The sequence below is a fragment of the Legionella genomosp. 1 genome (assembly GCF_900640215.1).
Taxonomy (GTDB): domain Bacteria; phylum Pseudomonadota; class Gammaproteobacteria; order Legionellales; family Legionellaceae; genus Legionella_C; species Legionella_C quinlivanii_A.
Genome location: NZ_CAAAJH010000002.1, coordinates 173,015 through 288,357, shown reverse-complemented (window position 1 = coordinate 288,357; position 115,343 = coordinate 173,015). Strand labels below are relative to the sequence as shown.

Here is a 115,343-nt window from a genome sequence, read left to right as displayed (position 1 = left end):
CTGGTTGGCGCGATAAAAGTTAATATAGGATAAGGTGAGACGCTCATCATTCATATAAGTGGCGGGAGGCTGTTCGACAGTGACTACCTCCAGTGAACGTCCTTTGGCGTCACGAGCGGTTTTTAAAATTTCCAGGTTTTCCTGAAGCAGGTAATAGTTAACATCCGTTTTGTCGCTGGTGGTCAGGGCTAATACTTTGGCTGGCTCAATGAAGCAGGCGATTTCATCGATGTGTCCATCGGTTTCGTCGCCAATTAATCCTCTATTTAGCCAAATTGCTCTTTCTGTTCCCAGAAACTCATGTAAATAACTTTCGATCTGATGCTGACCGAGCTGAGGATTACGATTTTTGTTGAGCAGGCATTCACGGGTAGTCAGAACAGTTCCCTCGCCATCGACGTGAAACGAACCGCCTTCCATAACCAGCGGTGCTTTAAAATAACGGGCCTCAGTATACTGAATAAGGGCTTTGGCTATTTCCTGATCCAGTTCATACTCGGGATAATTTCCCCCCCAGGCGTTATGGATCCAGTCAATTCCTGCCAGCTCATATTGATCATTAAGAAGGAAAGTCGCTCCGGTATCTCGTGTCCAGGAGTCATCCAGAGGCAAAGGAATTATGCGGACACTGTCATTGCAGTATTCCGCCACCTGCGCTTCTTCTCCAGGCTGAACCAGCATCATCACTGGCTCGTATTGACTTATAGCCTTGGCGACTTTTGCATACGCTTTTCTGGCGCGTTCCAGTCCAATCGCTGACCAGGTTTGTAAATGGCGTGGCCAGGCCATCCAGCAAGCTGCATGAGGATACCATTCGGCGGGCATGTAATATCCGGCTTGTCGCGGAGTAATCATAAAGATCCCTTTGTTTTGTTGCTGTTAAGATAAGTCAGTTGTGAAAATACACTACGCAATTCATTTAAATAGGTGTTAATGCTTTCCTCAGGAAGATCCGTGTTTAACAATTGTTTCTCATAAGATTGCAGCAATCTTTTTGTATCATAATGAGCCATATTCAACACATTGGTTACAGTATCTCCGCTGACCAAATCATTAATTTCAAACCCTTGATTATCTGATAATTTTACATCGAGCGAATTGGTATCGCCAAATAAATTATGCAGATTACCGAGAATTTCCTGGTAGGCTCCTACCATAAAAAAAGCAATCGCATAGGGATTTTGGGGGTCAAAATGGGGCAGCATTAATGTCGGATGTATACGGGAGCTGCCTGTATACTGTTTAAGAGTTCCATCCGAGTCACAGGTTAAATCCTGTAAGATGCTGTGCATTGCAGGCGCTTCGGTTAAATGAGTAATAGGCGCTACTGGAAAAATCTGGCCAATGGCCCAGGCATCTGGCAGTGACTGAAAAAAAGAAAGGTTGCAAAAAATCTTGGCGGCCATTTGCTCATGAATTAAAGCAATTAATTCATTATCCCCTGGACTCTCCGGATCGAGCCTATTCTGAATTTCCAGACAAATTACAGTAAAAAGCTGCTCAACTTTCGCTTTTTCCTGAAGACTTATCACGCCATGCTTAAACATTGAGTGGGCTTCATCAAGCGAATGCCGGGCATAATTGTAAATTTCACTGGGTAAGCTGTCACTAATGGATTGATAGGTATCCCAGATATCCCGGATGACGTGTGAATCATTGGCGTCGATTTTAGGTAAAGAAGACGATTTTCTAATAATTTCCACATCAGTGATATTGGATACCAGTACTGCATGATGTGCCGTCAAGGCACGGCCAGATTCAGAGATAATATCCGGCTCTGGCATATTGGCTTCTTCACACATGTGCCGAAGTGCCAGCAGAATATTGGTCGCATATTCATTGACGGTATAATTCATTGAGCAGCCGGTACTCGAGCGGGTGCCTTCATAGTCCACTCCTAATCCGCCGCCGACATCAATAGTGCCGATTGGGGCCTCGAGCCGTCTTAATTCAACATAATAGCGGCCAACTTCCAGCATACAGTGGCGAATGTCATGGATATTGGCAATTTGTGAGCCTAAATGACAGTGCATAAGCTGAAGGCAGTCCAATGCATTATGCGCCTTCAGCTTGCTGACTACCTCAAGAACCTGTTCGGCATTCAGCCCGAATTTTGACTTGGCTCCGCCGGTATTTTCCCACTTGCCCGCGCCTTTGGTAACCAGTCGAATACGGATGCCGATGCTGGGTTTTACACCCAGACGAGCAGCTTCTTTGAGTAAAATTTCAAGTTCGGATTGTTTTTCAATGACTATGAATACCTGATGCCCCATTTGCTGAGCAATAAGCGCAATACGAATATAGCCGCTATCTTTATAGCCATTGCATACGATGGTTGTCCTTTGATTGCTCAGCATACCGATAACAGCCATTAACTCCGGTTTGCTTCCCGCCTCAAGGCCTACACTGAAATGCGGCGATTTAAGCAGTTCCCTTACCACGCATTGCTCCTGGTTGACCTTGATTGGATAAACCAGTTTGTATCTTCCCTGATAACTAATTTCTTCAATCGCTTCATAAAAGGCTTCATGAAGTTTTGCGACCCGATCATGCAGAATATCGACAAAACGAATAAGTAAAGGTAGTTGCAGACCGGCGCGGCTGGCACTATTAACAATGGCTTGAAGCTCTACACCCGGCTTATGCGGGTGCTTGCTGACTTCAATGTTGCCTTTGTTATTGATAGAAAAATAGCCTTCCCCCCAATGGGAAATATTATAGAAATTCTCGGAAGATGATTGAGTAGGCATCAGGGGCATCCTGTTGGTTGATGAGGTTTCAACAAGCCGTGATAAGTTGCTGGTTGTCTTTGTTTTGGGAAAGGAAATAATCGACCCCATAAGTCTCTTTGATTAAAATCGAGTTCTGCAACCACTACTGCGGGTTCATGGCGGGGAGCCTCGGCAATAATTTCACCAAAAGGATTTGAAATAAAACTGCTGCCGTAAAATTCCAGGCCTTCTTCTGTGCCAATCCGGTTGACGGCGATGATAAAGCAGTTGGTCATAATACCCTGAGCAATCATCACTTTCTGCCACATCGGTTGACTGTCAAATCCCGGTGCAGTGGGTTCGGCGCCAATGGCGGTAGGATAAATTAAAAGTTCCGCCCCTTTAAGGCCATAAATACGGGACAACTCGGGAAACCATTGATCATAACAAGTCGGAAGCCCGGCCTGATGATCGGCAATCCTGTGGATCGGATAGTCAGAATCTCCCGGTTTAAAATAATAATCCTCATGGTATTTCTCGCCGCTAGGAATGTGTTGTTTGCGTGTGACAGCTATCAACTCACCCTTGTTATCGAAAGCGACTGCCGTGTTATAGCCCTCTTTCTCAAACAATGAAGCAGTAATAGTAGCATTCGCGGTTTTTGCCATCTGGCTTACAAACTGGGCAGTAGGACCTGTTTTGATATCTTCCATATAGGGTTCTGGATCGACAGAAGGACTAGTACAGAAGTAGGGGGACAGGGTTAATTCCTGCAGACAAATGAGTTTAGCCCCTTGTCTGGCCGCATGAAGAATCCCTTTACTCAATTCTTCCTTGTGCTTGTCAGTATTTGGATACCACTGCTGTTGAACTAATCCTACTGTTAATTTTTTACTATCCACTTTTTCACCTGACTTCGTTGAGAGTTAGAAAAAATAAGTGTGAATATTACACCGGTTTTTAGATATTCATACAGTAAAGAATCGTTAAAGGAATGAAAAAATTTATAACTCCCCGGTGCGTCATCCTGAGCGTAGCGAAGGATCTGAAACTGCTTAGAGCTGAGCCAGATTCAGGAGATCCTTCACTGCGTTCAGGATGACGTTGAGACGGTTTTATCAATAGGGCTCTTGACTAGCTGCCGCCTTCCGGAGGGCTTGCTACTTCTGTCGGCACTGAAGCATTGGTTGAGCCTGTTTCAACGGAGTGAAAACCCTTGTAATTATAAAAGGCGAGGGCGACTACAAGAATAATGACGAGCAGGCTGATAATGCCAATAATTTTATTTCTATTATCCATAAAAAGCTCCGTAAGTTTGCTTCGCCTGCATTGCTGACTGGCGATTGTGTTCGGTTCTTTTAGTAATTATATATCCTGTAGTCTGAGAGAGGGCGGGGAATCTTGGTTTTTTCAAAAAATATACAATTTTTAAGGATTTGCCAAAAGTGCTGTAGCAACTTTTGACTGATTTTTTTTACCCAGGATTTTACAAATCATATCGCCGGCAGCCACAATTTTATAGATATCGACCCCCGTTTCTATTCCTAATCCGTGCATGAGATAAAGCACATCTTCAGTCGCAACGTTTCCGGCGGAACCGCGCGCATAAGGACATCCGCCGAGTCCGGCCACGGAGCTGTCGAAGCGGCTAACCCCTAACTGCAGTGAGGTATAAATATTGGCAACTGCTTGCCCATAGGTATCATGAAAATGCATAGCCAATTGGTGCCGGGGTAATATTTCAAGAATCTCTGAAATCAATCGGTGAGTCTGTTTAGGTGTTCCAACCCCAATTGTGTCCCCCAGACAGATTTCGTTTGCTCCAAGCTCAAGCAGCATTCGCATGACGCTGACAACCTGCGCCGGAACGATAGTGCCTTCGTAAGGACAGCCAAGCGCACAGGAGATATAGGCTCTGACCGGCATTTTCCTTTCTTTGGCGATATCCATTACCGGCTCGAAACGGCGAATGCTCTCGGTAATTGAACAATTGATATTGTATTGATTAAAGGCTTCGCTGGCGGAAGTGAACAGGGCGATTTCCTTAACTTCGCAATGCAAAGCTTTCTCCATGCCTTTCATGTTAGGCACAAGAGCTGATAAATGAATATTATCGGATTTGTTAATTGATTTGAAAACTTCTTCGCAGTCTGCGAGCTGTGGTATGGCTTTAGCCGATACAAAGCTGGTTGCTTCGATAAAACGAAGACCGCTTTCGCTGAGTAAATTAATCAGTTCGATTTTGGATGCGGTAGGCACAAAGACTTGTTCATTCTGCAAGCCGTCACGCGGGCCTACTTCTACTATCGTAACTTGTTGTGGATAGCTCATTTCAGTCTATTCCTATCGTTTCGCCGAAACTGTTTATCGAATGGTTTTCTGTATTTCGCACAGAGTGCACTTGCATCATGTAAGCTTCAGCAATTCCTCACCTTCATTCACCTGGGAGCCGATGCTGTAATATAATTCCGTTATAACTCCATCTTTGGGTGCTCGGATGCTGTGTTCCATTTTCATGGCTTCCAAAATCAGTAATTGCTCTCCTTTTTTTACCACATCTCCTTCATTTTTTAAAATAGCAACTACGGTGGCGGGCATCGGCGCTGTTAAACGGCTACCCTGACTAGCTGTGTCGGCATGACTTGTTTGCCAGCTAAAGCGTTCAATTTGTACATTAGCTGTTGTATTGTAAATTTCAATCTGACCATCTCTGTCTATAACCCAGGCAGAACGCTGTTGTTGACCATCATTGATTGTTAAACGCTCATTTTGATAGGCGACAGACAGATGCCAGGTTTTGTCCTGAATATGGGCAATAAATTCCTGGCCATTGACGGCAATAATTTTCACTTCTTTCAGTTGATCCCCCAGTGTGTAGCGGAAAAACCAAAAACCTTCCAAATTCAGCTGCCAGGCAAAATTCTCAAGAAATAATGGATCCTGTTCGTGGTTGATTAATCTTAAATAGTCATAAGCCGCAGAAAATAATAAGCACTCCTGCTCATCAGACTTTTCTATTTCAATGGTTTCACGGCTAAGAAAATCAGTGCCCAAATCCCCCCTGATAAACCGAGGATGATTGCAAATGGCCTGCAAGAAGCCGATATTGGTTTTTAAACCGCCCACAGCATAGGATTTAAGAGCTTGCTGCAGACGTTGAATTGATTCAAGCCGTGTTTCTCCCCAGACGATCAGCTTTGCAATCATCGGATCATAATATTGGCTAATCGTTGAGCCAGTGCTTACGCCTGTATCAATGCGCACACCCTCTCCACAAGGCTCTTTCAAAAAGTTGATTTTTCCAATGGAAGGAATAAAGTTCTGTGCCGGATCTTCAGCGTAAACCCGACATTCAATGGCATGGCCTGTCGCCTGAATATTCTCCTGCTTAAGGGGTAGGGGTAAATTAGCAGCAATTTTGATTTGCCAGGCGACTAAGTCAAGTCCGGTGATCATTTCGGTTACGGGATGCTCTACCTGCAGGCGAGTGTTCATTTCCATAAAATAAAACTGATTATCTTCAGCGACTAAAAATTCGACTGTACCGGCGCCGCGGTACTGAATTGAACGGGCTACTTCGCAGGCAGCCTCCGCAAGACCTTGTTTTAGCTCTGTACCTAAACCGGGAGCAGGGGCTTCCTCAATAATTTTCTGATGACGACGCTGGATGGAACAATCCCGCTCGAAGAGATGAACAACCTCTCCATGCTGATCGGCCATGATTTGTACTTCCACATGACGTGGATTCAAAACCAGCTTTTCAATAATCATGGTATCATCAGCAAAACTTGCCTTGGCTTCACGCCGGGCTCCTGCTAATGCAGAATCAAATTCAGCAAGCTCATGAACTGCCCGCATTCCCTTACCGCCGCCTCCGGCAGCCGCTTTTAGCAGAATGGGGAACCCGATACGGTTTGCTTCTTCCTTAAGACGTTCATCGCTCTGATCGGCGCCGTGGTAACCTGGAGTTAATGGAACAGCGCTTCCCTCCAGTAATTGCTTGGCTAATTGTTTTGAAGCCATTGCTTCAAGCGCTTTAATAGTAGGGCCGATAAAAACAATATCTTCTTTTTCACAGGCTGCTGCAAACTGTGGGTTTTCTGATAAAAAACCATAGCCGGGATGAATAGCCTCTGCCTTCGCTTTTTTTGCGATGTCAATGATCGCATGGATATTTAAATAGCTCGCGAGGGCCGGGGGGTCTCCTACCCAATAGGCTTCATCAGCTTGCTTAACATGTTGGCTCTCTTTATCCGCTGTTGAATAAATGGCAACAGTGGTAATTCCCATGCTTTTTGCCGTGCGAATGATTCGACAGGCAATTTCACCGCGATTAGCGATAAGAATTTTATTAAACATGAAAATCCTTAGTTCCAGTTAGGGGGTTCTTTATTTAAAAACGCATGCAGGCCGCGCTGTCCTTCCTCAGAAACCCTTTTTGCTGCAATAATGGCGGCTGTCTCTTCAATAAGCTGCTCATCAATGGGTCTTGATGCCACCCGCTCAATCAGCGATTTACAATCAACAATCGCCTGGGGTGCGAGATGGCTGAGTTTGCTGGCATAATCCAGCGCAAATGAATCCAGTAAATAATCATCAATATAATGATGAACCAGATTATATTGTTTTGCTTGCTCCCCATCGAAGACTTCTGCGCTCATGAACAGCCATTTGGTTAATCGCTCACCAATGGCCTTGATTATATATGGGCTAATCACTGCAGGAATTAAACCTAGCTTAACTTCAGAAAAACAAAAACGCGCGGAATGGCCGGCAATGGCAATATCACAGGCAGCGACTAGTCCTACTCCGCCGCCATAAGCGGCTCCCTGTACCGCGGCAATTGTCGGTTTGGGGCAGGAATACAGAGTATTCATAAGTTTTGCGAGAATCATAGCGTCGGCCAGATTTTCCTCTTGCGTGAACTGAGCCATTCGCTGCATCCACTGCAAATCAGCACCTGCTGAAAAATGGCGGCCATTGGCGCGCAGTAAAATCACAGAAACCGCAGGATCCTGGATTGCTTTCTCCAGACTGGTTTGCATTAGTTTTAATAATTCATCATCAAAGGCATTATTTTTTTCGATTCGATTCAGACTGATTTCAAAAACTTGTCCTTTTAATTCACATTCCAGGTCACTCATTTTTATCCTTACATTCTGAATATGCCAAAACGGGTTTGATCAACGGGGGCGTTTAGAGCTGCCGACAAGCTTAAGCCCAGAATACGGCGAGTGTCTGCAGGCGCAATGACGCCGTCATCCCATAGCCTGGCACTTGCATAGTAGGGATTCCCCTGTTCTTCGTATTGCGCCCGTAAACTGGCTTTGAAGGCTTCTTCCTGCTCAGGCGGCCATTCGGTGGCATGTTTACTGTGTTTATCACGATTGATTTGAGCTAAAACATTCGCAGCCTGATCACCGCCCATGACCGAAATTCGTGCATTGGGCCAGGACCATAAAAAACGCGGATCATAAGCACGGCCGCACATGGCATAATTTCCAGCGCCAAAACTTCCGCCGACAATCACAGTAAATTTGGGCACCTGAGTGGTGGCCACTGCGGTCACCATTTTTGCGCCATGCTTGGCAATTCCGGCTGCTTCGTATTTACTACCGACCATAAAGCCAGTGATATTCTGCAGGAATATAAGGGGAATATTACGTTGAGAGCATAACTCGATAAAATGGGTGCCTTTCAAAGCACTTTCACCGAATAATATTCCATTATTAGCCACAATACCCACAGGATAGCCATATAAATGGGCAAAACCGCAAATCAATGTGGTCCCGAACAACGCTTTGAATTCATCAAATTCTGAACCATCCACAATTCGCGCGATGATCTCGCGAATATCAAAAGGTTTGCGCAGATCAGTTGGAATAATCCCATTTAATTCGCTGCTATCGTAAAGTGGTTCGATGCTTTCTCTTCGCTTAAGTACTTGCGGTTTTTGCCGGTTCAAATGACTGATAGCGACCCGTGCCAAATGCAGAGCGTGTGCATCGTTATCCGCATAATGATCGGCGACTCCCGATTGCCTGCAATGCACCTCGGCACCTCCCAACTCCTCGGCACTGATTATTTCGCCGGTTGCGGCTTTAACCAGGGGAGGGCCGCCCAGAAAAATAGTGGCCTGATTTTTAACCATAATCGATTCATCCGCCATTGCGGGTACATAAGCACCCCCTGCGGTACAGGAACCCATTACAACCGCTATTTGCGGAATGTTTTTCGCTGAAAGATTGGCTTGATTATAAAAAATGCGACCAAAATGATCGCGATCAGGAAATACTTCATCCTGACGCGGGAGAAAAGCACCTCCCGAATCTACCAGATAAACACAGGGCAGATAATTCTTTTCAGCGATTTCCTGGGCGCGAAGATGTTTTTTAACTGTTAAAGGATAATAAGTCCCCCCTTTAACGGTGGCGTCATTAATAACAATCATACATTCAGTTTGATGAATACGCCCAATCCCGGTAATGATGCCGGCGGCGGGAACGTTATCATTATAGACCTGATAAGCGGCAAGTTGGGATAATTCAAGAAAGGGGCTGCCTGGATCAAGTAATTGCTGCAAGCGCTCACGTGGTAACAATTTTCCATGTTCTAAATGGCGCTTTCTTGCCTTTTCATCTCCCCCCAGAGCTATCTGGCGGATTGTATTCTGCAAATTGTCCAGCAGCGATTGCATCGCGGCTGCATTTTCTCTGAAATCCTTGCTTGCAGGGTTAATTTGACTGCTTAACTTTGACATTGATTTACCTTAACGTATCAAAATGTTGCTGAGTACAATGACGAGCCATAAACACCAGGTCAATTCGAGAAAATAAGGCATTGGTCTTCCCTTAATTGGACGATAAATCAAGGCGGGAACCAATGCAATAATAATTGGTATAAAAGTCAGCAGAATAATTTTGCGAATTAATACACCCACTCCGGTATGAGTGAAAAGAGGGCTAAGTTTTATGTTGATGTAGGTATAAAACAAATCAATATAAAGGATCAGGGTGTGTGCAAATTTGGCGAATACGACAACCAAAATGGTTAGAACCAGATAAATGAGGCTTTGTCTAAGCATAACTCTCCATATAAAACAAAAGGGTTTGACAAATAGTCACACATGAAGGCGAATCTGTCATCCTGCGTTCACAGAAGATGACAGATTCTTAAACTGTAGGTTATTACACCAGCTCAATGGCCATTGCTATCCCTTCGCCTCCACCGATGCAAAGCGCTGCAATACCTCGTGATTTTTGCTGTCTTTGCAAAGCATGCAGCAGAGTCACCATCACGCGTGTGCCGGATGCTCCAATTGGATGACCGAGAGCGCAGGCGCCGCCGTGAATATTAACTTTGGAATCATCGAGTTCCAGTTGCGTGATAGCCGCCATAGCCACTACAGCAAAAGCCTCATTGATTTCAAATAAATCAACATCCTGATGCTGCCATCCTGCTTTATTCATAACCTTGCGGATTGCGTCAACAGGTGCTGTGGTGAACCATTCGGGAGCTTGAGAATGGGTAGCCTGAGCAACAATACGCGCCATCGGTTTGATGCCTAATTTTCGTGCGTGACCGGCGCTTGTGATAATGATGCTGGCTGCTCCATCGGAAATAGAGCTGGAGTTTGCTGCGGTCACTGTTCCATCTGCCTTGAAAGCAGGTTTCAATTGTGAAATCTTGGAAAGTTTGCTTTCATCCGGGCCTTCATCCATGGATACAATGGTATCCCCCTTGCGTCCGGCAATGGTAACGGGCGTAATTTCTGCCAGAAAAGCATTATCTTGCTGAGCTTGCAAGGCGCGAGTTAAAGAGCGTACTGCAAATTCATCCTGCTGGCTTCGACTGAATTGGAAATGACGAGCAGTCGCTTCAGCAAAACAGCCCATCAATTGTCCACGCTCATAGGCATCTTCCAAACCATCCAGAAACATATGATCTTTCAGTTCGCCATGGCCCAAGCGATAGCCAGAGCGGGCTTTAGCTAATAAGTAAGGGGCATTACTCATGCTTTCCATACCGCTTGCCAGAACTACATTTGCGGAACCAGCCTTGATCATGTCATGACCCAGCATAATGGATTTCATACCGGAACCACACATTTTATTAATCGTGGTTGCTCCTGCTGAATGGGGTATGCCTGCTTTAATCGCCGCTTGTCTGGCCGGAGCTTGTCCAATCCCTGCCTGTAACACACAACCTGAAATGACCTGATCAATTTCTGCAGGATTAATATTGGCTTGTTCCATTGCGGCCTTGTGAGCAATCGCTCCCAGTTCAGGTGCGGTTAAACTGGATAAAGAACCAAGCATTCCTCCCATTGGGGTTCTTTTTGCGGCAATAATGACAACATCATTTTGATCCATTTGAATTTTTCCTTATTCAGTTTCTTTAAAAAGTTCACGACCAATCAACATTCGTCTGACTTCCGAGGTTCCAGCGCCTATTTCATAGAGTTTGGCATCTCGCAGCAGTCGTCCGGTCGGGTATTCATTAATGTAACCATTCCCACCTAAAATCTGAATGGCTTCCAATGCCATTTGTGTTGCTCTCTCTGCGGTGTATAAAATCACTCCGGCTGCATCTTTGCGGCTCACCTGATGCCTGTCACAGGCTGCGGCAACGCTATATACATAAGCCCGGCTTGCGGTAAGCTGGGTATACATGTCAGCCAGTTTGCCCTGGATGAACTGAAATTCACCAATAGGTTTATCAAATTGCTTACGTTCATGAACGTAAGGCAAAACCACATCGAGGCAGGCTTGCATAATGCCTACAGGGCCCGCGGAAAGAATGGTTCGTTCATAGTCCAGGCCGCTCATTAATACCTTGGCTCCCTGATTCAGCTCGCCAAGAATATTTTCAGCAGGAACTTCACAATTATTAAAAACCAGTTCGCAGGTGTTGGAGCCGCGCATTCCTAGTTTGTCTAATTTCTGTGCTGTTTTAAATCCTGGAAAGCCTTTTTCAATAATAAATGCAGTGATGCCTTTGCTTCCCGCATCTTTCTCTGTTTTGGCGTAGACAACCAGCACATCGGCATCGGGCCCATTGGTAATCCACATTTTGGAGCCGTTTAAGATAAAATGGTCGCCGGAACGTTTCGCCTGTAATTGCATGCTCATGACATCCGAGCCGGAATTGGCTTCGCTCATGGCTAATGCCCCTACAAACTCGCCGCTTATCAGCCGGGGTAAATACTTTTCTTTTTGTGCCGGACTGGCATTTAAGGATATTTGATTGACGCAAAGATTGGAGTGGGCACCGAAGCTTAGACCGACTGAGGCAGATGCGCGCGAGATCTCTTCCATAGCGATAACATGAGCGAGATAACCCATATCGGCTCCGCCATATTCTTCACCGGCGGTGATTCCTAACAGGCCCATTTCCCCTAATTTACGCCATAAAAAATGGGGAAACCTGTTTTCCTCATCAATTTGGGCAGCCAAAGGCGCAATTTCTTTTTGGGCAAATTGGTAAACACTGTCACGTAATAAATCAATTGTTTCGCCTAACTGAAATTGTAAACCAGTATACATGATGACTTTCCTGTAGTAAGGAGCTGTCCTAGCAATAATCACTTAGGTCATGCTCAAGTCAATGAATAAAAAAACAGTGGCTTGTTTTTCCTGTTTGTTTTTTCAGCACTCACATTCATGGAGCAAATGAGCTAGACTATACCCAATCAAGTTTAACTTTCAACCTGATTTTATTTGTTAAACGCATCCTATTGAGATTTTTAGCTTAGCACAGTAAATCATCGCAGCAAAATCCAATGCGTTCAAAAAGAAGAAGAGGTGTGTAAATGAGCAAACTGGTACTTTGGGGACATCACATTGATGATTATCGTGAGATGTTTGATTTGAGTGATGACGATCTGAAATCCAATATACTCGAATTCGGTTGTGGCCCCAACGCTTTTAATACAGAGGTTCAGGCTTATTCCAGTTCCTGTGTAAGCTGTGATCCCCTGTTTTCTTTGGATCTCGCCACGTTAAAAACCAAAACTTCCCTGGTATTTGAGGATATGATTGCACGTGTTAAACAGGATCACGACAAATACGATTTTGCTGATTATGGCGGTTTGGATGGTTTGGTTGAAAAAAGACGGCAGGGAATGGAGGCCTTTTTTTCAGACTATGAGAAAGGAAAGCATGACAAGCGTTATCAGGGAATTCAACAGATCCATTTACCTTTTGACAACTTTCATTTTGATTTGGCCCTGAGTTCCCATTATCTGTTTGCTGGACTGGACAATCAGAGTCTTGATTTTCATATTGAAGTCATTCAGGAGTTGACTCGAGTGGCTAAAGAGCTGAGAGTATTTCCTCTTATTGATCGCTTTGGAACTCCTTCGCCATTACTAGGCCCGGTGCTGTTAGTATTACAGCAGAAAAATTATGGTGTTGAATTACGCACAGTCGCCTATCATCTACAAGAGAAGGGCAATGTGATGCTGCGTATCTATGCGCAGGAGTGCGAATTATAGAGTTTGACAGAGCCACCGCAGTAGTGGCTCTGGCTGCTTAATGAGATAATCCATAACCGAACAGATCACAGTCTTCCGGTATATCAATGACACAGTCTGATAAATTGTCTATCAATTCGTCCTCGAATTCCTGTTCTCTTTCTTCAGGGGTAGGAGGGGTATAAATCAATTCATCGAGATTAGCCTCTTGCAGCAATTGGTCACATAAAGCGATCCCATCCTTACTTGTCAGTCGAAATTTTGGATTATATCGGGTCAAGCCATAAATCAGAGTGTCCAGAAGAATTTTAGCAGTATCTGACAAGTTCATTCGAGCGTACAGATCTTTAAATCTTTCTTCACGATTTCGCCGATATAGGCGTTTTGCGTCGCCACTAATGGAAATGAGATCAAGGAGTGTGTCCCCCCATAGCTCGGCGAGACAAAGACCTGCGGAATAATCATCACATTGCGAGGTTATATAACCATGCCTGTACACCTCGGGGGCAAGATAAAGAGGGGTTCCTTTATTTGTTTTACAATACGTCTGCGGATGTTTCAGTTCTTTGGCAAAAGCAAAATCGACCAATGTCGCCTTACCTTTGGACAGATCCAGTAAAATATTAGCAGGCTTAATATCACGATGTCCGTATTTTTTTTGCTGAACTGTATCGACCTGCATTAAAATTGACTTGGTTGCAAGGATCATCTGGCGCAGGGTAGGATTGATCTCCCCGATTTTCATCTTATCAATCACACGAGAGAGCGGAATTCCTTTGGCTTTACTCATTACTAAAAAGGCCCATTGATTGCTGAACAATGGCGGTTTGCATTTTATTTCATCACCCAGACTGGCTCTCTGGGCTTCTTTTGTAATTTTTTTCCGGTCATCTTCAGTATAATGAAGTGCTTTAATCACATTTTCATTGTCACCTTCTCTTTTGAGGAACTTGAAATCCAGACGAGTTTTCACTTTGCCCTCTGAATCATAAACTTTCGCGAAAGAGCCTGAGCCTATTTGATCCGAAAAAATATCAAGGGTGAACTCACCGGGATATTGTTTACTGGGTTTAGCGAGAAAGGCTTTTTTAACCAGAACAGGAACAGTGACCTGGTTTTCGCCTTCAGGAAGCAGGTTGCTATACAATGGAATATAGTGGACCCCCTGCCCAAACAACGGGTCGTTTGTAGAGGCGAGCAAAATTCTCATAAAAGGCTTGGACAGCGCGTCCAAATTAGCAGGATCAATCTCAATCATTAACAACTCCTTTTGTCAATTAACTGATTAAACAGATAAGGCTGGGCTTCGGTTTGACAAAAATCCAATATGTCAAAGGGTTGTACTATCAGGGTAATGGCATCTAAATTTTGAACATTAAAAGCCTTTTCGCCTACGTGCCGTGCTTTATGCACGGCATCCACATAATTTGAATAAAGATCGAGACTGGATTCCGCGCATAAAGCGCGGAACGTAGGCATTTCGATTCTGAAATAAGCCTTAGATACGGCTACCCTGTACTACACTTGAATATCATAGCAATGATTTTTAAATAACAGCAATGGATGGAGCGGTCATGATTTCATGGAAGATGAAAGAATGTTAATCTAGAGGAAACATTAATAGTGCAGACCAGATTCATCGCCATTAAGTTACGAAATTTTGTCATTCCCGCGAAGGCGTTGTTGTGTAAATAGAACCAAGCAACTAACTTGTCGTCTTTGCGAACGAAGTGAAGCAATCCAGATCGAAACTTGAACAAAGTAAGGAGCTGGATTGCTTCGCTAAAGCTCGCAAAGACGGTTTTTTTGTGCACCTGTCTTCATTTACGCAACAAGACTTTCGCTGGGATGACAGTTCAATTTAAAGTGAGCTTAACTTAATAGCAGTGAGGCAGATTTACCGCATTCAGGGTTCAGATCATTACACTGGTTAGCATCCAAAGCAGTTACCCTGATTTTCTGAAAGGAGAGGGAATGTACTCACTGATTCGTCCGTTATTGTTTTCTATGGATGCCGAAAAAGCGCATCGCATGACCTTGGCTCTACTGGATTCGCTGCCTGCTTTTTGTTTCAGACAAGCTCCTTCCTTACCTGTTGACGTTTTGGGGATGCGGTTTAATCATCCCATCGGCTTGGCTGCCGGAATGGATAAAAATGCATCGCATCTTGATGGTTTGGCTAAAATGGGGTTTTCATTTGTCGAAGTAGGAACGGTCACACCGCGTCCGCAGGCAGGAATGCCAAAGCCACGTCTTTTTCGTTTGCCCAATGCAGAGGCACTGATAAACCGCATGGGGTTTAATAATCGCGGGGTCGACGTATTAGTTAATAATATTCAGAAATCCTCTTACAGGGGGATCCTGGGTATCAATATTGGCAAAAATAAAGATACTCCAATGGATAAAGCGGTTAATGATTATCTGTTTTGCCTGAAAAGAATTTACACTTGTGCATCGTATATTACGATTAATATTTCTTCACCCAATACTCCTGATTTGCGCCTTTTCCATCAGGAAATGCTGCTTACTCAATTACTGACCAGTATTGTGGATGAGCAAAAAAGATTGTCAGACCAGCATCAGCGCTTTGTACCTCTGGTGATCAAACTGTCTCCGGATGAAAGCGATGAAGAGTTAAAGATTGTTGCCAATGTTGCCGCACAATGCGGGATATCCGGAATTATCGCAACAAACACCACCTGCACCCGGGTGGGTGTGGAGAATCTTCCGGAAAGCAAAGAGATGGGGGGGCTTAGCGGAAAACCGTTACAGGAGCGCTCAACACAATGCATTCGCGTTCTTAAAGAAGCCATTGGCAACCAGTTGATCATCATTGGCGCTGGCGGCATTCAATCTGTGGAAGCCGCTAGGGAAAAGCTCAATGCCGGGGCCTCTCTGCTACAAGTTTACACCGGATTAATTTACAAAGGCCCTCAATTGATCTCTCAATTAGTTAAAGGATTAAAAAAAGATCAAAAGTAATAGGGCGGCTTTTGAGTGCTCTTCTGCAGGTAAATTTGGTACTTCTTGCAAATGGCGTTACAATTTGCCCTTGTTTAAAGCTATTCAGTTTTATTTATGACCGAAAAATTGACCACTAGCACCAGCTCCCTTTACCGTCGCCTAATGAGAGACGTTAAACCATTCTGGCTAGTATTGTTACTTGGAATTGCCGCCAATATTATCTATTCGCTGGTTGACGCGGGCCTCACATACATGCTGCGTCCCTTTCTTGACAAAGGATTCATTGATATTGATATGAGCTTTGTCAAGAAGATTCCGCTGATTATTTTAGTCGGTATTACTGTACGTGGTCTGATGAGCTCTTTGGGCAGTTATTGCATGACCTGGGTAGCGCGCTCGGTAGTAAAGGCTTTACGGCAGAAAGTCTTTTCCCATATATTAAGGTTGCCTGCTGATTATTATGATGAAGCCACCTCCGGCCAGCTTTTATCAAAGATATTATATGACGTGGAGCAGGTAGCTCAGGTCAGCGCGGACGCCCTGACTGACTTTGTGCAGAATACCTGTCTGGTTATTGGTTTGCTGGCGGTGATGATGATTATCTGCTGGCAACTCTCACTGATGTTTTTACTGACGATTCCTTTCGTTGGCATAATTGTTAATTTTACCAATAAGCGGGTTCGCCGAATCAGCCATAAGTTACAGAAAACGATGGGCCTGGTTACAGAAATTGCCGCTGAGGCAATTGATGGCTATGGCGTGGTGCGCATTTTTGGCGGTGAAGACTATGAAACCAGAAAGTTTAATCGGGCAACGGAGCTCTCTCGTCAAAATGATATGAAGGTTGCTGTTACTAAAGCAATCAATGTTTTTGGAGTCCAGTTTGTTATTGCCGTTGGAATTGCATTGATTATTCTGGCTGCCATTCAGCTGACTACCGTAATCACTATTTCTGCCGGGTCCTTTCTGGCAATTATTGCAGCCATGCTGCAACTGATAAAACCCATGAAAACCTTGACGACATTGAATGCCACTATTCAGCGGGGCCTCGCGGGTGCTGAAAGTGTGTTCTCCTTGCTGGACAAGCCAATTGAATCGGATAAGGGTAAAACCTTATGCGCAGGAGCCAAGGGAAATATCGTTTTTGACAAGGTAAGTTATGCCTATCGTCAGGGTTCTCCTGTATTGCATGAAATCAGTTTTACAATCAATGCGGGGGAGACCGTGGCTCTGGTAGGTCATTCGGGGAGTGGTAAATCGACTATTGCCAGTTTACTGCCGCGTTTTTATGAAGTGAACCAGGGGCAAATTCTGCTGGACGGTGTGCCTTTGAAAGACATTAGTCTCGCCAGTCTCAGAAAACAGATTGCTCTGGTAAGTCAACAGGTTACCTTGTTTAATGACAGCCTGGCGAATAATATAGCTTATGGCTGTTTTGAGGCAACTGAGGCACAAATTATTGAGGCTGCAAAAAAAGCCTATGCCGATGAATTTATTCGTTTATTGCCTGAAGGCTATAATACTCGGGTCGGTGAAAATGGTATCCTCTTATCGGGCGGCCAACGGCAGCGTCTTGCCATCGCTCGAGCCATTTTGAAAGACGCTCCTGTTCTGATTCTTGACGAGGCGACCTCCGCATTGGATAGTGAATCGGAAAGGGCTATTCAGGCAGCCTTAAATGAGGTGGTGAAGAATAGAACCACATTAATTATTGCTCATCGTTTATCAACCATACAACGGGCCCACAAGATTATTGTGATGCATCAGGGAAGAATAGTAGAGCAGGGTACTCATCAGCAGCTTTTGGCAAAAGATGGCCATTATGCACAGCTTTATAATGCCCAGGGGCTTGGTGTAACCCATGAAGAGGAAATGCTAGTTTGATACAGTCCTGCCTGGAAAAAATGTGGTATGGTTCAAGACGATTCGGCTGGTTAATCTGGCCGCTTTCGCTTTTTTATCAGCTTGCGAGCATGCTGCAGCGATTCTATCTGCGGACATTTAAACAGCAGCAGTTTGAAGTGCCTGTGATTGTAGTCGGTAATCTGAGCGTTGGCGGGGTCGGTAAAACGCCTTTGGTAGCAGCGCTTGTGAACGAATTCCAGAGCAAAGGATTGCGAGTAGGGGTAGTCAGTCGTGGTTATGGCGCATCAATAACTACTTTTCCGCATGAGGTTTCATCAGCTGACACAGCAGTTGAGGTCGGTGACGAACCCTTACTGCTCGCTAGTAAATTATCCTGCCCGGTAGTTATTGCACCAAAACGGGTAGAGGCCATTCGCTATTTACTGGAAAAATTCCAAACGGAAATTATTATCAGTGACGATGGCTTGCAGCATTATCGCATGGGAAGGGCAATTGAAATTGTAGTCATTGATGGTGTGAGGGGGCTTGGAAACGGTTTTTGTCTTCCGGCCGGTCCTTTGCGCGAAAGACCGTCTCGGCTTAAAACCGCTGATCTGGTGGTCGTTAATGGCGGTTATTGGCAGGAAGCGTACACGATGAGCATACACCCGGGAGCTATACAGCATCTGGCAAGCGGGCATACCATTAATGCGGAATCTCTGGAAATGCCTGTAGCTGCTGTGGCGGGTATTGGACATCCGGCCCGCTTTTTTACTACTCTTAAAGAAGAGGGAATCATTTGCCGGCAATATCCTTTTCCAGATCACTTCCAGTACAATGCAAGCGATCTTTGTTTTTCGGAAAAAACCGTCATCATGACGGAAAAAGATGCGGTTAAGTGTAAATCGTTTGCTGCGGATAATTGGTATTTTTTACCGGTAGAAGCCAGATTAGCTCCCTCATTCTGGCAGGCTTTGTGGTCGAATCAACATTTGAAAGGTTATCAGAGATGAAGCGAGCTTCTTTATACATCCTGGGATTTTATCTGGCTTTAACCGGTCTTATTTATGCGGATACCCAACCGGCTGAGGTAAAGAGCGGCTCCAATGCGGAATTAATCGCGACTGCTGAAGTGCCGGTCAGCAAACCGGTTCCCTCTCTTGATGCTTTACAGGCCAATTGGACTTTTGCCGGCATTGTGGTTAATGAGAATGACGAGCGATATCAATATTACCTGGAAATACAGCGTAACGATAAAGATCTGCATGCTTTTGCGACATTAATTAACGGTACAACCAGGGAAGTAGTGCTTTATGAGGAAAGTGATGGCCAGGTCGATGCGGCTGATAAAGCTTCACTGAAAGCTGGCAGAATCTTTCTCCATTATTATCCCATTAACGACAGCTGGATTTTTGGTGTAAAAAGCAAGGAAAATAAAGGATTTAATTTTAAAGTGGATATGCTGGGTTTAGCCGAGACTTCTTCAGCAAAGCAGCAAAAACTTCAAAGCGGGGTGGAGTTGCAGATTAGTCAAACTGGTCATTTGAACGGTCATTTACAAACAGGAAGCGGTAGCAAGGAAGAGTTTGTGACTGCGTCCAAAGCCTGGTTTCGGCAAGTCTGGGCTGATTCCTCAAAGGCAAGCAAACCTTTATTCATGGGGGTTTTGTGCCAGTTTAACGATGGAAGTGCCTTTTACTCAGTTAACATGAAAGAGCCTGATGCGATGAAGGCGGCTGTGGCTGGCTGGCGAAATGATCAGGGAGAAGCGGTTAATATGACACAATCGGTGACAGTTAAAGAGGAAAAGCAAGGCAGCTGGCAAATTCAAATCTCATCTCCGAAAGTGAAGCTCTCTCTGGAGGATATGCTATTCGATAAAACTGTCAATCACCGTATAATCCTGGGCCTAACCAACGGGATGCGTCCGGGGTTTTGTGCAATTAGTAAAAATGACTTGAGCCAGGTCAGTGTCGATAAGACAGTGAGCTGACAGCGATTCGACTATTCTATTTCGCTTTTTTCTCCGGCAAAAAATAAACCAGACAGCTCGCAACTAATAAATTCACTGGCAAAACGGCCAGGGCAATCTGATAAGCCTGAAGATTATAGTGATGTTCAGGACCGCCATACAAGTCTAGAAGAAACCCGGTAAGCAGCTGGAAAATCGGGGCAGTGAGCATGGCCAGTGTATTTGTAAATCCTGTGCTGGTTGACAGTGCCCCCTGAGGCGAAATTTCATTGGAGATCGTATAGGAAAGCATATAAGAACCACAGCTAATCCCGGTCATAAAAAACAAAACGCTCATCAACACCGGATCGTTATAAGGGAAATAAAGCGTTACATAAAGCAAGATAGCCGTCAGAGTGCAAGAAACGAACATCAGCGGTTTTCTTTGTTTTAAACAGGCATTCAAATATCCAAAAAGCGGGCAACTGATGGCCGCTCCTAAAAACAGCATGGAATCGATGACGCTGGCTTCTTTCAGACTGCATCCCAGTTTAGCCTGAATAAAGGGAATGGCCCACATTGCGCCAAAGACTGTGATTACCGTAAAGCCAAGGCCGGCGAAACAGCCGTTAGCCCACTGGGTTTTACAACGAATGATAATGTTCAGTGAATCAGCAATTGAATAACTGATTGGTTGTACAGAGGTGGTTGCCGGGATAAAAAGCCAGGCGAAAAAGGCGATCAGACAGCCCACCAGGGCAGCTGAATTGATGAATTCACGCCATCCGAAGTAGCTGACTAGTATACCCAGCCCGATAATACCGAACATGGTGGCGACAAATCCCAGGGTTTCTGATAAGCCAATTAAAAATCCAAACTGCCGCAATGAAAAATGCTGGCGCAAGAGATGTGACAAACCCACAAAGGCAAAAGCCGAGCCCATTCCAATAATGATCCGACCAAAAAATAGCAGATAAATATTCATTGAGTTGGCAAAAATAAAGCAACCGATACTGCATATCAAGGCGGTGGTGGTCAGAATGGTTTGCGTATTTCTGCGATCAAACAGCATCCCGGCAGGGATTTGCAGGCTGGTGTAAATGTAATAGAAAGCACTGCTTAGCAAGCTTGCGGTAAATGCGGAGATCAGCGTTTCCTGCATAATCGCACCTATGATGATGCCAGATGACAATTGCAGAAAAAATTGAAACAATACAAAGGAGACTCCTACCAGCCAAATGAGAAAGCGAGGGGAGTGTAGACTAGTTAATGACTTCATTCGTTATTATATTTATTAGAATTTCTGAATTGGTTAGCTTTTATCCATTGGTTTATTTTTGGATAAAAACGTAAATTTTGACACAGCTTTAAAAAAAAGGCGAGAAAAAGTCGGAATTTTTGCGAGTATTTATTAAAGTGTGTCATTCTTAAAGACCTCCCTCGGGAGAGAGTTAGAGACACTGCCATTAAGTTAAGCTCAGTTGTATATAAACTGTCCTCCCCGCGAAGGCGGGGATCCATCTCTGAGCTCGCTATAATGTCAATTGAGGAATGGATTCCCGCCTTCGCGGGAAAGACAAAATTTCCTTAACTTAATGGCAGTGAGAGTTAGAGAGAGAGTTTAACGGATCTGCACCATGTCTATTAGGGTAATAAATAATCTGGTGCTTAAAGAGTTATTAGTTAATTTTGCTGGATGCACATGAATTTACGGGATTTGCACTATTTTATTGTTTTGGCAAAAACACAGCATTTTGGCGAGGCAGCCAGGCTTTGTCATATCAGTCAGCCTACTTTGAGCATGCAGCTTAAAAAATTGGAGGATGAGCTCGGCGTCCTGCTGTTTGAAAGGTCTAATAAGCAAGTGATTTTAACGGAGGCCGGTAGAAAAATCCTGGAAAAGGCTCAATCTGTCTTGCATGAGACCCGACAATTAAAGGAGATGGCCCAGTTATTGTCCGATCCCTTTTCGGGTGAACTGCGTCTTGGTGTGATTCCTACATTGGCCCCTTATCTGTTACCTTTGATAATGCCCGAGATTCAAAAACGTTTCCCCAGGCTTCGTGTCTGGTTAATTGAAGAACAGACACATCGTCTGACTTCCAAACTGGCACTGGGTGAGCTTGATGCGGCTATAATGGCAATGCCGGTGGAAGCAGATTTTGAACCGATTATCCTTTTCAAAGAACCTTTTTATTTCGCCTGCTCCAAGGATTACCCATTTTCTAAAGCAGCGCCTCTCGATCTGAATGATTTAACAGAGCAAACAGTGCTGCTGCTGGAAGAGGGACATTGCCTCAGAGAGCAGGCGATGGATATCTGTCGAACTGCCAGAGCCAATACGGGTGTGGACTTTACCGCAACCAGCCTTGAAACATTGCGTTTAATGGTGCAATCGGGTTTGGGGGTTACTTTATTGCCTGCTTTAGCTGTAAGAAATAATTCAGAACAGCTTGAAATATTTCCTTTCGCTGAACCTGCTCCATACCGAACTATTGCGCTGTTTCATCGCTCACAAAGCGTAAAACTTGACTGTTTGAAACAACTCGCCAGCTTGATTGAGGCGATAATTAATCCTTTATTGCGACCTGATTTATGAATCAATTAAATGATGCGGCAGAAGTTAAAAAATTATCTATTTATTTTGAAACCCGAGCCAAAACGACCCGAGCGGTCGAAGAACTCGATTTTTCATTATTGCCCGGAAAGACGCTTGCTTTACTGGGTGAGTCCGGCTGCGGTAAATCAATCACTGCTTTAGGCCTGATGCGTTTACTTCCGGTAACGGCTCGATATGGCATGCAGAGTCAGATTTTAATCGACAATAAAGATATACTTGATTTACCTGAAAAGATAATCCGGGCTTTACGAGGGAAACGTCTGGCGATGATTTTTCAGGAACCGATGACCGCTTTAAATCCGGTGCTTCGTATTGACGCACAGTTAGCTGAAGCCGTTTGCCGTTATCAGAAGTTATCAGGCAGTGCCTTAAAAAAGCGTTTGATTGAATTACTAACAGAAGTTGAGATTGCAGAGCCAGAACTCCGTTTGCAGCAGTATCCGCATCAACTGTCTGGAGGACAGAAGCAGCGTGTTGTTATCGCAATGGCCCTGGCGAATCAGCCCGACATCCTGATTGCTGATGAGCCGACAACCGCCCTGGATGTGACCATTCAGGCTCAAATCCTTAAGCTATTGAAAAAACTGCAGCAGCAACGGCAGATGAGCATGTTACTCATCACTCATGATTTGGGGGTGGTGAAAGCGGTCGCTGACCGGGTATGTGTGATGTATGCCGGTCAATTAGTCGAGGCGGCGGAGGTTGAAGAATACTTCAGTCATTTGAAACATCCCTATTCCCAGCAATTAATGGCCTCTTTGCCCAGGTTTGAAAAACGATTTGGCCGCTTGCAAACTATTTCAGGCGCTGTGCCTTCATTGGATAACTTACCAGAAGGCTGCCTGTTCCATCCTCGTTGTGCTTATGCCTTTGAACGTTGCCATAAAGAAATCCCGCAGATACAAGAGTCGGGCGAACATCTTATCCGTTGCCATCTTTATCCCGAATTGAAGCAATTGCCACCGCTGAATGCCTCTCAGACCTTATGGAGTATAGAGGAAAAGGAGGCGCCAGTCTGTTTATCAGTGCGTGATCTCAAAGTATACTTTAAAGTGGGAGGCGGGCTGTTTAAAAGAAATCAGCCGTTGATTAAGGCAGTGGATGGCTTATCACTGGATCTGCATAAGGGCAAAACACTGGCGTTAGTGGGTGAGTCTGGTTGTGGAAAAACAACCGTATGCCGCAGTATTTTAAAATTACAGCCTGTGACTTCTGGTGAAATTCGATTCAAAGAACAAGATATTCAGGCGATTAAAGGCAGGGAGTTACGCGCTTATCGCAAGAAAGTGCAAATTGTATTTCAGGATCCTTTTTCTTCATTAAATCCGCGCTTAACAATTGGCGAAATAATAGCAGAAGGTATGATTGCCCAGCGAATATCCAAAGCCTTGATTCATCGCCGTCAACAGCAGTTACTGGAGCAGGTCAATCTGCCCCGAAATTGCTTAAGCCGTTATCCCCATCAGTTCTCAGGAGGGCAGAGACAGCGAATTTGTATCGCCCGTGCGCTGGCAACTGAACCTGAGATTTTAATATGTGACGAACCCACCAGTGCGCTGGATGTCTCCGTTCAGGCACAAATTCTGAATCTTCTTAAAGAATTGCAATATGAGCTGGGTGTTTCTTATTTATTTGTCACGCACAACATGTCCGTTGTCTCTTATATCGCTCATGACGTTCTGGTGATGCGCAATGGCAAGGTGGTGGAAAAGGGCAGTGTAGAGCAGATTATGAACTCGCCCCGGGAAGACTATACAAAAAAATTATTGAACAGCGTATTGTCTGTTTAATTAAACCCGGTTGCATGGCAACCGGGCTACTGACTTATTTGGCAGTTAATATACGTTTCACAAAGTCACTGACCTCATCCAGCGGAATCATACTGAGCTCTTCCTTATTCCGTGCCTTGTATTCTACAGACTGTTGCTCTAAATGGCGTTCGCTGATTACCAGACGGTGAGGAATACCTACTAAATCAGAGTCTGCAAATAATACGCCTGGTCTTTCATTGCGGTCATCCAGCAATACTTCCACACCGACCTCGATTAATTGGTTGTATAGCGTTTCAGCTGCAGCTCTCACGGTTTCAGAGCGTTGAGCATTAATCGGGATAATCACCAGTTGGAAAGGAGCGATGGCCAGGGGCCATAAAATACCTCGTTCGTCATGGTGCTGCTCAATTGCTGCAGCGACTACGCGTGAGATACCCAGACCGTAACAACCCATTTGCATGACTTGTAATTGGCCTTCTTCATTGATGACTGAAGCATTCATTGCGGCTGCATATTTATCACCTAGTTGAAACACATGGCCAACTTCAATTCCGCGACAGGACATTAGTCTGCCTTTGCCATCCGGGCTTAAATCGCCTTCTTTAACGCTGCGTAAATCATAAGCATCCTGATATTGAGCATCTCTTCCCCAGCAGGCATGAGTATAGTGTTTATGCTCAATGTTGGCGCCACAGACAAAATGAGTCAAGGCCAGTGCATGATGATCCGCAATAACAGGAATGGATAAGCCCACAGGCCCCAGAGAGCCGACTGGCGCTCCCAGTGAGGATTTTACCATTTTATCGTCAGCCAGACGCAGCGGAGATTTCACCAGCGGATGTTTGGCAGCTTTGACTTCGTTCAACTCGTCATCACCGCGTAAGACCAGTGCAACCAGTGGATGCTCTTGTCCTTCTACAATCAGGGTTTTAACCATCTCAGCCGCTTGAATCTTTAAATGGCTGGCGACTTCGTCGATAGTACGGAGATTCAAGGTATCAACCAGTTGAATATCACGACTCAAATCAGGGCTTGCTTTTGCAGGAATCACGGAGCTGGCCTGTTCGACGTTGGCGGCATAATCACTCTCATTACTGTAAAAGATAATATCTTCGCCAGAATCAGCGAGTACCTGAAACTCGTGCGAAGCGGAGCCGCCGATTGCTCCTGTGTCTGCCTCGACCGCGCGATAACGCAAACCCAGGCGGTCAAAAATTCTGCAGTAAGTCTGATACATTGTATTATAAGTGGCTTGAAGACTTTCCTGGCTTAGATGGAAAGAATAGGCATCTTTCATTATGAATTCACGGGCACGCATTACCCCAAAACGCGGCCTTATTTCGTCACGGAACTTGGTTTGGATCTGGTAAAAATTAACGGGCAATTGCTTATAAGATTGCAACTCATTACGCATGATGTCGGTAATGACTTCCTCATGCGTGGGGCCGAAGCAGTAGTGACGCTCGTTGCTGTCGGTCATCGTAAGTAACTGGCCGCCAAAAGTATCCCAGCGCCCGGTTTCCTGCCAGAGTTCTGCAGGTTGAACAGCGGGCATCAGAACTTCCATTGCCTGTGAGCGATTCATTTCTTCTCTGACGATGTGCTCGACTTTTTGTAACACTTTAAGACCCATAGGCAGCCAGGTGTAAAGTCCTGAACCCAGTTTTCTAATCATACCTGCACGAAGCATCAGCTGGTGTGACACAATTTCTGCATCATTCGGCGTTTCGCGAAGGGTCGGTAAGAACCATTGTGAAGCCCGCATTGTTTTTCCTGTTTATTTTACGAATAAAGCTATTATAAGGAGCAGTAAGGAAAGTGCAATCGGTTTTGGGTAGTAGAACAGCAAGGGAAGCAGTTAGTAAATGTATCCATGGGCTGTCATCCCGCGCGGGTGTTGCATAAATAGAACTTCATTTATGCAACAACGACTTCCCCCACAGAAGGGAAGTTGTCATTATGGGGAGACAAATTGCACAGGCAAGTCGACGATTAATAGCGAAATTGGCTATCGTTTTTCTCAGCTTCCTTTTCATCGACCTCTGGCAGTCCTTTCTGATCATTTTCTGGCGGCCTTTGATGTGGCAGGAAGGTAGTCTGAGATTTCTGGTAGGCCGCAATCCCATCATAAAACATAAGCAATGCTTCCGCCAATTTACTGCGGTATCCTTTAAGGCGCGAGGGGTTTTGATCTATTTCCTTGCGGGTGATGGGACATCTCTCAAGATGTTTTCCATTATGATATAATACCGAGCTATTAATGATATATCCCGATTCAAGCACATAGGGCTCACTAAAAAGATCTTGTTCGACAGGACAGAATAAATCTTCCTCTAGTCGGTTTATTTGAAGCCATGTTGAAAATAAATCCTTCATGTCTTTGGCAATCCCGGATTCATAAGGAAATGGCTGGTTTAAAGCGTCCTTAAACAGTTTAAGATCGGGAAGGGTTAGTTCCTGATACCTTTGAAATAGAGAGGGTTTGGTTTTATCCCAGTAATTAATACTTCCTGTTGACAAGCGCAGTACGCTCATCGCTTTGTCAAGACCTTTCAGGGGTTCAACGTACTTTTTGGGGCTGGGTAATGCTTTTTCATGCCAGTGGATGTAAGGGCTGTGATGAATATAATTTGAGTTTGAAGAGGCTTGCTCCTCTGTGGGTATAAGTAATCTATCTTTGACGATTTCCGGAAACTTCGTGAATATCTTATCCAGTAAAGAGGACAGCATTGTTTTTTCCTGAGCCTCTTCAGTTTCTTTTTTTTCTAAGGTTTCTTTGTAATGCGGTTTAAAAGAAGGGTCGCATTTCGTCTGTTCAATTGACTCGCTGGTTACAATGATCCATTCGTTGTTACAGTAGGCATAGCGTTGGTGCTTGACTGGCTCATTTAATGTTACGAAAGATAAGGTAATCATGCCGGGGGTGCGGCTCTCTCTGAGCAGCCAGGTTCCACTCCGGCGGTACTCAAGGAAACTGACAAATTCATTTAATACATTGCCTCTCGAGTTCGGAAGAGCCTTTTTAAAAACAGAAACCATATAATCATTCTCAGATAACACTTTGTGTTCTTTATCCTTGGCTAATGCGGCTTGAATAATTGCTGTTGATTGCACGAATTACCTCTAAATCAATATTGTTTATAATTTGTGCGGATTTTATATTTTTTAAGATACTTTGTCAAAAAATAGCTTTTTTGAGAATAGGATGAGGGGGGAATTTGAAGCCCCTCTCTCTAACTCTCTCCCCTGAGGGGAGAGGATTCTAAGGGAAGATACCTCAATCAGTCTGGAAAAGAGGATTTTAAGGACAGCATGTTGATTAACACAGAATTGCAGGTTATTCGTCATCCCAGTTTAATGTACCGCCTGCCTGATACTCAATGACACGGGTTTCAAAGAAGTTTTTCTCTTTCTTGAGGTCCATCATTTCGCTCATCCAGGGGAAGGGATTTTCCGCGCCAGGATATTGCTCTGGCAAGCCAATCTGGCTCAAACGGCGATTGGCAATGAAGTGGAGATACTCTTCAAACATTTCGGCATTCATTCCCAAAATACCATGCGGCATGGTATCTCTGGCATATTGATACTCGAGTTCTACACCCTGACGAATCAATTGAATGATTTCTTCTTTAAAGGCGGGTGTCCATAAATGTGGATTTTCAATTTTGATCTGATTAATGACATCAATACCAAAATTCATGTGCATGGACTCATCACGCAAAATGTACTGGAACTGTTCGGAGGTTCCTACCATTTTATTTCGACGGCCCATTGACAGGATCTGGGTAAAGCCGACATAGAAGAAGATACCTTCAAAAACCACATAAAATGCGATCAGATCGCGCAGCAGGCGCTGATCATTTTCCGGTGTACCGGTATGGAAGTTCGGATCCCCCAGACTTTGGGTAAAGGGCAGGGCCCAGGCTGCTTTGGTCGCGACCGATGGAATTTCCCTATACATGTTGAAGACTGCCGCTTCATCCAATCCAAGGCTTTCAATGACATACTGATAAGCATGGGTATGCAGCGCTTCTTCAAAGGCCTGACGAAGCAGATACTGACGGCACTCGGGATTGGTAATATGCCGGTAAACCGCTAATACCAGATTATTGGCAACTAATGAATCGGCTGTTGAGAAGAATCCCAGATTGCGAAGCACAATCAGTCGCTCATCTTCGGTTAGCCCGTTAGGATCTTTCCATAAGGCCACATCGGCACTCATGTTAATTTCATTCGGCATCCAATGGTTGGCACAGCCAGTCAGGTATTTATCCCAGGCCCATTTGTACTTGAAAGGTACGAGCTGATTTAAATCAGCCCGACAGTTAATAATTTGTTTATCGTCAACATGAATGCGTCCTGCACCCATTTCCAGCGCTTCCAGGCCGGTTGCTCCCATATGAGATAATGGGGTGTTTAATGATTCTTGTAATTCTGGCATGGAGTTCTCCTTTATTGGCATGCTTCGCAATCGGGATCAAGGATAGAGCATACTTTAGGCTCATCAATCTTGACTGCATTAAGCGCACCGTCTGTAACTGTGGATTTTTCTGCGTTACTTGCCCCTAGGCTTCGCAGATAATAAGTGGTTTTCAAACCGCGTAACCAGGCGTGTTTATAGAGCTGATCCAGCTTTTTACCGGATGGTTTTGCCATATAAACGTTCAATGATTGCGCTTGATCGATCCATTTCTGACGTCGTGAGCCGGCTTCAATTAACCACATTGGGTCAATTTCAAACGCGGTTGCATAACGGGATTTCAATTCCTCAGGGATTCTGCTGATAGGCTGAACACTGCCATTGTAATATTTCAGGTCATTGACCATTACCTCATCCCAGAGATTCAATGCTTTCAAATCGGCAACCAGATAAGGGTTAACCACGGTAAATTCGCCGGACAGATTCGATTTAACATAGAGATTCTGATAAGTAGGCTCAATGGATTGCGAAACGCCGCAGATATTGGAAATGGTTGCTGTGGGAGCAATCGCCATCACATTGGAGTTACGCATGCCCTGAGTACGGACTTTCACACGCAAACCTTCCCAGTCCAGACGTTGTGAGCGATCCTGTTCCAGATATTTACTGCGAGCCTGCTGCAATAAGTTGATAGAATCAATCGGCAGAATGCCCTTGCTCCACAATGAGCCTTCGTAAGTGGAGTAACTGCCGCGCTCTTTGGCCAGTTCGCAAGAGGCTTCAATAGCATAATAACTGATTAATTCCATTGATTCGTCAGCAAACTGAACGGCTTCCTGTGACGCATAATCCAGCTTCATTTCATAAAGCGCATCCTGAAAGCCCATTAAACCCATACCGACTGGGCGATGCTTTAAGTTGGAGTTTCGAGCCTGAGGCACGGAATAATAATTAATGTCAATCACATTATCCAGCATACGAACAGCAGTCGTTATGGTTCGTTTTAATTTTTCACGATCAATTTTGCCGTTTTTAATGTGGGCCGGTAAATTAAGGCTGCCCAGATTACAAACCGCAATTTCCTCATTGGAGGTATTTAAAGTGATCTCCGTACACAAATTGGAGCTATGAACGACGCCTGCATGCTGTTGTGGTGAGCGAAGATTACAGACATCCTTAAATGTTAGCCAGGGGTGGCCAGTTTCAAATAACATGGAAAGCATTTTTCGCCACAGTTTAATCGCAGGAATCGTTTTGGCATTGTGAATTTCACCAAGACGCGCCTTGCTCTCATACTCTTTATAGGCTGATTCAAACGCCTGACCGTAGAGATCATGCAAGCCGGGTACTTCATCAGGAGAAAACAGGGTCCACTCGCCTTCTTCATGGACACGTTTCATGAATAAATCAGGAATCCACAGGGCAGTATTCATATCATGAGTACGGCGGCGATCGTCACCGGTATTTTTGCGAAGCTCAAGAAATTCCTCAACATCACGATGCCAGCATTCAAGATACGCACAGACAGCGCCTTTGCGTTTGCCGCCCTGATTCACTGCTACTGCGGTCGCATCAGCCACATTCAGGAAGGGAACAACACCCTGTGATTTGCCATTAGTGCCTTTAATATGAGCACCCATTGCCCGAACGGGCGTCCAGTCATTGCCCAGACCACCGGCAAATTTGGACAGTAAGGCATTGTCTTTGATTGCGCCATAAATGCCATCCAGATCATCAGGAACTGTTGTCAGATAGCAGCTCGATAATTGTGGACGGACCGTACCGGAATTAAACAGAGTAGGCGTTGAGGCCATATAATCGAATGAGGATAGCAATTGATAAAATTCAATGGCCTTGGCTTCACGATTGGCTTCACGAGTAGCAAGTCCCATCGCGACACGCATAAAAAAGGCTTGTGGTAATTCGTAGCGAATGCCTTTTTCATGAAGGAAGTAGCGATCATAAAGCGTTTGCAGGCTCAGATAGGTAAATTGCATATCGCGCTGCGGTAATAAGGCTTTTGCCAGTTTTTCCAGATCAAATTCGCCCAGCTTATGATCCAGCAGGCCTTGTTTAATGCCTTGAGCAATATAGGCTTTGAAATAAGCAGGGTAGAGATTGCTCATTTCATCAAAAGTGGCCTCAGTCTGCATACCTAATTTAGACAGTGCTTCACTGCGCAGGCTGTCAAGCAACAGACGTGCGCTGACATAAGTATAATTAGGCTCACGCTCAACCAGCGCACGGGCAGCCATAATCAGGGCTTTATGAACTTCTGTCAGTTTAGCCTGATTGTATAAGTTACGCAGAGCGTCTTTAATGACCGGCTCGGCCTGAACGTTGGAAAGATTTCGGCAGGCTTCCTCGACAATGGTCTGTACACGCGACATATCAAGCGGTCTGCTTTCTCCATCCGGCATGACAATTAAAGGAACCTTGCTGTCTTTGGCCTGCTGCTGCAGCTTGGCTTCACGCGCTTCCCGGTGTTTCTCGCGGTATACCACATAGGCTCTCGCCACTTTGTGATGGCTGCTGCGCATTAAGGCTAACTCAACCTGATCCTGGATGTCTTCAATATGAATGGTTCCGCCAGTGGGCATGCGCCGCTTAAAGGCTTGAGTGACCTGATTAGTCAGTTCTTCAATCTGTTCCCGGATACGATCGGAGGTTGCAGCGGCAGCGCCTTCTTCTGCAAGAAAGGCTTTGGTAAGGGCAATTCTGATTTTACTCGCGTCATAATCAACCACTTTCCCATTGCGTTTAATAGTTTTAATCGCACCAGGGGCATTGGCGGTCAATTCCAGTTGACTTATGTACGGCACATCTTTTACCGGCTCAAGAAGTTCTGACATGTTCGCTCCAGAATTATTGTGTTTTTATTTTTCAGAGCAGAATATTCTAACATACTCAATTTCATACTCAAGCTAAAAACCCAATATATTGTGTTGCTGCTAATTAAATTTTAGTACATATAGTGTTTGTCAGCAAGTTATCCCCAGAATTCACAAGAGAACAAAGCCTGAAGTTTATTAGGGTTTTGGAGGATATTTACATTTTATCCACAGGTTTATAAACAGCGTGGATCTGCTGCTTTTACCAATGCTAAAGCGGCACTGACGAAGTATTGTAATGCGCTATACTCGGTCAGGATTTCTTTTTAACAATCACTGCATCGGAAACATTGGAGAAGCCATGAACATTCAGGCGGAAGGCATCAATTTGCGCATGCAGCTGGCTGGAACTTCCACCGTCGAGATTCAGTGCATTCAGGCAATTCAGCGGCGGTGCTTTCATGATTTGCGCAAGCTCAATGGTAGACAGCGCGGCATTGTCGGTGACCAGTATAATAACTTCTCCATCACGCGTAATGCCTAAGGCACTGCGTTCCGCCCGTCCCGGCTTTAGAGGAGGGATTTGACCATTAATTAAGAGGCGAGGCCCGCTTTGAACTGCGAATTCTATCTGATTGTCTCGTTTGAACTGACGCACATTGGTGATGTAGGGTTTATCGTTTCTGATATAAAAGATTCCCCACCAGCTGATTTGCTTCAGAGGGCTTTTTAACTGTCTGTTTTTTATCCGAAGACCCAGAGGCTTAAAGTCCTGATCAAAAAAGCCGCCGTTAATGGTGATTAAAGCATTACTATGCTGTGCATATTCGTCAGCTGACGCGTATTTGACTGCCATATCTTTGGCAAAGACTAAAGAAAGTTGATTATACTTTAAATTGATTTTGAAGGCGTACACATGAGCCCAGGGCGTTAAATAACTTTCTTTAAGCTCCTGATACTCAACGCCCGATGTGAGCTTATGCCAGTTATTGGAAGCAAGAGCATAATTAAGCAGTAAGGCTAATAATGAAACGGTGAGCAGGGATTTCCAGATCCGCGTCAGCCATTTTCTGTTTACAATGGTTTGACTGGGCATAGTAATCTTGTATCCTTGTGAGCAAAATATTTTTCAGCAGTGGAAACCGCCATGCAAATAACAACGCAAAATAGCAATGAATTACAACAAAAGTCAATCGAGAAGTTATCCGAGTTGATGAAAGATGTCCTGGACCGCGCAAAAGCTCTGGGCGCTTCTGATGCTTCGGTTGCTGTCAATCACGATAGCGGATTCTCGGTCGATGTGCGGATGGGGGAAGTAGAAACCGTCGCTTTTAATGATGACAAAGGGGTTAGCCTGGTCGTTTATTTTGGACATCGGAAAGGAAGTGCAAGCAGCACCGAGACATCGCCTGCAGCGCTTGATTCGCTGGTCTCTGCAGCTTGTGAAATTGCTAAAGTCAGTGCGGCTGATCCCTGTTTCGGACTTCCTGACAGCGAGTTGATGACTAATCAATATGCCAACCTCGAGCTCCATCATCCCTGGTCAATAACCCCTGCTCAGGCTATTGAAATGGCATTAGCCTGCGAATCTCACGCCTTATCCCTGGATAAGCGCATTAGTAACTCAGATGGGGTCAATCTCTCTACCTATGAATTCTGTCATGGTTTTGCCAATTCTTGCGGCGGAGAAGGATTTTTGGTTGGCACCCGGCATGGATTAAGCTGCTCTTTAATTGCTCAGGAAAATGAAGCCATGCAAAGGGACTATGATTATACAACGGCCCGGAATGCTGGCGATCTTGCAGATATCAGATATTTGGCTGCTAATACAGTGGAGAGAACTATCAGCAGACTGGGTGCGAAGAAAATCAGTACGCAGCGAGTACCAGTCCTGTTTTCCTCCCGTATTTCCAGCGGTCTGTTATCCAGTTTTATTAATGCAATCAGCGGTTCAAATCTTTATCGGAAAAATTCATTTTTAATGGACTCGATTGATCAGCAGGTTTTTCCCAAAGGATTTAAAATTTACGAACAACCTCATCTCTTGCGCGCTCTGGGCAGTTCTCCTTTTGATAGTGAAGGCGTTCCTACCCGCGATAACGTGTTTGTTGAGGATGGACGGGTTAAACAGTATGCACTGAGTACCTACTCAGCCCGCCGAATGGGCCTTAAAACATCGGCTAATGCGGGCGGCGTCCATAATCTGACGCTTGACTCCACTGCAGGTAATTTGCAGCAGCTGATTAAGCAAATGGATAAAGGATTATTAGTCACAGAGCTGATGGGGCAGGGAGTTAATGGGCTGACTGGCGATTATTCCCGCGGAGCCAGCGGTTTCTGGATTGAAAATGGAGAAATTCAATTTCCAGTCGAAGAAGTAACCATCGCAGGCAACCTCAAGGATATGTTTTTAAACATCGCGGCAGTAGGCAGTGATATTAATCCGAATATCGCCACACGTTGTGGATCGATTTTAATTGAGAACATGATGGTTGCTGGAAAGTAGAAGATACCTTTAACTATCCTTTCTTTTAGGATGAAGATTGAGATTAGCCCTCTCTCTAGCTCTCTCCCTGAGGGAGAGAGGATTTAAGGAAGGTTTCCTTTTAATAGAAATCCCCTCTCCCAAGTTGGGAGAGGGCTAGGGTGAGGGTTGATATTAAGCCCCTCTCTCTAACTCTCTCCCTGAGGGAGAGAGGATTTAAGGTAGGGTTTTAAGAAGAAGGGAGTTATCTGGAGAAGCGAATCTACTTTTCTAATTTTTATCGCGAAAAATGATACGGCCTTTGGTCAAATCATATGGAGTTAACTCAACCTTTACCTTGTCACCGGTCAGAATACGGATATAGTTTTTTCGCATGCGTCCGGAAATATGAGCCGTAACGATATGCCCGTTTTCCAACTCCACTCGAAACATGGTGTTAGGCAATGTATCTATAACTGTGCCTTGCATTTCAATATGATCTTCTTTTGCCATAAGTCTCTCAAAATTGCTTCAAACAAATAAAAGCAAGATAGTGCACTAAAATAAAAAAAATGGCAATCAAAACTGTTTGCGAGTGCCTCTTCCTTACTCAAATGGGCTGGTTGAATGGTTACTGGCCAATTTAGCCCAGCTCCCCCGAAGTGTTGGATGTTGCATGGCCTCTTTAAGCCGGTGCAGAAATTCCTTGCGGCTGATAATAGTGCCTCCAAGGCTTATCAGATGAGCTGTGGGTAATTGGCAATCGATAAAATCGAAATGCTGAGTTAAAAGGGTCTGGCTAAGATAATACATCGCCATTTTGGAGGCGTCCTGTTCATAGTGAAACATGGATTCCCCAAAAAACGCTTTTCCAATACTAATGCCGTAGAGCCCGCCAATTAAGCGGTTGTCACGCCAGATTTCAAAACTGTGAGCAAATCCCATATCAGACAAATGGATATAGGCCGCTTGCATCTCCTTGGTTATCCAGGTGTTATTTTCGCGGGCCTCTACCGTTGCGCAAGCCTGAATCACCGCTTTAAAATCAGAATCAATTTTCAATTCATGGGGTTGTTTCAGGCTCTTTCCAAGACTGCGGCTTAACTTGAATTGCTGGGGATAAAGAATTAGTCGGGGGTTAGGAGACCACCAAAGAATTGGGCATCCACGTTCGTACCAGGGAAATATCCCCTGACGATAGGCAGATAGCAATCGTGCAGGCGACAGATCGCCGCCAATTGCTAATAATCCCTGCTTATCACTGCTTTCCGGATCAGGGAATGAATAGTCTTCACCGTCTTCAGAAAAATCAGAAATAATTATTCTCCCAGATCATCCAGATATTTTTCGGCATCCAGTGCAGCCATGCAGCCAAATCCGGCAGACGTAATGGCTTGTCTATACACGTGATCAGCCACGTCCCCACAGGCAAACACGCCGGGAATAGAAGTTGCCGTGGCCATACCCTCCAAACCTGAGCGGATAATCAGATAGCCATTTTCTTTCATATCCAGTTGGCCTTTAAACAGGCTGGTATTGGGATCATGTCCAATGGCAATAAAAACACCGTCAAGATTGAGCGTTTGAATTTCACCGGTGTTAACATTGCGGACACGAGCTCCGGTTACCTTCATGCCGTCACCGATAACCTCATCCAGTGTGTTATGCCAAAGTAATTTGATATTGCCGTGCTCGGCCTTTTCGAACAGACGATCCTGCAGAATTTTTTCTGCTCTTAAGCTGTCGCGGCGATGGATAAGCGTAACAGAAGCCGCAATATTGGATAAATAAAGCGCTTCTTCAACAGCGGTGTTACCGCCTCCTATGACGCAAACGGTTTTGTTGCGGTAAAAGAATCCGTCGCAGGTCGCACAAGCGGAAACACCGCGCCCCTGATAGGTACTTTCCGACTCGAGACCCAGATAGCGGGCAGAGGCGCCAGTGGCTATAATCAGCGCATCGCAGGTATAGGATTCGCTGTCACCCTGGAGAAGGAATGGTTTTTGACCAAGATCCGCTTTCACGATGTGATCAAAAATAATTTTGGTGTCGAAGCGCTCTGCGTGTTTTTGCATGCGATCCATCAATGCCGGGCCTTGCAGGCCTTCGATGTCTCCTGGCCAGTTGTCCACATCGGTAGTTGTGGTAAGCTGTCCTCCTGGCTGCATGCCAGTGATTAATACAGGGTTCAGATTGGCGCGTGCTGCATAGACAGCCGCGGTATAGCCTGCCGGGCCTGAGCCAAGAATTATCAGGCGATGGTGATTGCGATTAATCATCTCTGCCTTCCTCGCGAATTATGGTAAGATGGCAAATGGTATGACAAAAACACAGATTTTAAAATAGCTATGGCAAAACAAGAATCCGGGCGGCAAACTGGTGCCCTTAAAAAAAACCTGCCACCATTTATACGAAATCGGATTAGCGAGGGTAGTTTTATTCTCGTATTAACCTGTTCGCTGTTTATCTGGCTCTCACTGGCAACCTATAGTGTGACTGATCCCGGCTGGACGCATGTGCCGCGCAGTCATGTGCCGATTGCCAATGCCGGTGGTACGGTAGGTGCGTACATTGCAGATACTCTTTATCTTCTTTTTGGCTATTTCGCCTACATCCTGCCAGTGTGTATTGCCTACCTGGCCTGGGCCATTATGCAGGATCAGAAAGCGTTTAAAGCGATTAGCCGTTTTAGTCTGATGATTCGAGGCAGCGGTTTGATTTTTCTGATGATTGGCGGGTGCAGCCTGCTAAGTCTGGAACCCGGTATTACGGCTATTGACGGCTCACAAAGCGCAGGGGGCGTGCTTGGAAACTTCATTGCCGATGGGTTTAACTATGCCTTGAATTTGCATGGAGCGACATTACTTTTATTAGCGATTTTACTGGTGGGAGTAACATTTCTCACCGGCATTTCCTGGATTCAGACAGTAGAATCACTGGGATATTACACGCTTGAGCTGGGAAGAAAAACAGTGAGAGGGCTTGGTACAAGCAGTCGGGCAATCAGTCGAATGATTGCCGGCCTGAGATCGCTGACAAACTATTTACCCGCTCGCAAGAAAGCCGATGAATCAGCCGGACAAGCTGTAGTCAGCCGCTCTCTGATTAGAGAAAAGAAAGAAAAAAGAGAGACCAGAGATAAAAATATACCTGTGTTAATGCCGTCATCTGTCTCTGTAGAAGAAAAAAAACCAGTCGAGCCCTCCATTGCTGCTGTAGCGGCATTAAGTTCTGTTCCAGCAACTGCATCAGTTTCTGGTCCTGCACTGGATACATTACCTGTGACTAAAGCAGCCAGAGAGCCCAAGGTCAGTAAACCGCCGGTTACACCTGGATTGCCCTCACTATCTTTACTGGACAAGGGACAGCCAGGCAAAGTAATGGGAGGATTTACCCATCAGGAGCTGGAAGGATTGTCCCGGGAAGTAGAACAGCATTTACTCGATTTTGGCATTCAGGCCGATGTGGTTGCTGTGCACCCAGGACCGGTTATTACCCGTTTCGAATTGCAATTGGCTGCAGGCATTAAAGTGAGCAAGCTGAGTGCCCTGGCCAAGGATTTGGCTCGCTCATTATCAGTGACCAGTGTGCGGGTTGTTGAAGTGATACCGGGCAAGACTGTTGTGGGTCTTGAACTGCCCAATCAGCATCGCGACATGGTCCGTTTATCAGACGTATTAATATCCGACACCTACCAGCAGGCTCATTCGCCTTTGGCCTTAGCTTTGGGCGTGGATATTGCCGGACATCCTATGGTGGTCGATCTGGCAAAAATGCCTCATCTTCTGGTTGCAGGAACCACTGGATCTGGTAAATCAGTGGGTATTAATGCCATGATCTTAAGTTTGCTCTTCAAAGCATCTCCCGATCAGGTGCGTCTCATTATGGTGGATCCCAAAATGCTGGAACTGTCAGTTTATGACGGTATTCCTCATTTATTGACTCCAGTGGTGACCGATATGAAGGAAGCCGCCAGTGCCCTGCGCTGGTGCGTTGCCGAAATGGAGCGCCGTTACCGTTTAATGGCGGCTATGGGCGTTCGCAATCTCGCAGGTTTTAATAACAAGCTTACTGAGGCTGCAGCAGCAGGTGAAGTGCTGACAGATCCTACCTGGAAACCCAGCGATTCAGTGGATGAACAGGCTCCCGCGCTTCAGCCTTTGCCCTATATTGTAGTGGTCATTGATGAGCTCGCGGACATGATGATGGTTGTCGGCAAAAAAGTTGAGCAATTAATCGCCCGGATTGCTCAAAAGGCCAGAGCGGCAGGAATTCATCTGATTCTGGCGACTCAAAGGCCCTCTGTCGATGTGTTAACCGGTTTGATTAAATCCAATATTCCGACCAGAATGTCATTTCAGGTGTCTTCAAAAATTGACTCGCGCACTATTCTTGACCAGCAGGGAGCGGAGCAGTTATTGGGACATGGGGATATGTTATATCTCGCGCCTGGAACCGGGGCACCCCTGCGCGTTCATGGCGCATTTGTCGATGATATGGAAGTGCATCGTGTCGCAGATGACTGGCGCTCACGTGGAGAACCGGAATACATCGATGAAATTACTCAAACCTTCGATCCTTCTGAAGGGCCAGGGGAAGAAGGGGGCGGTCAGAATACAGAGGATTCTGATCCGCTCTATGATCAGGCAGTTGAGTTTGTGCTTCAAACCCGTAAAGCCAGCATCTCCTCGGTTCAGCGCCGTTTGAAGATAGGCTACAACCGGGCTGCGAGACTGGTTGAAGAAATGGAAAGAACAGGCATAGTGGGTCCTCTTGAAGGGGGATTTCGTGATGTCCTGGTATCGTCTGTCAATGAGGAATAAGTATGAAAAAATTAATGAGTTTCGCATTATGCTTTCTAATGAACACAGCCTTTAGTCAATCACCCGGTGAGGAACTGCAGGCAAAACTGAATGCTCTAAAAACGATGAGCGCCAGTTTTAATCAGGTAGTAAAAGCAGGTAAGCGAGAAGTTTCACAGACTTCTGGCACAATGGCGTTGTCAAGACCGGGCAAGTTTCGTTGGGAGACCAAGGATCCAATGGAGCAATTAGTAATTGCTGACAGTAAAAAAATGTGGGTTTATGATGTCGATCTTGAGCAGGTCACTGTAAAAAAACAACAGAAGGGGCTGGGTGGCACGGCCGGTTTATTTTTAAGCGGTTATGATAATACCGTTACCCGTGATTTTGATGTGAGCGCCGCTGTTGACGGCAGTAAACAGGTTTATAGTCTTAAAGCTAAATCGCCGAAGGAGAATTTTCAACAGCTTAAACTGGTTTTCAAGGGGGATAAATTAACTAATATTGAATTATTTGATCAATTAGGGCAGCACACCAGCGTTCAATTGTCTAATATTAAAAATAATCCCAGTTTGGCAAGCAGTCTGTTTCAATTTAAGCCGCCTAAAGGTGTTGACGTAGTCGAGCAATGAACCTATTTTCAGAGCAATCCCATACCCCGCTTGCCGAACGAATGAGGCCTGAAGTTTGGCAAGAAGTTGTTGGCCAAACCCATCTTCTGGGGGAAGGCAAGCCGCTGCGTCTTACTTTTAGCTCAGGCAAACCGCATTCCATGATTTTCTGGGGACCGCCCGGAGTCGGTAAAACCACGCTGGCCCGCCTCGCAGCGAAAGCCTTTGATTGTGAATGGATAGCCTTATCAGCGGTATTAGCCGGCGTGAAAGATATCAGGGTGGCGGTCGAACAAGCCGAACGAAATCGATATCACCAGCGTCAGACTATTTTATTTATTGACGAGATTCATCGCTTTAATAAATCACAGCAGGATGCCTTGCTTCCTTTCACTGAGTCGGGTCTGGTCACTTTTATTGGTGCGACTACTGAAAATCCTTCGTTTGAAGTCAATAATGCCTTGCTTTCCCGAGCACAGGTTTATGTGTTGAAATCCTTAAGTGAAGAGGAACTCGGGCTGCTGGTTAAGCGTGCACAGGATAAGGGTTTTATCAAGATTCAATTTGATGCAGAAGCACTGGCGGCTCTCACTGGAATGGCGGATGGTGACGGCAGGCGTTTGTATAATTTCCTCGAGCAGATTGATTCCGCTGCCAAACTGGAAGGCCATTCTTTAATCGACCATGAGCAGTTGCTGAGAATGCTCACCCCTGCGGCGCGGCGTTTTGATAAGGGTGGGGAGAATTTCTATGATCAGATCTCCGCTTTACATAAATCCGTGCGCGGCTCTCATCCCGATGCGGCCTTGTATTGGCTGTGCCGTATGCTTGATGGAGGGGTGGATCCCTATTATTTATCAAGACGTATTGTTCGCATGGCCTGGGAGGATATTGGTCTTGCCGATCCCAAAGCCATGCAGATTGCCAATGACGCAGCGGCAACTTACGAGCGTCTGGGTTCTCCCGAGGGAGAGCTGGCACTGGCGCAAGCCGTGATTTATCTGGCTGTTGCAGCAAAAAGCAATGCAGGTTATATGGCTTATAATCAAGCCAGAGATTTTATTAAAAAAGATAAATCGCGGGAAGTTCCACTGCACATCCGCAATGCGCCCACAGCTCTTATGCAGAAGCTCGGTTATGGTCAGCAATACCGTTACGCGCATGATGAGCCTCATGGGTATGCAGCAGGTGAAAGTTATTTGCCTGAAGGAATGAAAGAACCGCACTGGTATGTTCCGGTTCCGAGAGGCTTAGAAATAAAAATCGCAGAAAAGCTTAAATTTCTCCGCCAGCTGGATGAGGAGTATAGGAAAAAAGGATAATTTCCAAAGCTCTGTTTAGTTTAATTAAGTTTTGATACATTCAATAATTAATTATCCAACAAACCAGCGCATGTTATCCGAAATCTCAATCAAAGAAATTCTATCCTGTGTGCCTACAGGATTAATTGTTTTGAACAGTCAGGGCCTTATTGCCTGGATGAATCAGGCTGCCATTGATCTTCTTGAAGAAGATATGACCGGGCAAGAGTGGCGAGGTGTTATCGATAAGGTGTTTGCCCCCAAAGAAGATGACGGTCTGGAAGTCTCTCTTGTCAATGGCCGCCGCGTACATCTATCCATTTCATCACTTTCCACCCCGCCAGGAGAGTTAATTATTCTTACCGATTTCACCGCTACCCGTGAATATGAACATGCCAGGGAAAATCAGAATCAGCTTATGACGCTCGGGCGTATGACTGCGCAGCTTGCCCATCAGATTAGAACCCCTCTGGCTTCAGCTATGTTATACACCGAACATCTGAGTACTACACAAAAATTTGAGGAGCGCAGCCAGCTGTGGTTATCAAGGCTGCAGGCCTGTCATAGCGCTATTGAGCAGCAAATTGAGGAGTTATTGCTGTTTGCCCGTGGAGAGCGCCTGGAAAAGCAGTCTCTTGATCTTCAGCAATGGGGCAAGGTATTAGAGGAAAGAATATATATCTTGTTAGAAAATAAAACTGTACAATGGAAAATAAATAACCAACTACCTGCACGCCGATGTCTGTTGCACGAAGAAGCCCTGATTGGAGCTGTATTAAATCTGGTAAATAACAGTCTTCAGGCGGAAGCTGGGCATATTAGAGTCGATATGCTGCCGAATGAAGGCAACTCCGGCTTTGTAATCAGAGTAAATGATGATGGTAAGGGGATGTCTGAGGAAGTCAAAGCTCAGGTTTTTTCGCCCTTTTTTACCACGCGCGCTCAGGGTACAGGCCTGGGTTTAGCCATTGTCAAAGCAGCTGCGGCTGCTCATAAGGGGCGGGCAACAATACAGACATCAGAGGGAGAGGGTTCGACGATTGAGTTGGATATCCCCTGGTAAATAATGATTACTTTCATTTAGTTATTGAAGCATCTTGTTTTTTATGACATGTTTAGATTCTATGAACAGATATCGTTGTCATTTATTGGTAACGATTAATTGAGGAATAGGTATGGGCGATGTGTTAATTGTAGAAGATGACCCAGTGTTGCGGGAAGCACTGGCAGAAACAATGAACCTGGCAGGTCATTCCTATTTGTCTGCCAAAGACGGTAAAGAAGCACTGGCCATGCTGGAAAAACATAGTCCCGCCATTGTACTCAGTGATGTGCGAATGGATCGGGTTGACGGACAGCAACTTCTTGCGGAGATACAAAGGCGCAATCCCGGCGTTCCGGTGATTCTGATGACCGCTTATGCGTCTGTTGAAGACGCGGTCAGTGCTATGCGCAATGGCGCCGTTGATTATCTTCAAAAGCCATTTAGCGCTAATTTACTGGCAGAAAAAATCAATCGCTATATTAAACCAGCCTTTATGCAAGATGATTCCCAGCCCATTGCGATGGATCCTAAGAGCCAGGCCTTGCTTTCTATGGCTTTACGAGTGGCGCAGTCGGATGTGGGCGTAATGATTAGTGGAGAAAGTGGAACGGGCAAGGAAGTTCTTGCCCATTTCATCCATGATCATTCACCGCGCGCACAAAAACCGTTTGTGGCGATAAACTGTGCTGCGATTCCCGAGCAAATGCTTGAAGCTACTTTGTTCGGTTATGAAAAAGGGGCGTTTACCGGGGCCTATAAATCAACACCCGGAAAATTTGAACAGGCCCAGGAAGGCACGCTGCTACTCGATGAAGTCAGTGAGATGAGTCTTGCGCTGCAGGCCAAATTGCTGCGTGTTCTGCAGGAAAAAGAGGTGGAGCGCATAGGTTCCAACAAGATGATCAATCTTGATGTGAGAGTGCTTGCTACCAGCAATCGTCATTTATTGGAAGAAGTAAAAGCGGGGCGCTTCAGAGAAGACCTTTATTATCGCCTGAATGTGTTTCCCCTCCACTGGCTGCCGCTTCGGGAACGGATTTGCGACATCATTCCGCTTGCAAATTATTTGATCAGACGCCATTGTCAGGATAACTTCCCCGTAATTCCTGTGTTGAGTGAAGAAGCAAGACAGGCTTTGTTGCATTATTCCTGGCCAGGAAACGCCAGAGAGCTGGACAACGTGGTGCAAAGAGCGCTTGTCTTGCAAACGCATGGGGTGATTGAAATAGCTCACCTGCAATTACCGGATTTAAACAAGGACAAACCGGTTAAAAAGACAGAGGCAAAAAACCTTCAGAATCACGAATATGGTCTTATCGAAAAAACATTGAAAGATTATAATGGTAATCGTCAGCAGGTCGCTGGAGCGCTTGGTGTCAGCGAAAGAACGTTAAGGTACAAATTAGCCAAGATGAGAGAAGAAGGATATGAGGTGTAATCTGGCACAAGCCCGGATTGTATCAGTTAAATAAAAACGCAGGTAAAAAGAAATGACTGATGTGAATACGGTTTCACTGTTTAATCAAATGCGAGTCATGGCTGCTGAAGCGCAGGGAAAAGCCCCCGAACTGACTCCTGCTACGACCTCTTTTGGTGACATTTTTCACAATGCGATGGGAGAGGTTAATCAGCTGAGTCAGACAGCGGATCATTTGCGAAATCAGTTTGAGGTAGGCGCTGCCAATGTAAGCCTGGGGGATGTTATGATAGCAGCCCAAAAATCGAATATAGCTTTTGAAGCAACACTCAGAGTCAGAAACAAACTGGTTCAGGCTTATCAGGATATTATGAATATGCCGGTCTAATCCGGGCAATCTATACAGGAAGTAAGTTAATAATGACAGGAGTATGTCATGGCCTTGGCTGATACTGCGGCCAATGCGGCCACAAAGTTTACCCGCTTACCCATTGCCAAACAATTAGGCCTGATGATTGGGCTTGCAGCGAGTGTGGCAATTGGCGTTGCTGTTGTTCTCTGGTCACGCACGCCGAGTTATATGCCATTGTACAGTCAGTTAAGTCCGCGGGATTCGACCGATGTGATGGATACATTGCAACGCAATGCGATCCCTTTCAAGCTGGATGAAACCTATGGCACCATTATGGTTCCCAGCAGTGATGTGCAGACTGCGCGCTTAAAACTGGCGGCTGAAGGCTTGCCGCGTGGTAATAACCCAATTTCAGAATTATTTGCGAATGGAAATACATTTACCACCAGCCAATTCATGGAAAATGCCCGATACAAACAGGCACTGGAGGCCGAGTTAGCCAGAACCATCAGCCAGTTGCATGATATTAAATCGGCGCGTGTTCATCTTGCCATTCCACGGGAATCGGCTTTTGTACGCGATAGCCGCGAACCCAGCGCTTCAGTATTCATTGATATTTATCCCGGTGTGGAGTTAAAAAAACAGGCGATTGCATCCATTATTAACCTGGTTGCCTCGAGTATTCCCAACTTGTCGGCAAGCAGAGTGACTGTTGTTGATCAAAATGGGCAATTATTAAATGAGGGCGGTGGCGGTTCTGTGTTCAGCAGTTCCGAAAAATATCTTGATTACCGTCAGACTCTGGAGCAGCAATACGCTCAGAAAATACAGGACATTTTAACGCCCTTGCTTGGTTTTGGAAAAGTAAAGGCCAAAGTTTCAGCAGATATTGATTTTACCGATTTCGAGCAGACTCAGGAGCTCTATAATCCTGATGGCGGTGCGGTACGTAGTGAGCAGTTGGTAGAAGAGCAGCGCAAAACAGCCAATGCAGGCGGGGTTGCCGGTTCACTCTCTAACTCTCCTCCTAAGAACGCTAATTTACAGGGCAAAGGGCAAAATAAAAATGCGCCCAACACCCCGGCCAGCCAAGAGCAAACCGATTCCAATGATATGCAGAAACAAGTAGTCAAGAATTTTGAGCTGGACAAGACTGTGAGCCACACCAAAAATCAGCCTGGCAGTATTAAACGTTTAACAGTGGCTGTGTTGATTGATAACCGCCCGGTGCTGGATCCGAAAACCAAAAAAATGGTATTAAAGCCCTTAACGGCTAAAGAGCTGGATCAGGTCAAGGCGCTGGTTTCAGACGCAATCGGTCTTAACACCGAAAGAGGCGATAGTCTTAATGTAGTGAATAGTACTTTTGTAAAACCTGATCCTATTGAACCTATCCCTGAACCTCATTTTTGGCAGACCAGCACATTTTGGTCCATTGTAAAGCAGAGTTTAGGGGGCTTATTTGTTCTTGGTCTGGTCTTCGGAGTGTTCCGTCCTTTATTCAAAACCCTTGCAAGCAACCGTTCTGAAGAGGTTGAGGAAGAGCAGCAAAGTGAACTGACCTATCAGGGGCAAGGCATGCTGCCTTCAAATGCCAATGACTATGAAACGCAACTGGCTTTATTGCGCCAGGTGGTGGATAAAGAACCAAAGCGGGTTGCGCAGGTGGTCAAGACCTGGGTAGATCGAGGATAATGTTATGGATGGAATAGAAAGAGCGGCCATTTTATTACTCGGCATGGGGGAAAAAAATGCTGCTGAAGTGTTAAAACATCTGGAGCCTCGTCAGGTTCAAAAGGTTGGAATGGCAATCTCGACTTTGAGCAGTGTCAGTAAGGCAAAAATGCAAAATGTGCTGGGGGAATTTTTAAACGCTATAGAAGAACAAACCAGCCTCACCGTCGATGCGGAAAACTATCTTCGTACGGTATTAATCAATGCACTGGGTGAGGAGAGAGCCACGCCCTTTATCGACCGGATTTTAGTTTCTGATAAAGACAGCGGTCTGAACCGATTAAAATGGCTTGATGGACGCTCTATTGCAGATGTAATCCGCAACGAACATCCACAGATTATCGCTACCATTTTAATTCACCTGGATAGCGAGCAGGCTGCCGAAGTGGTCAGCTATTTCACGGGCGAGAAACGCGCAGAGGTCCTTTTGCGCATGTGCACGATTGATACCGTCAAGCCAGAGGCAATTTCTGAGCTTGGTAAAGTGATTGAAAAGCAATTAAGCGGACAAAAAATTAGTAAAACAGCTTCGGTAGGAGGCATTAAAACAGTAGCTGATGTTATCAATTTTCTGGAAGGCTCCGTAGAAGAAGAAGTGCTTGAAAAAATAAACGCCTGGGATCAGGAAATCTGTGAGAAGATAAAAGACAAAATGTTTGTCTTTGAAAACCTTGTAGATATGGATAATCGCAGTGTGCAAACCCTTCTTCGTGATATACCCTCCGAGCAACTTTTATTGGCATTGAAAGGCACTACGGAACCGGTGAAGGACAAAATATTTGGTAATATGTCAAAGCGGGCTGCTGATTTGTTACGAGATGATTTGGAAATGCAAGGTCCTGTTAAGGTTAGTGAGGTCGAGAAAGCACAGCGCGATATACTTGCCCTGGCTCGAAGTCTTGCTGAAGAAGGGAAAATTGCCCTGGGAACGAAAGGCGGGGATGAGATGATTTAGAATCTTACTCTGGGAGAAGAGGCATTTATTTCGCCTTAAATTCCACCAAAACAGGCTCTTCTGCGGAAAACTCTTCCAGAGCTGCTTTTTCATTCTTCACTGTTTCAGCAAGTTTTTCCACATACTGGAGTCGTCCTTTCTTTGGATTAGCTTTATTAAGGTCGATATAATTTTTGCATTGCTCAGCAATAGCATTTAATGCAGATAATCGCAGAGTTCTGGAGACATCAGGATCTAACTCTTTATAGGCTTTTACTGCCTTTAGAACAGCCTCTGCCTCCCTGGATGTTCTAGTTCCCATGAATCCCTTATCCCAAAGAAGAATGCCCGCCTGATGGCTTTTAGCAAACTGCAGATTTTCTGTAGTACTGGATAATCTAACGAAGGCAAAGTCTCTGCTGTGAGCCGCGGTTTCGCCAGCGGGTCCGGAACTCAGTAATTTCTGATAAGTATCACTCAAATGTTGTTCAATCACTCTGGCATTCTGAGCAATTTGGTTAATAAGTCCCTGGGGTTCGGCCAGTTCCTGATTACCGCTGGTCAGTTGATTACAGGCTTCAAGAAGATTAACCAAAGCACAGGATTTGCGATAAATTTCTTCCCGATATTCCCTAGTATTAACATACTGATGTGATTTGGGTAGTTTGCTTTCCAGTCCAAAATAATCGTCCAGGGCTTGATAAATACTTTTAAAATCAGGAGTATCCTCAAGCTGCTCTTTAAGATTTTTTAACAAGGCTTCCTTGTCCTGAACCACTTCTGATATTACAGGCCTGCGTTTGCTGTCTGCTTTTACCAGAGCAATTTCTTCTTTGGTATTTCGGATTTTTGACGCTGCATCACTTTCCATTTGCGAAAGAGCGCTTCCCATTTGCTTCCAGGAACTGGCCGTTGGCGAATTTCGTAACTGGCCGCGAGCAGTATAGGTAGCCCCAATCTTTTTGCTATCTTCATAGGAGTCTTTAACAAAAAATACATCAGGCAGAATATTGGAAAATACATTATTCCACCAGTCGCCAATTATATTGATCACATTCGGTAAATGCTTAATTGGTTTTGCCAAATTGGCGAATGAGGAAAAGATAGCACCACCGGCCAGGTTTACCGGTGCCAGAACCACATCCATGACCATCCACCAAAAGTCTCTGGGGTGGGGAGAGCGGCCATAGGCAAAGGCCTGATGCGCCATATTGGCAACTGAAATAATAGAGGCTGCATAGGATATGAAGCTTATCGTACCAATGATCCCGGCGGGTACAAGCAAGGGTGGAAAAAAGATTCCTGCCAAACCAAGAATGGCCGCTGGAAAGCTGGTGACCCATCCGATTAGAGAGGTTGCTGTAGCCACATCGTAACCAATAGCCTCCGTCAGGGTCATTTTTTTGGCATGTTCATATTGCCCATCGATCACTCGTTTTCCCAGGACTTCCAGCTGAATAATCGTTTCGAGGGCGTCTTTATTTTTTGCATCCGCAAAAGTTCGCAATTCCTGACAAAGTAAACTGATTTGTCGATGAGTTTGCAGGCAATCATATCGTCTTTGTAATTTCAGTAAGGCATTGGCTGAAAAAAGATTTCGTATTTTATCTTTAATCTGGTTAATTGATTTGGCTGCATCGTCATTCGCGATGGATAGATCATCGATGGTTTTGTTAACAAATTGAATCAGCGCTTTTTCTTTAAAATATTCAGCTTGCTTTTTGAATAATTTTTCAAAAGCAAGGATCTCTTTTAAAGCCTTCTCGTCTTTCTTGTTTGCTTTTTTAGATTTTTCAATGAGTTCATCAATTGATTCAGAAGCGGGTTTTTCCTTGCTTTTAGCTGCGTTGATTCGTGTTTCAAACAACCGTGCGCCGGACCATAACGCAGGGTAGTTCAAGATGCTATACTGGGATGTTTTTATCTGGTCGGTATCTTTGACAGTTTCAGGCACATGGCTTTTAATCCATTGTTCAAATTCTTTTTGAATGGATTGGTCAATGGACTCAAGATTTTTGAGCGTAATAGCCATTGTCCCCTCAGTGCTTATAAACCGCTTCTAATTATTATAAGCTTTCAATGCTTAATATTTGCTTAAGTGATTCGATAAAGATCAGGATGATTCATTTGACCAAGAGTAGTGACCATACTTGCGGTGGTGAAGCACTACCATTAAGTTAAGCTCTGTTGTAAATTTAAACTGTCCTCCCCGCGAAGGCGGGGAACCATCTTTGAGCTAGCTATAATGCCATGGGGGAACGATTCCCGCCTTCGCGGGAGGGACAAAAATTAGTGGTAGTGCGGTAGTGGGCTGCCTCAGACAAGCTGCTGTAAGCAGGGATTACAGTGGCAGACAGCTGTGCTTATGCCCTTAAAATTTAATTTGTTTTCAAAAGTTTTTTTTGTGATACTAGCCCGCATGTCTGTTGAAGTTAGGGATGACAGCGAATGGAAAAAGAGTTTGAACCCTTCCATGAAAACGCCAGTCAAAATGAATTTTGCCCCTGGGATTTAAAAGCACCTGTATCCGAATCGCCGCCCTCACAAGTTGATACACAGGCAATTTTTGAGGCGGAGTGTCAGCGTTTACGGGAAGAGGCTCGCTTGGCGGGATATAAGGAAGGCATGGCAAATGCTGTTTCTGAAATAGAGTCGCTTAAATCCAGATTACTGGAATGGATTGATTTTTTTCAAAACCCCATCCGTTTGCTGGATAAGGAAGTATGTGACGAAATTGTGCAAACCATTTTCTGGATTTGTGAATCCTGCATCGGGCTTGAGTTGAGCTGTAATCCTGAGAAGATTTTGTGTCTGGTTGAAGAGATTAAGAAGGAATTGCCGTCCGTTAAAGGAAATAAGCAGCTGACCATGCATCCTTTGGACGTCGAATGGTTAAAAAATCATTTGGATAAGCAAAAAGTAGCAGTAATCACCGATATTTTACAAGAAGATGCTAATCTGATGCGCGGGGATTTCTATTTAAAGGGTGCCTACACTGAGCTTGATGGGCGGCTTAAAGCGCGATTTGCACAATTATTTTCTGAGCAGTTCAGTCTAGAAATGAGCATCCCTTCAAGTGATGATAATTCCCTGGATGATTTCTATGATTCATTATGAATCCCGCCTGGTTCCACTTTTAAAACGATTAAGAAATCGCTCTGCAAGCGGTTTGCTTCGACGCGGCAGAATAAGCCGCGCGGTAGGCTTAACTCTTGAAGCCCGCGGATTTCAACAACCTGTAGGAGCATTATGCTGGGTCAAATTGTCTGCTTCAGAGCGTGTTGAGGCAGAAATTGTCGGTTTTGATGATGATGCCTCCTATCTGATGTCGATTAGTCATACTCAGGGAATTGCTCCTGGCATGCTCATAACGCCCACCGGGCGGATTGCTGAGGTAAGAGTAGGAGCCCAGCTGTTGGGCCGAGTTCTGAATGGAGCCGGAGAAGCGATTGATGGCGGGGAAAAGCTTGAAATTATTGAGAATTATCCTCTCATTAGTGCCCCCGTCAATCCTTTAAAAAGAGCTAACATTGATACAGTACTTGATGTCGGGATTCGAGCAATTAACGGCTTGCTAACCATTGGGCGAGGTCAGCGAATTGGCCTGTTTGCCGGCAGCGGCGTCGGTAAGTCAGTATTGCTGGGCATGATGAGCCGATTCACTGCTGCTGACCTGGTGGTGGTCGGTTTAATTGGAGAGCGCGGGCGCGAGGTAAAAGAATTCATTGAAACTAATCTTGGCGAAATGGGTTTAAAACGGGCAGTTGTGATCGCGGCACCGGCTGATGAAAGTCCCTTGATGCGTCTGCATGGCGCAATGGTTGCTACCAGTATCGCGGAATATTATCGGGATCAGGGCAAGCATGTATTGTTGCTGATGGATTCTCTGACTCGTTTTGCACAGGCCCAAAGGGAAATTGCATTGTCTATAGGCGAACCCCCGGCAACCAAAGGCTATCCACCTTCGGTATTTGCCAAACTCCCCCAATTGATCGAACGAGCAGGAAATGCCATGCCAGGGGGAGGTTCTATCACTGCATTCTATACTGTTCTTACGGAAGGGGACGATCAGCAGGATCCCATTGCGGATGCCGCCCGTGCGATTCTGGATGGACATATTGTATTAAACAGAAGCCTCGCGGAAGCAGGGCAATATCCCGCAATTGATCTTGAGGCATCCATCAGCCGGGTTATGCCAAACATTGTGCCGCAAAGCCAGATAAAGGCTATGCTTGTTTTAAAAAAATATCTGTCTATTTATGAAAAAAATAAGGATATGATCCTGCTGGGAGCTTATACAAAGGGAACGGACAAGCAATTGGATAAGGCCATACTTTGCCGCGATCAGATAAGAGACTATATTTCTCAGGATATGAATCAGTGTGTTAATCAAGAGGAAAGTTTGTCAAAGCTAAGGGAGTTGGCCGCAATTTTGGAAAAATAAACTATGAGTCAGGCACCTATTAATCAGCTGCTGCAAATTCTTAAAATCAGAGAGCAGGCAGTTTTGGAAGCTGCAAAAAACTGGCAGCTGGCTCGGGATCAGTTTCATGCCGGCAAAACCAAACATGAGCAATTACTGGTTTATCGTCAGGATTATGTGGAGCAGTTGCATCAGTTGGGCAATGCTGGTTGCGAAATCGGACGTATGCGAAACCGTATCGAATTTATCACGCAACTGGATCAGGCCTTAGGGCAAATGAATCAGCATCTGGCTTCTCTTGCGAAACAGCGATCGCAACTTGAAAAAACCTATTTTCAGGCTAAAGCAGAACAGGATGTAGTGCTTGAGCTGCTGAAAAAGCTGTATGACGAGAAAAAAAGCGAGCAAGAACGTCTGGATCAGAAAGAAAGTGATGAGTACGCGCTCAAGCAATGGTATAGTAAGGGTTCAATAACCCATTCAAAAAAAACTGGTGACTAAACTTTTAAAACGCTGCCGTTTACCCTTGGCGATATTGATTATTGCTGCGGCAGTGATATCCAGCCTGTTTCGCGCTCTGACTCCCTGGGCCTCGCAGTATAAAACAGAAGTCGAGAAGCATTTGTCTGCCCTGGTAGGAGAGCCTGTTCATATCCAGACAATGGAGACGGGATGGTACTGGTTCGAGCCGGTTATTAAATTGAAGCAGGTCAGCGTTTCCGATGGCAAAGAGGGTGCTATTCATTTAAAAAATCTGCTGGTAGGTATTAATCTTTTGGGCTCGTTGTGGCATTGGCAGATACAGCCCGGTGTTCTCTATGTCGATGATCTGAATCTGGATATCCGTCAAAACAATAATCAATGGTCAATAGAAGGCTTAAACCTGGGTAATGGAGAGTTCAAACTGGATCCTGCTGTCTATACACCAGTTCTGGCCTGGATACTTAATCAGCAAAAAATTATTATCAAGCATTTCTCCACCCAGATTCATCTGCAAAATGGCAGCGTCATTCCAGTGAAACGCTTTAATCTGGTAGTTTCCAGAAAAGCGGATCGCTACCGCATCCGCGGTGAGGCGGCACTTGAACAGAATATGCCGACTAGTTTCCGGTTGATCGCTGATTTATCCATTGATCCTTATCATCTTGCGCAGACCGAGGGCCAAATTTATTTTGCATCAGAGGATTGGAAATTTGAACAGTGGACCAGTTTGCTGCCGCAAAATCTGCAGCAAGACCTTAAAGGATCGGGCGATTTAAAATCCTGGATCGATATCAAAAAAGGACAGGTGCAAACCGTTCAGGCCAAACTGAATTTAGAGCAGATTCAATGGCGAGAACTGCTGAATGACAAAACAAATACAATTCAGAAATTTAAAGCCAGCCTCGCCTGGACATTAACCCAGTCCGGCTGGAAGTTAACAGGCGATGAGGTGGTTTTACGTTTAAATGGAACTAAGTGGCCAAAAAACTCCTTTGAAATCAGCTATGATACGCAGAGGAACGCCTATAAGACCTATATTAAACAGCTCAATATCGCCTCTGCTTTGGAAAGCTTGCCAAATCAGTTGACTGAAAAGTTTTCCAGTATCCGCTCCTATAATCCAATTGGTTTTATGAGCGATACACAGCTGGTGATAAAGCAGGGCCAACCGGATTGGTTTCTTTCTCGTTTTAGTAAGCTGGGCTGGCAAAATTCGGCAACAGTGCCTGGTATTGATAATTTTTCTGGTGTCCTTCAATGGCAGCCAGGACAAGGTCGTCTTGAACTGGATAGTGAAGATGCGGTGATCCGCGTTGAAGATAAGCCTCCAGTCAAATTATTGCTGGCCAATGCGGCGCTTGACTGGAAAACCGTGAATCAGGAAACAACGATTGATATTGAGCGAATGGTACTGCAGCATCCTGATCTGTTGCTTAAGCTCGAGGGTAAATGGTCTGGGATAAGTAAGCAATCCAGGGGAAATCTGGATTTGACTGCAGAGCTGGAGGGCAATAAGGGTGAGCAATGGTTGAAATACATTCCCTCAGGCAAGCTAAAGCCGAAACTGGATTTATGGCTGAAGCAGGGAATTAAACAAATTGATCATATGGTGGCTGAAGTTCATCTTCATGGCCCTGTCGCAGAGTTTCCATTTGATCAGAATAACGGCGAATTTCTGGTTAAAGGTCATCTGCGAGGAGTCGACCTGTATTATGCCAGGCATTGGCCTATAACCCGCAATGTCGAGGCCTATCTTACTATTGACAGACGCTCGCTTAATGTCGATGTGGTGCATGCCAATTTGCGCGGTATCATGGTGGATAAGGCCAATCTTCGTGTCAATGACATTGGCCACGATCGGGAAACCCTGCTCTTGCATGCCAAAGTCAATTCAGACTCCAGAAAAGGATTGGCCTATGTTTTGGCTTCTCCGCTTAAAAAGAAACTCGCCACATTGAAAATGCTGCAGATGAGCGGTGATCTCAGCCTCGATTTTCGATTGGAAGCGCCATTATATCCGGAAAATGACGAGATCCTGGTGTTGGGCGATGTAGACTTTGATAATAATGAGGTAACAGTTCATCACAGTCTGGAGGATTTGCGGTTAAGCGGCGTCAGCGGTAATTTGCAGTTTGATCAGGAAGGCATTCTGGATAGTAATTTGAAAGCCTCGCTTTTACAAAATCCGGTCAGTATTTTAATTAAATCCGTGCGCAAGGGTAAACCTTATACCGAAGTCAGACTGAAAGGGAAAACGAGCATTGAATTGCTTAAAAATAAATTGAATCTGGCCTTATTTTCATTGATGCAGGGTGAGCTTTGGCTGGAAAGTACACTGACTCTTACTGACGATCCAAGTGATTTGGATCATTTGCTAATCAAGACAAATCTCCAGGGTGTTGGTATTAATCTTCCTGCGCCATTCGGCAAAACCTTGATGAGTAAAGCACCGCTTACACTGGATATTCAGTTCAATCCTGAGAAAGCCGTTAAAATGAATATGGATTATGACAAACGCCTGTCGGCGAGTTTGAATTTTGCCGGAAAGAAAAAAGAGTTTCATCTGGATAAGGGTAGTATTCTATTTGGCAACGGCCGTGCTGACCAGAAGATCAAGGGCCTGCAAATTGCGGGTACTTTGCCCGTGTTTAATTTGCAGCAGTGGCAGAACCTGTTGGCCAAAACCAAAGCGGATGATCAAAAGGGAATAGCCAGACTAGTGACTTTTATTAATGTTCACCTGAAAAAAGCAATTGTGGGTAGTTATGAATATAATGATCTTGGCATCAAGGCAAGCAAAACGCCAGAGGATAGCTGGGCTATCCGAATTAATCAGAAAGAGATGGATGCCAGCCTGAACTATGATCCCAAATTCAATTTAATTAAAGGCAGTTTCAACCGATTGATTCTGGGTCAAAATAAAAAAGTTGAAGGAGCTTCCTGTAATCCGGATATCAGTGATATGCCCAATATGGAATTGAGCATTAACGATTTACGATTTGCCGACTGGCGTTTGGGTAAAATGACTTTGAAGGCGATTTCAACACGATCCGGTTGGAAAATCGATTCTTGTACTTTGAAGTCACCTGCTTATCAAATGACGGCAAAGGGATTATGGTCCCCTCAGCAAAATGGCAGTAAAACCGAAATTCAAAGTAATGTGGAACTTACCGACCTGGCCAAAGGACTGGAACAGTTTAATATCAGTCCGGTGGTTGAGGGACAGGAGGGAGCTATTCGCTTTTCAGGAAACTGGACGGGAGGTTTTCAGGATTTTTCCATCGATAATCTCAAAGGTAATATGTCGATTATTCTCAAAAACGGGCGTATAACTCATCTGAGTTCGGATACAGAAGAAAAACTGGGACTGGGTAAACTATTAAGCATTCTCAGTTTGCAAACCATACCAAGAAGATTAAAACTGGATTTTAGTGATTTGTCGAATGATGGATATAGTTTTGATATATTTGAAGGAAATTTCAACATTGCCCAGGGGATGATGACGACTCAGGACAGTTATATTGATGGTCCAATAGCTTATGCGAGCATGAAAGGGAATCTCGATATTTCCCGTCAGCTTTATAATCTTGATTTGCGGGTGACTCCGCATATCACTGCAAGCCTGCCAATTGTCGCTACCATTGCCGGAGGGCCGGTTGTTGGTTTGGCGACCTGGGTGGCCAGTAAAATTATTAATCAGGGAATGCAGAAAATCAGCGGCTATACCTACAAGATTTCAGGCCCCTGGAAGCAGCCGGTGGTTGCTCAGGACAAAATTTTCAGAAAAAAGAAACAACAGGCCTAGTTTAAAGACTGTTGACTTAATAGCCTGAGCAGAGCTTATAATTTAAATATCTGCTCAGCTGTTAAACTTTTCGAGATCAGGACTTTGGCGCAGAATTAATGGATGATCATGTGGAAACATATTTTGCAGCGATATTGGAAAGTAACTACTTTAAAAGAATCACCGGCCCAAACGCCGTATTCATTGTATTTACTAGTGATTTTGACGCTTCTTTTTTTTATTGTCGTTAGTGTCCAGTGGTCTTTAGTGGCCCCAAAAAAGCAGGCCTTTCAGGTACCCTTTCTGGCGGCAGCCATCCTTCTTGGGACTTATTTTATCTATACTTTATTTCTTTTATATCTGGCTGGAAAATCAGAACGACTAGTCCAAACGGTCAGTTCACTCTATGTGACCTATCTAATCATTCATTTACTTGCCTTTCCCTTGATTTTTTTCTCGCAAATTATGCTTGGCGAGCAAATTAACAATCTTCTTATGCTGCTTCTGCTGTTGATTTACTTAGTGGCGGCACTTTTCCTAACCGGTTGGCAATTTTTAGTGACTGCCAATATCTATCGGCATGCTTTGGATTTAAGCTTTGTTAATGGTATTCTAGCTTGCCTTGGATTAATGGCATTCAGCCTTCTAACTCTTTCTTTTATCCGGTGAAAAAAATGCATCTACATATACTTGGTATTAGCGGTACATTTATGAGTGCTTTGGCACTACTGGCCAGGGAAGCGGGATTTACCGTAACTGGCAGCGACGCCAATTGTTATCCGCCCATCAGTGATTTGCTCGAAGCCAAAGGAATTGACTGGGTTGAGGGCTATGGTGATGTATCAATGGCGTTGAAGGCAGATTGTATTATCATAGGAAATGCAATTAAACGCGGCATGCCTGTACTAGAAGCGATTCTCGATGCAGATAAACCTTACACCTCTGGCCCTCAGTGGCTTGCAGAGCATATTCTCAGCCGATACCGGGTACTTGCAGTTGCCGGAACTCATGGAAAAACAACAACCACATCAATGCTTGCTCATATACTGGATCAGGCCGGTCTGGAACCAGGATTTCTGATTGGTGGAGTCGCTCCCAATTTTAATACCAGCAATCGTCTGGGCAAGGGTAAATGGTTTGTTATTGAAGCGGATGAATATGACAGCGCCTATTTTGATAAACGCCCGAAACTCATGCATTATCGTCCCGAAATCGCCTTGTTAAATAATCTTGAATTTGATCATGCGGATATTTATTCCAATCTGGAGGCTATTCAGCAACAGTTTCATTATTATTTGAAAACAATCCCTGCCAAAGGAGTTGTTCTCAAGCCTCGCGATGATGCAGCGCTGAATGCTGTAGTAGAAAGAGGGGTATTTTCACGACTGGAAGAATTAGCTTTGAATGGCGATGCACAATGGCGTGCCGAGTTACTCGATGAAACCGGGTGTGCTTTTCGTGTCTGGCATCATGGCAAGGTCGTGGCAGAGGTGAATTGGCCGTTGATAGGCCGCTTCAATGTCGAAAATGGTCTGGCAGCCATTGCGGCCAGTTCTCATACTGGTGTTAATCCAGCGGTTGCTGCCAGGGCGCTCGAATCATTTCGTCCAGTTAAGCGTCGGCTTGAAGTAAAATCCGATCAGAATGGCATAACCGTTTATGATGATTTTGCCCACCATCCGACCGCAATCAGTAAAACCATTCAGGCTTTGAAGAACAGTCAGCGCCATAAGCGCATCACGGTCGTGCTGGAATTTGCTTCTTACACCATGAAAATGGGTGTACATGGCGATAAAATTCGAGACGCTTTACAAGAGGCTGACAAGGTTATTATTTTAAAGCCGCAGCATTTTAATCTGGACGGTTTGGTTAAAAACTGGAATTTTAGCTATAAAATTCTTCCTACCAGCACTGAAATTGTCAACGAAGTAGCGATTAACAGTCAGTCTGGCGATGCCATTCTGGTGATGAGTAATCGCGGGTTTGACAATATTCATCAGCAATTGACCGCAGCTATTGCCCAACGTGGTTGACGCTGTTTGTTAGAACAGCAGTCATCCGTTGGCGCGGAGGACGTGATAAAATGAAGATAGGCGCACAAAACCGTCTTTGCGAGCGTTAGCGAAGCAATCCAGCACATAACGTTGTTCAAGGTTCGATCTGGATAGCTTCACTTCGTTCGCAAAGACGACAAGTTAATTGTTTTATTCTATGCAACAAGCCCGGTGGGAGTGACGTAGTTGCGCTTATTGAATAATTTCCGGATATTTCAGCCCCCTATTTAATCAGGTTGCCAACTTACAATTTTGCTGGCTTGCTTTTTGCACCTATAAAAACCGGGTTAATCGACTATTTATATTGCAAAATCTTTAACAGATTGTTATAAAAAAAAAGGTTCCCAAGGAAACTATGGATTGGGATTAGCAACGTCGCTGATTTTTAGCTGCGAGTGGATGCTTGTGGAGGGATGCCATGTCAGATTTTAAAGTTCTGCAAAAAAAAGCAATAAAACTCCCTGCGGATTTAACTCAAAGCAATAACACTGGGTTGTTCGGTACATTTTTTGGCTCCTGTTTACCCTTAAATCGAATCAATATTCAACATCTGAATGATGCAGAGCTTCTGAAGCTGGTCGCAGAAAGTCTGAATTTTTATAAAGCCGCCAGCGAAAGGCTGAAATTCGATATATTAGTGGGTATGTATATATTTATATGGGAGCGCCACGACACTCCGGTAGAGTGGATTTGGGATAAATCTTTGTTTAACGCAATGCGTAATCACCTGGGAGTGGATGACATCCACGACCTGGAAAGAGAGTATTATGACCGCGCACTGCTGTCCCTGCGGCATTATTTTACCTGGCTAAATGATAATCAAAACACAGTGGAATTAAACCCTACCTGGCTAGCTTTCCCACTGGATACCCAAAGTTTAATTCATGCATTGCTATGCGCGGAGCCCGAGGAAGAAAAGATTAGCTGGAATTGCGGCATTTTTAATTATTGTTAAAAGGAGCTCTCATGGGATATCGTAAGCCGACCTTATCGCATCTGTTAGAGAAAACAGCTTCGCTAAAGAAGGATTTTGTTCAAAAAGCCAGAGGCTATACTCCGCCTACTTATCAATATTTGTTTGAGCAATTAGATAAATTAAAAAAAGATTATGCGGAAGCCGCGGCTAAAAGCTATAAGACTAATGAAGAATATGTAACGCTGCTCATTCAAACGATGGCCTTACTACCCAGACCCGAGGAAATTGAAGAGAGAGCAAAGGCGCAAAATGTTGATCGTGATGAATATGAAGCGGAGTGCAGAGATATTCTGATGGGGGCAATATTTGATCGATTCTTTCGAATGAATACAGGATATAATGCATGGTATTTCTGGGATCGCGAAAATAGTGTTTTATATACAAAATTACGAAAAATTCTGGATATAGAAAAGAACACAATCACAGATGCCAAGTCTTTGTCTGAGTATTTTAAGAAACATCCTTATGCTTTAAAAGAATATTTGAAAGCCTATCATCGATTTTTAAATCAGGCCTACAAAACGGAAACAACTGAATTTACCTGGCAAGCCTTGCCGCATGTCCGTGATCAAAAGGCGCAATATTTTTTCAAATTAGAGGGATTTATATCCAACGCAAAAGAAAAAATTAATAAAGATAAAACCTATCATGACATAAAAAAGCAAATTCCATATATTCATTTTGTGTTATCCATGAAAAATTCTTTAGTCAGTTGTGAAACCAGAATTTCGGAAATGTTTAAGCAGTTAGAAACTCAGGCAGCTTCTGCTGGTCCGTTTAATGATGGAGATGCAATGCTAGCCTGGGCAAAAACCCTGGTGCCGAGAGAATTGATGAGTGTATTTGAATATTGTGCTGAACGCTTTGAATTTGAAAAAGATGCTGACAACGTGGCAGATTTAGTAAAGCATATGCGAATCCGATTAAACGGTATGTTGAGCCACTCTCTGCTCGCAGTTTATATTATGTGCTCAGAGCAAATGAAGAAAAAAGATCTGAAAGAATCCATATTTTACAAACTCTGCCATCATGCTATACATTCAGGACTTGGATTAATTGACCCTGAATCGGTTCACGATGCACTGGAGATTTTTGCGACTTTCAGGAGTAAATTGGGTGAGGTCTATGCTCCAGTATTAAAAAATACACCTTGGGAAAAGCTTGGAATAAAAGTGCTCAATGATGAATTTAACAATTTAACCGAGGAATACCAGCTACTGCTGCAAGGAAAAAATGCAGAGGAAAAACGCAGCAGTATGGTGCCTAGTTAGGGTTCAAGCTTCTGTGTCAACAAAAGTTCTTCCCGCTGAGCGGGAAGAACTTAAAATCAATTGGCAATATGAAATTGCAAGCTGTCGTCTTCCCAATTTGCCTTAATGGTATCACCTGATTTGAATTCCCCGGTTAATAAGGCCTGAGCTAGCGGGTTTTCAAGCTTTTGTTGAATGATCCGTTTTAAGGGTCTGGCTCCATAGACGGGATCAAAGCCTGCTGCCGCCAGATGTGCAAGGGCATCCGGATTTACTGAAAGCTGAATATCCTGCTGCTGCAGGCGCTGCTGTAAGTAACTGATTTGAATAGCGGCGATAGTAGCTATCTGCTCTTTGTTCAGGGGATGGAATACCACAGTATCATCAATGCGGTTTATGAATTCAGGGCGGAAATGCTGGGTGACAATTTCCATGACCGCGGCTTTTAACTGTTCATAGCTCAGTTTTTTAGCCATATCCTGAATGAGATGAGAACCCAGATTGGAGGTCATGACGATTACGGCGTTGCGAAAATCAACAGTTCGTCCCTGTCCATCGGTTAAACGTCCATCGTCCATGACCTGCAACAGGATATTGAAGACGTCGGAATGGGCCTTTTCGATTTCGTCCAGCAGAATGACCGAGTAGGGGCGTCGTCGGATAGCTTCCGTCAGATAACCGCCTTCTTCATAGCCTACATAACCTGGAGGCGCGCCGATAAGACGAGCGACTGAATGCTTTTCCATAAATTCGGACATGTCGATACGCACCATTGCATCGCTGGTATCAAAAAGAAAGCTTGCCAGTGCCTTGCATAACTCCGTCTTACCAACTCCGGTAGGTCCAAGAAATAAGAAGGAACCAATCGGACGGTTGGGATCTGACAGACCGGCGCGCGAACGTCGGATGGCATTAGCTACGGCGTCAACGGCTTCATTCTGTCCAATCAGACGTTTGTGCAGGGCGTCTTCCATATGTAAAAGCTTTTCTCTCTCACCTTCGAGCATTTTTGCGACAGGAATACCGGTCCATTTGGAGACGACATCCGCAATCTCCTCTTCGGTGACTTTGTTGCGTACCAATCGATTTTCTGTTTTTTCGGCTTCATTAACTTTAGTTAATTGTTTTTCCAATTCAGGAATTCGTCCATACTGAAGCTCGGACATTCGGGTCAGATCGCCTGCGCGTCTTGCCGTTTCCAGTTCGACTTTGGCTTGTTCCAAAGATTCCTTAATTTGGGTCGCACCCTGCAGGGAGGCTTTTTCAGACTTCCATACTTCCTCCAGATCAGCATAATTTCTTTCCAGCTCATCAATATTAGTTTGTAAATCCTGTAAACGCTTTTTGGAGGCCTCGTCATGTTCTTTTTTCAAGGCTTCCCGCTCAATTTTCAATTGAATCAGACGACGCTCCAGCTTATCCAGACTTTCCGGCTTGGAATCAATTTCCATGCGGATTTGGCTGGCCGCTTCATCGATTAAGTCAATGGCTTTATCGGGCAGCTGCCGGTCTGTAATATAGCGATAGGAAAGAGTGGCGGCGGCAACAATTGCCGGATCAGTGATTTCAACCCCGTGATGAACTTCATAACGTTCTTTTAAGCCCCGAAGTATTGCGATCGTGTCTTCTACGGACGGCTCGTCAACCAGCACTTTCTGAAAACGGCGCTCAAGAGCCGCGTCTTTTTCAATGTATTGACGGTATTCGTCTAAAGTTGTGGCGCCAATGCAATGAAGCTCGCCGCGCGCAAGGGCGGGTTTTAACATATTGCCGGCATCCATGGCGCCCTCTGCTTTACCTGCTCCTACCATTGTATGCAATTCATCGATGAAGAGAATGATCTGACCCTCCTGCTTGGAGAGATCATTTAAAACGGCCTTTAAACGTTCTTCAAATTCACCGCGGTATTTGGCGCCGGCAATTAAAGCGCCCATATCAAGAGATAAGAGGCGTTTACTCTTTAAACCTTCTGGAACCTCACCATTGATTATACGCTGAGCAAGTCCTTCAACAATGGCTGTTTTACCGACGCCAGGTTCGCCAATGAGAACAGGATTATTCTTGGTTCGCCGCTGGAGAACCTGAATAGTTCGCCGAATTTCATCATCCCGGCCGATTACGGGATCAAGCTTTCCCTGCTCCGCTCTGGCGGTTAAATCGATGGTGTATTTTTCTAAAGCCTGCCGCTGCTCTTCAGCATTAGGATCATTGACCGCGGCTCCGCCCCGCAATTCATTAATAGCCTTTTCAATGGACTGAGTAGTGGCGCCTGCCTGTTTCAGAATTTTACTTAAATGACTGTCTTCACTGATAACAGCCAGTATGAACAGTTCGCTGGAGATATAGCTGTCTTTTTTTTGCTGGGAAAGTTTGTCCGTCAGATTAAGAAGACGATTTAAGGCATTGGATATATGAATTTCGCCGCCAGTGCCGCTGACTTTAGGGAGCTTTTCGAGCGCCTGATCAAGCAGGGTTTTAAACTCGGTAAGATTGACTGCTGCCTTTGCCAGCAAAGCGCGGCAACTGCCTCCTTGCTGATCGAGCAAGGCTTTCATAACATGTTCCGGCTCGATAAAACCATTATCTTTTCCTAACGCTAAAGATTGTGCGTCAGCAAGGGCCATTTGGAACTTGGATGTTAACTTGTCCATGCGCATAAGAGGAACCTCTTTTTTGTTATTTAATTTACCCGCTATCTGCCGTAAAATGTGGGTTCATTTTTTAAAATCAAGTAGCCGCAACAATGAATAATCCTTCAGTAGAGAATTCTTCGGATTCTCAAGTCCTGCTAAATCAAATTGTAATTGAATTTATGAAAGAACAAAAACGTAAACGACGCTGGCGCTGGGTCTGGCGTATTCTGTTTTTGCTATTAATTGTATGGATTGTTTATGAGGCCGCCTGGGATACTGAAGAAAAGGGAGCGGGCAGCAAAGCTCATGTCGGTTTAATTGATGTCAATGGCAGCATTTTTGATACACAGAGCAATAATGCCGAAAATTTTGCCAAAGGTTTGGATGCCGCTTATAAAAATAAAGGTTTAAAGGCATTGATTTTGCGAATTAACAGTCCTGGCGGCAGCCCGGTACAAGCCAGTTATATGTATAACTCATTAAAATACTATCGCAGCAAATATCCGGACGTAAAAGTGTATGCAGTGTGCGTGGATATTTGCGCATCAGCTGCGTACTATGTCGCGGTTGGCGCTGATGAAATTTATGCAGATGAATCCAGTCTGGTGGGATCCATCGGAGTTTTATATAACGGCTTTGGTTTTGTAGATGCCATGCAGAAGCTCGGGATAACCAGGCGCTTGCAAACCGCAGGCACCAACAAGGGAATACTGGATCCCTTTTCCCCAATCACGCCAGAGCAAACTCAGCTGATGCAAACCATGCTGGATGATATTCATCAACAATTCATCGCCAAAGTTAGAGAAGGACGGGGCACGCGTCTGCTCATTGATGATCAGACATTTTCCGGTTTATTCTGGACAGGAACACAGGCTAAACAACGCGGTTTGATTGATGGTATTGCCAGCAGCGGTCAATTAGCAAGAGATACTATCAAGATTGATACGGTATCCGATTACACCTATAAGCAAAGTGTATTTGAAAAAGTAAGCAAAAATATTGGAACCGCTATGGCTGATCAATTGCCCCTGGCTCTTGGTTTGAATACCGGACTTCGATAAAGCTTGTCAGTAATCGTCTTTGCGAGCCTTGGCGAAGCAGGCACTGCTCTGGGTTGCTTCACTTCGTTCGCAAAGACGGAAGGAAAAAATGAGATTTAAAAAGAGCGGCTGATTAGTGACTTCAGATTCAGCAAAAAATTTCTTTTCATACTGCCGATTGCTGTCAGTATGGCGAATTTTGCTGCTTCTCTTAAAAAGGCAAAAATCCCTGAAGCCCGAATCATTTTCCATCCCACAAATACCAGTGGAAGCGCTCCAAGGGCAACCATGCGTTTATCACCCATGTTGTAGTCAAGATTTCGCTTATAATAGCGAATTTTACTCAACTCGAGCTTTAACCGCAGGTCTGTCTGCATCAGCTCTTGGTAGATTTGTTGTCTCTGCTTCATCATGGATATCTTCCGGATGGTGAGAAAAATATTCTCGGGTTTTTTCAAAACTCATCTTTCTTATATTTGAAAGGGCAAGCCTGTAAATGGTATACATTATCCCCAGGTTTAGAACGGCCACTAACAGTAAGGCTAGTGTGATACTGCCAAGCAGATAAAATAAACCATAGGTCACCAGCGACATTACCAGCAGCCATAACGTCATGCTGATAATCAAAAACATGACTGTATGGATAATGAGAGGCAAAACCCCCATCGCTGCCAGTCTTGTTTCCAGCTGGAATACTTTCGCGAGTAACTTATAGCTTTCCAGTTTACTGGAAACAAGGCCTGTTATCGATTCAAATAGGTTACTCATTTTATAGATAAAACTTTGGCCAACACGAACCCAATGCCTCCAGCGATTAATAATGCACTCAGCGGATTGGTTTTTACCTTTTCAGTCAACTCATCAGAATATTGTTTTACTGTTTCCTGTGCTTCATTCACTTTCTGGGCAATATTCTCCTGATAGAGTTCATTTGCCAGTTTTTTACCTTCTTCGAGAAGCTGACTAGCCGCTTCACCTACATGGGATTGTGATTTTAATCCAGATTGATTACTCATTTGTGGTCCATTTGATCGTGGTTGATTAAGATTTGAATTTTCCATTTCATCGTTCCTTAACTAGTTGTCGATTATTCTTTAAAAAAATATCGTTACTAATTAAGTATAGTCTATGAATGAGATTTGTTATTTATAAATGCTGTTTTAGTTTATTGAGTGAGCGAAGCTTGTCTCTAAGGACGTCACTGATAGTGAGTCCTCGAGACGGGTAAGGTAATCGTTACTGTTTGTTGATCACCAAAGTGGGTGCATTAGATGCCGCTGCTCCTTCAATTCGGGATGCTTTCGGCAAAGCGAATTTACCAAAACTTGCCAAAAGACTGGCTGTGCCGACTTTTACAGGAGCCTCGAAAGCCGCGTTTTCAACCGGACTAAACTGAGGCGCTTTATTTGAAATTAAGTCTGGTGTGTTGATTTTGTTTGTAAACTCGGAAACCTTCAGATGATATGCACCCTGGCTCTGATCAAAGACCATCCTGACCGTACCATTTAACTCACAGACCGGCACAATATTGCCTTTTGTTTTTCCGCTGACCTCAGCTGAGGCTCGGGGAATGACCTTTTCAATATCATCGTTACTGACCTGAACCAGCGATGAACCGTCACTGCCAATGGTGAAAAACTTCTGCGGATCATCTATATCATCCAGATCGGCGCTGGAGCAGGTGAATACTTTCAGATTAATTTTTGCAGAAATTTCTCGATTTTCAGGATTCTTAACCCAATTGATGTGGCCTTTCACCATACCGCGCTCAAGAATAAAATCCGGGTTATTGGCTAGCTGCATGCTATGGGTGAATTCCTGCAGAAGAATGGCTTCAAGAAACTGGCCGCCAAAATGATACATCTTATTAGCCTGGGAGTTGGCGGTATCAATCTGGTCTCCTGTGAAGTTTTCGATGGCCTGCCGAATCCAGGGATCATTATTATCATTACTGTCTTTGGCTGTGATCGCTTTTCCATTAAGAGTCACTCCCTTGCGTTGAATATCTTTAACGATGGTAGCACTATCGGGAAGCTGCGCCTGCTGGCTCGTCAATTCCAAATCAAAAAATGATTGAGTGCTTTGTAATTGCTCGGCGCTGTATTTCACTTTACTGACAGGAATCAGACCTTCGGCATGATTGCAGGATAGCTGATAACTGTTCAGTAAGGATTCATGCAGCTTTATCAGCAGACTGCTGATCTCGATATCTCCTTCCGGGATGATAATAGAAAGTTTTTTTGCTGATGGAGCGGGTATAGATTGGGCTTTGTCCAGTATTCGATACTGTTTGCTGTCCAGGTAATCTTTAAATTGAATTGCCGCAGTAGCTCCTTCGGGTTTAATAAGCAGATTCTCCACAGTAGATATCGCACAAGCCAGGTCACTAATACTCATCGTATCGTTTAAAGACAGGGCTTCGTCCAACTGCTTAAGAAATGCTGCTTTATTATTGGTACTGAAATATCCATGCTTTTCTTGACGAACTAATTGTCTTAATTGTTCCAGGATGTTGCTTTGTACGGTAACTGCCGTTTGCTTGGTTTTCATATAATTTTAAAACTTAATGTACACCCTGCGTATAATATGGTATAAACATTAAGGCCGTATTAAGTACAAAAGAGAATCAAAGTGACCGGTTTTTTTAATAGAAGTGAGGCGGTGGTCCCAGAAAATAAAGAGGCAAACCAAAGTTGGTATTACGTTCCAGTACTCGAGCAGTTTAGAAATCAGACCGCTGGGAACAAGCGAATGTGGCTCTGTGCCAGTCAGAGTAATGTCGTGCGTCAATTTTATACATCCACAGACTCTTTAAAAAAAGCACTATCTTCACGTCTGGGTGCTCATCAAACCCTATCCTGCTACAAAGTGTGGCTTAGTGCTGAACAGAAAGAAAATCTTGCTCAATTAAACAATAATCCTGAGATCTTCACTGCTGCAATTTCATTGCAAAGCACTCAAATCAGATCATTGATTAAATTACGAGAGCAGGAAATCGAGGAAGTGAATCCCAATTTTGGCGAAGCTGTTTCTGCTTCTGCCTCCTGTGCTGCCTGAGTAATAAGCAGCCTATAACTTTTAAAAAAATCCCCTCTCCCAAGCTGGGAGAGGGCTAGGGTGAGGGTTGATTTTAACCCCTCTCTCCAACTCTCTCCCTGAGGGAGAGAGGATTTCATAGGGCACCCCCCTGATTTAAAGCGGAGCAAAAATGGCTAAAAAACAATATAGCATTAAAGAACTGCAACAATTTAATACCATGAAATCCTGTGTTGAAGTACCAGCAGGAATTCCGGAAGAGGTACAGGTCGCCCCCGAAACGCACATTACTCGTATTTTCAGAGAGCGTAATACACAATGCGGCAATCAGTTTTTTGGTCACTGTTTACCCAGAAAGCCGGAGGAACCGGATACAGCAGCGAGCGCCATTCCGGTAATGTAGGCTTATTGTAGCTGCTTCCAGGATTGACGGCCGAAAATCTGCGGCCCCGGATTTTCACCGACTTTTTGAATGCCGCCGCTGGTTCCTGGCATGTATTTGTATTCCTTACTGCCGGCATTCAATATCGACGGGCCGGCAATCAGACCCACTTCCGATTTAATACCGCTAGGTGTTACAGTGCCTCCGCCATCACTGGAGGTGACTGAATCGGCGGTGGTAAACGCGCCGTCTCCATTCAAATCAAATACATTATAATTCAGACGGCTTCCCGTCAGCGCATTTAACTCCATAAGCCAGCTTTCACCGCCAAAATCGCAGGGATCAGAGGTGGGGATAACGGTTGCAAAAATGATTTTGCCGTTTAAGTAGGTGAGATTGGAAATAACGCGCTCCCCTCGGGCCTGTCCATTCACCACTAAATCGAGAAACCAGCCGCGATCATTATTCGCTAGCAGATTCGTACTGGTCACCCGTGTGCTTTCCTGCTCTGATAAAATAGTCTGTTGACGAAGCTGGTCGCGTCGTATTTCAGAAGTATTATCATCTCTCAAGGCATAGACAGTTTGCACGCTTAAATCAGTTTTGTCGCTGGGTTCAAGGTATTTGCCTGTTCCAATGTAAACCTGTAAGGCTGAAGCACTAAAAGTCACCCGCGAAACTTCTGGTCTGGTGGTGATTGGCTGACGTTTTCCAGTGCTGTCGGCCGCTACAAAAAGAGGCAAAGGCTGATTTCCCTGCTTATACCAGAAGTCCCACTGGGACGGATTATTCGATGAAATATCAATTTTCCATAAGTTGCCGAACAGATCACCCGCATAGATAATATTAGCGCTCGAATTACCATCGGTATCGACAACCGCGGGAGATGCCATGCCATTAGGACGCCCAAGGCTTAGCGGATCCTCACTCATGCCAACCCCGGTATCCAGCTTTTTAATCAGCTCGCCGGTATCAATATCAACGATATAAATAACCGCATTACCAGTGGTGCTGGCGAAACCGTCACTGGCTGTATTGTTATAGCCATTGCCAAAAACAGCTGCCCAGCGACCATTAGCCAATCGTACAATGGACGCCTGTCCATAAGTAAATCCCAGGTCCACATCATCGCTGTCGGTAAATTCCCATTTCACAATGTTGGCGGCATTATTTTCGTTAAACTGGGTCGGAGTAGTGACATCCAGAGCGAAAACGCCCTGGCCGCCGCCTCCCAGCGTACCGACCAGTGCTGTTCGCCACTGGGAATTAATAAACACATCAACCACGGTAGGTGAGCCATCGACATAGAATTGATGGGTGTAATTAGCATCAGTTAACAAATTGAGCTTGGGAAACACTTCAGCAGGCACATAGGCGAATAGTTCATTTCCTGCCTTTGCATCAAAGGCGTGCAGCATACCATCATTAGCACCGACATAAATAACGCTCTGCCGATTGATATTATTTTGACGAAATGTGCTGTATGGAGCCGTATTTTCCGGGGCATTATCCGGCCAGACGGCTGGGTAGTTCTGATTAGGCGCTCCAACAACAACGGCTTCCGAATTAATAATATCGCCAAGCAGGGTTTTTCGATTACGGAATGTTCCCCCATTTTTCTGTTCGAGCGACTGATCACCCCTTAAATAATTAAGACGGCTGCCTCCCAGATTGTCACTTAGCGCATTCTGAGGGTTGGTGTTAAGGGCGCTAATTTGTGCTGAATCGAGATCGGATATACCAGGAAAGGAAGGGGCGCCTGGCCATCTGAATTTAATTCCTTTTTGGGTTGAGGGTTTAAACGTCAGTATTTTTCGACCGGTGTTAAAGTTTTGCAGGCTGAGAAGTTGACCCGCATCCCAGACAGAGCCTCGTGGACCACTACCGGTGGCAAGAATATTGCCGCTTGTTTCATCAATAGGAAAGGCCAGTAATTGGCCGCTCCAGTCTTTGGTTTGAAAGATGGCCTGATAAATAAAGGTATCGGATGAGAGAAAACCGCTGCTTAGGGCGGCTGAAGAAAATGAGCCCGCCCGATCTACTATCTGAGAGAAGGCTTTGGCCAGTTGCGCCCGCAGGCTATTGGCATTAGTGACCAGGAAGTAATTATCAGGATCCCCGCTGTTTGAGGTATCAAATTCCCCCTGAAGGTCAGGAACATTATTCGCATTGGAATCATTAAATCCTCCCCATTTCGCAGCATACCAAAGCGGCGAATTGAAAATAATGGCCGAAGGGGTATTGCTGGGAGTAAAGGTTCTTGTCGTGGATATTGGTAATGCCGCTTTATCTTGCCAGGCTTGTCCAGGCAATTTTCCAGGCGGAGTATCCAGAAAATAATCGACATCATTAATCGCAGCGGTATCGCTGTCTCTCACCTCGAGATAGACCCCATCGGCGGTGGTACCTGAAATGACATATCCGAGGTGTTGATTAATGCCACCCGCAGCATAAATCGTTTCAGTGCTGATCGTTAAGGTATTATTCGCGTTGACTGTAATAGTATATTTAACCACCGCATCCATATCGAAATCAGCGCCTTGCTGCAAATCGGCAAAATTGACCCGGAAAACCCCGCCGGTGTTTGAGAGTGACTCAATATAAAAATCAACGATTTCATTGGTTGGTTGATATTGCCCTTGCTCCGCATTGATATTTAAGCCTGCAACTGATTTTGCGAAGGGAACAATGGTGACAATATTATTTCCCACTTTGAATTTAATTTCAGGTTGCGGTGAAGAGAGGGCGACAATGTATGACTTCACATTTTGCGTGCCTCTTGCACTATTTAGGTCATTTATCCAGCCATAATACGCAGCACTTGCTGCATAATAGCTGCCTTCCGAATTTGCTTCCTGTGGAGCGAGCCCTCGTATATTACCGAAGCTGGTCACGGTCTTTGGTGTGGGGGCGCCATTGGCTACTGCGCCGGATTGACCGATGAAAGCCGAGACACTGGTAAATCCCTCTCGATTAAAAATAGTTTGAGCCAGCGAGGATGCATTCAGTGCAGGATTTAAATCGCTGCTTGCCGTATTAAAAGAATTTCCCGGCACCTGATCGCTGTCATAAGAAGGATAGAGGTCGCTAATTACTAATAGATTGGCCTGAGAGCAATATGGATAGATGCTATAAGGATTTTGCCAACCCGGCTTTGGCAGGCCAAGCGTCGCATCGGTTCCACTGGAATAGTCGAAACTGGGGGTAGGGGAACCTTTGCCGCCGAGATAGCGTAACGCTTCATACATAATCTCGCCGATGGGATTCCCCCACATCTCACATTCCCCATTGACAATATTTCTGGTGCTGATGAATCCACAGGAATAATTGTAATTGCTATCAAAGCCGGTGACTGTTAACTTGTTAATCGTCGAAATAATGCCATTCACCGCCGTAAACTGACCGGTATTTAAATTGATTTCATCGGTGATACTGGAAATATTTTTTCTTAATACCCCGCCTGCCAGATTGTTTTTGTAGGAGCCAGTCATCAGGCCAAAGAGCATCGAATTATTTTCACCAAACTCCTGGAGAAGCCCGATAGGTTTATATTGGCCATTGGGATAGGCCCGGCAGTTGCTTTCAAGTCCAACGCTGGAGTCACAGACTTTGACTCTTACCGTATAGTCAGTGATCCCGAGAATAAGGGGACCACTACTGCCATTAAGCGCTCGGCTGCCGGCAACCGGCACCTCAATGCTGACCCATTCCCATATGCGATAGGGTTGATTGGTTGCCACCCGCAATAAGGGGGCGGTGGTTCCATTTCTAAGTGTGGTATTGACAAATAAATGACGTGTGCCCAATAAGGGGGGAAGGAGGGGGGTATAGTCGCTTATATTATACCCATCGACAGCAAAACTGGTATACTCTTTACCCCAGCTATGCCCATCCTGTGGAATATAGGTTCGTTCAAGAATGGTTTGATTGAGCGCGTCATTGGAGCGATACCCGCCATAAAGTACTTTTCTTATCGCGTCCAGTCTGGCTGTAGTGACATAGTTTAGAAAATTTCCACTCCAGGCGCCAATGCATTTTTTAGTGCTGGTTACTGAAACAGGATAAAAAAATTGCTGCAGGCCACTGTACCCATAACATTTATAACTATCATAATACCCATAGTAGTCAATGGCTGGATTGAACCGTAGATCAATAATATCATCGCCATTAATATCTGATGCATCATTGTAAGCTTCAAAGTAGAGCTTATGGTCTCGCTCAAGAATCAGCATCGTCAAAGGAGCTACTGAAGAAGAAATAAACAAAGGTGTTTGAGATAAGTTCAGGGTTGCGGCCTGACTGGTCAGGATTCCAAAGCACAAAATCCAAACTATCAGCAGGAGTCGTTTCATTAAAACCTCCTTCCCACTGTGGTCTGCAATACGGTAATTGCCTCATCCGTAAAACCATAACCTCTTCCGGTAACCTGGTAGTAATAAACCCCTTTGCTTCGAGATGACGAGGTTCCAACCACAGGAGAATCAGGCACAAATTGTAGAAACTCAATAATAAATCGCGGTTTAGAGCTTGCTTGTTTCAGGGTGGAGCTATACTCAGCAGAGTTGCTTTTCCACCAGCTGTCTGACTGACTGGCAAAATCAAGATTTTGATAGGGCTCCTGCACACAGGGAAAGCTCGGGCAGAGCGTATAAAGGGTGGGCTGCCTGCTTTGCCGAAGTAACCAGTTTTCTCCGGCAACTAAAGCAGTTTCTGCAGATGCAAATGACATTTCCTTATTTTGCATATTGGCGGACATTCTTTCCTGCATTTGCGTTACCTGAACGGCACTGATGGCTAATAGTGTAATTACAAGCAGTAAAAGCAGGCTGACTGCCAGTGTGGCTCCTCTCTGGTTTATACGAAAATCACTTTTCATAAGGGGAGTCCTCGATTACGCAAGGTAACAAAAATAGTCCATTCCCGTCGGAGCTTGCGATCAACCGGAGTAAGGCTGCCGCCGTTGTAAGAATAGGACATTGCCTTGTCGGCCACATTTTCAACCGTGGCCAGGAGCAGATTAATTTGGACTGAAATGACATTATTCCAATTATCGCCGCTTTGAACCTGAGCTGCTGTCTGATAGGTATCGACTGTGTTATCGCCATTGGTGTCGACGCCGTAGCTAATACGCATCTGCTCAATTCCTTCTGCTATCTCGTCCTCATTTCCATTCCTGTCTTGCCGGACCAAAGCCAAAACAGCCTGATTTTGAGCATTTACCCGGCCGGTATCTTTTATGTAGTAGGAATAATAATCAAATATGGCTATCTGGGCAGTACGCAGATAGGCCACACTTAAATCATTAGAAGTGTTTTGATTTGAAGAATGGGTAATGGCGGTAGCATTGCTGTTGGATCCGGCAATGAAGATATCCCCTACAGAGCAATCAGTAATCATCAAAGGTGTTCCAGCTTCAATTCCCATGCGATCATAGACCAGAATAGGATTGTTTGGTCTATTCATGTCATCACGAAGCTGTACTCCAAGACTGGATGCCTTGCGTATTTCGATAACATCGCTCCCCGTGACGGATTTGCCCTGCAGGTTGGCGGGCAGGCTCGGGCTGAATGTGGATCCAACGCCATCATAACCGCGCAAGGGTTTGTCATAATCTAGCATGGTTGATAAATTTTTTATTAAATTGGTCACCTTGACTTGTCGTTGGTTTGCGCAGCCTTGATAGCCCGCCATCCGTAGATCATAACTCAGCATATAATCAGCATAACGTCCATTTTCCTGCAGTCTGGCAAGCGCGTCCTGAATGACAAAGGTGGTTTTATTACTGAGATAGACTATAGAAATACTGGCTACCAAAAGAGTCCCCAGACTGATGGCAATCATAAATTCAATAATGGAAAATCCTTGCGCACTTTTTTGTAAACTGCTCATAACTCAACATCCATGGTAAGACAAGCCAAATCCACCCGATAGTTGCCGCTGCAATTCATCCCAGTGGCACCGGTACGGTCATTGTCCCAGCGAATAATAATTGTAAATACATTGCCATTACGAGTGACACTGCCCTGTCCATTGGGTAGTAGCTGACTGTTTGTCTGATTCCATTGATAGAGATCGCGCTGGGCGATTTGCGACATACTGCAAGTGCTGCAGTTAGGATTTGTGGAAAGACCAGACATATTATTGTAAGAGCCCGCTTGCACCCCTGCAGGATTAGCCATCATGCGGTCAAACATATTACTCATCTGGGAAATGGCAATCGAACGCAGATAAGCGGAATGATTATAGCGAACCGCGTTGGTCTGCAATGAGGCAATACCTAATAAGCCAATGGCCAGGATTACTGTGCTGATGAGGACCTCAAGCAAACTGAATCCTTCCTGTTTGCTTAGCATGTGCATAGGAGTTCGGAGTAATGAATGTTAATTTGGGCTTGCAAGAAGCATGCCAGATGTACCCGGGATTTTAAAATTACCTGTAGGTTGGGCCCTTGGCCCAACAATTCCATAACTAATGGCTATGAGGGCGGACCTCATTGTTATAAAGCTTAGCTGCCTCTTGTAACCGGCATAAGTGTTTGTAGTAAGGCCTTGAAAATCTTCGGGTTTCCTCCGGAAATATCACCTTTTTTGAGATAATCTTCCCCGCCCTGGAGATCGCCAACCAGACCACCTGCCTCTTTAATAAGTAAGGCAGCGGCCGCCATATCCCAGGGTCTTAGCCCCATTTCCCAAAAACCGTCCAGACGACCACAGGCCACATAGGCAAGGTCCAGTGCGGCAGAACCGGTTCTGCGAATACCGGCACATTTTCCAATCAAGGCTTCAAAAGTAGGCATATATCTTTGTGCGAGCTTAGGATCACGGAAAGGAAATCCGGTTCCCAGCAGGGAAGAGTCAAGCTGGGTTTGTTTGGATACTCGAATACGCCGATCATTTAGCTGCGCGCCACAACCACGGCTGGCAGTAAAAAATTCATGGCGAATTGGATCATAAACGACCGCATGTTCAATCCGGTTTTTGATTTTGCAGGCGATAGAAACGGAAAAGAAGGGAAAACCATGCAGATAATTGGTTGTGCCATCAAGAGGATCGATCAACCAGGTAACTTCTGAATCAATATTATGAGTGCCGCTTTCTTCAGCAAGAAATCCATGATCAGGATAGGCTTTATGAATAGTATGCATAATTGCCTGTTCGGCTTTAATATCCACTTCACTGAAATAATCGTGAGTACTTTTAGCGCTGACCTTTATTCGGTCAAGTTGCTCTATATGGCGAACAATAATATCACCCGCCTGTTTGGCGGCGGTCACTGCAATATTTAATAGTGGCTGCATAATTTAGCTCATGAAAAAACAAAGGGCGATTCTAGCACATTTTTTTTGTACAGAGAGAAGACATTGCTGGTATAGTTGCTTTTTTTTATTTAAATTGGTTAAGATGAATTTTTCTGCAATACGAATAGTGCTTGTTGGGACTACTCATCCTGGCAATATCGGCTCTGCGGCAAGAGCGATGAAAACGATGGGATTAACCCGTCTTTATCTGGTCAATCCAAAGTCTTTTCCTGATATAAGGGCCTGTGAAATGGCAGCGGGTGCTGATGATTTATTGGAAAGCGCAGTAGTAACTCAGGATCTGGAGCAGGCTTTGCAGGGCTGCCAGCTTGTTTTGGCGACCAGCGCAAGGCCAAGAGGAATTGCTTTACCGGGACTTAATCCGCCTGAAGCGGCCGCCTTGATTGCTGGCAAGTCCGATGACACCGAAGTGGCTTTTTTATTTGGCCGCGAACATGCGGGATTAACCAATGATGAGCTGCTGCGCAGTCAGTTCCATATTAATATTCCGAGTAATCCTGAATACAGTTCTTTAAATCTTGCCCAGGCAGTGCAAATTATTGCCTATGAGTTACGAATGAAATTGCTGTCTTCACCTAAAGCTGAAGTGGCACTGCGTGAAGATCGTGTGGCAACAGCAGAAGAAGTAGAACAGTTTTATGGGCATTTAACGGATGTGATGGTGGCAATCGATTTCTTGAGACCTGATAATCCTGGGCGCTTGCAGCAACGCATTCGCCGGCTTTTTAATCGCGTAGGTCTGGAACATATGGAGGTGAACATTCTGCGCGGTATTCTGAGTCATATGCAGAATGCTTTGAAATGGGCGAAAATTAATAAAGGGAGTTAATCATGAACAAAATGCCTCTTTATTTTGATTATATGGCAACTACACCAGTCGATCCGCGGGTTATAGAAAAGATGCTGCATTATCTGGGAAAAGATGGCATTTTTGGTAATCCAGCTTCAACTACACATATTTATGGTCAACAGGCTCAAATGGCCGTGGAAACAGCGCGCGCACAAATTGCAGAAGCAGTTCATGCTGAACCTGGAGAAATTGTATTCACCTCCGGTGCAACCGAGGCTGACAATCTGGCTATTCTTGGAGCGGCGAGATTTTATCAGCGAAAGGGCAGGCATTTAATCACATCTGTTACCGAGCATAAGGCTGTTCTTGACAGTTTTCATCAGTTGGAGCAGGAAGGCTTCCATGTAAGCTATCTTTCGCCTCAGCCTGATGGATTGCTTTCCTTACAGGATTTGGAGCAGGCCATTACTGATGAAACCATTCTTGTTTCTATCATGCACGTCAACAATGAAATTGGTGTAGTTCAGGATATTGCAGCCATCGGGGAATTATTAAAGAACAGGGGGATTATTTTTCACGTGGATGCAGCGCAAAGCACAGGGAAAATTGCGATTAATCTGCGTGAGTTGTCGGTTGATCTCATGTCATTTTCTGCTCATAAGAATTATGGCCCCAAAGGGATCGGTGCATTATTTGTGCGTCAGAAACCAAGAATACGACTGCAGCCGCAAAGTTTTGGCGGCGGGCACGAGGGTGGTTTACGTTCAGGAACTCTTGCGACCCACCAGATTGTTGGTATGGGCGAAGCCTTTGCTTTAGCCGAAGCGAGCCGAGAAGTGGAACAGGGAAGAATACTTAAATTACGCGAACAATTATGGAATAACATAAGGGTTCTGCCTGATGTTCATCTCAATGGCCATGCAAGACAAAGAGTAGCTGGCAATTTAAATATCACCTTTTCGGGAGTCGAAGGCGATTCATTGATTTACGCACTGAAAGATCTGGCGGTTTCCAGTACTTCTGCCTGTGCATCCTCTAGCATGCAACCCTCCTATGTGTTGAAGGCTATTGGTCTGGATAATGAAAGCGCTTTTAGCTCGATACGCTTATCAATAGGCCGATTTACCACAGAGGCTGAAATTATTGAAGCCTCGCAGATTATTCGTCAACAAATTTCACGGTTACATGAAATATCACCATGATCATTTATAATGAATTAGTAGAACGTTGTTTTTTTAAGCCCTGCCATGCAGGTATTCTGGATTGTAGTGAGCCATATACGGTGCATGCCAGGGCTGGTTATCCTGGCCGATCGGGGCATTTTGATCTTTATCTGCAGTGTGATTCAGGTTTGGTTAAAAAAGCAAGATTTAAAGCATTTGGTAATCCTTATCTGATTGCCGGCTTGGAGCTTCTCTGTGAGCAAGTGGAGAATAGTTCATTAAATGGACATCCTTGCTTTGAACATAGTAAGCTTGCGCGCAGGCTGGATTTGCCAAAAAATCAGCAGCAGCTTGTTTTTTTGATTGAAACAGGGTATCTCAGTGCTATAAATCAAATGAAAGAGAAAGTAGAGGTTTAAAATGAGTGTGGTGCAGCAACATGTTAACGATTCAATAGTGGGGGTTTCTCTGAGCGAGGCAGCCATTAAACATTTATTAAGTTATCTGGAGGCACAAACCGGAAGTAAAGGGGTACGTTTCTCCGTTAAAAAAACAGGTTGTTCTGGCCTTTCTTACGTGGTTGATTATGTCAATGAGACGGTCGAGGAGGATGTCAGTTTTCCACTTAATTCGGATTATCAGATTTATATCGATCGAAAAAGTTATCCTTATTTAAAAGGGATGCAGATTGATTATGTCAAACAGGGTCTTAATTCCAGGTTTATCTTCAATAATCCTAATCAGACGGGTCAATGCGGCTGCGGTGAAAGTTTTACTGTTGATTAAATAGGTCTGGTGGCAACAGCGAACAATCTTTGTATTTAGGTAACTTCCCAGGTACGTCATCCAGAGCGTAGCGAAGGATCTCCAACTGCTTAGAGCTGACCCAGATTCAGGAGATCCTTCACTGCGTTCAGGATGACGTTGAGACGATTTGACTGAATTAGAGTCAATGCGAACTCTGCGACAAATTTTAATTCTGGCTGCAAATGCAGCCTTTGAGGGGCTGCATCTTCGCTAAGAAGGATTCGGCTCCTTCTTTCTGCTATCTAAGGGTTTTGGTAGAACCTCTTTAAGACTCTCATTTAATCCAATTTTACACTGTTTGATAACAAATAATTGCGAATGTTTAAATATTGGCAATTACTTTTCTTAAGCTTTCTTTAGCGAAATTATGCAAAATTTGCTCCAATTAAAATTAATTAGTATAAATTTGCAACGAAATATGCAAAAAAACTTGATTAAATCTTAATTTTTTCTTAATATTTCCTTAATAAATGAGTATCTATAAAACAATGTTTACATAGTTTGTAATATTTGGTAGTATTGCGATCATGATGCTCAAAATGGGTAACTTTTTTTAATGATTCAACAGAGTCTTTGGAGAGATCAATGAGTGCAGTAATGCAAGATGTGACACAAATTAATGATGCCTTGATTCAGCAAGTAATCGGAACCGTCAAAGGGTATCTGAATGCTGTCAGCAATAAAGATAATAATCTTAACCTTTATCAACTGATTGTTGAGGAAGTAGAAGCTCCCTTATTTCGTACAGTGATGGAACTGACTCGCTATAATCAGTCAAAAGCTGCTCGTGTACTTGGCGTTAGCCGCGGCACATTGCGTACTAAATTGAAGCGATATTTTGATGATGAGTTTATTGGTACCCGTGGTTAATTTCTGAAGGCTTCTGTTGAGTGTATCTTGCGAAAATCATCGAATGTTTTGTTTAAACTATTTATCGCAGGATGCATTCAATTTTATTTCAGGTTTCTGTTTATTATAAAGAGATTTTGCTAGGAGCTAATTCTGTTGACCTGTTTTCAGTATTCCCCTGCTCTTTCGAGGTCTGATTTTCCGCTGCTTTTAAATCATTTATCGCGACTCTCATGCGTTTTAGTTTTTCTTTAGGAGAGTCCTCAGGAGCAGAGGCGTCTTTAGGTTTCCCATTATACCTGCGATAGAGTGGAACTAATCCAAAAGAAAGAGCCGCAGTTAGTATTGCTTGTATCTTTTCAGACCAGCTTGGTTTTTTTATCAAACCACTTTGCTCAGAAATTGTTTTGCAGTTCCTATGAAAATCGTTAAATGACAATTTTCCCTCTTTGAAGCTTTGGAGTTCCCCTCGCATCAGACTGCAATATTTTTTAATTCTGTGTTTATCAGGACCCTCGCTCTCAGATAATCGTTCCAGATTTGACAAGAGCGCTTTAAAATGGCTGAGCTTTTGAGTGTCAATAGGGGATTTATCCAGTTGCTTTTGATGCTGCTGCGCCTGCTGATCAATACTCATTTCTTTTCGATGAAGCAGCTCTCTGTATTTATTTTTATCGCTAGGCTCAAGGTTTGATACTAGTTGCTGAAACCGGTTCTTTTCCTGAGCGACTTTTTCTGCCAGTTCACTTGCCGTATCACAGTCGCTGAAATCGGCTGTAAAATAAGTTAATCGTTCCTCTATTCTTTGATCTTTTTGTTGTTCTTCATTTAACTGACTGTCTAAGCCATTTTTTTCCAGATTGCTCATGTCTTTGATATATTGCCTGGGGTTATTCAGCATTTTCTCAAATTCAAGTTGCACTTTCTTACTGTCCGCTTTGCTCAAACCTCCCCCCGGAGCCCTTAAATTGTTGACGGATTTTGAGTAGATAATTTTATTAAATATTGCATCGAAGGCGCATAAGGGTATCTTTTCCAGTTCTTTATTATCTTTATGTTTCTCAAAGAATTTAGCTATCTCTTTGTCCATAAATGGATATTGGCCATAGGTCTTGTTGACCTTATTCGTGTCAAATCTTCCTGAGACAAATGAATTAAGACCTACTGAGCTTTTTAAATCGTCCGTTATCTGATTTTCTGGTACCTTATGTTGAAGGAGATAGGTATTTATTTTCTCAGACAAAGAAATAAGATCCGCAACAGATGCGTAATTATTCATGTAAATTGTCAATTGAGCAGAATTCTTGAACCGCTCATTGTTATGTAACTCAGGTGAAATAACTTTAAATTCATTGACATTATGTGCCCAACTTTCCTTATTAATAAAATCAATCAGGCCCAGCAGGGTATTTTGATCCAGATTACCTATATCATTCAAATTGACATGTAGCTTGAATGAGGCATCTTTATGAATATCCGTTCCTGAAGGATGTGGGATTATATGATTCTTACTCAATTTTTCCTGGACCTGAGGCCAGAACTTCAGATGAGATTGATCATCGAGTGTTTCATAAAGATTTCGATAAATTGTATCATACTGACTTTGCAGTGGTGCTTTCTTTAAGCCTTTTTCCCCGGATGAGTATATATATATGAATTTCTGCATCATCTCGCAGCGGCCAGCAGTTTCTCTTCTAATTCTACTGATAAACTGATTTTCAGAAAGCAATTTGAATTGTTTATTAGAAGCCATAACTTTATAAAAATGAAGCAGCTTGTCAGTTAATTATAGAGCATCCTGGCTGTTGTCATTGAACTGGGCTTGTTACTATACAAATTTCTCTGGTTTTCCAAAGTTCAGTTTGCTATGATGATGGTCAAAGTCGGTTAGGCAATCGCTCTTTGCTTTGCAAGGGGAGGAAAGTCCGGGCTCCATAGGACGAAGTGCCAGGTAACGCCTGGGAGGCGTGAGCCTACGGAAAGTGCCACAGAAAATATACCGCCATGAAAATGGTAAGGGTGAAATGGTGCGGTAAGAGCGCACCGCGCAACTGGCAACAGTTGTGGCAGGGCAAACCCCACTTGGAGCAAGACCAAATAGGAATCCATCCGGTTTACCGGAACGTATGGTCCGTACGGGATTCGGGTAGGTCGCTTGAGGCATTCGGTGACGAATGTCCCAGATGAATGATTGTCCCTGACAGAACCCGGCTTATCGACCGACTTTTTTCTCACCTCCGTTTGCCTGCGAAGTAGCATTATCCCGTCTTGGACGCTCGTAATAATGGTTTAAGCTTGATTATGTTTAACCCAGGCTTTACTATCGGAAGCCTGAATTCCTGAATAAATAGAAAGTTATGATTTTATGCCTCGATGTGGGAAACTCTCATATATATGGTGGGGTCTTTGCAGGGGATGAGATCCGCTTGCGATTTCGTCATACATCCAAAGCCTGTACATCAGATGAGTTCGGTATTTTTTTGAAAACGGTCTTGCGTGAGAATCAATGCTCACCGGAAGCCATTAAGCAAATCGCTATTTGCTCAGTTGTACCGCAACTGGACTATTCTCTGCGTTCTGCTTGTCTTAAATACTTTACTGTCGACCCTTTTTTTCTGCAGGCCGGCGTAAAAACAGGACTCAATATCAAGTATCGAAATCCTCTGGAAGTAGGTGCAGACAGGATTGCCAACGCCATATCGGCAGCACATATTTATCCTGGTAAAAACATTATTGTGATTGATTTTGGCACAGCAACCACGTTCTGTGTCATTACTGCACATAAATTTTATCTGGGAGGAGCTATTCTTCCGGGAATGCGTTTATCGGTCGATGCACTTTCCAATAATACGGCTAAATTACCGGCGGTAGAAATTGTAAAAATGAACCAGGCTGTTGGCCGTTCCACCATTGAAAGTATCCAGTCGGGCGTTTATTTTGGCGCCATAGGGGCTTGCCGCGAACTAATACACCGGATAAAAGCTGAATCCTTTCATGATGAAGAAGTGTTGGTACTGGCTACTGGCGGTTTCGCTTCCTTGTTTGAAAAGCAAAATATTTATGATCATCTGGTACCAGACCTGGTATTGCAGGGCATTCGCCTGGCTGCCTTAATGAATCAATCGATGTAGCTCCTTTGTTCCTGATATCACCCGTCTGTAATCAATCATTTCCGCGCAGGCGAAAATCTATTTATGATTTGGCACTGTGCCATATTTAAAATGGATTTCCGCCTGCGCGTGCGCAAAAAATTGTCTTTGCGAGCATTAGCGAAGCAATCCAGATCCCGGCTTGTTCAGGTTTCGATCTGGATTGCTTCACTTTGTTCGCAAAGACGACATGTTTGTTGCTTGGTTCTATTTACGCAACAATGCCGCGCGGAAAAGACAAAGCTTGAATAAAGGAAAATGAGCAATTCGAAAGAATCCTTCAGTCTTTAAAGGCCTACTACCTGCACCGAGCAACCTTCTGCCACTCCATAAAAAAATCAATCTGCCCGCCACTTGTTCAAAAATATCGCTCCCATTAAAAATTAAACAAAATTTGTTGACGAGAAGGATTTTGTGTTTCTATAGTGTAAGAAAGTGGTGTAAAATACTAAAAAAGTGGAGAATTGTGGGATAGCCTGCAAAATTAATCATGTTTCGTGGCATAACGTCTTTGACAATCGATGCGAAGGGTCGTATAGCGGTTCCAACACGTTACCGTGAAGCATTGGACAACGCAGGCAATGCCTCTTTAGTTATCACTATTGATACTGAAGAAACCTGTCTTTTGTTGTATCCCGCTGCACAATGGCAAGTTATTGAAGATAAATTGCAGAGTTTGCCGAGTTTTAACGCGGCTGCAAGGCGTATCCAGCGTTTGCTTATTGGGCATGCAACTGATGTTGATGTAGATAACAATGGACGATTATTATTGCCTCCTTTGCTGCGTGAATACGCAGGACTCGAAAAGCATGCAGTAATGATTGGCCAGGGCAATAAGTTTGAGATTTGGAATGATAAGATCTGGGAAGAAAAACGTGAAAGCTGGTTAGCTGAGGAAGCCTCTCAGCACGATGTCTTACCAGATGAAATGAAAACATTTTCTTTATAGTGGAACAGAATGCATCAATCAGTCTTATTAGAAGAATCGATAAATGGTTTGGCAATCAATCCGCAGGGTGTCTATATTGATGCCACTTTTGGCAGAGGAGGGCATAGTCGTGCAATTCTCGAACGCTTGTCTGAACAAGGCCGATTGATTGCGATTGATAAAGATCCTGAGGCTATTCAGTTTGCCAGTGAAGTATTTGCCCAGGAAAAACGCTTCGAGATTTTCCACGGTTCGTTTGCTGATATTGCCATATACGCGGAAAAAGCAGGCGTTTTTGGTGCTGTAGATGGAGTGTTAATGGATTTGGGAGTGTCATCTCCGCAGTTAGATGACGCAGAAAGGGGGTTTAGTTTTTTAAAAGAAGGCCCTCTGGATATGCGAATGAACCTGCATCAGAAACTTGATGCCGCAACCTTTGTTAATCGTACCGACGAGCAGGAAATGAAGGAGGTGTTCAGGAAGTACGGAGAAGAGCGTTTTGCAGGAAGGATTGCGCGGGCGATAGTGGCAGCCCGCCAGCAATCTCCTATATTGACTACTCAGGCACTTGCCGAGATCGTCAAGGCGGCAAATCCAAAATGGGAAAAACATAAGCATCCTGCAACAAGAGTATTCCAGGCAATACGTATTTATATCAATGATGAATTAAGCGATTTGGAAAAAGCGCTCAAATCATCTGTTGAAGTGTTAAAGATCGGGGGGCGTCTGGCGGTTATCTGTTTCCACTCCTTAGAAGATCGAATAGTGAAGCAGTTTATGAAGGCAATGGAGGAAGGCAATAGACCGCCTCCCGGTGTGCCGGTGAAATACAATGAGATTGTAAAAAAATTCAGACGAGTAGGTAAGGCGATTATGCCAGAAGAAAATGAGATTAAAGAGAATATCAGATCCCGTAGTGCGGTCCTTAGAATAGGAGAGAAGTTGTCATGAATGCCGCAGCCAGAGCGATAAATCAAAGCAATTTATTTACTGGACAATTATCTGAAATGCGCTTATCCAAACAGATGAGTTTGATAATAACTTTGCTAATCAGTGTGCTCTTAAGTGCACTGGCAGTAGTTTATATTACCAATGAACATCGATTACGCTTTGATTATTTGCAGCAATTAGAGCAAAATAACCACCAATTGCAATTACAGTGGGGACAGTTACTTTTGGAACAGGCAAGCTTGGCTACTCCGGCGCGCGTTGAGCAATTGGCTATCGAAAAATTACGTATGCGTTTACCGGCAGATAAACAAACCTTTGTATTAAAGCCACGATGAAAAAAAACGGACACCGTTTACGGTTAATCACCGTTTCAGGCTTTTTTGTTCTCATTCTGGGGGTCTTAGTCTGGAGAATGCTTGACCTCACTGTCCTGCACAGACAATTTCTTAAAGGACAAGGCGACGCCAGAAGTTTAAGAGTTCAGGATATTCCTGCGTATCGGGGAATGATAACCGATCGTAACGGTACGCCGCTCGCTGTCAGTACCCCTGTTCAATCTGTTTGGGTTAATCCCAAAGAATTTTCTCCTACCCCTCAGCAACTTGCAACATTGTCCAAAATAACCGGCATCCCCGCCAAAACACTAAAAGCACGAGTTGAGAAAGCCAAAAGCAGGGAGTTTCTTTATTTACAACGTCAGTTACCCCCTATGCTTGCCAAGGAGATTGAAGTATTAAAAATTCCAGGTGTCAATTTCCAGCAGGAATTTAAACGCTATTACCCGGAAGGCGACAGTACTGCTCAGTTAATTGGTTTTACCAATATTGATGATGCCGGAATTGAAGGAATGGAACTGGCCTATCAGGACTGGCTAATGGGCGTTCCTGGCAAAAAGCGGGTTGTGAAGGATAGAACAGGCCATATTGTTGAAGTATTAGGAATCCTCAAGGAACCTAAACCCGGACATGATTTGGTTTTGAGTATCGATCGCCGTATCCAGTACCTTGCGCATCATGAATTAAAAAATACAATGGAGAAATTTGCCGCTCGCAGTGGTTCGGTCGTTGTGGTTGATACTCAAACAGGTGAAATTCTGGCAACCGCCAATTATCCCTCGTTTAATCCTAATGCCAGAGCTAACTATTCCCGGGATAGTTATCGTAACAAGGCGATCACCGATACCTTTGAACCCGGCTCAGTTATCAAACCGTTCAGTATTGCCAGTGCGCTTGGCAGCGGTATGGTAACGCCGGCTACAATTATTGATACCCGTCCAAGCTGGATGATTGTTCATGGACATACTATACGAGATGTTCATAATTATGGCGTACTTGATGTAACAGGAGTTTTAGAACATTCAAGTAACGTCGGGGTGACCAAAATGGTGCTCTTAAGTCCTCCAGAGCAATTACTTGGGCTTTTGCAGCGCAGTGGTTTTGGCCAAAGAACAGAGAGCGGTTATCCGGGAGAAAGCGATGGGGCGATTGTCAAGCCTAAAGATGCCAATCCTTTCGTTTTAGCGACCGTCAGTTTTGGATATGGACTATCAGTGACGCCCCTGCAATTGGCCAAAGCCTATCTGATATTTGCCAATCATGGCAATTTGCTGCCTGTTACTTTGTTGCATAATCCCGATTATCACCCGAGTGTCGAAAAGGTAATTGACGAGAAAACTGCCAATGATGTTCTGGCTATGATGGAGGCCGTTATGGTCGAGGGCACGGGTAAGGCAGCCCAGATTCCAGGCTATCGTGTAGCTGGTAAAACAGGAACCGCCCGAATCGCTGGAAAAAATGGCTATGAGGCCAATCGGCATATAGCCAGCTTCGTTGGTATTGCTCCAGCATCGCGTCCTCGACTGGTTGTGGTTGTAGTAATTCATGAGCCGACTAAAAATGGTTATTATGGGGCTGCGGTCGCAGCGCCCTTATTTGCAAAAGTAATGTCAGGCGCCTTACGCACTCTGGATATTCCGCCCGATATAACAACAGGCTAAGTCAAATGAAACTTAATAAACTCCTCTGCCCCTGGATTGACGATGTAATATCTGAATTGGAAATAACTGGTATAAGCAATGATAGCAGGTCAGTTAAGGCTGGTGATTTATTTATAGCCTACCCGGGTCATGCGTCAGATGGACGACAGTTTATTCCACAAGCTGTAAAGAATGGGGCTGCTGCAGTTCTTTTTGATCCTCAAGGATGGAAGATTTCCGAACCTGACACGTCTACTGTGTATATTCCACTGGCTAATCTTGTATCAAAGCAGGCTGAACTGGCGGCCCGATTTTATCAAAACCCTTCGGACAGCCTCTACGTTACCGGAGTCACTGGAACGAATGGTAAAACAACAATTGCTTATCAGTTAGCACAGGCGCATGAGCTTCTTTCTGCAAAATCGGCTTATATCGGCACTTTGGGCTTTGGAAAAGCGGATAAACTGCAATCACTGGCAAATACTACGCCCGATGCATTTTGTCTGCAACAGCTATTCAGTCAATTTCGTCAATCCGATATAAGTCAGGTGTGTATGGAGGTATCTTCACATGCTCTTGATCAGGGACGCACTGATTGCATTCGTTTTTCTCAGGGGATTTTTACCAACTTAACCCATGATCATCTTGACTATCATCATACGATGGCTGAGTATGCAGAGGCCAAGGCAAAACTGTTTGCGTTTCCAGAGTTAAAGTGGGCCATTGTAAATCAGGATGATAAGTATACTCCACAAATCCTGAAATCGGTTTCTGCAGATTGCCAGTTGTTAAGCTATGGTGTTCATCAGCAGGCAGATGTCAGAGCTACTGAACATGAAATCAGTCTGACAGGAACCCGAATTAAGCTGAACTCCCCTTGGGGAAGCCATGAATTGCAGATAAGAGCTTTAGGATATTTTAATATTTACAATGCCCTGGCTATATTTTCCAGCCTTATGGCTGCAGGCTATCCCGTGTCTGAAGTGGTTGATACGATGTCTAAACTTCGAGCCGCTCCAGGCCGTATGGAGATTGTAAGCCAGGAGCCCTATACCATTGTGGATTATGCTCATACACCGGATGCTCTGAAAAATGTTCTTGAAACCTTAAATGGTGTTAAAAAGGGTAAAATCATTGCGGTGTTTGGCTGCGGCGGCGACAGAGATAAAACGAAACGCCCCATTATGGGGCAAATTGCCAGTGACAATGCGGATATTGTGATTATGACCAGCGACAATCCACGTACCGAAGACCCTGTGCAAATTCTTGATGAAATTGAGCAAGGCATTCATAAACGAGACAATTTATATAAAATTGCCAACAGGGAAGAAGCAATCGCCAAAGCAGTCAGTCTTGCTTCAGCTGATGATATCGTGTTAGTGGCTGGAAAAGGGCATGAATCCTATCAGCAAGTTGGCAGCATACGCCATCATTTTTCTGATCAGGAAGTCTTGAATCGCTATGTGAATAAAGTTAATGAGTGTTGTTAAGAAATTATTGCAGATTGGCCCTTTGGCCCATAGCGGTCAGGATAAGTAATTTATCCTGACGGCTATGGGCCAAGGACCCAACTTACATGCTTTCTTAAAACAATCGCTGATTTCTCATAATACTAAATGACTTTGCATCCATCTCGGCGGATTCCCCATCCAGAAAATAAGCCACATCATCTCGAGCACCGGTTTGCTGATAGTCGCCACCCCATTCGAGGACTGCCCATTTGATTAGAGGATTGAAAATATTGTGATCCCATTCAAAGGCAGCATGTCTGCTTGCTTCAGCCAGATTAATTTTTACAAATTCTTCCTGATCTGCTGCATCGGACTTATTCTTAAATTCGGCAAAACTTTTGGCATCCATTTCGGCCGTTTCCGGATTTACAAAATAGGCAATGTCTTTTCTTGGGGGCAGAGCTTGCGGACCACCAAATTTTTGCCCAACACTGGCGCATTTGACTACTAGCCAACCAATGGCAAATTTGCCGATTTTGTGATCCCATTCCAAGGCTACATAAGTCATAATCAGTTTATCCTTATCTAATTTTTCCATGAACTATTTGAAAAAGAAATATTTTTTATCTTTTAATCAAACATTATAAAATGTAGACAAGAAGTAAAGGATTGTCGACTTCTGATTTAATTTCCAACACCAGCAATTCGCTGCAGTTCAGCAAGTTTACCGGTAGCCATTAGATAACGATCAAAATCATGCCTTGGTGGATGTGCCTTGCGTAGCTGCAAAAAGGCTGTTTGCGGATCTGCAGCTTGTTTAAGCGCAAGCGTTTCCGGCTCGGGGTTATACAGGGCTAAGGCCAACTCCTCCCAGGTCTTTGCTGCCGGTTCATCCATAAAAACCTGGTTTTCCGGAAGAGGACTAAAGGGAAGATGATACAATGTATGTAATTTGCCGCTGAGTATTTGTACCGCCCGCAACTTCGCTTCGATGCTATGGCCGGCGATGTGTGGAGTGTTAACTGTGGCCATTTTGATAATCTCGGGATTTATCGCGGGTTCATTACTGTATACATCAGTGCAATAAATTAGCCCTGGTCGTTTTAATAGAGATTGTTCATTAACGATATGTCCTCTGGCGGCATTAATAATAATCCCTTGCGGGTTGAAGGCATTAAAAAATGGCTCATCCAGAAGGTGAAAACTGGGGTAGGGAGCAGTCGTGTGTAAATTCGCATGTATGGTTATAAGATCGGCGTCTAATAACTCATGATAGCCGCAGCTTTTAAAGCCGGTATCAGAAGCGGCCTTCAGAGGATCGTAGGCTAATACCTGAAACCCCAACATCTTCAAACGTCGGCTGACTTTTGAACCGACCACACCAGCGCCAATCACCACCGCATTCTTACCGGTAAAATTTCGATGCTTTTTTAACCAGGCAATACTGCAAACGACATAATCCGCAACCGCTTGGGCATTACAACCTTTTGCATCGAGTAATTCAATCCCCAGTTGGGTCAGCAAACCGCTATCGATATGATCGGTGCCACTACTGGCTGTCGCCACATATTTGACCCGATGTTTTTTAAAAAGGGCTTCGTTGACCTTCAATGTGGCTCGACAAAGAAGGATTTCCTGTCCTGCCAGCAAATGAGGGATATGGCTTTGATCTTCATAAACTGTCAGATTAAAAGGCGCTGGGAAAGCGGCCTTCAAATTGGGGAGTGATGCGTCGGCTAGTATGTTCATAAATGAAAAACAGCAACCAGCAGACGAAGAGAATAATTCATAAGCGGATTGAGAATCCAGCTCAGAGCGCCAGTGATCAGCAACAGAAGCACGATGAAAAATCCATAAGGTTCAATTTTCTGAAATTTCATTGCGGCTCGGGGTGATAACAGACTCATTACCACTTTACTTCCATCCATCGGGGGAATAGGCAGCAGATTAAAGAAACAGAGCAGCAGGTTTATGATCATTCCGGCTCTTGCGGCTAATAACAGAAACAGGGCATAGCTAGTGCGCTGGGGATCAAGATAAAACGAAAGTTTAAAACAAATGGCCCAGAATATTGCCATGACCAGATTAGACAAAGGACCTGCTAAAGTGACTAAAGCGAGATCACGACGCGGATTGCGCATACGAGAGGGCATAATGGGCACAGGTTTTGCCCAGCCAAAAACAAAACTGAATTTGCTTAGAGTTAATACCAGCAGAGGAACAACGATAGTTCCAAACAGATCGATATGTCTAACGGGATTAAAACTGAGCCGCCCTTCCTGCTCGGCAGTTCGATCGCCGCATAATGAAGCAACCCAGGCATGTGAGGCTTCATGAATGGTTATCGCCAGCAAAACAGGAATAATCCAAATAGCGATTTGCTGTATCGTAGATAATTCTGGCATGAGAAACGCTGATAAAAAGAGAGAGTTTAACTCGCAATGACAACAGGAACAAGATCATAAGCTACCTGCATTTAGCTTAAACTGAACCGGAGAGAGGATTTTTTTGTCATTTCCAGGGGAGTTAAGTATAATCAGCCCAGCCGAAGATTCAGGAGTATAAGGCATTGCGCAAATTAGTGATTTGGTCAGGGCTGGTTATTTTATCCCTGATATTTTTTGCCTCAGGCATTAGCCAGTTGCCGGTGATTGACAGGGATGAGGCGCATTTTGCACAAGCCAGTCGTCAAATGCTCCAATCAGGTAACTTTTTTCAAATCCGCTTCCAGGATAGAACACGCTTTCAGAAACCGCCCGGAATAAATTGGCTTCAGGCTGGCAGTGTAAAATTATTCAGTGAACCTGATGCAAACCAGATTTGGCCTTATCGGATTCCTTCTGTTTTAGGGGCGTTAATTGCCGTATTGGCAACTTTCTATTTTGGTTCACGTCTGTTGAATGAACGCTCGGGATTGATAGCAGCGCTATTGCTAGCCTCTTGCCTCTTGCTTGTGGTTGAGGCGCATATGGGGGTGATTGATGCAGCACTTCTTGCCACTGTGGTGTTAATGCAGGGTGCCCTGTGGCTGGTTTATCAGGCAAGCGCTAATAATACCAGGATTCACTGGGCCTGGCCTTTATGTTTCTGGCTGGCAATGACTGTGGGCCTGGTCTTGAAAGGGGTTACCCCTTTAGTAGGGTTTCTGTCGATAGCGGCTCTTTGTATGGCCGATAAAAACATTCGCTGGTTACGCAACCTATGGCCGTTTACAGGCTTATTAATTCTTATTTCTCTGACCTTAATCTGGGTTATCCTGGTCAATCAGGCTGAGCACAGCAACTACCTGATGCAAATGATTCATAAAGATTTATTACCCAAGCTGAAGGGCGGACATGAATCACACGGAAAGCCTCCTCTTTTTCATTTAGCTATCCTGCCATTAACCTTTTGGCCCGCGTCTCTTTTTTTATGGCCCACTGCAGCTTATGCATTCAGGCATCGGCATGAAAAGGCGGTGAGATTTCTTTTGAGCTGGGTCATTCCGAGCTGGCTTTTTTTTGAAATCATGCCAACCAAGTTGCCTCAGTATATTCTTCCCGTTTTTCCGGCTTTAGCGCTGTTAGCAGCAATGGCGATTGATTCTTTAATCAATATGAAAAAAACTGGCTTGCAAGAGGGGGGCGCTTCGGCTAATCGCTGGCTTAAATTCCTGCAGAGCCTTTGGGGAATATTATCTATTGGGCTTGTGATATTCCTGACTATTATCTCCTATGTCTTTTTAAACCACAGCAGCTGGCCCGCTGTTTCAATTCTATTTTGCGGGATAACATTCGCAGTGGTAACCGTGTATTTTATTTTCAGACAAGCTTATTATCAGACCATTGCTTCGCTGCTTATTATGGCGAGTGTGGTATATTTTTTGAGCTTTAATCGAGTTTTGCCGGAGCTCGAGCCGCTTTGGATTACGCCTAAAATCGCTGAGCTGGCTTTAAAACATGCGGTTAACTCCGATAATCCTTTAATTGCCGTAGGCTTTGATGAGCCCAGTCTTGTTTTCAATCTAAATACCAACTGGATAAAATTTGCAGATAGTGCCGAGGCTATTTCCTCTTTGGAAAAAAATCCAAGGCAGTTGCTCCTGGTTGATGACAAGACATTTGCTCAATGGACTATCGCTTTTGATTCTTTTGGCGTTATTGCAAGACTGCGTGGTTTTAACTATAGTAAAGGCCGATGGCTCAATCTTTTTCTCATCGGGCCTAAAAATAAAGAGAGTAATGATGTCTCCGTGTAACAAAATAATGTCTTTTTTTATCAAACCCTGGGTAATGGTGTTAGCAGTAAGTTTGATTGCCTTTTGCTTTTTCTTTATAGATAAACCGCTGGCAGAATTTTTCTTTAATATTGATCTGCGCCATAATTACCAATTTCTGGAGTTATTCACCAAACTGGGGGCGGGTTTCTTTTATTTTTCAGCTTTTATATTAGGAATATTCATTTTTAGATATATCAGGGTTAATACAGACTGGGAAGCAAAATGCTGGTTTCTATTGCTGTGTGTATTAGTACCCAGCTCAATTTGCGGGTTTCTGAAAGTAGTATTGGGACGTGCCAGGCCCAGTATGCTGCTTGAAGGCCAATACTTTGGCTTTTATGGTTTTCAAACACATTCACCCTTCTGGTCTTTTCCGTCTGGTCATACGACCACTATAATGTCAGTTGCTGCCGGCTTAAGTCTATTGTATCCACGTTCCAGCTCTTATGTGCTGACTGTGGGATTTTTAGTCGCTGTTTCGAGAATTATATTAAACCACCATTACTTAAGCGACGTGCTGGCAGCCACTTATCTGGTGTTTATAGAGCTTGCCGCATTGCTCTGGGTTTTACGCAAAAAGAAATGGTTGGAATCTGCCTGGCAAAACTCCCAGTGCAGTATGTATGGATGCAGCAGCAGGACGATGAGTCAGTAATATAGTAAGGGAGTGACTTTTGAAACAACCTATAAATTTATCAGTAATTATTCCTGTATATAATGAAGAGGATAATGTTGAAGTACTTTTTCATGAACTAGTGAATGTTTTGGAAAAAGATGATTATTGCTTTGAGGTCATTTTTGTTGATGACGGCAGCAATGATGAGACTGTCAGCCGTTTATTGAAGCTGGCAGCAGAGGATGAGCGATTGCAATTGGTACGGCACAGGGTTAACTGTGGTCAGAGTGCTGCTCTGGTTAGCGGGGCAAAGGCAGCGCGCTATGAATTTTTAGTGACGCTTGATGGCGACGGCCAAAATGATCCTAATGATATTCCTGCGCTTTGCGGCTTTATTGAAGACCACAAAACGGTGGTGCTTGGAAATCGAAAACGTCGAGATGATAAGCTGATTCGCCGCATTTCTTCCCGTGTAGGCAACGGCGTGCGTCAGACTATTTTGCGTGATAGTTGTCCTGACACCGGTTGCAGTCTGAAACTGTTCCCCAGGAGTGCATTTTTAAATTTGCCTCATTTTAATCATTTACACCGCTATTTACCGGCATTATTTTTAAGAGCTGGATACAGGTTAGTGAACGTGCCTGTTAACCACCGCCCGAGAAGGCATGGTGTGTCAAAATATGGGGTCATGAATCGATTATTTGTTGGTATTTACGATCTGGTGGGGGTGCGCTGGCTATTGAAAAGACCCTGTTCGCCGGAGGTTATCAATAATGAACTCTGAGTCAATCTGGCTATGTGTGGGATTAGTCGGGCAAGGCATTTTTTCTGCCCGATTTTTTATTCAATGGCTAATAAGTGAAAAAGAAAAGCGAAGTGTTATTCCGGTTGCTTTCTGGTATTTAAGCTTATTAGGCGGTATCACATTATTAATGTATTCAATTTACAAAAAAGATCCGGTGTTCATCCTGGGCCAGTCCACCGGTGTGTTTATTTATTTAAGAAATCTTTTTTTAATTCAACGGGAAAGAGTCGCGCGGCAATTAAAAACAACGGGGTGAGGTACATTCAGTCCGGTTTGCTATGTTAATTACCCTCATTGCTTCGTGACGTCTACAAGGGTTGTTGCGTAAATGAAGATAGGTACACAAAAAATCGTCTTTGCGAGCGTTAGCGAAGCAATCCAGTTCCTTACTCTGTTCAAGTTTAGATCTGGATTGCTTCACTTTGTTCGCAAAGACGACAAATTAGTTGTGTGGTTCTATTTACGCAACAATGCCCGTCCACAATGACGGGCTTGAATTAAGCTTCGGTAATCTCGATCATCTTCCTCAATGCTTTTTTAGCATTATCGATAACCCATTGCTGGTCATTAAGCTGCAGGCGCTGACGTAAGCCAGTGAACTCGTTGACTACATCACCCGCTTTCACTTCATTGTATGCCATTTCTTTGCCTTGCCTTAGCAAATCAACAAGACCAATCAAATGAGGGGGATCATTCCTCGACATCGTTGCGCAGCCGCAGCCAATGCCTTTGGCATCATCAGGTTTAGGGGCTTCAGCGAGATTCACTACCTGAATCCCTAAGTTTTTACAATGTTGTTTTACATTTTCTACCATATGGTTTTCTGTACCGATGGCATAACGTTTGGTGCCAGCACGATCATTCACAACATAATCCCAAATGAATGCTGTAGAGCCAGCCTGCTGTGCCGCGCGAATCACTTCGTTTCGGCATTCGGGATGTACCACTGTGGCATAGTCTTGCGAGTGCCAGTAATCACACATATAAGCCTGATAGTGAGTATGAACAGCGCATTGACTGGAAAACAGTATTAACTCGGCTTTATCAAAAGTATCGAGTGTGGCCTTATCCTGAGCTTCCAGTGAGTATTGGGCACCGGCAGTTCCGCCTGGCCAATAAGCCAGATTTTTAATTCCCAGCCAGTAGGCTACATTTTCACCCATATGCTGATCTGGTATGAACAGGATCTTCTTATTTTGAGCGCGAGCCCATTGGAAGATTTTTTTTACGTTTGAACTGGTACAAACCGCGCCTCCCTGTGCCCCGGTCATGGCTTTAACCCGTCCTGAGGTGTTCATATAGCAAACCGGTAAAATATTTTCAGCCCCATACCGTTCATTAAGATCCAGAAAGGCAGGCTCGACCATAAAGTCTTTAGCCAGCATTTCCATAGTACAACCCGATTTAGGGTTGGTTATATAAACATGTTGATTGTCATTGGCGAGAATACTTATTGACTCCGCCATAAAATGAACGGCGGATTCAATAATAACCGACTTCTGGGGGTTTTGCGCTGCCATTAATGCCAGCTGGTAGGAATCCCCGATCTGGCCGCCGAATTGTTCTACAAGTCTGACAATATCTCCGCCCATATAATAATGCGCTAAAAGCAACAGGCGCTCGCCAAAATGGGCCTGCGCTTTTTGCATATATGGCTTCATCCAGGCAAGTACCGTGGTAAGCTTGCGATCAGCTAATGCCTGATACTCCTCGGCATAGGGAATGAAATCTTCCTGGTACCAGTCCAGCGGGTAATCACTTTGACAGATACTCATGTCATTAGTGATGTGCATAATACTTTTTTCAGGTTGGTAAATGGATGAATAACCGAACATTACTACCTCATAAGAAAGGTCTGATTAAAAAAATGGGTTTTGCGGCGATGTCAATCGAGCAATACTTTCCTGGGCATGGAGATTTTTATCAGGAAAGTCTTCGCGATAATGGCCTCCCCGAGATTCCCTTCGACAGAGTGCTGCCCTGACGATAAGTTCAGCATTCAGAACAATATTTCTCAGTTCAATGAAATCTCTGGTGATACAATGCTTCCAGTAATACTCCTCAATAATTTTCTTTCTCTTCAATATTAATTGTAGTAAATCTTCAAGACCGGCCTCGGTTCTTACAATTCCGGCATAGGAGGTCATTTCGCCGCGCAAACCGCGCCAATGGGCATTAATCTGGCTCGCTCTCCGTGGATTGACGGCGCCTGAAGACGACCAGTTAGGGATATCCTGAGACAATTTGTTGGGAGTGGAGATATCTTTTAATGTACAGCGAGCGGCATTACTCGCCATTGCCAGTGCTTCCAGAAGGGAATTGCTGGCAAGCCTGTTGGCGCCGTGCAAGCCGGTGAATGCCACTTCACCAACAGCATACAGCCGTTTAAGGTCTGTTCTGCCGTCGACATCAGTTAATACTCCTCCGCATTGATAATGGGCAGCTGGAACAACTGGAATCATATCCTGGCTCATATCAATCCCTATCGTTTGCAGAGTAGAGAAGATTTGAGGAAAACGTTTTTTAAGAAAGGCACGGGATTCATGAGTAATATCCAGATGTACGAAGCCCTGCTGCCCTTGTTCAATTTCACTAAAAATAGCACGGGCCACCACATCGCGTGTTGCCAGTTCCATTGCTTCCGGCGCATATTTTTTCATGAACCGCTCGCCGGATTCCGGATTGATCAGAAGTGCACCTTCACCGCGTACCGCTTCCGAGATTAAAAAATTATTCAGGCTATGATGATGCAAAAGGGTAGGATGAAACTGATAAAACTCCATATTTCCAACACGTGCTCCAGCCCGGTAGGCCATGGCCACGCCATCTCCGGTCGCCACCATTGGATTGGTGGTATATCGATAGGTCTTGCCCGCTCCACCCGTAGCCAGAATGACGCAGGGAGCAAGAAATGTGTGGATTAGGTTTGCCTTGCAGTCGAGAAGATAAGCGCCCAGCACTTCCCCCTGGATATCGGTTCGATGCGGGTGATAATGAGTGATAAGATTAACCGCGATATGATGTTCAAATACCGTGATTTGTTTCAACTCTGCGATTTGGCTCAGAAGGGCCTGCACGATAACCAGCCCGGTTTGATCTCCGGCGTTAAATATACGGCGAAAAGAGTGTCCGCCTTCCTGAGCCAGGTTATAACCAGTATCTGTACGGGTGAAGGGAACTGAATAGCCTAGTAGTTCTTCAATAATGGAAGGGGCTTGTCGAATGATAAATTCAACAGCAGGTTCATAGCATAAACCATCTCCTGCCAGAATAGTATCTCCGATATGAGCTTCCAGAGAGTCTTCTTGCGTAAATGCGGCGGCAATACCTCCCTGGGCATAACGGCTGTTGCATTCACCCAGCTCTGCCTTACTGATTAAAGCAATGCGAAGACGAGGCTGTAATTTAAGAACCTGCAGACAATAATGTAAACCCGCAATACCCGTTCCTATGACAATGACATCAAATTCCCGAGAGGCCCCTTGTTGTGATAATGATTCTTCGATCATGAAAATGCTTTCACCAATTGCGCGGCCAAGCCAGTGTAACTCTCGGGTGACATGGCTAATAGTCTGGTTTTTGCTGCCTCGGGTATATCCAGCCCTTTAATAAATTGTTGCAGACTGTCTGCGTCAATTCCCTGGCCCCGAGTCAAGTCTTTTAACTGTTCATAAGCATCCGGGATCTGATAGCGCCGCATGACAGTCTGAACCGCTTCAGCAAGAACTTCCCAGTTATCTTCGAGATCTTCCTTCAATGCGGACTTATTGATCTGGAGTTTATCGTTGCCTTTGGCAATTGCCTGATAGGCGATGAGCGTATAGGCAAATCCAGCACCGAGATTTCTTAGCACAGTAGAGTCGGAAAGATCGCGCTGCAGACGGGATTTCGTTAATTTATCCGCAAAATGCTCAAACAGGGCATTGGCTAATCCCAGATTGCCCTCGGCGTTCTCAAAATCGATGGGGTTCACTTTGTGGGGCATGGTGGAGGAACCGACCTCGTCCGCAATTGTTTTCTGAGTAAAATAGTTTAGTGAAATATAAGTCCAGATATCCTGAGTGTAGTCGAGCAGAATATTATTGATTCGCACCATAATGTGACAGACTTCAGCAATGCCGTCATGCGGTTCAATCTGAGTGGTGTAAGCACTGAAAGACAAACCCAGTGAGCTGACAAAAGAAGCACAATGTTTACGCCAGTCTACTTCCGGATACGCGGCGACATGCGCGTTATAGTTGCCAACCGCGCCATTGCATTTGGCGGGGATCAATACTTCAGCAAGCTGCTGCTGAGGTCTTTTAAGACGTGCCACAAAGTTAACCAGTTCTTTGCCTAAGGTTGTCGGGGTTGCAGGTTGCCCATGAGTGCGGGATAACATTGCCGCATCACCATGTTGTTTCCCCAGCAGGGTGATACCGCCAATAATTTCTGCCAAAGTAGGCTGAATAACCTGAGCTAATGCCTCTTTTATCATCAGGGCATAGGAGAGATTATTAATATCTTCCGAGGTGCAGGCAAAATGAATGAAACCGGCTGCGGCGCTCAAACGAGGATGGTCAGTCAGCTTTTCCTTTAGATAATATTCAATTGCCTTGACATCGTGATTGGTTTTTTTCTCAATGGTTTTAACTTTTTCAGCTTCTTCTTCATTGAAATTACTAAGAACCTGCTCCAGAAAACATTTGTCCACTTCTGACAAAGGCTTCACCTCCGGAATATCCGGATTAGCAGCTAAAGCTTCCAGCCAGCGAACTTCCACTATCAGACGATAATAGATGAGTGCAAACTCGCTAAAATAGGGGCTTAGTATGCTGGTTTTTTTTTGGTAGCGGCCGTCAAGCGGAGAGACGGCAGTTAAAGAAGTTAAGCTCATGAATATTTTCACCACAGTCATAAAGCACATATAATATTAGAAGCTAGACCATATGTGAATAAAACAATAGAAATATGCCATTTTTTTTCACTTAATTAAGGCTGTCGGCCCACATTAACAGCGGGCAGCACATGCCGGTTTAATAAATAAACCGCGAGAAGTAACGAAAAGCGGCTTTTTGCAGCAAAAATACAGGAAAAGTAAACAATCTTTGTCTAAACATTATAATATTCTTTGAAATTGGAAATCAGACCATTGAATGAATGGGGGGCGAGGTTATTATTTTACTGGCAAGTTTTAACAGCAAACATTCCCATTAATGGGCATTTTGAGTAGAATGGCCAATATTTTTAAGGATTATAAGGGTGGCGTTATGGCATTAGAACAGCACACGATTAGTTTTACGCAGTTAGGTATGCGTGATCTGGAGCAGGTTGGCGGAAAGAACGCGTCGCTGGGAGAAATGATTAGCCACTTATCCTCGGCCGGAGTCCAGGTTCCTACCGGATTCGCCACTACAGCCGCGGCCTTTCGTGAATTTTTACAGCAAAACAAGCTGGATGAGAAAATTCACCAGATGTTGCAATCCCTTGATACGGACAATATCAATGACCTCGTCACCACGGGTAAGTCTATTCGGGAACTCATTATCAATACCCCATTTACCCGGCAATTCATTCAATCGGTAACTGATTCTTATAATGCATTGATTAAAGAAATAGGAAACAAGGATTTTAGTGTCGCAGTACGGTCTTCGGCTACGGCAGAAGATCTGCCCGATGCCTCTTTTGCTGGTCAGCAGGAAACCTTTCTAAATGTGAAAGGGATTGATGCGATTCTTCATGCTATCAAGCTGGTGTTTGCTTCATTGTACAATGACAGGGCAATTGCTTATCGTGTTCATCATGGGTTTGCTCATGATGAGGTCGCATTATCCGCCGGGATCCAGCAAATGATACGCAGTGATCTTGCGGTGAGTGGCGTTATGTTTACTATCGATACTGAATCAGGCTTTGATCAGGTGGTATTTATTACCTCTTCTTTTGGGCTTGGTGAAATGGTAGTGCAGGGCGCGGTTAATCCCGATGAGTTCTATGTTCATAAACCCGCCTTAAAAGCAGGCAGACCAGCTGTGATTCGTAAAACTCTGGGCAGCAAGGCGCTCAAGATGATTTATGCACAAGATGCCGATAACGGCAAAACTGTGGAAACGGTCGATGTTTCTGAGTCGGAGCGGCTGCGCTTTTCATTAACACAGGCAGATATTGAAGAACTGGCTCGCTATGCGGTCATCATTGAAGAGCATTATGGCCGGCCTATGGATATTGAATGGGCAAAGGATGGCGTCAATGGCCAGCTTTATATTTTGCAAGCGCGCCCGGAAACAGTGAGAAGCCGCGATAAACAACAGAAAAGAGAGCGCTATCAGTTGTTAAAGCGGGGCGAGGTATTGAGCGAGGGCCGCAGTATTGGCCAGAAAATTGGCCAGGGCAAAGCAAGAATTATTCATGACATTAGTGAAATGGATAAAATGGAACCCGGCGATGTGCTGATATCGGATATGACTGATCCTGATTGGGAACCCATTATGAAGCGTGCAGCAGCGATTGTCACCAATCGTGGCGGGCGAACCTGCCATGCGGCAATTATTGCTCGTGAGCTCGGAATTCCTGCAGTGGTTGGTTGCGGCGATGCGACAAAACATATTCGTGATGGTGAGGAAATTACTGTCAGTTGTGCAGAGGGAGATAATGGTTATGTGTACAAAGGAATTTTGCCCTTTGAGTATGCAACGCTTGATGTCGAGTCGATGCCTGAGCTGCCAATGAAAATTATGCTGAATGTGGGGAATCCGGAGCGTGCATTTGCGTTTCAGTCTATTCCTAACTCCGGTGTTGGCTTGGCCCGCCTGGAATTTTTAATCTCCAATTCCATTGGTGTGCATCCCAAGGCGCTTTTACAATTTGAGCAATTGCAGGACGAGAAGCTGAAAGAGTATATTTCAAGAAAAACCGCGGCCTATGAATCGCCAGTTGAATTTTATATAGAGCGGCTCAAGGAAGGTATTGCCACAATTGCCGCGGCATTTTATCCCAAGCCGGTTATTGTCCGATTGTCTGATTTTAAATCCAATGAGTATGCCAACCTGACTGGGGGTGATCTGTTTGAGCCCCATGAAGAAAACCCGATGCTTGGTTTTCGCGGCGCTTCCCGCTATGTTTCACCTGCGTTTGCGGATTGTTTTGCGCTTGAATGTGAGGCGGTAAAACGCGTGCGTGAGGTCATGGGCTTTACCAACGTCGAAGTCATGATTCCTTTCGTAAGAACGGTACAGGAAGCGCATGATGTTATTGATGTACTGAAACAGCAGGGGCTGGAGCGCGGAAAGAATGGCCTTCGGATTATCATGATGTGCGAACTGCCTTCTAATGCCTTGCTGGCTAACGAGTTTCTCGAATATTTTGATGGCTTCTCTATTGGCTCCAATGATTTAACCCAGCTAACACTTGGTCTTGACAGGGATTCTGGCCTGGTTGCTTCGCAATTTGATGAGCGCAATGCTGCAGTTAAAGCTTTACTGCATATGGCCATATCAACTTGCAAAAAGGCAGGTAAGTATGTGGGTATTTGCGGACAAGGCCCCTCGGATCATAAGGATTTTGCTGAGTGGTTGATGGCAGAGGGAATTGACAGCGTTTCCTTAAACCCTGATTCTGTTGTAGATACCTGTCTGTTTCTTGCCAAACGCTCATCATGAGTTTTACAGAGTCCTGTCAGTCCTTTACTAAAAAGGCATCTTCTCTTCTTGAGAAGATGCTTAATTTCTCAGCAATAAGCAAGGCTTTGGGCTGCTTCCTGTTTTTAATGACCTTTCCTCTGACTGTTTTAGCCCAGACACAGCGGGAAGCGGAGCATGATCCGGTAGCCAGCATTATTTTTTGGGTCACTTTAATTTTCACTCTCTCAATAATGGGGCGATGCATTGCCAAAGCCCTTCGTCAGCCTGGGGTGTTAGGTGAGTTGTTAATGGGTGTTCTATTAGGAAATATCTGTTATTTTTTTGGCTCCGATCTCATTGTTGTACTTCGTGAAGGTTCGGCGATTTTTAATATTATGAGAGATATACTGGGAAATGCTACTCTCGCTGAGGCTGTACAAAATAATATTGCGGATCCTGTTTATGCTCAGCAAATGGTGGTTGCCCTAAGCAGTGTGAAAGGCATTGATTATTTAAAAGTAGGTTATATTCTCGATATCTTTTCGCGCTATGGGGTCATCTTCCTCTTGTTTATGGTGGGGCTGGAAAGCTCTTTCCAGGAGCTAAAGCATACAGGCCGAGAAGCCTTAAGTGTGGCTCTTATTGGTGTGGTTGCCCCTATTATTTTAGGCTTTGCTATTGCTCATTGGCTATTGCCGAATGCCTCATACCAATCAGACTTATTTGTAGCCGCTACCTTATCAGCGACCAGCATTGGCATCACAGCACGTGTCCTTGCCGAGTTAAAAAAGTTGCGTACCCGGGAAGCGCATACGATTTTGGGCGCAGCAATGATAGATGATGTGCTGGGATTGATCATTCTTTCGATTGTCAGCAGTATCGTAATTAACAATAGTCTGGACATGTGGGTGATAGTCCGAGTGGTTGTATCGGCATTTTTATTCTTTACCGCCGCATTGACGATAGGCCCCTGGGTTTTAAGAAAATCGGTCAAAATGCTTAACTTTCTTGAACTGTGGGAAGCAAAGCTTTTCCTGGCTTTTATTTTTTTAATGGCACTGGCCTGGTTTGCAACTGTCGTTGGATTGTCATCAATCATTGGTGCATTTGCCGCCGGTCTGATTATTCATGACGGCTATTTTGAACCTCATTCTGATTCAGGTTCTGTAAAGCCTTTTAATATTAAACAGTTAATTGCTCCTCTGGAGTTCATATTAGCGCCTTTGTTTTTTATACTGATTGGTATCCAGGTGAAACTGGAATCCTTTTTCGATTGGCATGTGTTAATGACTTCGGCAGGATTAATTGTTGCTGCCATAGTCGGAAAACTGATTAGCGGTTTGGGAGGAAACAGAAAAGATGATCGCCTCTTAATCGGCATCGGTATGTTGCCACGCGGTGAGGTCGGGCTTGTGTTCGCGTCCATTGGCCGTACATTGGGAGTAATTTCCGATCAATTATTTTCGGCCATCGTTTTAATGATTATCGTCACTACTTTTTTAGCGCCTCCGCTATTAAAGTCTCGTTATGCTGCTTATGACCGGAGGAAGAATGAAGTTAAATCCTGATTTAATTGAAGCCGATGTGAGCAGGGCATTGGCCGAGGATTTGGGCACTGGAGATGTCAGTGCAGAGTTGCTGCCTGAGAGTCTTGAGGTGCGAGCTGAAATCATAAGCCGGGAAGCTATGCTGGTTTGTGGGCAGCCCTGGGTAGAAACAGTGTTTCGTAGTTTAAGCCCTGCAATACAAATTGACTGGCATGTTGCTGAAGGACAGTGGCTGGCTGAACCTGCCATACTCTGTCAAATCAAAGGACCTGCACGTGATATTTTGTCAGGCGAGCGTACAGCCTTGAATTTTTTTCAAACGCTTTCGGGAACGGCAACAAAAACACGGCATTATTTGAACGCACTGGAAAATACCAAAACCAAATTACTCGATACGCGAAAAACCTTACCCGGATTAAGACTGGCACAAAAATATGCGGTAGCCTGCGCGGGAGGCGTGAATCATCGTTTAGGTTTGTATGATGCTTTTCTGATTAAGGAAAATCATATCAAGGCCTGTGGTTCAATTACCCAGGCAATTCAAAAAGCAAAAACGATGTATCCTGAGTTAATGGTGGAGGTCGAAGTTGAAAATCTTGTGGAATTGCAAGAAGCCCTCGAGGCAAAACCTGACCGAATTCTCCTTGATAATTTCAGTTTGCAGTTGCTGACTCAGGCTGTAAATCTTAATCAATCCTATGGCTGTACATTAGAGGCATCTGGAGGGGTGAGCCTTGAAACCATCCATGCAATCGCTCAAACAGGTGTTGATTTTATTTCTGTAGGCGGTTTAACAAAATGTGTTGAAGCCATCGATCTCAGCTTATTAATCAAGGAAATTCAATGAGCCCAAGAATTGTTTTAACAGGCGGCGGCACTGCAGGGCATGTTACACCTAATCTGGCCCTGATTGAAATTCTGAAGCGAGAAAATTGGCAGATTGACTACATCGGTTCAAAAAATGGGGTGGAAGACAATATGATTCGGGCGCAAGGCGTCCCCTTTCATTCGATAAGCTCGGGTAAATTGCGACGCTACTTTAGCTGGCAGAATTTTTTGGATCCTTTGCTTATCCTCAGGGGGATCTTTCAATCCTGGCGTTTACTTAAACAGCTGAAAACAGATGTGGTATTTTCAAAAGGCGGTTTTGTCGCATTTCCTGTAGTATTTGCAGCCTGGTTACGCGGTATTCCGGTAATTGCTCATGAATCCGATTTAACCCCAGGTCTCGCTAATCGTTTGAGTTTTCCTTTTGTTAATAAAATCGCCGTAAATTTTGCCTCAGCCAGGACTCATTTTAAACAAAAAGAAAAAGTGGAAGTGACTGGTACTCCGATTCGTTCGGAACTTTTTCGTGGCAATCGACAAAAAGGACTCGATCTTTGCGGCTTTACTGATGAAAAGCCCTGTCTTCTGGTGATGGGAGGAAGCCTTGGTGCAAGCAAACTAAATACCATTATTCGTGAGGCTCTCCCCGAATTAACTCAGAGCTGGCAGATTATTCATCTCTGTGGAAAAGGGAAACTGGACTCATCCGTTAACAATCCTGCCTATTGTCAGTTTGAATATGCGAATGAAGAGTTGTCTCATTTGTTTGCCGCCAGTGATTTGATTATTTCAAGAGCAGGAGCCAATGCAATTTACGAAATTCTTGCTCTGCAAAAGCCCCATATTCTGATTCCCTTATCTGCCAAAGTAAGCAGGGGAGATCAAATTCAAAATGCACGCTACTGCAAGCAGCAAGGTATTAGCGTGGTGCTCGATGATGATCTTTTTAACGAGGCAGATCTGCTGAGGGCTATTGAAGAAGTCAAGGCCAATCGTGAGCATATTCTCGATAATATCAGACTCCTGGGAATTGAGTCTGCTACGGAGAAAGTATTAGCACTAATTAAGGAGTTATTAAGTGTTGAATCACCAAAAGCTGTTTGAATTCATAGGCAATGAATGGCAGGAAAATATTTTACCAAGCTTGATGGAATACATAAAAATTCCTAACAAATCTCCTCATTTCGATCCGGATTGGGAAGCACACGGTTATATGGAACAGGCTGTTAATCACATAGCAGACTGGTGCGAACAGCATGCACCAAGCGATATGTTGATGGAGGTTGTGCGCTTGCCTGGCCGAACCCCCCTTATCTTTATGGAAGTTCCAGGGCAGGGTGAGGAAACAGTATTGCTTTATGGGCATTTGGATAAGCAACCAGAAATGTCTGGATGGAAAGAAGGCCTTGGTCCCTGGCAGCCTGTTTTAAAAGAAGGCAAACTCTATGGCAGAGGGGGGGCTGACGATGGTTATTCTGCTTATGCCTCACTATTGGCGATCAACGCATTACAGAAACAGGGCATCCCTCATGCGCGCTGCATCATTCTGATTGAGGCTTGCGAGGAAAGCGGCAGTTATGATTTACCTTATTACATTCAGGCTCTTGAGGAGAGAATAGGAAAACCCTCTCTGGTTATTTGCCTTGATTCTGGCGCAGGAAATTATGAGCAGTTATGGATGACGACGTCATTGCGTGGCAATATTGTTGGCGAATTATCCGTTGAGGTGTTAAAAGAAGGTGTTCATTCAGGCAGCGCCAGCGGCATTGTCGCTGACAGCTTTCGCATTGCCAGGCAGTTATTAAGCCGAGTGGAAGACGAAACAAGCGGGGTTATCGAGCTCAAGGATCTTTATTGTGAAATCCCGACAGAGCGTGTAAAACAGGCTGAAGCCTGCGCAGAAGTGCTCAAAGAGGAAGTTTACAGAGCATTTCCTTTTCAGGAACGCGTGCTACCCGTCAGCATGGAGAAAGCGGAACTGATCTTAAATCGGACCTGGCGCCCCGCCATGACGATTACTGGCGCGGAGGGTTTGCCGAGTCTCGCCAACGCCGGCAATGTCTTAAGACCTAAAACAGTGCTAAAAGTCTCTATGCGTATTCCCCCTTTGGTCAATCCTGAGAAAGCCGCTCAAGCACTTAAATCAGCCCTGACAGAAAATCCTCCCTATTCAGCAAAAGTAGATTTTAATATTGCGGACGGCGCAGAGGGTTGGCACGCTCCCTTGTTAACTGAATGGTTCTCAGAGGCGGTAAATGATGCGTCAATGACTTTCTACCAGAAGCCGGCAATCTATATGGGGGAGGGTGGTACCATTCCGTTCATGGGCATGTTAGGCAAAAAATTCCCGCAGGCACAATTTATGATAACGGGCGTCCTGGGACCGCAGTCCAATGCGCATGGGCCGAACGAATTTCTACATTTGGAAATGGTTGAAAAATTAACGGCTTGCGTTTCATTCGTTCTTGCAAAACATTTTGATCATTTTGCCCTCGACAGAACTATTAATAGCTGACATACTGACCGCCGTTCTAATTATGGAAATAATGGAACGGTCAGAAAATAGCCTGGAAAGGCTGTTAGTCCAATCAATATGGAGAAAAAAATGAAAAGCAAATTAATTTGTTTAATGCTGTCTTTTATTATGTTCAATCTACCGCTTCATGCTTCAGAAGTTCCGGTTACCTCTGCAGAAAAGCAATCTGGCTCAACGATCAATCTCAATAGCGCTGATGTAAAGGCTTTATCCAAATCTGTTAAAGGGATTGGAAAAAAGCGGGCGGAATCTATTATAAAATATCGGACCGAGCATGGGGATTTCAAACGGGTGGAGGATTTGGCCTCAGTTCCTGGAATTGGAAAAAAATTTGTAAATTCGCATCTAAAGGAATTGCAAAAAACATTTATTATACAGTAAATTAGTATCCGGCTGCGGGCTCACGTTCATCCCACGCTATTAATCCCTCAAGTGAATCCGCAGCCAGTTAGTATTTTACAGCAAAACCTTATCCCTGTTTATACATTGGTCATCTCGACATACGTTAGACATAGAAATATCAACGAAAAGGAATTCTAGCGGATCGTCCATAGCGATTTTCGTTTATTCTTATGCTCTTGTTATCTTTATTAGTCTAATATTTTAGAATACAGTAGTTGTTCACCTGTTCTTTTGAGATTTCAATGATCATTAAGATAGTTATCGCTTTTTTCATTATAATAGCCGGACTGATTGGTATCAGAATTGTGACCTGGCCATCTAATCCTTACCCAAGACAACAAGCCAGCGCTGAATCAATTCCTCATTTTGACAATATCGAATTAAATTTTGTACACAAATTTAATAATGAGAAATCACTGCCATTTATGGGAGCTGCAATTTTTAATCTTGAGGGGAATGATGTCCAGTATCTGTTTGCAGGAGGAGGATATAATCAGGAGGATAAATTATTCAAATTTGCAGAGGGCCAGTTTGTCGATGTTTCTGCGCAGGTTGGATTACAAAAACCTGCTAACGATACAACTTACGGAGTCATTGCCGTTGATGCAAATCATGATGGATTGCCTGATTTGTTTGTCGCGCGTGACAGTGGTATTTATTTCTACGAAAATGTACAGGGCCGGTTCAATATCAAAAAGCTTGATATTCAAATAGACCCACGCTACTCCCCCATTTCAATAGCCAGCGCTGATTTGCAGAAAAAAGGCACTGTTGATTTGTATGTCGCAGCTTATATCAAACCGGAGTTTGTAGAAGGTCAAACGATTTTCAATAAAAAAGATTATGGAGCAAAAAGTTTATTATTAAAAAATAATGGTGATAATACGTTCACAGATATTACCGACAGTGCCGGATTGAATTATATTCATAATACCTTTCAGGGTGTCTTTGTGGATTTGGACGGTGATAATGAACTTGACCTGGTGGTGGCACACGATACAGGGCAGGTAAGAACTTATAAAAACATGGGTAACCTGACTTTCAAATACATGCCCAATCCCACTTCGACAGTATACTCCTATCCTATGGGGATTGCCGTTGGGGATTATAATGATGATGGCCTTCCAGATCTGTTTTTTAGTAATATCGGCCCATCCTATTGGTGGAATTTTGGTTCTACACCTCCAGGCTTTATAGTCAGAGGTGATTTAAGGAAAGACCAGACTTTATTACGAGATAATATTTTTCTGAAAAATAAAGGTAATTTTCAGTTTGAAGATGTGGCTAAACAGACCATGACGGCCGACTACGAGTTTGGATGGGGTGTGATATTCCAGGATTTCACTAATGATGGCAGCCAGGATTTGGTAATTGCTCAAAATTACATTGGATTTCCATTGCATAAATTATTCCGGCTGCCTGGCCGAGTTTTGAAAGAATTACCCAATCAAACTTATGCCAGCATTGAAAAGCAGGCAAATGCAGAAGACCCTTATTTTGCTATCTCTCCTCTAAGCACCGATTTCACAGGAAATGGGTATCCGGATTTGCTTTATACAAACCTTAATGGACCGCTTAAAGTCTTCCTGAATAATACAGGGGGAGCTAATAAGTTTATAAAAATTCAGATGCCTTACTCTCCAGAGGCACTGGGTGCGGTGCTTAAATTGAGGTTGACAAATGGGAAAGTGCTGACCCGATTTTTTGTGCCGACTCAAGGTTTGTGCGCGTATCAGGGAAATCAGATCATCTTCGGTTTGGGCAAGGACCAGACGGCAGAACTTCTGACTGTCCACTACATGAATGGAACTGAGCAAACAATAAATCATCCAGCGATCAACAGTACCATTCATATAGGTAAAACGGACTCACCCCCTCAGCCGAATGGCGAAAAAGGTTGAGAGTGCAAAGAACAGGGTGTAGGTAACATTCATGGCTATTGGCATAATGTACTTGCCAATAGCTGGTGATATAAAATAAATCAAAAAGACGGCAAGCAGGATGAAGAAGGGATTTAAAGCCCACATCCAGCTTGGATAATAAGTCGATCCCGTTAAAACGAGGTAGACAAATCCGGCAGACATAGCCAGGGTGGTTACACGTATGATCTGGAGTAATGTTTCCTCATAAAGCTGATAAGATGCAATTAACTCTGCATTGGCGGAGGTTTTGCTTTGTATAATAGCCGCTATGATTGCCCGCGAACCAATCCAGACGATTCCCATAATAAATCCATATGCCGCAGTTAATGCTACTGCGGCTGGCAATTTACCGCCTGCTGGAAGTAACATTTGATAAAGATGCCAAAAGCCAACCAGGTAAAACGGAGCTGCGAGAACGGCGATAAAATGTCCCCATAGCAAACGTTTACGGGATATATCGTGAAAAAACTGATAAGGGATTTTAGAATCATAGCCACTCGAAGTGTAGTGGAGAAGGAACTCTCCTGTGCCCACCAGAACTGCTGCTGCCAATCCAATAAAGCCAGCAAGAATAATTTTGTCTATGCTCATATTAGTATCATCCCAAAATAATGAGTATCTCTATGTATACTATGAAATCAGGCTCGATAGAGCAACCCAATGATGAGTGGGTCAAGAAATTATATGACCAGTCACGACAAGAAACGAAAATGGTACCTAATCTTTTTAAGGTAATGGCCAATGCTCCAGAACTGCTGCAAGCCTATCTGGATACCTACAGATTATTCAGTCAAAACTCTGGATTTTCTTCTGCGGAACAACAGATCATTTTTCTGGTAATCAGTTATGAAAATGGATGTGGTTATTGTCTGGCTGCGCATGGAACTGTTGCCAGTATGGTAGCTAAAATTCCTTATGAAGTGACTGACGCTATTAACAGCGATGCTGAAATTCCAGTATCCAAATATCAGGTTCTGGCTAATTTTATCCGGGAAATGATCTGGAGCAGGGGACGGCCATCCGAAGATAAAGTAAAGGAGTTTCTGGCTGAGGGTTACACTGAAAAGCAGATATTGGATATCATTCTTGCCATCTCATTGAAAACCATGTCCAATTATACAAATCATGTATTTAATACTCCAATCGATGCTGTATTCAAGGCGCAGCAATCGAGATTGGGAAAATTTGTTACACGCGTATATCAGGGATTTAATCGAAAAAAATAACTTGTTATCACTGTTATCCGTCGCCATAGCAGTGCAAAGCTTTAGCTCATGTAGATAATCATAACGTTTTGCAATCCTGAGATAATTATTACGCCACATTTATCCAAATCGCAGTTCCCAATAAAAACTGCGATTTACAATGACAGAATATCTGCTAAGCCCTGATTTGAACACCAATATAGGGCCCATAATAGGTAACATAGTTCAGCCGTAATGGGTCATTGGGTCCTGTTCCGGCGCGTCTGCCATGAATATCATCATAATAAATGACTTTAAATCCACCGTTGATACCCGCCTCATAAGCACCCAAAGGCATATCATACTGCAGTCCAATATCGAGGAAGCCATAGGGTACGAGCCTTTCCCGATCGAAGTTTTTGAAGTCAATATAGGTAATAGGCTGGATGGGGGCATCATTAATGTCTCCCATTGTCCGCATATCGGCATCTCCAATGAGGAACCCTAAGGTGAAGTCATTTTTTAGTGTCAATCTATCGAATAGTGGATAATGGCTTTCAAGGCCTATTATGGGGCCAATTCCTCGAAAACGACTGGTGAGATAATGGACAAAAGCAGCGTCGCTGCGATAAAACCGCTGGATTAATCGATCATTTTCCTCAACATAATGAAGTCCGGTGTAAGGTCTTAATCGCCAACCCGATTGGAAGGCATTGATGTTAGCACCGATAGATAATTCATAATTATCCAGATCAAAGAGCACTTTCCCTGCAGCCCCACCAAAAAAATCGGAAACAAGTGTCGAGTTGACGACTAATAATGAATCAGGGATCGTCACTGAGGAGCCAAACTCATGATCAAAATGAGTCGTCCTGAACTGAATATCAGCTTGAGGTGTCCAGTCATACTTGACAAATGCTGACCAGGAAGGCTCGTAAGAGGGGTTTACATAACTCCCATGCGCAGTAACAACTGTGGGCGTTACAAAAACCATTTCAGTCGCATAATCAATCATCGCGCCATCGGGTCTTAAATAAGACAGCTCACCGCCAATAGTCCATCGGCAGCAAGGACTGCTGCTTTGTTGAGGCCCCATATCCCCCGCGCTAGCCGTCGTTAGGACAGACAGTAATAACATTCCAGTTACATATTGCTTCATCGTTAAAAACTCCTTGTTTCTAATATCAATAGCCAATTTACTCTGATTACTTTGCGTGTGACCTGAAGTTGGCACAGAATACTACATGAACCCCCATCCGTCTTTAATATTTTAGTAATTGTGAATACAGCTAAACTGGCAATGGCATAATAAAAGGTCTAATGCAAAGATCTCACAAAGATCTGTCGATTTTTATCCAAATATAAGGTAAAGTACAGGCCAAAAAAAGAACGAGGTAATGTTGCACATGTTCAGGAAACTCAGGGGCGTATTTTCCAATGATCTGTCGATTGACTTGGGAACCGCCAACACATTGATTTATGTGAGGGACAAGGGGATCGTTTTAAATGAACCCTCTGTTGTGGCTCTCAGAAATGAATCCGGTCAGAAGCGGGTTGCCGCTGTAGGGCTCGAAGCCAAGAGAATGCTGGGACGTACTCCCGGAAATATAAACGCGATCAGGCCCATGAAAGACGGTGTTATTGCCGATTTCTTTGTTACTGAAAAAATGTTGCAGCATTTCATACACAAAGTTCATGAAAACCGATTTTTACGTCCAAGCCCGCGTGTTCTGGTATGCGTACCTTGCGGATCAACGCAGGTAGAGCGCAGAGCGATTCGTGAGTCAGCGATGGGTGCTGGTGCCCGCGAGGTATTTCTGATTGAAGAGCCGATGGCTGCCGCATTAGGTTCAGGTATGCCGGTTGAAGAAGCCAGTGGTTCCATGGTAGTGGATATTGGCGGGGGTACTACCGAAGTCGCTATTATTTCTCTTAGTGGAATTGTGTATCATCAGTCGGTTCGCATTGGTGGTGACAAATTTGATGATGCCATCGTTTCCTATGTGCGCAGAAACTATGGAACACTGATTGGTGAGACGACCGCTGAGCGTATCAAGCATGAAATTGGCTCTGCTTTCCCCAGCCGTGATCTGTTTGAGATTGAAGTGCGTGGAAGAAATCTGGCTGAGGGAGTGCCAAGAAGTTTTACACTAACCAGTGCCGAAATTTTAGAAGCTTTGCAAGAGCCTCTCTCTGGTATTGTTGGTGCAGTACGTGCGGCTCTTGAGCTTGCTCCTCCCGAATTGGCAGCGGATATTGCCGAGCGTGGCATGGTATTAACAGGTGGTGGTGCGCTTTTGAAGAATATGGATACACTGCTTATGGAAGAAACCGGTCTTCCGGTTCTGGTAGCAGAAGATCCATTAACTTGCGTAGCACGGGGTGGTGGTAAGGCATTAGAAACAATGGACCTTCGTGGCGGTGATTTCCTCTCAACCGAATAATTCCAAAAATAGATTATTTTCCAAAGGCAGGCACAAGACCTCAGGTTTTGTGTTTGCTGTTGCTTTATCTATTGGTCTGATGTTTTCTGATTATCACTATAACTATCTGGGTTCAGTGCGTAATGGCTTTTCCTTTCTCGTTTCTCCCTTACAATACGCAGTCGATTATCCCGTTCGTATTATTGGCTGGATTCAGTCACTGGTAGGCTCCAAAAACGCCTTAATTAATGAGAATATGCAGCTTCGCTATCAACAAACTATGCTTGAAGCGGAACTGCAAAAATTAATGGCGATTAAAGAAGAGAACTCTCAGCTTCGGGAGTTGTTATTAACCTCTTCCAAAGCACAAATGCGGGCAATGGCTGGGCAAATTCTTGCCGTTGACACAACGACAGCTCGTCAGTTTGTTGTATTAAATAAAGGCAAGAGGGACGGTGCTTATGTTGGGCAGCCTGTATTGGATGCAAAAGGAGTAATGGGGCAGATCATTGATGTGGGTTATATGACCAGCACCGTATTGCTGATTTCAGATTCAAAAAGCGCTGTTCCTGTAAGAAATACCCGCACGGGTGAGCGGGCAATACTGGTTGGCAGCAATAATCTCGGGCAACTGTCTTTGATTAATCTGCCGCGCACTTCCAATATAGCGAAAGATGACTTATTGGTTACCTCAGGCCTGGGCCGTCTATATCCCGAAGGATATCCTGTGGGTCGTGTGGAGTCTGTCCAAAGTATTCCGGGAGATGCCTTTATCAAGGTGAATGTGACGCCGGTTGCTCTTTTAAATCGAAATCGACTGGTTTTGCTTATCTGGCCGGATAAGGAGCAAGCCGAGTTAACTCGTCAGATTAATGAGCGAATCAATGCTGCTGGAGCCAGCTCATGAGTTCAATGAATATACGCTTACTGGTTGCATTTCTACTGGCATTGGCACTGAGTATTCTGCCTTTACCCGAACTCATAGTAGGTATCAGACCACCCTGGATATTGCTATTAATGCTTTATGTTCAGTTCTACCTGCCTGATCGCTTTAGTCTGGCGGTTCTTATTCTCATGGGGCTCATTCTCGATACTCTGCTGTCGACGATTATTGGTGAGCATACCTTTGCCCTGTCGATTGTTACCTGGATTGCCAGCAGCAAATCCAGACGATTCTGCCTTTTTTCCATTGGCCAGCAAATGGCTTTGGTAGGCATTGCGGCTCTGGTTTACCAGTTATGTATTTTTGGCATCGATATCATTCTTGGCGGCTATGCCAGTCTTTTTGATGTCCTGGGGAGTGCAGTCATTAGTGTTCTGATATGGCCCTGGATTCGATTATTAACTGAGGACACGCTGCTTACCAAAATACATCCGCGCTCGCAATTTAATTAAACCCTTTATAAAAAAGCTGGATTATCAGATGCTCACCATTTTATATTGACCGGGTAAGAGATCCCCCAGCTCCCAATCGGCTATCCGATGGCGTATGAGACGCAGAGTTGGAAAGCCAATTGCGGCCGTCATTCGCCTGACCTGATGATTTTTCCCCTCACAAAGTACAATCTCAAGCCACGAGGTGGGTATCGACTTGCGAAAACGGACCGGCGGATTCCTTGCCCAGAGATTGGCAGGCTCCTCAATGATCCTGGCTTTAGCAGGAAGAAAAGACTCCTTTTCAAGTTTTAAACCAGCACGTAATTGGTTTAAATCACTATCAGCAGGGGTTCCTTCAACCTGTACCCAATAATATTTCTGTTTACGTTTATCAGGATGAGTGAGTGCGTGTTGGAGCTTGCCGTCATTGCTTAGTAACAAAAGTCCTTCGCTATTTTTATCAAGCCTGCCGGCAGCGTAGAAGCCAGGCATCGAAATATAATCGGCCAGTGTTTTGTCTTGTTCTTCACCAGTAAACTGGCAAAGGACTCCGAATGGTTTATTAAACAGAATAATTCGTTTCACAAGGGGGGCTATACAAATAAAATTAAAGATAAATTATGCCGAATTATAACTGTAGTGTCTAACCCCGCAGCCCTTCATTTTGAGCAAGCGAACGGTTTGAATCCAAATCACTTCGAGGTGCTTGGGTTAAAGAGTTTTAGCATGCTATGATAGCGCTCATTGGAGTAATAAGCGTATTATTGTGAGCATGGAAATGGCTCTCGTATAATTTTCCTGCTTCATTGCATGGATTATATACTCAAACGTAGCTATTTGGCCTGGATATAAGATTTCTTCCTTGTATTACTTGCTTTCCAAATGAGCACTGAAGCCCAAATCGCCTTGGTGATCATGAATTTTACTAACGGAGCAGTCGATGACATTTGAAAAAATAAAAGTACCCGCAAATGGGCAGGCAATTACTGTTGCCCCCGATTCATCTTTACAGGTTCCTGATCATCCGATTATCCCTTTTATTGAAGGCGACGGGATTGGAGTGGACGTTACTCCTGCAATGCGTATGGTCGTAGATGCCGCTGTTGAGAAAGCCTATGGTGATAAAAGAAAAATCGCCTGGATGGAAGTATATGCCGGTGAAAAAGCAACCCGTGTATATGGTGAAAATCATTGGCTTCCCAAAGAAACGCTTCAGGCTATCAGTGAGTTTGTCATTGGGATTAAAGGGCCTTTAACTACACCGGTGGGTGGTGGTATCCGTTCTTTGAATGTCGCGATACGACAAGATCTTGACCTTTATACCTGTTTGCGCCCTGTGCGTTATTTTCAGGGAACACCAAGCCCTCTCAAAGAGCCCTGGAAAACAGACATGGTAATATTCAGAGAAAACTCTGAAGATATTTATGCCGGCATCGAATGGCAGGCGGATAGTGTTGAGGCTAAAAAAGTAATTCGTTTTCTACAGGAAGATATGGGGGTTAAAAAAATTCGATTCCCCGATCACTGCGGAATTGGAATTAAGCCTGTCTCACAACAGGGAACTGCCCGATTAGTTAAAGCAGCTATTCAGTATGCAATCGACAATAACAGAGACTCTGTGACGCTGGTCCATAAAGGCAACATCATGAAGTTTACGGAAGGTGCCTTTAAAGACTGGGGCTATCAAGTCGCTCGTGAATGTTTCTCCGCTACCGAATATCAGGGTGGTCCCTGGCTGCATTTCAAGAATCCTAAAACAGGAAAGGACATTATTGTTAAAGATGTTATTGCAGATGCTTTCTTACAGCAAATTCTCCTGCGTCCCGATGAATACAGCGTCATTGTAACCTTAAATCTTAATGGTGATTATATTTCCGATGCCCTGGCTGCACAGGTCGGTGGAATCGGTATTGCTCCAGGGGCCAATATGGCGGATGCGATTGCTGTTTTCGAAGCCACACATGGTACTGCACCCAAATACGCGGGGCAGGACAAAGTCAATCCCGGCTCGCTTATTCTGTCTGCTGAGATGATGTTGAGACACCTGGGTTGGGCCGAAGCTGCTGATTTAATAATCAAAGGAACTGAGGGTGCAATCGAAGCCAAGACTGTAACTTATGATTTTGCCCGATTAATGTCAGGAGCAACTGAAGTAAGCTGTTCCGGTTTTGCAAAAGAAATAATTAATCATATGTAAAGCTTGAGCCTGTTCAGCTTGTTGCATAAATAGAACAAGGCAATTAACCTGTTGTCTTTGCGAACGAAGTGAAGCAATCCAGATCGAACCTTGAATAAAGTTATGAAACTGGATTGCTTCGCTGACGCTCGCAAAGACCGTTTTTGTGTACCTGTTTTTATTTATGCAACCACGACAGCCTGCTCGCAGCCCAGGTCGGTAATCCAGCGGTTTGCGAGCCAATTGCAAAGAGCCTTTGATTTTTGTCAGGATATTTTGCAAAATGGATGCAAGAATGTGGGTTTTATCAATTGCTTGAAAAAAATAATCTGCTTACTGTTATCTAAGACCGTCAATTTGAATCTTTAAGAAGCAGGATGCTGGCGAGAACTACAAAATTAATTTTTTTCATGAATTAAATCACTTTTTTACTGGCCAAATGCTCGTGGTAAGTCTATAAAATTAGTAAAGGGTGTACGTAATGAGCGAGCGATTTTCAGGTGAAATAATTGAGCGAAAGGTGACGGAGCTAGAGGTCCTCCCAGCGCTGAAATTGCCCAAAAAATATAAGGTTATTCTCCTGAATGATGATTACACCCCGATGGAGTTTGTGGTGGATGTGTTGAAGCGTTTTTTTCACTTCCGTGAAGAACTGGCGACACAGATAATGCTACAGGTGCATATAGTTGGAAAGGCTGTATGCGGCGTTTTTACTCGGGATATAGCAGAGACGAAAGTTGCTCAAGTCAATGATTTTGCCAGAAGCAACGAGCATCCACTGTTATGTACCATGGAACCGGAATGAGTGCAGATGGGTGAAGAGGAGCAACGACAATGTTAAACAAAGAACTTGAATTCACCTTAAATCTTGCTTTTAAGGAAGCAAAGGAGAAACGTCATGAGTTTATGACGGTAGAACATTTGTTGCTATCATTGCTTGATAATCCGGCAGCAGGGAATGTTCTGCAGGCATGTGACGCTAATATTGACTCATTACGCCGTGATTTGATCGAGTTTATCGATGAGACAACTCCCCGAATCCCTGAAGATGAAGTCGATCGTGAAACACAGCCGACACTCGGATTTCAACGGGTACTGCAAAGAGCGGTTTTCCATGTACAATCGGCCGGCAAAACGGAGGTGACCGGAGCAAATGTACTGGCTGCTATTTTCAGTGAGCAGGAAAGTCAGGCAGTTTATTTTCTCCGCAGAGAGAATATTACACGCCTTGACGTGATTAATTATATATCTCATGGGGTTTCCAAGTACCAGAACAACGACATGAGTGATAACATGAATTCTTCGATGGATGAAGAGTCAATGTCAGGCGAGGGCAGTGAGTCGCCGCTTGAAAGCTATTGCATGAACCTCAACAAGCGAGCCAGACTGGGCAAGATTGATCCACTCATTGGTCGACATGAAGAAATTCAACGCACAATACAGGTACTCTGCCGTCGTCGAAAAAATAATCCATTACTGGTGGGGGAAGCAGGGGTTGGAAAAACAGCAATAGCCGAAGGTCTGGCCAGACGTATCGTGGATGGAGAAGTACCGGAAGCGATCAGCAGCTGTATCGTTTACTCTTTGGATCTGGGCGCTTTGCTGGCGGGAACCAAATACCGTGGTGATTTTGAAAAACGCCTGAAAGCGGTGCTCAAACAATTGGGACAGCAGGATGGTGCCGTACTTTTCATCGATGAAATCCATACCATTATCGGCGCTGGAGCCGCTTCTGGTGGTGTCATGGATGCGTCCAATCTCATCAAGCCTCTGCTGGCGAATGGTGAGTTGAAATGTATCGGTTCTACGACCTATCAGGAATACCGGGGTATTTTTGAGAAAGATCGTGCCTTGGCAAGACGTTTCCAGAAAATTGATATAAAAGAACCAAGTATTGATGAAACCTTTGAGATCCTCAAAGGGTTAAAAGGGCGTCTGGAAGAGCATCATGGCGTCAAGTTTTCAATCCCTGCACTTAAAGCAG

At 44.4% G+C, this 115,343-nt stretch carries 99 protein-coding genes and 1 other RNA gene (2 of these 100 running past the window's edge); 57 read left to right on the top strand and 43 right to left on the bottom strand.

Annotated elements, in window-relative coordinates; all coding sequences use genetic code 11:
* The 11 genes from E1O89_RS03440 to E1O89_RS03395 all read right to left on the bottom strand — a co-directional run.
* Positions 1-855, bottom strand: partial view of an agmatine deiminase family protein gene (locus E1O89_RS03440; protein WP_133138945.1) — the 5' portion only. It extends 168 nt beyond the left edge of the window; the window shows 855 of its 1,023 coding nt (coding positions 1-855); its start codon is at positions 853-855; the stop codon falls past the left edge of the window.
* The gene (gene speA, locus E1O89_RS03435) at positions 852-2,750 is read right to left on the bottom strand and encodes a biosynthetic arginine decarboxylase (protein WP_133138944.1); all 1,899 of its coding nucleotides are present in this window, start codon (positions 2,748-2,750) and stop codon (positions 852-854) included. Before speA ends, E1O89_RS03440 begins: the two co-directional genes overlap by 4 nt.
* Complete coding sequence (locus tag E1O89_RS03430) at positions 2,750-3,613, bottom strand: carbon-nitrogen hydrolase (protein WP_133138943.1); 864 nt, start codon at positions 3,611-3,613, stop codon at positions 2,750-2,752. Before E1O89_RS03430 ends, speA begins: the two co-directional genes overlap by 1 nt.
* A 232-nt stretch (positions 3,614-3,845) precedes the next feature.
* Entirely contained in the window at positions 3,846-4,010 is a 165-nt protein-coding gene (locus E1O89_RS15385) for a hypothetical protein (RefSeq protein ID WP_165483048.1), read from the bottom strand.
* Between the two features lie 129 nt (positions 4,011-4,139).
* Entirely contained in the window at positions 4,140-5,042 is a 903-nt protein-coding gene (locus E1O89_RS03425; RefSeq protein ID WP_133138942.1) for a hydroxymethylglutaryl-CoA lyase, read from the bottom strand.
* Between the two features lie 75 nt (positions 5,043-5,117).
* Positions 5,118-7,070 (bottom strand): acetyl-CoA carboxylase biotin carboxylase subunit, encoded by a 1,953-nt coding sequence (locus E1O89_RS03420; RefSeq protein ID WP_133138941.1) that lies wholly within the window; start codon positions 7,068-7,070, stop codon positions 5,118-5,120.
* Positions 7,071-7,078: 8 nt separating this feature from the next.
* Positions 7,079-7,855, bottom strand: a complete 777-nt coding sequence (locus E1O89_RS03415) for an enoyl-CoA hydratase-related protein (protein WP_133138940.1) — start codon at positions 7,853-7,855, stop codon at positions 7,079-7,081.
* 8 nt (positions 7,856-7,863) lie between these two features.
* Positions 7,864-9,471, bottom strand: a complete 1,608-nt coding sequence (locus E1O89_RS03410) for a carboxyl transferase domain-containing protein (RefSeq protein ID WP_133138939.1) — start codon at positions 9,469-9,471, stop codon at positions 7,864-7,866.
* A gap of 9 nt (positions 9,472-9,480) precedes the next feature.
* On the bottom strand, positions 9,481-9,795 hold the full coding sequence (locus tag E1O89_RS03405; protein WP_112218278.1) for a hypothetical protein: 315 nt from the start codon (positions 9,793-9,795) through the stop codon (positions 9,481-9,483).
* A gap of 103 nt (positions 9,796-9,898) precedes the next feature.
* Positions 9,899-11,083: a thiolase family protein gene (locus E1O89_RS03400; protein ID WP_112218277.1), complete on the bottom strand. Its 1,185-nt coding sequence runs from the start codon at positions 11,081-11,083 to the stop codon at positions 9,899-9,901.
* Between the two features lie 12 nt (positions 11,084-11,095).
* Positions 11,096-12,256, bottom strand: a complete 1,161-nt coding sequence (locus tag E1O89_RS03395; RefSeq protein ID WP_133138938.1) for an isovaleryl-CoA dehydrogenase — start codon at positions 12,254-12,256, stop codon at positions 11,096-11,098.
* 266 nt (positions 12,257-12,522) lie between these two features.
* Here E1O89_RS03395 and E1O89_RS03390 point away from each other — a divergent pair, with 266 nt between their 5' ends.
* Positions 12,523-13,206, top strand: coding sequence for a hypothetical protein (locus E1O89_RS03390; RefSeq protein ID WP_133138937.1), 684 nt, complete (start codon positions 12,523-12,525; stop codon positions 13,204-13,206).
* 37 nt (positions 13,207-13,243) lie between these two features.
* Here the strand turns inward: E1O89_RS03390 and E1O89_RS03385 are convergent, their stop codons facing one another.
* Both E1O89_RS03385 and E1O89_RS03380 read right to left on the bottom strand, forming a co-directional pair.
* On the bottom strand, positions 13,244-14,443 hold the full coding sequence (locus tag E1O89_RS03385) for a protein kinase domain-containing protein (RefSeq protein WP_133138936.1): 1,200 nt from the start codon (positions 14,441-14,443) through the stop codon (positions 13,244-13,246).
* Complete coding sequence (locus E1O89_RS03380) at positions 14,443-14,664, bottom strand: hypothetical protein (protein ID WP_133138935.1); 222 nt, start codon at positions 14,662-14,664, stop codon at positions 14,443-14,445. The genes E1O89_RS03385 and E1O89_RS03380 overlap by 1 nt, the downstream gene beginning before the upstream one ends.
* 495 nt (positions 14,665-15,159) lie before the next feature.
* Between E1O89_RS03380 and E1O89_RS03375 the strand changes: the two genes are divergently transcribed.
* The 4 genes from E1O89_RS03375 to E1O89_RS03360 all read left to right on the top strand — a co-directional run bounded on the left by E1O89_RS03375 (position 15,160) and on the right by E1O89_RS03360 (position 19,987).
* The gene (locus tag E1O89_RS03375) at positions 15,160-16,167 is read left to right on the top strand and encodes a quinone-dependent dihydroorotate dehydrogenase (RefSeq protein WP_133138934.1); all 1,008 of its coding nucleotides are present in this window, start codon (positions 15,160-15,162) and stop codon (positions 16,165-16,167) included.
* A gap of 96 nt (positions 16,168-16,263) precedes the next feature.
* Positions 16,264-18,033, top strand: coding sequence for a lipid A export permease/ATP-binding protein MsbA (gene msbA / locus E1O89_RS03370; RefSeq protein WP_133138933.1), 1,770 nt, complete (start codon positions 16,264-16,266; stop codon positions 18,031-18,033).
* A gap of 20 nt (positions 18,034-18,053) precedes the next feature.
* Positions 18,054-19,007 carry a tetraacyldisaccharide 4'-kinase gene (lpxK, locus tag E1O89_RS03365; RefSeq protein ID WP_262337385.1) on the top strand — a complete coding sequence of 318 codons (954 nt, stop codon included), beginning with the start codon at positions 18,054-18,056 and terminating at the stop codon, positions 19,005-19,007.
* The gene (locus E1O89_RS03360) at positions 19,004-19,987 is read left to right on the top strand and encodes a hypothetical protein (protein WP_133138932.1); all 984 of its coding nucleotides are present in this window, start codon (positions 19,004-19,006) and stop codon (positions 19,985-19,987) included. Before lpxK ends, E1O89_RS03360 begins: the two co-directional genes overlap by 4 nt.
* A 16-nt stretch (positions 19,988-20,003) precedes the next feature.
* Here E1O89_RS03360 and E1O89_RS03355 read toward each other — a convergent pair whose 3' ends face one another.
* Positions 20,004-21,224 carry an MFS transporter gene (locus E1O89_RS03355; protein WP_133138931.1) on the bottom strand — a complete coding sequence of 407 codons (1,221 nt, stop codon included), beginning with the start codon at positions 21,222-21,224 and terminating at the stop codon, positions 20,004-20,006.
* Between the two features lie 423 nt (positions 21,225-21,647).
* On the opposite strand from E1O89_RS03355, the gene E1O89_RS03350 reads away from it, so the two are divergent.
* Entirely contained in the window at positions 21,648-22,544 is an 897-nt protein-coding gene (locus tag E1O89_RS03350; RefSeq protein ID WP_133138930.1) for a LysR substrate-binding domain-containing protein, read from the top strand.
* Positions 22,541-24,355, top strand: coding sequence for a dipeptide ABC transporter ATP-binding protein (locus E1O89_RS03345; RefSeq protein ID WP_133138929.1), 1,815 nt, complete (start codon positions 22,541-22,543; stop codon positions 24,353-24,355). Before E1O89_RS03350 ends, E1O89_RS03345 begins: the two co-directional genes overlap by 4 nt.
* 34 nt (positions 24,356-24,389) lie before the next feature.
* On the opposite strand, the gene E1O89_RS03340 is transcribed toward E1O89_RS03345, so the two are convergent.
* The 5 genes from E1O89_RS03340 to E1O89_RS03320 all read right to left on the bottom strand — a co-directional run bounded on the left by E1O89_RS03340 (position 24,390) and on the right by E1O89_RS03320 (position 32,684).
* Positions 24,390-26,102: a proline--tRNA ligase gene (locus E1O89_RS03340; RefSeq protein ID WP_133138928.1), complete on the bottom strand. Its 1,713-nt coding sequence runs from the start codon at positions 26,100-26,102 to the stop codon at positions 24,390-24,392.
* A gap of 227 nt (positions 26,103-26,329) precedes the next feature.
* Positions 26,330-27,451, bottom strand: a complete 1,122-nt coding sequence (locus tag E1O89_RS03335; protein WP_133138927.1) for a hypothetical protein — start codon at positions 27,449-27,451, stop codon at positions 26,330-26,332.
* A gap of 223 nt (positions 27,452-27,674) precedes the next feature.
* Complete coding sequence (locus tag E1O89_RS03330) at positions 27,675-28,778, bottom strand: ribonucleotide-diphosphate reductase subunit beta (RefSeq protein WP_112218264.1); 1,104 nt, start codon at positions 28,776-28,778, stop codon at positions 27,675-27,677.
* A gap of 11 nt (positions 28,779-28,789) precedes the next feature.
* Positions 28,790-31,609: a ribonucleoside-diphosphate reductase subunit alpha gene (locus tag E1O89_RS03325; RefSeq protein WP_133138926.1), complete on the bottom strand. Its 2,820-nt coding sequence runs from the start codon at positions 31,607-31,609 to the stop codon at positions 28,790-28,792.
* 292 nt (positions 31,610-31,901) lie between these two features.
* Positions 31,902-32,684 (bottom strand): phosphodiester glycosidase family protein, encoded by a 783-nt coding sequence (locus E1O89_RS03320; RefSeq protein WP_133138925.1) that lies wholly within the window; start codon positions 32,682-32,684, stop codon positions 31,902-31,904.
* Between the two features lie 51 nt (positions 32,685-32,735).
* Between E1O89_RS03320 and pmbA the strand changes: the two genes are divergently transcribed.
* Positions 32,736-34,094, top strand: a complete 1,359-nt coding sequence (gene pmbA / locus E1O89_RS03315; protein ID WP_133138924.1) for a metalloprotease PmbA — start codon at positions 32,736-32,738, stop codon at positions 34,092-34,094.
* Positions 34,095-34,343: 249 nt separating this feature from the next.
* On the opposite strand, the gene infA is transcribed toward pmbA, so the two are convergent.
* The 3 genes from infA to trxB all read right to left on the bottom strand — a co-directional run bounded on the left by infA (position 34,344) and on the right by trxB (position 36,331).
* Positions 34,344-34,565 (bottom strand): translation initiation factor IF-1, encoded by a 222-nt coding sequence (gene infA, locus E1O89_RS03310; RefSeq protein WP_025386155.1) that lies wholly within the window; start codon positions 34,563-34,565, stop codon positions 34,344-34,346.
* A 93-nt stretch (positions 34,566-34,658) separates the two neighbouring features.
* Positions 34,659-35,369 (bottom strand): leucyl/phenylalanyl-tRNA--protein transferase, encoded by a 711-nt coding sequence (aat, locus tag E1O89_RS03305; RefSeq protein ID WP_133138923.1) that lies wholly within the window; start codon positions 35,367-35,369, stop codon positions 34,659-34,661.
* Positions 35,370-35,371: 2 nt separating this feature from the next.
* On the bottom strand, positions 35,372-36,331 hold the full coding sequence (gene trxB, locus E1O89_RS03300) for a thioredoxin-disulfide reductase (protein ID WP_133138922.1): 960 nt from the start codon (positions 36,329-36,331) through the stop codon (positions 35,372-35,374).
* A gap of 69 nt (positions 36,332-36,400) precedes the next feature.
* Between trxB and E1O89_RS03295 the strand changes: the two genes are divergently transcribed.
* From E1O89_RS03295 to fliG, 8 genes are all read left to right on the top strand, one after another.
* The gene (locus tag E1O89_RS03295; RefSeq protein WP_133138921.1) at positions 36,401-38,875 is read left to right on the top strand and encodes a DNA translocase FtsK; all 2,475 of its coding nucleotides are present in this window, start codon (positions 36,401-36,403) and stop codon (positions 38,873-38,875) included.
* 2 nt (positions 38,876-38,877) lie between these two features.
* Positions 38,878-39,486, top strand: coding sequence for an outer membrane lipoprotein chaperone LolA (lolA, locus tag E1O89_RS03290; RefSeq protein ID WP_133138920.1), 609 nt, complete (start codon positions 38,878-38,880; stop codon positions 39,484-39,486).
* On the top strand, positions 39,483-40,787 hold the full coding sequence (locus E1O89_RS03285) for a replication-associated recombination protein A (RefSeq protein WP_133138919.1): 1,305 nt from the start codon (positions 39,483-39,485) through the stop codon (positions 40,785-40,787). The genes lolA and E1O89_RS03285 overlap by 4 nt, the downstream gene beginning before the upstream one ends.
* A 70-nt stretch (positions 40,788-40,857) precedes the next feature.
* On the top strand, positions 40,858-41,829 hold the full coding sequence (locus E1O89_RS03280) for a sensor histidine kinase (RefSeq protein ID WP_133138918.1): 972 nt from the start codon (positions 40,858-40,860) through the stop codon (positions 41,827-41,829).
* Between the two features lie 112 nt (positions 41,830-41,941).
* Complete coding sequence (locus E1O89_RS03275) at positions 41,942-43,249, top strand: sigma-54-dependent transcriptional regulator (RefSeq protein ID WP_133138917.1); 1,308 nt, start codon at positions 41,942-41,944, stop codon at positions 43,247-43,249.
* 52 nt (positions 43,250-43,301) lie between these two features.
* A complete protein-coding gene (fliE, locus tag E1O89_RS03270) occupies positions 43,302-43,616 on the top strand; it encodes a flagellar hook-basal body complex protein FliE (protein WP_058507511.1) in 315 nt (104 codons plus the stop codon).
* A 48-nt stretch (positions 43,617-43,664) separates the two neighbouring features.
* A complete protein-coding gene (fliF, locus tag E1O89_RS03265) occupies positions 43,665-45,275 on the top strand; it encodes a flagellar basal-body MS-ring/collar protein FliF (protein WP_133138916.1) in 1,611 nt (536 codons plus the stop codon).
* Positions 45,276-45,279: 4 nt separating this feature from the next.
* Entirely contained in the window at positions 45,280-46,269 is a 990-nt protein-coding gene (gene fliG, locus E1O89_RS03260) for a flagellar motor switch protein FliG (protein ID WP_058507509.1), read from the top strand.
* A 25-nt stretch (positions 46,270-46,294) separates the two neighbouring features.
* Here fliG and E1O89_RS03255 read toward each other — a convergent pair whose 3' ends face one another.
* Positions 46,295-48,280: a hypothetical protein gene (locus E1O89_RS03255; RefSeq protein ID WP_133138915.1), complete on the bottom strand. Its 1,986-nt coding sequence runs from the start codon at positions 48,278-48,280 to the stop codon at positions 46,295-46,297.
* Between the two features lie 416 nt (positions 48,281-48,696).
* On the opposite strand from E1O89_RS03255, the gene E1O89_RS03250 reads away from it, so the two are divergent.
* The 8 genes from E1O89_RS03250 to E1O89_RS03215 all read left to right on the top strand — a co-directional run bounded on the left by E1O89_RS03250 (position 48,697) and on the right by E1O89_RS03215 (position 59,239).
* A complete protein-coding gene (locus tag E1O89_RS03250) occupies positions 48,697-49,365 on the top strand; it encodes a flagellar assembly protein FliH (RefSeq protein WP_133138914.1) in 669 nt (222 codons plus the stop codon).
* A complete protein-coding gene (fliI, locus tag E1O89_RS03245) occupies positions 49,352-50,692 on the top strand; it encodes a flagellar protein export ATPase FliI (RefSeq protein ID WP_133138913.1) in 1,341 nt (446 codons plus the stop codon). Before E1O89_RS03250 ends, fliI begins: the two co-directional genes overlap by 14 nt.
* Before the next feature lie 3 nt (positions 50,693-50,695).
* Positions 50,696-51,172 (top strand): flagellar export protein FliJ, encoded by a 477-nt coding sequence (locus E1O89_RS03240; protein ID WP_112218249.1) that lies wholly within the window; start codon positions 50,696-50,698, stop codon positions 51,170-51,172.
* Positions 51,165-54,959, top strand: a complete 3,795-nt coding sequence (locus tag E1O89_RS03235) for a YhdP family protein (RefSeq protein ID WP_165483047.1) — start codon at positions 51,165-51,167, stop codon at positions 54,957-54,959. The genes E1O89_RS03240 and E1O89_RS03235 overlap by 8 nt, the downstream gene beginning before the upstream one ends.
* A 108-nt stretch (positions 54,960-55,067) precedes the next feature.
* Positions 55,068-55,607 carry a hypothetical protein gene (locus tag E1O89_RS03230; RefSeq protein ID WP_112218247.1) on the top strand — a complete coding sequence of 180 codons (540 nt, stop codon included), beginning with the start codon at positions 55,068-55,070 and terminating at the stop codon, positions 55,605-55,607.
* 5 nt (positions 55,608-55,612) lie between these two features.
* Positions 55,613-56,971 (top strand): UDP-N-acetylmuramate:L-alanyl-gamma-D-glutamyl-meso-diaminopimelate ligase, encoded by a 1,359-nt coding sequence (mpl, locus tag E1O89_RS03225; RefSeq protein ID WP_133138911.1) that lies wholly within the window; start codon positions 55,613-55,615, stop codon positions 56,969-56,971.
* A 439-nt stretch (positions 56,972-57,410) separates the two neighbouring features.
* On the top strand, positions 57,411-57,947 hold the full coding sequence (locus E1O89_RS03220) for a hypothetical protein (protein ID WP_133138910.1): 537 nt from the start codon (positions 57,411-57,413) through the stop codon (positions 57,945-57,947).
* A gap of 11 nt (positions 57,948-57,958) precedes the next feature.
* Positions 57,959-59,239, top strand: a complete 1,281-nt coding sequence (locus E1O89_RS03215; protein WP_133138909.1) for a hypothetical protein — start codon at positions 57,959-57,961, stop codon at positions 59,237-59,239.
* Positions 59,240-59,295: 56 nt separating this feature from the next.
* Here E1O89_RS03215 and clpB read toward each other — a convergent pair whose 3' ends face one another.
* On the bottom strand, positions 59,296-61,875 hold the full coding sequence (clpB, locus tag E1O89_RS03210; protein ID WP_133138908.1) for an ATP-dependent chaperone ClpB: 2,580 nt from the start codon (positions 61,873-61,875) through the stop codon (positions 59,296-59,298).
* 86 nt (positions 61,876-61,961) lie between these two features.
* Between clpB and E1O89_RS03205 the strand changes: the two genes are divergently transcribed.
* On the top strand, positions 61,962-62,912 hold the full coding sequence (locus tag E1O89_RS03205; protein WP_133138907.1) for a S49 family peptidase: 951 nt from the start codon (positions 61,962-61,964) through the stop codon (positions 62,910-62,912).
* A 95-nt stretch (positions 62,913-63,007) separates the two neighbouring features.
* Here E1O89_RS03205 and E1O89_RS03200 read toward each other — a convergent pair whose 3' ends face one another.
* The 4 genes from E1O89_RS03200 to E1O89_RS03185 all read right to left on the bottom strand — a co-directional run bounded on the left by E1O89_RS03200 (position 63,008) and on the right by E1O89_RS03185 (position 65,441).
* Positions 63,008-63,196 carry a hypothetical protein gene (locus tag E1O89_RS03200; protein WP_133138906.1) on the bottom strand — a complete coding sequence of 63 codons (189 nt, stop codon included), beginning with the start codon at positions 63,194-63,196 and terminating at the stop codon, positions 63,008-63,010.
* A 34-nt stretch (positions 63,197-63,230) separates the two neighbouring features.
* Complete coding sequence (locus tag E1O89_RS03195) at positions 63,231-63,659, bottom strand: hypothetical protein (protein WP_133138905.1); 429 nt, start codon at positions 63,657-63,659, stop codon at positions 63,231-63,233.
* Positions 63,656-63,907 carry a hypothetical protein gene (locus E1O89_RS03190; RefSeq protein WP_133138904.1) on the bottom strand — a complete coding sequence of 84 codons (252 nt, stop codon included), beginning with the start codon at positions 63,905-63,907 and terminating at the stop codon, positions 63,656-63,658. The genes E1O89_RS03195 and E1O89_RS03190 overlap by 4 nt, the downstream gene beginning before the upstream one ends.
* Positions 63,908-64,127: 220 nt before the next feature.
* Entirely contained in the window at positions 64,128-65,441 is a 1,314-nt protein-coding gene (locus tag E1O89_RS03185; RefSeq protein WP_133138903.1) for a hypothetical protein, read from the bottom strand.
* Between the two features lie 81 nt (positions 65,442-65,522).
* Here E1O89_RS03185 and E1O89_RS03180 point away from each other — a divergent pair, with 81 nt between their 5' ends.
* Together E1O89_RS03180 and E1O89_RS03175 are read left to right on the top strand one after the other, a co-directional pair.
* Complete coding sequence (locus E1O89_RS03180; protein WP_133138902.1) at positions 65,523-65,948, top strand: hypothetical protein; 426 nt, start codon at positions 65,523-65,525, stop codon at positions 65,946-65,948.
* Between the two features lie 151 nt (positions 65,949-66,099).
* Entirely contained in the window at positions 66,100-66,330 is a 231-nt protein-coding gene (locus tag E1O89_RS03175; RefSeq protein WP_133138901.1) for a hypothetical protein, read from the top strand.
* 2 nt (positions 66,331-66,332) lie between these two features.
* Here the strand turns inward: E1O89_RS03175 and E1O89_RS03170 are convergent, their stop codons facing one another.
* The 5 genes from E1O89_RS03170 to E1O89_RS03150 form a co-directional block, all read right to left on the bottom strand.
* Entirely contained in the window at positions 66,333-70,661 is a 4,329-nt protein-coding gene (locus tag E1O89_RS03170; RefSeq protein WP_133138900.1) for a pilus assembly protein, read from the bottom strand.
* Positions 70,661-71,185: a PilX N-terminal domain-containing pilus assembly protein gene (locus E1O89_RS03165; RefSeq protein ID WP_133138899.1), complete on the bottom strand. Its 525-nt coding sequence runs from the start codon at positions 71,183-71,185 to the stop codon at positions 70,661-70,663. The genes E1O89_RS03170 and E1O89_RS03165 overlap by 1 nt, the downstream gene beginning before the upstream one ends.
* Positions 71,182-72,198 (bottom strand): PilW family protein, encoded by a 1,017-nt coding sequence (locus tag E1O89_RS03160; RefSeq protein ID WP_133138898.1) that lies wholly within the window; start codon positions 72,196-72,198, stop codon positions 71,182-71,184. Before E1O89_RS03160 ends, E1O89_RS03165 begins: the two co-directional genes overlap by 4 nt.
* The gene (gene pilV / locus E1O89_RS03155) at positions 72,195-72,662 is read right to left on the bottom strand and encodes a type IV pilus modification protein PilV (RefSeq protein WP_172458058.1); all 468 of its coding nucleotides are present in this window, start codon (positions 72,660-72,662) and stop codon (positions 72,195-72,197) included. Before pilV ends, E1O89_RS03160 begins: the two co-directional genes overlap by 4 nt.
* A gap of 152 nt (positions 72,663-72,814) precedes the next feature.
* On the bottom strand, positions 72,815-73,606 hold the full coding sequence (locus tag E1O89_RS03150; RefSeq protein ID WP_133138897.1) for an inositol monophosphatase family protein: 792 nt from the start codon (positions 73,604-73,606) through the stop codon (positions 72,815-72,817).
* 103 nt (positions 73,607-73,709) lie between these two features.
* On the opposite strand from E1O89_RS03150, the gene E1O89_RS03145 reads away from it, so the two are divergent.
* From E1O89_RS03145 to E1O89_RS03125, 5 genes are all read left to right on the top strand, one after another.
* Positions 73,710-74,456, top strand: coding sequence for an RNA methyltransferase (locus tag E1O89_RS03145; RefSeq protein WP_133138896.1), 747 nt, complete (start codon positions 73,710-73,712; stop codon positions 74,454-74,456).
* Positions 74,457-74,458: 2 nt separating this feature from the next.
* Positions 74,459-75,619 (top strand): IscS subfamily cysteine desulfurase, encoded by a 1,161-nt coding sequence (locus E1O89_RS03140; RefSeq protein WP_133138895.1) that lies wholly within the window; start codon positions 74,459-74,461, stop codon positions 75,617-75,619.
* A complete protein-coding gene (locus tag E1O89_RS03135) occupies positions 75,616-75,999 on the top strand; it encodes an iron-sulfur cluster assembly scaffold protein (protein WP_133138894.1) in 384 nt (127 codons plus the stop codon). The genes E1O89_RS03140 and E1O89_RS03135 overlap by 4 nt, the downstream gene beginning before the upstream one ends.
* A 1-nt stretch (position 76,000) precedes the next feature.
* Positions 76,001-76,366, top strand: a complete 366-nt coding sequence (locus E1O89_RS03130; protein ID WP_133138893.1) for a HesB/IscA family protein — start codon at positions 76,001-76,003, stop codon at positions 76,364-76,366.
* A gap of 606 nt (positions 76,367-76,972) precedes the next feature.
* The gene (locus E1O89_RS03125; protein WP_058508063.1) at positions 76,973-77,257 is read left to right on the top strand and encodes a helix-turn-helix domain-containing protein; all 285 of its coding nucleotides are present in this window, start codon (positions 76,973-76,975) and stop codon (positions 77,255-77,257) included.
* A gap of 103 nt (positions 77,258-77,360) precedes the next feature.
* Here the strand turns inward: E1O89_RS03125 and E1O89_RS03120 are convergent, their stop codons facing one another.
* Positions 77,361-78,989 carry a hypothetical protein gene (locus E1O89_RS03120; protein WP_133138892.1) on the bottom strand — a complete coding sequence of 543 codons (1,629 nt, stop codon included), beginning with the start codon at positions 78,987-78,989 and terminating at the stop codon, positions 77,361-77,363.
* Positions 78,990-79,115: 126 nt separating this feature from the next.
* Between E1O89_RS03120 and rnpB the strand changes: the two genes are divergently transcribed.
* From rnpB to E1O89_RS03085, 7 genes are all read left to right on the top strand, one after another.
* Positions 79,116-79,467: RNase P RNA component class A (gene rnpB / locus E1O89_RS03115), an RNA gene on the top strand.
* Between the two features lie 126 nt (positions 79,468-79,593).
* The gene (locus E1O89_RS03110; protein ID WP_112218226.1) at positions 79,594-80,367 is read left to right on the top strand and encodes a type III pantothenate kinase; all 774 of its coding nucleotides are present in this window, start codon (positions 79,594-79,596) and stop codon (positions 80,365-80,367) included.
* Positions 80,368-80,875: 508 nt separating this feature from the next.
* Positions 80,876-81,334 carry a division/cell wall cluster transcriptional repressor MraZ gene (gene mraZ, locus E1O89_RS03105; RefSeq protein ID WP_133138891.1) on the top strand — a complete coding sequence of 153 codons (459 nt, stop codon included), beginning with the start codon at positions 80,876-80,878 and terminating at the stop codon, positions 81,332-81,334.
* Between the two features lie 9 nt (positions 81,335-81,343).
* On the top strand, positions 81,344-82,264 hold the full coding sequence (gene rsmH / locus E1O89_RS03100) for a 16S rRNA (cytosine(1402)-N(4))-methyltransferase RsmH (RefSeq protein ID WP_133138890.1): 921 nt from the start codon (positions 81,344-81,346) through the stop codon (positions 82,262-82,264).
* Entirely contained in the window at positions 82,261-82,599 is a 339-nt protein-coding gene (gene ftsL, locus E1O89_RS03095) for a cell division protein FtsL (protein WP_058508058.1), read from the top strand. The genes rsmH and ftsL overlap by 4 nt, the downstream gene beginning before the upstream one ends.
* A complete protein-coding gene (locus tag E1O89_RS03090) occupies positions 82,596-84,260 on the top strand; it encodes a peptidoglycan D,D-transpeptidase FtsI family protein (protein ID WP_133138889.1) in 1,665 nt (554 codons plus the stop codon). The genes ftsL and E1O89_RS03090 overlap by 4 nt, the downstream gene beginning before the upstream one ends.
* 5 nt (positions 84,261-84,265) lie before the next feature.
* Entirely contained in the window at positions 84,266-85,729 is a 1,464-nt protein-coding gene (locus tag E1O89_RS03085; RefSeq protein WP_133138888.1) for a UDP-N-acetylmuramoyl-L-alanyl-D-glutamate--2,6-diaminopimelate ligase, read from the top strand.
* Positions 85,730-85,823: 94 nt separating this feature from the next.
* On the opposite strand, the gene E1O89_RS03080 is transcribed toward E1O89_RS03085, so the two are convergent.
* The 3 genes from E1O89_RS03080 to E1O89_RS03070 form a co-directional block, all read right to left on the bottom strand.
* Positions 85,824-86,258 carry a hypothetical protein gene (locus E1O89_RS03080; RefSeq protein ID WP_133138887.1) on the bottom strand — a complete coding sequence of 145 codons (435 nt, stop codon included), beginning with the start codon at positions 86,256-86,258 and terminating at the stop codon, positions 85,824-85,826.
* Between the two features lie 116 nt (positions 86,259-86,374).
* Positions 86,375-87,439 (bottom strand): NAD(P)-dependent oxidoreductase, encoded by a 1,065-nt coding sequence (locus E1O89_RS03075; protein ID WP_133138886.1) that lies wholly within the window; start codon positions 87,437-87,439, stop codon positions 86,375-86,377.
* The gene (locus E1O89_RS03070) at positions 87,436-88,095 is read right to left on the bottom strand and encodes a site-2 protease family protein (protein ID WP_133138885.1); all 660 of its coding nucleotides are present in this window, start codon (positions 88,093-88,095) and stop codon (positions 87,436-87,438) included. Before E1O89_RS03070 ends, E1O89_RS03075 begins: the two co-directional genes overlap by 4 nt.
* 164 nt (positions 88,096-88,259) lie before the next feature.
* On the opposite strand from E1O89_RS03070, the gene E1O89_RS03065 reads away from it, so the two are divergent.
* The 4 genes from E1O89_RS03065 to E1O89_RS03050 are packed head-to-tail and all read left to right on the top strand — an operon-like array spanning position 88,260 to position 91,625.
* Positions 88,260-89,927, top strand: coding sequence for an ArnT family glycosyltransferase (locus tag E1O89_RS03065; RefSeq protein ID WP_133138884.1), 1,668 nt, complete (start codon positions 88,260-88,262; stop codon positions 89,925-89,927).
* On the top strand, positions 89,911-90,603 hold the full coding sequence (locus tag E1O89_RS03060; RefSeq protein WP_165483045.1) for a phosphatase PAP2 family protein: 693 nt from the start codon (positions 89,911-89,913) through the stop codon (positions 90,601-90,603). The genes E1O89_RS03065 and E1O89_RS03060 overlap by 17 nt, the downstream gene beginning before the upstream one ends.
* A 19-nt stretch (positions 90,604-90,622) precedes the next feature.
* A complete protein-coding gene (locus tag E1O89_RS03055; protein WP_222845418.1) occupies positions 90,623-91,348 on the top strand; it encodes a glycosyltransferase family 2 protein in 726 nt (241 codons plus the stop codon).
* Positions 91,338-91,625, top strand: a complete 288-nt coding sequence (locus E1O89_RS03050) for a lipid-A-disaccharide synthase N-terminal domain-containing protein (protein ID WP_133138882.1) — start codon at positions 91,338-91,340, stop codon at positions 91,623-91,625. The genes E1O89_RS03055 and E1O89_RS03050 overlap by 11 nt, the downstream gene beginning before the upstream one ends.
* Positions 91,626-91,866: 241 nt before the next feature.
* Here the strand turns inward: E1O89_RS03050 and nadA are convergent, their stop codons facing one another.
* The 3 genes from nadA to purB are packed head-to-tail and all read right to left on the bottom strand — an operon-like array spanning position 91,867 to position 96,245.
* Positions 91,867-93,204: a quinolinate synthase NadA gene (gene nadA / locus E1O89_RS03045; RefSeq protein ID WP_133138881.1), complete on the bottom strand. Its 1,338-nt coding sequence runs from the start codon at positions 93,202-93,204 to the stop codon at positions 91,867-91,869.
* Positions 93,205-93,228: 24 nt separating this feature from the next.
* Positions 93,229-94,875: an L-aspartate oxidase gene (gene nadB, locus E1O89_RS03040; protein WP_133139024.1), complete on the bottom strand. Its 1,647-nt coding sequence runs from the start codon at positions 94,873-94,875 to the stop codon at positions 93,229-93,231.
* The gene (purB, locus tag E1O89_RS03035) at positions 94,875-96,245 is read right to left on the bottom strand and encodes an adenylosuccinate lyase (protein ID WP_133138880.1); all 1,371 of its coding nucleotides are present in this window, start codon (positions 96,243-96,245) and stop codon (positions 94,875-94,877) included. Before purB ends, nadB begins: the two co-directional genes overlap by 1 nt.
* Before the next feature lie 373 nt (positions 96,246-96,618).
* On the opposite strand from purB, the gene ppsA reads away from it, so the two are divergent.
* From ppsA to E1O89_RS03000, 7 genes are all read left to right on the top strand, one after another.
* A complete protein-coding gene (ppsA, locus tag E1O89_RS03030) occupies positions 96,619-99,003 on the top strand; it encodes a phosphoenolpyruvate synthase (protein ID WP_133138879.1) in 2,385 nt (794 codons plus the stop codon).
* Complete coding sequence (locus E1O89_RS03025) at positions 99,000-100,532, top strand: cation:proton antiporter (protein WP_262337383.1); 1,533 nt, start codon at positions 99,000-99,002, stop codon at positions 100,530-100,532. The genes ppsA and E1O89_RS03025 overlap by 4 nt, the downstream gene beginning before the upstream one ends.
* Positions 100,516-101,358, top strand: a complete 843-nt coding sequence (nadC, locus tag E1O89_RS03020) for a carboxylating nicotinate-nucleotide diphosphorylase (RefSeq protein WP_133138878.1) — start codon at positions 100,516-100,518, stop codon at positions 101,356-101,358. The genes E1O89_RS03025 and nadC overlap by 17 nt, the downstream gene beginning before the upstream one ends.
* Positions 101,355-102,443, top strand: coding sequence for an undecaprenyldiphospho-muramoylpentapeptide beta-N-acetylglucosaminyltransferase (locus E1O89_RS03015; RefSeq protein WP_133138877.1), 1,089 nt, complete (start codon positions 101,355-101,357; stop codon positions 102,441-102,443). Before nadC ends, E1O89_RS03015 begins: the two co-directional genes overlap by 4 nt.
* The gene (locus tag E1O89_RS03010; RefSeq protein ID WP_133138876.1) at positions 102,418-103,854 is read left to right on the top strand and encodes a M20 family metallopeptidase; all 1,437 of its coding nucleotides are present in this window, start codon (positions 102,418-102,420) and stop codon (positions 103,852-103,854) included. Before E1O89_RS03015 ends, E1O89_RS03010 begins: the two co-directional genes overlap by 26 nt.
* 90 nt (positions 103,855-103,944) lie before the next feature.
* On the top strand, positions 103,945-104,256 hold the full coding sequence (locus tag E1O89_RS03005) for a ComEA family DNA-binding protein (RefSeq protein ID WP_222845417.1): 312 nt from the start codon (positions 103,945-103,947) through the stop codon (positions 104,254-104,256).
* A gap of 263 nt (positions 104,257-104,519) precedes the next feature.
* Positions 104,520-106,178 (top strand): CRTAC1 family protein, encoded by a 1,659-nt coding sequence (locus E1O89_RS03000; RefSeq protein ID WP_133138875.1) that lies wholly within the window; start codon positions 104,520-104,522, stop codon positions 106,176-106,178.
* Here E1O89_RS03000 and E1O89_RS02995 read toward each other — a convergent pair.
* Positions 106,146-106,790 (bottom strand): DUF6796 family protein, encoded by a 645-nt coding sequence (locus tag E1O89_RS02995; protein WP_133138874.1) that lies wholly within the window; start codon positions 106,788-106,790, stop codon positions 106,146-106,148. The two genes, E1O89_RS03000 and E1O89_RS02995, sit on opposite strands and share 33 nt — an antisense overlap.
* A gap of 32 nt (positions 106,791-106,822) precedes the next feature.
* Here E1O89_RS02995 and E1O89_RS02990 point away from each other — a divergent pair, with 32 nt between their 5' ends.
* Positions 106,823-107,425 carry a carboxymuconolactone decarboxylase family protein gene (locus E1O89_RS02990; protein WP_262337382.1) on the top strand — a complete coding sequence of 201 codons (603 nt, stop codon included), beginning with the start codon at positions 106,823-106,825 and terminating at the stop codon, positions 107,423-107,425.
* 154 nt (positions 107,426-107,579) lie between these two features.
* Here E1O89_RS02990 and E1O89_RS02985 read toward each other — a convergent pair whose 3' ends face one another.
* Positions 107,580-108,542 carry an Lpg1974 family pore-forming outer membrane protein gene (locus E1O89_RS02985; RefSeq protein ID WP_112218207.1) on the bottom strand — a complete coding sequence of 321 codons (963 nt, stop codon included), beginning with the start codon at positions 108,540-108,542 and terminating at the stop codon, positions 107,580-107,582.
* Between the two features lie 247 nt (positions 108,543-108,789).
* On the opposite strand from E1O89_RS02985, the gene E1O89_RS02980 reads away from it, so the two are divergent.
* Genes E1O89_RS02980 through mreD form a run of 3 tightly spaced genes read left to right on the top strand, consistent with a single transcriptional unit; the run spans position 108,790 to position 111,201 of the window.
* On the top strand, positions 108,790-109,827 hold the full coding sequence (locus E1O89_RS02980) for a rod shape-determining protein (RefSeq protein ID WP_025385468.1): 1,038 nt from the start codon (positions 108,790-108,792) through the stop codon (positions 109,825-109,827).
* Positions 109,805-110,713 (top strand): rod shape-determining protein MreC, encoded by a 909-nt coding sequence (gene mreC, locus E1O89_RS02975; protein ID WP_133139021.1) that lies wholly within the window; start codon positions 109,805-109,807, stop codon positions 110,711-110,713. The genes E1O89_RS02980 and mreC overlap by 23 nt, the downstream gene beginning before the upstream one ends.
* Positions 110,710-111,201 carry a rod shape-determining protein MreD gene (mreD, locus tag E1O89_RS02970; protein WP_112218206.1) on the top strand — a complete coding sequence of 164 codons (492 nt, stop codon included), beginning with the start codon at positions 110,710-110,712 and terminating at the stop codon, positions 111,199-111,201. Before mreC ends, mreD begins: the two co-directional genes overlap by 4 nt.
* A gap of 24 nt (positions 111,202-111,225) precedes the next feature.
* Here the strand turns inward: mreD and E1O89_RS02965 are convergent, their stop codons facing one another.
* Complete coding sequence (locus tag E1O89_RS02965; protein WP_133138872.1) at positions 111,226-111,768, bottom strand: pseudouridine synthase; 543 nt, start codon at positions 111,766-111,768, stop codon at positions 111,226-111,228.
* A gap of 355 nt (positions 111,769-112,123) precedes the next feature.
* Here E1O89_RS02965 and icd point away from each other — a divergent pair, with 355 nt between their 5' ends.
* The 3 genes from icd to clpA all read left to right on the top strand — a co-directional run.
* Positions 112,124-113,380, top strand: a complete 1,257-nt coding sequence (gene icd, locus E1O89_RS02960) for an NADP-dependent isocitrate dehydrogenase (protein WP_133138871.1) — start codon at positions 112,124-112,126, stop codon at positions 113,378-113,380.
* 460 nt (positions 113,381-113,840) lie between these two features.
* Positions 113,841-114,164, top strand: a complete 324-nt coding sequence (gene clpS, locus E1O89_RS02955; RefSeq protein WP_112218203.1) for an ATP-dependent Clp protease adapter ClpS — start codon at positions 113,841-113,843, stop codon at positions 114,162-114,164.
* Positions 114,165-114,193: 29 nt separating this feature from the next.
* On the top strand, positions 114,194-115,343 hold the 5' portion of the coding sequence (clpA, locus tag E1O89_RS02950; RefSeq protein ID WP_133138870.1) for an ATP-dependent Clp protease ATP-binding subunit ClpA. 1,118 nt of this gene lie beyond the right edge of the window; only the first 1,150 of its 2,268 coding nucleotides appear in the window; the start codon lies at positions 114,194-114,196; the stop codon falls past the right edge of the window.

Coding starts and splice junctions, on each gene's coding strand:
- E1O89_RS03345 (WP_133138929.1), top strand. CDS start 22,541: ATGAATCAATTAAATGATGCGGCAGAAGTTAAAAAATTATCTATTTAT.
- pilV (WP_172458058.1), bottom strand. CDS start 72,662: ATGCTAAGCAAACAGGAAGGATTCAGTTTGCTTGAGGTCCTCATCAGC.
- E1O89_RS03280 (WP_133138918.1), top strand. CDS start 40,858: ATGTTATCCGAAATCTCAATCAAAGAAATTCTATCCTGTGTGCCTACA.
- E1O89_RS03140 (WP_133138895.1), top strand. CDS start 74,459: ATGAACAAAATGCCTCTTTATTTTGATTATATGGCAACTACACCAGTC.
- E1O89_RS03220 (WP_133138910.1), top strand. CDS start 57,411: ATGTCAGATTTTAAAGTTCTGCAAAAAAAAGCAATAAAACTCCCTGCG.
- E1O89_RS03420 (WP_133138941.1), bottom strand. CDS start 7,070: ATGTTTAATAAAATTCTTATCGCTAATCGCGGTGAAATTGCCTGTCGA.
- mreD (WP_112218206.1), top strand. CDS start 110,710: ATGAGTTCAATGAATATACGCTTACTGGTTGCATTTCTACTGGCATTG.
- E1O89_RS03355 (WP_133138931.1), bottom strand. CDS start 21,224: ATGAAGTCATTAACTAGTCTACACTCCCCTCGCTTTCTCATTTGGCTG.
- E1O89_RS03275 (WP_133138917.1), top strand. CDS start 41,942: ATGGGCGATGTGTTAATTGTAGAAGATGACCCAGTGTTGCGGGAAGCA.
- mraZ (WP_133138891.1), top strand. CDS start 80,876: ATGTTTCGTGGCATAACGTCTTTGACAATCGATGCGAAGGGTCGTATA.
- E1O89_RS03295 (WP_133138921.1), top strand. CDS start 36,401: ATGGCAAAACAAGAATCCGGGCGGCAAACTGGTGCCCTTAAAAAAAAC.
- E1O89_RS03015 (WP_133138877.1), top strand. CDS start 101,355: ATGAGCCCAAGAATTGTTTTAACAGGCGGCGGCACTGCAGGGCATGTT.
- E1O89_RS02985 (WP_112218207.1), bottom strand. CDS start 108,542: ATGAAGCAATATGTAACTGGAATGTTATTACTGTCTGTCCTAACGACG.
- E1O89_RS03160 (WP_133138898.1), bottom strand. CDS start 72,198: ATGAGCAGTTTACAAAAAAGTGCGCAAGGATTTTCCATTATTGAATTT.
- E1O89_RS03175 (WP_133138901.1), top strand. CDS start 66,100: ATGGCTAAAAAACAATATAGCATTAAAGAACTGCAACAATTTAATACC.
- E1O89_RS03410 (WP_133138939.1), bottom strand. CDS start 9,471: ATGTCAAAGTTAAGCAGTCAAATTAACCCTGCAAGCAAGGATTTCAGA.
- lpxK (WP_262337385.1), top strand. CDS start 18,054: ATGTGGTATGGTTCAAGACGATTCGGCTGGTTAATCTGGCCGCTTTCG.
- infA (WP_025386155.1), bottom strand. CDS start 34,565: ATGGCAAAAGAAGATCATATTGAAATGCAAGGCACAGTTATAGATACA.
- E1O89_RS03050 (WP_133138882.1), top strand. CDS start 91,338: ATGAACTCTGAGTCAATCTGGCTATGTGTGGGATTAGTCGGGCAAGGC.
- E1O89_RS02990 (WP_262337382.1), top strand. CDS start 106,823: ATGTATACTATGAAATCAGGCTCGATAGAGCAACCCAATGATGAGTGG.
- fliG (WP_058507509.1), top strand. CDS start 45,280: ATGGATGGAATAGAAAGAGCGGCCATTTTATTACTCGGCATGGGGGAA.
- E1O89_RS03405 (WP_112218278.1), bottom strand. CDS start 9,795: ATGCTTAGACAAAGCCTCATTTATCTGGTTCTAACCATTTTGGTTGTC.
- nadC (WP_133138878.1), top strand. CDS start 100,516: ATGAAGTTAAATCCTGATTTAATTGAAGCCGATGTGAGCAGGGCATTG.
- E1O89_RS03195 (WP_133138905.1), bottom strand. CDS start 63,659: ATGAGTAACCTATTTGAATCGATAACAGGCCTTGTTTCCAGTAAACTG.
- E1O89_RS03215 (WP_133138909.1), top strand. CDS start 57,959: ATGGGATATCGTAAGCCGACCTTATCGCATCTGTTAGAGAAAACAGCT.
- E1O89_RS03350 (WP_133138930.1), top strand. CDS start 21,648: ATGAATTTACGGGATTTGCACTATTTTATTGTTTTGGCAAAAACACAG.
- pmbA (WP_133138924.1), top strand. CDS start 32,736: ATGCAAATAACAACGCAAAATAGCAATGAATTACAACAAAAGTCAATC.
- E1O89_RS03395 (WP_133138938.1), bottom strand. CDS start 12,256: ATGTATACTGGTTTACAATTTCAGTTAGGCGAAACAATTGATTTATTA.
- E1O89_RS03075 (WP_133138886.1), bottom strand. CDS start 87,439: ATGAACATACTAGCCGACGCATCACTCCCCAATTTGAAGGCCGCTTTC.
- ftsL (WP_058508058.1), top strand. CDS start 82,261: ATGAATGCCGCAGCCAGAGCGATAAATCAAAGCAATTTATTTACTGGA.
- E1O89_RS03200 (WP_133138906.1), bottom strand. CDS start 63,196: ATGGGTGATAAACGCATGGTTGCCCTTGGAGCGCTTCCACTGGTATTT.
- E1O89_RS03130 (WP_133138893.1), top strand. CDS start 76,001: ATGAGTGTGGTGCAGCAACATGTTAACGATTCAATAGTGGGGGTTTCT.
- E1O89_RS03145 (WP_133138896.1), top strand. CDS start 73,710: ATGAATTTTTCTGCAATACGAATAGTGCTTGTTGGGACTACTCATCCT.
- E1O89_RS03085 (WP_133138888.1), top strand. CDS start 84,266: ATGAAACTTAATAAACTCCTCTGCCCCTGGATTGACGATGTAATATCT.
- E1O89_RS03070 (WP_133138885.1), bottom strand. CDS start 88,095: ATGCCAGAATTATCTACGATACAGCAAATCGCTATTTGGATTATTCCT.
- purB (WP_133138880.1), bottom strand. CDS start 96,245: ATGAGCTTAACTTCTTTAACTGCCGTCTCTCCGCTTGACGGCCGCTAC.
- E1O89_RS03185 (WP_133138903.1), bottom strand. CDS start 65,441: ATGAAAACCAAGCAAACGGCAGTTACCGTACAAAGCAACATCCTGGAA.
- E1O89_RS03320 (WP_133138925.1), bottom strand. CDS start 32,684: ATGCCCAGTCAAACCATTGTAAACAGAAAATGGCTGACGCGGATCTGG.
- E1O89_RS15385 (WP_165483048.1), bottom strand. CDS start 4,010: ATGGATAATAGAAATAAAATTATTGGCATTATCAGCCTGCTCGTCATT.
- E1O89_RS03330 (WP_112218264.1), bottom strand. CDS start 28,778: ATGCCAGAATTACAAGAATCATTAAACACCCCATTATCTCATATGGGA.
- E1O89_RS03255 (WP_133138915.1), bottom strand. CDS start 48,280: ATGGCTATTACGCTCAAAAATCTTGAGTCCATTGACCAATCCATTCAA.
- clpS (WP_112218203.1), top strand. CDS start 113,841: ATGAGCGAGCGATTTTCAGGTGAAATAATTGAGCGAAAGGTGACGGAG.
- msbA (WP_133138933.1), top strand. CDS start 16,264: ATGACCGAAAAATTGACCACTAGCACCAGCTCCCTTTACCGTCGCCTA.
- lolA (WP_133138920.1), top strand. CDS start 38,878: ATGAAAAAATTAATGAGTTTCGCATTATGCTTTCTAATGAACACAGCC.
- fliF (WP_133138916.1), top strand. CDS start 43,665: ATGGCCTTGGCTGATACTGCGGCCAATGCGGCCACAAAGTTTACCCGC.
- E1O89_RS03170 (WP_133138900.1), bottom strand. CDS start 70,661: ATGAAACGACTCCTGCTGATAGTTTGGATTTTGTGCTTTGGAATCCTG.
- E1O89_RS03125 (WP_058508063.1), top strand. CDS start 76,973: ATGAGTGCAGTAATGCAAGATGTGACACAAATTAATGATGCCTTGATT.
- ppsA (WP_133138879.1), top strand. CDS start 96,619: ATGGCATTAGAACAGCACACGATTAGTTTTACGCAGTTAGGTATGCGT.
- trxB (WP_133138922.1), bottom strand. CDS start 36,331: ATGATTAATCGCAATCACCATCGCCTGATAATTCTTGGCTCAGGCCCG.
- icd (WP_133138871.1), top strand. CDS start 112,124: ATGACATTTGAAAAAATAAAAGTACCCGCAAATGGGCAGGCAATTACT.
- E1O89_RS03025 (WP_262337383.1), top strand. CDS start 99,000: ATGAGTTTTACAGAGTCCTGTCAGTCCTTTACTAAAAAGGCATCTTCT.
- E1O89_RS03385 (WP_133138936.1), bottom strand. CDS start 14,443: ATGATTGAGATTGATCCTGCTAATTTGGACGCGCTGTCCAAGCCTTTT.
- E1O89_RS03325 (WP_133138926.1), bottom strand. CDS start 31,609: ATGTCAGAACTTCTTGAGCCGGTAAAAGATGTGCCGTACATAAGTCAA.
- E1O89_RS03000 (WP_133138875.1), top strand. CDS start 104,520: ATGATCATTAAGATAGTTATCGCTTTTTTCATTATAATAGCCGGACTG.
- E1O89_RS02995 (WP_133138874.1), bottom strand. CDS start 106,790: ATGAGCATAGACAAAATTATTCTTGCTGGCTTTATTGGATTGGCAGCA.
- E1O89_RS03425 (WP_133138942.1), bottom strand. CDS start 5,042: ATGAGCTATCCACAACAAGTTACGATAGTAGAAGTAGGCCCGCGTGAC.
- clpB (WP_133138908.1), bottom strand. CDS start 61,875: ATGCGCATGGACAAGTTAACATCCAAGTTCCAAATGGCCCTTGCTGAC.
- E1O89_RS03150 (WP_133138897.1), bottom strand. CDS start 73,606: ATGCAGCCACTATTAAATATTGCAGTGACCGCCGCCAAACAGGCGGGT.
- E1O89_RS03340 (WP_133138928.1), bottom strand. CDS start 26,102: ATGCGGGCTTCACAATGGTTCTTACCGACCCTTCGCGAAACGCCGAAT.
- speA (WP_133138944.1), bottom strand. CDS start 2,750: ATGCCTACTCAATCATCTTCCGAGAATTTCTATAATATTTCCCATTGG.
- fliE (WP_058507511.1), top strand. CDS start 43,302: ATGACTGATGTGAATACGGTTTCACTGTTTAATCAAATGCGAGTCATG.
- fliI (WP_133138913.1), top strand. CDS start 49,352: ATGATTCATTATGAATCCCGCCTGGTTCCACTTTTAAAACGATTAAGA.
- mpl (WP_133138911.1), top strand. CDS start 55,613: ATGCATCTACATATACTTGGTATTAGCGGTACATTTATGAGTGCTTTG.
- nadA (WP_133138881.1), bottom strand. CDS start 93,204: ATGTTCGGTTATTCATCCATTTACCAACCTGAAAAAAGTATTATGCAC.
- E1O89_RS03080 (WP_133138887.1), bottom strand. CDS start 86,258: ATGACTTATGTAGCCTTGGAATGGGATCACAAAATCGGCAAATTTGCC.
- E1O89_RS03375 (WP_133138934.1), top strand. CDS start 15,160: ATGTACTCACTGATTCGTCCGTTATTGTTTTCTATGGATGCCGAAAAA.
- E1O89_RS03165 (WP_133138899.1), bottom strand. CDS start 71,185: ATGAAAAGTGATTTTCGTATAAACCAGAGAGGAGCCACACTGGCAGTC.
- E1O89_RS03205 (WP_133138907.1), top strand. CDS start 61,962: ATGAATAATCCTTCAGTAGAGAATTCTTCGGATTCTCAAGTCCTGCTA.
- E1O89_RS03240 (WP_112218249.1), top strand. CDS start 50,696: ATGAGTCAGGCACCTATTAATCAGCTGCTGCAAATTCTTAAAATCAGA.
- E1O89_RS03400 (WP_112218277.1), bottom strand. CDS start 11,083: ATGGATCAAAATGATGTTGTCATTATTGCCGCAAAAAGAACCCCAATG.
- E1O89_RS03190 (WP_133138904.1), bottom strand. CDS start 63,907: ATGAGTAATCAATCTGGATTAAAATCACAATCCCATGTAGGTGAAGCG.
- E1O89_RS03135 (WP_133138894.1), top strand. CDS start 75,616: ATGATCATTTATAATGAATTAGTAGAACGTTGTTTTTTTAAGCCCTGC.
- E1O89_RS03230 (WP_112218247.1), top strand. CDS start 55,068: ATGTGGAAACATATTTTGCAGCGATATTGGAAAGTAACTACTTTAAAA.
- E1O89_RS03090 (WP_133138889.1), top strand. CDS start 82,596: ATGAAAAAAAACGGACACCGTTTACGGTTAATCACCGTTTCAGGCTTT.
- E1O89_RS03415 (WP_133138940.1), bottom strand. CDS start 7,855: ATGAGTGACCTGGAATGTGAATTAAAAGGACAAGTTTTTGAAATCAGT.
- E1O89_RS03390 (WP_133138937.1), top strand. CDS start 12,523: ATGAGCAAACTGGTACTTTGGGGACATCACATTGATGATTATCGTGAG.
- E1O89_RS03250 (WP_133138914.1), top strand. CDS start 48,697: ATGGAAAAAGAGTTTGAACCCTTCCATGAAAACGCCAGTCAAAATGAA.
- E1O89_RS03060 (WP_165483045.1), top strand. CDS start 89,911: ATGATGTCTCCGTGTAACAAAATAATGTCTTTTTTTATCAAACCCTGG.
- E1O89_RS02980 (WP_025385468.1), top strand. CDS start 108,790: ATGTTCAGGAAACTCAGGGGCGTATTTTCCAATGATCTGTCGATTGAC.
- E1O89_RS03005 (WP_222845417.1), top strand. CDS start 103,945: ATGAAAAGCAAATTAATTTGTTTAATGCTGTCTTTTATTATGTTCAAT.
- E1O89_RS03285 (WP_133138919.1), top strand. CDS start 39,483: ATGAACCTATTTTCAGAGCAATCCCATACCCCGCTTGCCGAACGAATG.
- E1O89_RS03110 (WP_112218226.1), top strand. CDS start 79,594: ATGATTTTATGCCTCGATGTGGGAAACTCTCATATATATGGTGGGGTC.
- E1O89_RS03120 (WP_133138892.1), bottom strand. CDS start 78,989: ATGGCTTCTAATAAACAATTCAAATTGCTTTCTGAAAATCAGTTTATC.
- E1O89_RS03380 (WP_133138935.1), bottom strand. CDS start 14,664: ATGCCTACGTTCCGCGCTTTATGCGCGGAATCCAGTCTCGATCTTTAT.
- rsmH (WP_133138890.1), top strand. CDS start 81,344: ATGCATCAATCAGTCTTATTAGAAGAATCGATAAATGGTTTGGCAATC.
- E1O89_RS03360 (WP_133138932.1), top strand. CDS start 19,004: ATGAAGCGAGCTTCTTTATACATCCTGGGATTTTATCTGGCTTTAACC.